At 61.2% G+C, this 115343-nt stretch carries 98 protein-coding genes (1 of these 98 only partly in view); 52 read left to right on the top strand and 46 right to left on the bottom strand.

Annotation, left to right across the window (positions count from 1 at the left end; all coding sequences use genetic code 11):
* On the top strand, window positions 1-1275 hold the 3' portion of the coding sequence (locus J7E24_RS11275; RefSeq protein WP_215138154.1) for a S41 family peptidase. It extends 498 nt beyond the left edge of the window; only the last 1275 of its 1773 coding nucleotides appear in the window; its start codon lies beyond the left edge, outside the window; the stop codon is at window positions 1273-1275.
* Between the two features lie 102 nt (window positions 1276-1377).
* Here J7E24_RS11275 and mgrA read toward each other — a convergent pair whose 3' ends face one another.
* A complete protein-coding gene (gene mgrA / locus J7E24_RS11270; protein WP_215138152.1) occupies window positions 1378-2370 on the bottom strand; it encodes an L-glyceraldehyde 3-phosphate reductase in 993 nt (330 codons plus the stop codon).
* Window positions 2371-2504: 134 nt separating this feature from the next.
* Window positions 2505-3278: an oxygenase MpaB family protein gene (locus tag J7E24_RS11265; protein ID WP_215138150.1), complete on the bottom strand. Its 774-nt coding sequence runs from the start codon at window positions 3276-3278 to the stop codon at window positions 2505-2507.
* 202 nt (window positions 3279-3480) lie between these two features.
* Here J7E24_RS11265 and J7E24_RS18015 point away from each other — a divergent pair, with 202 nt between their 5' ends.
* From J7E24_RS18015 to J7E24_RS11230, 7 genes are all read left to right on the top strand, one after another.
* A complete protein-coding gene (locus J7E24_RS18015) occupies window positions 3481-3852 on the top strand; it encodes a DUF2809 domain-containing protein (RefSeq protein WP_215138323.1) in 372 nt (123 codons plus the stop codon).
* Window positions 3853-3947: 95 nt separating this feature from the next.
* Complete coding sequence (gene fahA, locus J7E24_RS11255) at window positions 3948-5240, top strand: fumarylacetoacetase (RefSeq protein WP_215138148.1); 1293 nt, start codon at window positions 3948-3950, stop codon at window positions 5238-5240.
* Window positions 5241-5564: 324 nt separating this feature from the next.
* Complete coding sequence (locus tag J7E24_RS11250) at window positions 5565-6719, top strand: zinc-dependent alcohol dehydrogenase (RefSeq protein ID WP_215138146.1); 1155 nt, start codon at window positions 5565-5567, stop codon at window positions 6717-6719.
* Between the two features lie 12 nt (window positions 6720-6731).
* The gene (locus J7E24_RS11245) at window positions 6732-7280 is read left to right on the top strand and encodes a hypothetical protein (protein ID WP_215138144.1); all 549 of its coding nucleotides are present in this window, start codon (window positions 6732-6734) and stop codon (window positions 7278-7280) included.
* A 585-nt stretch (window positions 7281-7865) separates the two neighbouring features.
* Window positions 7866-8684 (top strand): universal stress protein, encoded by an 819-nt coding sequence (locus J7E24_RS11240; protein ID WP_215138142.1) that lies wholly within the window; start codon window positions 7866-7868, stop codon window positions 8682-8684.
* Window positions 8685-8725: 41 nt separating this feature from the next.
* On the top strand, window positions 8726-9589 hold the full coding sequence (locus J7E24_RS11235; RefSeq protein ID WP_215138140.1) for a universal stress protein: 864 nt from the start codon (window positions 8726-8728) through the stop codon (window positions 9587-9589).
* 71 nt (window positions 9590-9660) lie between these two features.
* Entirely contained in the window at window positions 9661-11544 is a 1884-nt protein-coding gene (locus J7E24_RS11230) for a pyruvate kinase (protein WP_215138139.1), read from the top strand.
* A 144-nt stretch (window positions 11545-11688) separates the two neighbouring features.
* Here the strand turns inward: J7E24_RS11230 and acs are convergent, their stop codons facing one another.
* The 8 genes from acs to J7E24_RS11190 form a co-directional block, all read right to left on the bottom strand.
* The gene (gene acs / locus J7E24_RS11225; RefSeq protein WP_215138137.1) at window positions 11689-13617 is read right to left on the bottom strand and encodes an acetate--CoA ligase; all 1929 of its coding nucleotides are present in this window, start codon (window positions 13615-13617) and stop codon (window positions 11689-11691) included.
* Window positions 13618-13770: 153 nt separating this feature from the next.
* Window positions 13771-15714 (bottom strand): AMP-binding protein, encoded by a 1944-nt coding sequence (locus J7E24_RS11220; protein ID WP_215138135.1) that lies wholly within the window; start codon window positions 15712-15714, stop codon window positions 13771-13773.
* Window positions 15715-15779: 65 nt separating this feature from the next.
* A complete protein-coding gene (locus tag J7E24_RS11215) occupies window positions 15780-16169 on the bottom strand; it encodes a response regulator transcription factor (RefSeq protein WP_215138133.1) in 390 nt (129 codons plus the stop codon).
* A 122-nt stretch (window positions 16170-16291) separates the two neighbouring features.
* Window positions 16292-19093, bottom strand: a complete 2802-nt coding sequence (locus J7E24_RS17785) for a sensor histidine kinase (protein WP_215138131.1) — start codon at window positions 19091-19093, stop codon at window positions 16292-16294.
* A gap of 114 nt (window positions 19094-19207) precedes the next feature.
* Window positions 19208-19432, bottom strand: a complete 225-nt coding sequence (locus tag J7E24_RS11205; protein WP_215138129.1) for a hypothetical protein — start codon at window positions 19430-19432, stop codon at window positions 19208-19210.
* Between the two features lie 169 nt (window positions 19433-19601).
* Complete coding sequence (locus tag J7E24_RS11200) at window positions 19602-21101, bottom strand: MFS transporter (protein ID WP_215138127.1); 1500 nt, start codon at window positions 21099-21101, stop codon at window positions 19602-19604.
* 54 nt (window positions 21102-21155) lie between these two features.
* On the bottom strand, window positions 21156-22625 hold the full coding sequence (locus J7E24_RS11195) for a hypothetical protein (RefSeq protein ID WP_251047153.1): 1470 nt from the start codon (window positions 22623-22625) through the stop codon (window positions 21156-21158).
* Between the two features lie 140 nt (window positions 22626-22765).
* On the bottom strand, window positions 22766-23188 hold the full coding sequence (locus tag J7E24_RS11190; RefSeq protein ID WP_176909312.1) for a terminase gpP N-terminus-related DNA-binding protein: 423 nt from the start codon (window positions 23186-23188) through the stop codon (window positions 22766-22768).
* A 96-nt stretch (window positions 23189-23284) separates the two neighbouring features.
* Between J7E24_RS11190 and J7E24_RS11185 the strand changes: the two genes are divergently transcribed.
* Window positions 23285-23860, top strand: coding sequence for a hypothetical protein (locus J7E24_RS11185; protein WP_215138126.1), 576 nt, complete (start codon window positions 23285-23287; stop codon window positions 23858-23860).
* 12 nt (window positions 23861-23872) lie between these two features.
* Here J7E24_RS11185 and J7E24_RS11180 read toward each other — a convergent pair whose 3' ends face one another.
* The 4 genes from J7E24_RS11180 to J7E24_RS11165 form a co-directional block, all read right to left on the bottom strand.
* Window positions 23873-24664: a DUF2490 domain-containing protein gene (locus J7E24_RS11180; RefSeq protein ID WP_215138124.1), complete on the bottom strand. Its 792-nt coding sequence runs from the start codon at window positions 24662-24664 to the stop codon at window positions 23873-23875.
* 63 nt (window positions 24665-24727) lie between these two features.
* The gene (locus tag J7E24_RS11175) at window positions 24728-25657 is read right to left on the bottom strand and encodes a M28 family peptidase (RefSeq protein WP_215138122.1); all 930 of its coding nucleotides are present in this window, start codon (window positions 25655-25657) and stop codon (window positions 24728-24730) included.
* 58 nt (window positions 25658-25715) lie between these two features.
* Window positions 25716-26642 carry an NAD(+)/NADH kinase gene (locus tag J7E24_RS11170; protein ID WP_215138120.1) on the bottom strand — a complete coding sequence of 309 codons (927 nt, stop codon included), beginning with the start codon at window positions 26640-26642 and terminating at the stop codon, window positions 25716-25718.
* Window positions 26639-27718 (bottom strand): SPFH domain-containing protein, encoded by a 1080-nt coding sequence (locus J7E24_RS11165; RefSeq protein WP_251047152.1) that lies wholly within the window; start codon window positions 27716-27718, stop codon window positions 26639-26641. Before J7E24_RS11165 ends, J7E24_RS11170 begins: the two co-directional genes overlap by 4 nt.
* Window positions 27719-27856: 138 nt before the next feature.
* On the opposite strand from J7E24_RS11165, the gene J7E24_RS11160 reads away from it, so the two are divergent.
* Together J7E24_RS11160 and J7E24_RS11155 are read left to right on the top strand one after the other, a co-directional pair.
* Window positions 27857-28777 carry a flavin reductase family protein gene (locus J7E24_RS11160; protein WP_215138118.1) on the top strand — a complete coding sequence of 307 codons (921 nt, stop codon included), beginning with the start codon at window positions 27857-27859 and terminating at the stop codon, window positions 28775-28777.
* Between the two features lie 202 nt (window positions 28778-28979).
* Window positions 28980-29384, top strand: a complete 405-nt coding sequence (locus J7E24_RS11155) for a sugar 3,4-ketoisomerase (RefSeq protein ID WP_215138117.1) — start codon at window positions 28980-28982, stop codon at window positions 29382-29384.
* 38 nt (window positions 29385-29422) lie between these two features.
* Here the strand turns inward: J7E24_RS11155 and J7E24_RS11150 are convergent, their stop codons facing one another.
* The 3 genes from J7E24_RS11150 to tsaE form a co-directional block, all read right to left on the bottom strand.
* The gene (locus J7E24_RS11150) at window positions 29423-29968 is read right to left on the bottom strand and encodes a hypothetical protein (RefSeq protein ID WP_215138115.1); all 546 of its coding nucleotides are present in this window, start codon (window positions 29966-29968) and stop codon (window positions 29423-29425) included.
* 106 nt (window positions 29969-30074) lie between these two features.
* Complete coding sequence (locus tag J7E24_RS11145) at window positions 30075-31310, bottom strand: alanine dehydrogenase (protein WP_215138113.1); 1236 nt, start codon at window positions 31308-31310, stop codon at window positions 30075-30077.
* 102 nt (window positions 31311-31412) lie between these two features.
* Window positions 31413-31841, bottom strand: a complete 429-nt coding sequence (gene tsaE, locus J7E24_RS11140) for a tRNA (adenosine(37)-N6)-threonylcarbamoyltransferase complex ATPase subunit type 1 TsaE (protein ID WP_215138111.1) — start codon at window positions 31839-31841, stop codon at window positions 31413-31415.
* 217 nt (window positions 31842-32058) lie between these two features.
* On the opposite strand from tsaE, the gene J7E24_RS11135 reads away from it, so the two are divergent.
* A complete protein-coding gene (locus tag J7E24_RS11135) occupies window positions 32059-33315 on the top strand; it encodes a pyridoxal phosphate-dependent aminotransferase (RefSeq protein ID WP_251047151.1) in 1257 nt (418 codons plus the stop codon).
* Between the two features lie 472 nt (window positions 33316-33787).
* Window positions 33788-34123 carry a TonB-dependent receptor plug domain-containing protein gene (locus tag J7E24_RS11130; RefSeq protein WP_215138104.1) on the top strand — a complete coding sequence of 112 codons (336 nt, stop codon included), beginning with the start codon at window positions 33788-33790 and terminating at the stop codon, window positions 34121-34123.
* A gap of 113 nt (window positions 34124-34236) precedes the next feature.
* On the opposite strand, the gene J7E24_RS11125 is transcribed toward J7E24_RS11130, so the two are convergent.
* Complete coding sequence (locus J7E24_RS11125) at window positions 34237-35799, bottom strand: PglZ domain-containing protein (RefSeq protein WP_215138102.1); 1563 nt, start codon at window positions 35797-35799, stop codon at window positions 34237-34239.
* A 343-nt stretch (window positions 35800-36142) separates the two neighbouring features.
* Here J7E24_RS11125 and J7E24_RS11120 point away from each other — a divergent pair, with 343 nt between their 5' ends.
* The 6 genes from J7E24_RS11120 to J7E24_RS11095 all read left to right on the top strand — a co-directional run bounded on the left by J7E24_RS11120 (window position 36143) and on the right by J7E24_RS11095 (window position 42258).
* Window positions 36143-37372, top strand: coding sequence for an HD domain-containing protein (locus J7E24_RS11120; RefSeq protein WP_215138100.1), 1230 nt, complete (start codon window positions 36143-36145; stop codon window positions 37370-37372).
* Between the two features lie 175 nt (window positions 37373-37547).
* The gene (gene lpxD / locus J7E24_RS11115) at window positions 37548-38588 is read left to right on the top strand and encodes a UDP-3-O-(3-hydroxymyristoyl)glucosamine N-acyltransferase (protein ID WP_215138098.1); all 1041 of its coding nucleotides are present in this window, start codon (window positions 37548-37550) and stop codon (window positions 38586-38588) included.
* Between the two features lie 104 nt (window positions 38589-38692).
* On the top strand, window positions 38693-40084 hold the full coding sequence (locus tag J7E24_RS11110) for a bifunctional UDP-3-O-[3-hydroxymyristoyl] N-acetylglucosamine deacetylase/3-hydroxyacyl-ACP dehydratase (protein ID WP_215138096.1): 1392 nt from the start codon (window positions 38693-38695) through the stop codon (window positions 40082-40084).
* A gap of 96 nt (window positions 40085-40180) precedes the next feature.
* A complete protein-coding gene (gene lpxA, locus J7E24_RS11105; RefSeq protein ID WP_116939958.1) occupies window positions 40181-40981 on the top strand; it encodes an acyl-ACP--UDP-N-acetylglucosamine O-acyltransferase in 801 nt (266 codons plus the stop codon).
* A 177-nt stretch (window positions 40982-41158) separates the two neighbouring features.
* Window positions 41159-41791 (top strand): ABC transporter ATP-binding protein, encoded by a 633-nt coding sequence (locus tag J7E24_RS11100; protein WP_215138094.1) that lies wholly within the window; start codon window positions 41159-41161, stop codon window positions 41789-41791.
* A 107-nt stretch (window positions 41792-41898) separates the two neighbouring features.
* The gene (locus J7E24_RS11095; RefSeq protein ID WP_215138092.1) at window positions 41899-42258 is read left to right on the top strand and encodes a hypothetical protein; all 360 of its coding nucleotides are present in this window, start codon (window positions 41899-41901) and stop codon (window positions 42256-42258) included.
* Window positions 42259-42426: 168 nt separating this feature from the next.
* Here the strand turns inward: J7E24_RS11095 and J7E24_RS11090 are convergent, their stop codons facing one another.
* The gene (locus J7E24_RS11090; RefSeq protein WP_215138090.1) at window positions 42427-43185 is read right to left on the bottom strand and encodes a DUF4197 domain-containing protein; all 759 of its coding nucleotides are present in this window, start codon (window positions 43183-43185) and stop codon (window positions 42427-42429) included.
* A 118-nt stretch (window positions 43186-43303) separates the two neighbouring features.
* On the opposite strand from J7E24_RS11090, the gene J7E24_RS11085 reads away from it, so the two are divergent.
* The 3 genes from J7E24_RS11085 to J7E24_RS11075 all read left to right on the top strand — a co-directional run bounded on the left by J7E24_RS11085 (window position 43304) and on the right by J7E24_RS11075 (window position 46638).
* On the top strand, window positions 43304-44635 hold the full coding sequence (locus J7E24_RS11085) for a competence/damage-inducible protein A (protein WP_317195649.1): 1332 nt from the start codon (window positions 43304-43306) through the stop codon (window positions 44633-44635).
* Window positions 44636-44911: 276 nt separating this feature from the next.
* On the top strand, window positions 44912-46291 hold the full coding sequence (locus J7E24_RS11080; RefSeq protein WP_215138088.1) for a dihydrolipoamide acetyltransferase family protein: 1380 nt from the start codon (window positions 44912-44914) through the stop codon (window positions 46289-46291).
* A 143-nt stretch (window positions 46292-46434) separates the two neighbouring features.
* Window positions 46435-46638: a hypothetical protein gene (locus J7E24_RS11075; RefSeq protein WP_215138085.1), complete on the top strand. Its 204-nt coding sequence runs from the start codon at window positions 46435-46437 to the stop codon at window positions 46636-46638.
* Window positions 46639-46739: 101 nt separating this feature from the next.
* On the opposite strand, the gene J7E24_RS11070 is transcribed toward J7E24_RS11075, so the two are convergent.
* From J7E24_RS11070 to J7E24_RS11060, 3 genes are all read right to left on the bottom strand, one after another.
* Complete coding sequence (locus tag J7E24_RS11070; RefSeq protein ID WP_215138083.1) at window positions 46740-49271, bottom strand: TonB-dependent receptor domain-containing protein; 2532 nt, start codon at window positions 49269-49271, stop codon at window positions 46740-46742.
* 115 nt (window positions 49272-49386) lie between these two features.
* The gene (locus J7E24_RS11065; RefSeq protein ID WP_215138081.1) at window positions 49387-51429 is read right to left on the bottom strand and encodes a S9 family peptidase; all 2043 of its coding nucleotides are present in this window, start codon (window positions 51427-51429) and stop codon (window positions 49387-49389) included.
* A gap of 104 nt (window positions 51430-51533) precedes the next feature.
* Complete coding sequence (locus J7E24_RS11060) at window positions 51534-54233, bottom strand: valine--tRNA ligase (protein WP_215138079.1); 2700 nt, start codon at window positions 54231-54233, stop codon at window positions 51534-51536.
* A gap of 224 nt (window positions 54234-54457) precedes the next feature.
* On the opposite strand from J7E24_RS11060, the gene J7E24_RS11055 reads away from it, so the two are divergent.
* The 3 genes from J7E24_RS11055 to J7E24_RS11045 all read left to right on the top strand — a co-directional run bounded on the left by J7E24_RS11055 (window position 54458) and on the right by J7E24_RS11045 (window position 57153).
* Window positions 54458-55420, top strand: coding sequence for a carbon-nitrogen hydrolase family protein (locus J7E24_RS11055; protein WP_215138070.1), 963 nt, complete (start codon window positions 54458-54460; stop codon window positions 55418-55420).
* Between the two features lie 50 nt (window positions 55421-55470).
* Window positions 55471-56634 carry an N-acetyl sugar amidotransferase gene (locus tag J7E24_RS11050; RefSeq protein ID WP_215138068.1) on the top strand — a complete coding sequence of 388 codons (1164 nt, stop codon included), beginning with the start codon at window positions 55471-55473 and terminating at the stop codon, window positions 56632-56634.
* Window positions 56635-56766: 132 nt separating this feature from the next.
* Window positions 56767-57153 carry a GxxExxY protein gene (locus tag J7E24_RS11045; RefSeq protein WP_215138066.1) on the top strand — a complete coding sequence of 129 codons (387 nt, stop codon included), beginning with the start codon at window positions 56767-56769 and terminating at the stop codon, window positions 57151-57153.
* Between the two features lie 89 nt (window positions 57154-57242).
* On the opposite strand, the gene J7E24_RS11040 is transcribed toward J7E24_RS11045, so the two are convergent.
* Window positions 57243-57596, bottom strand: coding sequence for a 4Fe-4S binding protein (locus J7E24_RS11040; RefSeq protein ID WP_215138065.1), 354 nt, complete (start codon window positions 57594-57596; stop codon window positions 57243-57245).
* A gap of 203 nt (window positions 57597-57799) precedes the next feature.
* On the opposite strand from J7E24_RS11040, the gene J7E24_RS11035 reads away from it, so the two are divergent.
* Both J7E24_RS11035 and J7E24_RS11030 read left to right on the top strand, forming a co-directional pair.
* Window positions 57800-58831 carry an acyl-CoA reductase gene (locus J7E24_RS11035; protein WP_215138063.1) on the top strand — a complete coding sequence of 344 codons (1032 nt, stop codon included), beginning with the start codon at window positions 57800-57802 and terminating at the stop codon, window positions 58829-58831.
* Between the two features lie 98 nt (window positions 58832-58929).
* Window positions 58930-59229, top strand: coding sequence for a hypothetical protein (locus J7E24_RS11030; protein ID WP_215138061.1), 300 nt, complete (start codon window positions 58930-58932; stop codon window positions 59227-59229).
* 137 nt (window positions 59230-59366) lie between these two features.
* Here J7E24_RS11030 and J7E24_RS11025 read toward each other — a convergent pair whose 3' ends face one another.
* From J7E24_RS11025 to J7E24_RS10990, 8 genes are all read right to left on the bottom strand, one after another.
* Entirely contained in the window at window positions 59367-60239 is an 873-nt protein-coding gene (locus J7E24_RS11025) for a nucleoside phosphorylase (protein WP_215138059.1), read from the bottom strand.
* A gap of 265 nt (window positions 60240-60504) precedes the next feature.
* Window positions 60505-61452, bottom strand: coding sequence for a rhodanese-related sulfurtransferase (locus tag J7E24_RS11020; protein WP_215138057.1), 948 nt, complete (start codon window positions 61450-61452; stop codon window positions 60505-60507).
* A gap of 213 nt (window positions 61453-61665) precedes the next feature.
* Complete coding sequence (locus J7E24_RS11015; RefSeq protein WP_215138055.1) at window positions 61666-62298, bottom strand: NeuD/PglB/VioB family sugar acetyltransferase; 633 nt, start codon at window positions 62296-62298, stop codon at window positions 61666-61668.
* A gap of 147 nt (window positions 62299-62445) precedes the next feature.
* Window positions 62446-63699, bottom strand: coding sequence for a hypothetical protein (locus J7E24_RS11010; protein WP_215138053.1), 1254 nt, complete (start codon window positions 63697-63699; stop codon window positions 62446-62448).
* 86 nt (window positions 63700-63785) lie between these two features.
* On the bottom strand, window positions 63786-65069 hold the full coding sequence (locus J7E24_RS11005; protein ID WP_215138052.1) for a DUF2851 family protein: 1284 nt from the start codon (window positions 65067-65069) through the stop codon (window positions 63786-63788).
* Window positions 65070-65203: 134 nt separating this feature from the next.
* Window positions 65204-65848: a LolA family protein gene (locus J7E24_RS11000; RefSeq protein WP_092770723.1), complete on the bottom strand. Its 645-nt coding sequence runs from the start codon at window positions 65846-65848 to the stop codon at window positions 65204-65206.
* 127 nt (window positions 65849-65975) lie between these two features.
* Window positions 65976-68939, bottom strand: a complete 2964-nt coding sequence (locus J7E24_RS10995; RefSeq protein WP_215138050.1) for an FtsK/SpoIIIE family DNA translocase — start codon at window positions 68937-68939, stop codon at window positions 65976-65978.
* Window positions 68940-69147: 208 nt separating this feature from the next.
* Entirely contained in the window at window positions 69148-70881 is a 1734-nt protein-coding gene (locus J7E24_RS10990; protein ID WP_215138048.1) for a DUF6044 family protein, read from the bottom strand.
* Between the two features lie 111 nt (window positions 70882-70992).
* Here J7E24_RS10990 and J7E24_RS10985 point away from each other — a divergent pair, with 111 nt between their 5' ends.
* Window positions 70993-71418 (top strand): hypothetical protein, encoded by a 426-nt coding sequence (locus tag J7E24_RS10985; RefSeq protein ID WP_215138046.1) that lies wholly within the window; start codon window positions 70993-70995, stop codon window positions 71416-71418.
* 21 nt (window positions 71419-71439) lie between these two features.
* Here J7E24_RS10985 and xerD read toward each other — a convergent pair whose 3' ends face one another.
* Window positions 71440-72342 (bottom strand): site-specific tyrosine recombinase XerD, encoded by a 903-nt coding sequence (gene xerD, locus J7E24_RS10980; RefSeq protein WP_215138044.1) that lies wholly within the window; start codon window positions 72340-72342, stop codon window positions 71440-71442.
* Between the two features lie 188 nt (window positions 72343-72530).
* Between xerD and aroQ the strand changes: the two genes are divergently transcribed.
* The 3 genes from aroQ to J7E24_RS10965 all read left to right on the top strand — a co-directional run bounded on the left by aroQ (window position 72531) and on the right by J7E24_RS10965 (window position 74870).
* Window positions 72531-72977, top strand: coding sequence for a type II 3-dehydroquinate dehydratase (gene aroQ / locus J7E24_RS10975; RefSeq protein ID WP_215138042.1), 447 nt, complete (start codon window positions 72531-72533; stop codon window positions 72975-72977).
* 62 nt (window positions 72978-73039) lie between these two features.
* On the top strand, window positions 73040-74137 hold the full coding sequence (locus J7E24_RS10970) for an aminotransferase class V-fold PLP-dependent enzyme (protein ID WP_251047150.1): 1098 nt from the start codon (window positions 73040-73042) through the stop codon (window positions 74135-74137).
* Between the two features lie 172 nt (window positions 74138-74309).
* Window positions 74310-74870: a MarC family protein gene (locus J7E24_RS10965; RefSeq protein WP_215138040.1), complete on the top strand. Its 561-nt coding sequence runs from the start codon at window positions 74310-74312 to the stop codon at window positions 74868-74870.
* A gap of 115 nt (window positions 74871-74985) precedes the next feature.
* Here the strand turns inward: J7E24_RS10965 and J7E24_RS10960 are convergent, their stop codons facing one another.
* Window positions 74986-76173 carry a cation:proton antiporter gene (locus J7E24_RS10960; protein WP_215138038.1) on the bottom strand — a complete coding sequence of 396 codons (1188 nt, stop codon included), beginning with the start codon at window positions 76171-76173 and terminating at the stop codon, window positions 74986-74988.
* Between the two features lie 166 nt (window positions 76174-76339).
* Here J7E24_RS10960 and J7E24_RS10955 point away from each other — a divergent pair, with 166 nt between their 5' ends.
* Window positions 76340-77575, top strand: coding sequence for an NAD(P)/FAD-dependent oxidoreductase (locus tag J7E24_RS10955; RefSeq protein ID WP_215138036.1), 1236 nt, complete (start codon window positions 76340-76342; stop codon window positions 77573-77575).
* Between the two features lie 4 nt (window positions 77576-77579).
* Here J7E24_RS10955 and J7E24_RS10950 read toward each other — a convergent pair whose 3' ends face one another.
* Complete coding sequence (locus tag J7E24_RS10950) at window positions 77580-77837, bottom strand: hypothetical protein (RefSeq protein WP_215138034.1); 258 nt, start codon at window positions 77835-77837, stop codon at window positions 77580-77582.
* Between the two features lie 199 nt (window positions 77838-78036).
* Here J7E24_RS10950 and J7E24_RS10945 point away from each other — a divergent pair, with 199 nt between their 5' ends.
* The 6 genes from J7E24_RS10945 to J7E24_RS10920 all read left to right on the top strand — a co-directional run bounded on the left by J7E24_RS10945 (window position 78037) and on the right by J7E24_RS10920 (window position 82874).
* The gene (locus J7E24_RS10945; protein ID WP_215138033.1) at window positions 78037-79491 is read left to right on the top strand and encodes a diadenylate cyclase; all 1455 of its coding nucleotides are present in this window, start codon (window positions 78037-78039) and stop codon (window positions 79489-79491) included.
* 36 nt (window positions 79492-79527) lie between these two features.
* Window positions 79528-80013 (top strand): DUF4112 domain-containing protein, encoded by a 486-nt coding sequence (locus J7E24_RS10940; RefSeq protein ID WP_215138031.1) that lies wholly within the window; start codon window positions 79528-79530, stop codon window positions 80011-80013.
* A gap of 57 nt (window positions 80014-80070) precedes the next feature.
* Entirely contained in the window at window positions 80071-80508 is a 438-nt protein-coding gene (locus tag J7E24_RS10935) for a hypothetical protein (RefSeq protein WP_215138029.1), read from the top strand.
* A gap of 11 nt (window positions 80509-80519) precedes the next feature.
* Window positions 80520-81206 (top strand): SCO family protein, encoded by a 687-nt coding sequence (locus J7E24_RS10930; protein WP_215138027.1) that lies wholly within the window; start codon window positions 80520-80522, stop codon window positions 81204-81206.
* Window positions 81203-81637 carry a c-type cytochrome gene (locus J7E24_RS10925; RefSeq protein ID WP_251047149.1) on the top strand — a complete coding sequence of 145 codons (435 nt, stop codon included), beginning with the start codon at window positions 81203-81205 and terminating at the stop codon, window positions 81635-81637. Before J7E24_RS10930 ends, J7E24_RS10925 begins: the two co-directional genes overlap by 4 nt.
* A gap of 235 nt (window positions 81638-81872) precedes the next feature.
* Window positions 81873-82874 (top strand): enhanced serine sensitivity protein SseB, encoded by a 1002-nt coding sequence (locus J7E24_RS10920; protein ID WP_215138024.1) that lies wholly within the window; start codon window positions 81873-81875, stop codon window positions 82872-82874.
* A 158-nt stretch (window positions 82875-83032) separates the two neighbouring features.
* On the opposite strand, the gene J7E24_RS10915 is transcribed toward J7E24_RS10920, so the two are convergent.
* Window positions 83033-83551 (bottom strand): DUF2062 domain-containing protein, encoded by a 519-nt coding sequence (locus J7E24_RS10915; RefSeq protein WP_215138022.1) that lies wholly within the window; start codon window positions 83549-83551, stop codon window positions 83033-83035.
* A gap of 216 nt (window positions 83552-83767) precedes the next feature.
* Between J7E24_RS10915 and J7E24_RS10910 the strand changes: the two genes are divergently transcribed.
* The 6 genes from J7E24_RS10910 (at window position 83768) to J7E24_RS10885 (ending at window position 91148) form a co-directional block, all read left to right on the top strand.
* A complete protein-coding gene (locus tag J7E24_RS10910; protein WP_215138020.1) occupies window positions 83768-84706 on the top strand; it encodes a YihY/virulence factor BrkB family protein in 939 nt (312 codons plus the stop codon).
* A gap of 219 nt (window positions 84707-84925) precedes the next feature.
* On the top strand, window positions 84926-86344 hold the full coding sequence (locus J7E24_RS10905; RefSeq protein ID WP_215138018.1) for a DEAD/DEAH box helicase: 1419 nt from the start codon (window positions 84926-84928) through the stop codon (window positions 86342-86344).
* Between the two features lie 246 nt (window positions 86345-86590).
* Window positions 86591-87874 (top strand): sugar MFS transporter, encoded by a 1284-nt coding sequence (locus tag J7E24_RS10900; RefSeq protein WP_215138016.1) that lies wholly within the window; start codon window positions 86591-86593, stop codon window positions 87872-87874.
* A gap of 14 nt (window positions 87875-87888) precedes the next feature.
* The gene (locus tag J7E24_RS10895) at window positions 87889-88218 is read left to right on the top strand and encodes a low molecular weight protein tyrosine phosphatase family protein (protein ID WP_251047147.1); all 330 of its coding nucleotides are present in this window, start codon (window positions 87889-87891) and stop codon (window positions 88216-88218) included.
* 58 nt (window positions 88219-88276) lie between these two features.
* Window positions 88277-89221 (top strand): M90 family metallopeptidase, encoded by a 945-nt coding sequence (locus J7E24_RS10890; RefSeq protein WP_215138012.1) that lies wholly within the window; start codon window positions 88277-88279, stop codon window positions 89219-89221.
* Window positions 89222-89300: 79 nt separating this feature from the next.
* Complete coding sequence (locus J7E24_RS10885; RefSeq protein ID WP_215138010.1) at window positions 89301-91148, top strand: M2 family metallopeptidase; 1848 nt, start codon at window positions 89301-89303, stop codon at window positions 91146-91148.
* 146 nt (window positions 91149-91294) lie between these two features.
* Here the strand turns inward: J7E24_RS10885 and J7E24_RS10880 are convergent, their stop codons facing one another.
* The 4 genes from J7E24_RS10880 to recQ all read right to left on the bottom strand — a co-directional run bounded on the left by J7E24_RS10880 (window position 91295) and on the right by recQ (window position 96181).
* The gene (locus tag J7E24_RS10880; RefSeq protein ID WP_215138008.1) at window positions 91295-92011 is read right to left on the bottom strand and encodes a GAF domain-containing protein; all 717 of its coding nucleotides are present in this window, start codon (window positions 92009-92011) and stop codon (window positions 91295-91297) included.
* Between the two features lie 9 nt (window positions 92012-92020).
* On the bottom strand, window positions 92021-92740 hold the full coding sequence (locus tag J7E24_RS10875) for a pirin family protein (RefSeq protein WP_215138006.1): 720 nt from the start codon (window positions 92738-92740) through the stop codon (window positions 92021-92023).
* Between the two features lie 211 nt (window positions 92741-92951).
* Window positions 92952-93770 carry a LexA family transcriptional regulator gene (locus J7E24_RS10870; protein ID WP_215138004.1) on the bottom strand — a complete coding sequence of 273 codons (819 nt, stop codon included), beginning with the start codon at window positions 93768-93770 and terminating at the stop codon, window positions 92952-92954.
* A gap of 155 nt (window positions 93771-93925) precedes the next feature.
* Window positions 93926-96181, bottom strand: coding sequence for a DNA helicase RecQ (gene recQ, locus J7E24_RS10865; RefSeq protein WP_215138002.1), 2256 nt, complete (start codon window positions 96179-96181; stop codon window positions 93926-93928).
* A 243-nt stretch (window positions 96182-96424) separates the two neighbouring features.
* Between recQ and J7E24_RS10860 the strand changes: the two genes are divergently transcribed.
* Window positions 96425-96769, top strand: a complete 345-nt coding sequence (locus J7E24_RS10860) for a four-helix bundle copper-binding protein (protein WP_215138000.1) — start codon at window positions 96425-96427, stop codon at window positions 96767-96769.
* Between the two features lie 192 nt (window positions 96770-96961).
* On the opposite strand, the gene J7E24_RS10855 is transcribed toward J7E24_RS10860, so the two are convergent.
* Complete coding sequence (locus J7E24_RS10855) at window positions 96962-98833, bottom strand: glycoside hydrolase family 13 protein (RefSeq protein ID WP_215137998.1); 1872 nt, start codon at window positions 98831-98833, stop codon at window positions 96962-96964.
* A 189-nt stretch (window positions 98834-99022) separates the two neighbouring features.
* On the bottom strand, window positions 99023-100228 hold the full coding sequence (locus J7E24_RS10850) for a class I SAM-dependent RNA methyltransferase (protein WP_215137996.1): 1206 nt from the start codon (window positions 100226-100228) through the stop codon (window positions 99023-99025).
* 169 nt (window positions 100229-100397) lie between these two features.
* Between J7E24_RS10850 and J7E24_RS10845 the strand changes: the two genes are divergently transcribed.
* The 3 genes from J7E24_RS10845 (at window position 100398) to J7E24_RS10835 (ending at window position 103137) form a co-directional block, all read left to right on the top strand.
* Entirely contained in the window at window positions 100398-100793 is a 396-nt protein-coding gene (locus J7E24_RS10845) for a hypothetical protein (protein WP_215137994.1), read from the top strand.
* A gap of 83 nt (window positions 100794-100876) precedes the next feature.
* Entirely contained in the window at window positions 100877-101290 is a 414-nt protein-coding gene (locus J7E24_RS10840) for a DUF1810 domain-containing protein (RefSeq protein ID WP_215137992.1), read from the top strand.
* Window positions 101291-101730: 440 nt separating this feature from the next.
* Window positions 101731-103137, top strand: a complete 1407-nt coding sequence (locus J7E24_RS10835) for a sugar MFS transporter (protein WP_215137990.1) — start codon at window positions 101731-101733, stop codon at window positions 103135-103137.
* A gap of 159 nt (window positions 103138-103296) precedes the next feature.
* Here J7E24_RS10835 and J7E24_RS10830 read toward each other — a convergent pair whose 3' ends face one another.
* Entirely contained in the window at window positions 103297-104106 is an 810-nt protein-coding gene (locus J7E24_RS10830; RefSeq protein ID WP_215137988.1) for a DUF547 domain-containing protein, read from the bottom strand.
* 227 nt (window positions 104107-104333) lie between these two features.
* Here J7E24_RS10830 and murB point away from each other — a divergent pair, with 227 nt between their 5' ends.
* From murB to J7E24_RS10815, 3 genes are all read left to right on the top strand, one after another.
* Entirely contained in the window at window positions 104334-105362 is a 1029-nt protein-coding gene (gene murB / locus J7E24_RS10825; RefSeq protein ID WP_215137986.1) for a UDP-N-acetylmuramate dehydrogenase, read from the top strand.
* A 186-nt stretch (window positions 105363-105548) separates the two neighbouring features.
* Window positions 105549-107852 (top strand): phospholipase D-like domain-containing protein, encoded by a 2304-nt coding sequence (locus J7E24_RS10820; protein WP_215137984.1) that lies wholly within the window; start codon window positions 105549-105551, stop codon window positions 107850-107852.
* 183 nt (window positions 107853-108035) lie between these two features.
* A complete protein-coding gene (locus tag J7E24_RS10815; protein ID WP_215137982.1) occupies window positions 108036-108578 on the top strand; it encodes a hypothetical protein in 543 nt (180 codons plus the stop codon).
* Window positions 108579-108684: 106 nt separating this feature from the next.
* On the opposite strand, the gene rlmF is transcribed toward J7E24_RS10815, so the two are convergent.
* The 4 genes from rlmF to J7E24_RS10795 form a co-directional block, all read right to left on the bottom strand.
* Window positions 108685-109623, bottom strand: a complete 939-nt coding sequence (gene rlmF / locus J7E24_RS10810) for a 23S rRNA (adenine(1618)-N(6))-methyltransferase RlmF (RefSeq protein WP_215137980.1) — start codon at window positions 109621-109623, stop codon at window positions 108685-108687.
* A gap of 225 nt (window positions 109624-109848) precedes the next feature.
* Window positions 109849-112272, bottom strand: a complete 2424-nt coding sequence (locus tag J7E24_RS10805) for an endonuclease MutS2 (RefSeq protein WP_215137978.1) — start codon at window positions 112270-112272, stop codon at window positions 109849-109851.
* A 176-nt stretch (window positions 112273-112448) separates the two neighbouring features.
* On the bottom strand, window positions 112449-113207 hold the full coding sequence (locus tag J7E24_RS10800) for a TIGR02757 family protein (RefSeq protein ID WP_215137976.1): 759 nt from the start codon (window positions 113205-113207) through the stop codon (window positions 112449-112451).
* A 118-nt stretch (window positions 113208-113325) separates the two neighbouring features.
* Entirely contained in the window at window positions 113326-114291 is a 966-nt protein-coding gene (locus J7E24_RS10795; protein WP_215137974.1) for a LysM peptidoglycan-binding domain-containing protein, read from the bottom strand.
* Window positions 114292-114489: 198 nt separating this feature from the next.
* Here J7E24_RS10795 and kdsB point away from each other — a divergent pair, with 198 nt between their 5' ends.
* On the top strand, window positions 114490-115230 hold the full coding sequence (kdsB, locus tag J7E24_RS10790; RefSeq protein ID WP_215137972.1) for a 3-deoxy-manno-octulosonate cytidylyltransferase: 741 nt from the start codon (window positions 114490-114492) through the stop codon (window positions 115228-115230).
* Window positions 115231-115343: the final 113 nt, after the last annotated feature.

Here is a 115343-nt window from a genome sequence, read left to right as displayed (position 1 = left end):
CTCACCGATTCGGTGAGCTTGACGCTACCGCTGATACTCACAGAAACTCAGCACCAGCAGCGGCTGCATTACCAGCCGGGCCGGCGGAGACGGCGGTTGCGGGCTGACACCCCGGAGCAGCGGATGGCCACAACCATCCTCACCTGGAACATCATCCGCCATTTCTACCCCTACCGCATCGTGCTCCATAGCGCCGGGTGGACCGATGCGCTGACCGTGGCCCTGCCACAAGCTGCCCGCGCCACTTCTGAAACCGCACTAATGACTGCCATCCACCGGATGCTGGCCCACCTGCCTGACCGCCACATCAACTTCGTGCCCAGCACCCTTACTGGTCTGCACATCAGCCCGCCCCCGTACGCCTTGCAACTGGAGTTGGCAGACAGCGCGGTAGTGGTGCGCCAGGTACCCGCTGAACTGCGGCCGTTCGTGGCTCCTGGGGCGGTCTTGACCCACCTGAACAGCCAGTCCATAGGCCGGCTGTTAGACTCAATACGCCTCATACTTCCGGCCACCTCGCCTGCTGTAGCCCGCCAGTTGGCGGCTCAGCAACTCGTGTCGAAACTGGGTGCCACGTACCGGGCAGCTGCTTTCACCTTTCAGGATTCCACGGGCCAGTTTCGCACCTACCGCTGGACGTTCCGGCAATTACGCGGCAGCAGCTACCACGAACTGCCACCAGTGCGGGAGTTGGCGGGAGGCCTTGTGTACCTTGATGCGGCCCGCCTGCGCTACAAGGATTTCCAACGGGCGCTGCCGCAGCTACAGGCGGCCCGGGGCTTGGTAGTTGATCTGCGCCGCCGACCTCACTACGAATTATCGCGCATTTTACCTCACTTCTCAGCCGAACCGCTGCTTTTCATCAGTACGGCCACGCCGCAATTGCGGCAGCCCAACTTTCGTCATGCCGTATTTCGATTTCGGGAAAATACGCCCAAAATACCCCAGCTACCGCTGCTGGCTATGCCCAAGATATTCCTGACCGGCCCTGATACCTACAGCTACGGCGAAACGGTAGCCGCCATAGTGCGCAACAACGGCCTCGGATTGCTGCTGGGCCAACCCACCGGCGGCACCAACGGCGAAATGAACTTCGCTACAATCGGCCGCACTTATAAGCTGAGTTTTACCGGCCGCTGCGTTAGGCCTACGGGCGAGGTATACCAGGGCCGTGGGCTGGCTCCTGATATTCTGGTGAAGCCTACCCGGCAGCAGCTGGCGCGCGAGCAGGATGCGGCGCTGGAACGGGCCGTACAGTGGCTTCGGAGTAAATAGTAATCATCTTTCCCACATAGTCTTACAGAGGAATGCGCTGAAGTAACAAGAATTGTTTCTTTTAACCTCCACGCATCCCTTCTTAAGCCGCTACGAGGAAACTTACTCCCCCACTATCTCCTCAATCCGCCCTAACTCCCCCGTACTAAACGCCAAGTTCTCCAAACAGCGCAGCGAGTCGTCGAGCTGGGCGGGGCGGCTGGCCCCGATGAGCACCGACGTTACCCGCTCGTCGCGCAGCACCCAGGCCAGGGCCATTTGGGCCAGGCTCTGGCCTCGCTCCTGGGCCAGCTCGTTCAGATTCTTAATCTGCGTCAGGCGCTCTTTGGTAAGGTTGCCTTCGGTGAGGAAACCCACGCCCTTAGCTACCCTCGAGTCGGCAGGAATGCCCTGCAGGTACTTGCCCGTGAGCAGGCCCTGGGCCAACGGCGAGTAAGCAATGCTGCCCACGCCCTCGCGGCCCAGCAAGTCGAGCAGGCCGTTTTCGGGGCTGCGCTCGAACATGGAGTATTTGGGCTGATGAATCAGGCAGGGCGTGCCCAGCTCGCGCAGCAGCCGGATGGCCTCGGCAGCTTCGGCCGGCTCGTAGTTGCTGATGCCCACGTACAGGGCCTTACCCTGGCGCACGGCCTGGGCCAGCGCACCCATCGTTTCTTCCAGCGGCGTGTCGGGGTCGAAACGGTGTGAGTAGAAGATGTCGACGTACTCCAGGCGCATCCGTTTCAGGCTCTGATCGAGGCTGGAAAGCAGGTACTTGCGCGAGCCCCACTCGCCGTAGGGGCCGGGCCACATGTCGTAGCCCGCCTTGGTCGAAACCACCAGCTCGTCGCGGTAGCCCCGGAACTCTTCCTTCAAAATGCGGCCGAAGTTGGTTTCGGCGGAGCCGGGCGGCGGGCCGTAATTGTTGGCCAGATCGAAGTGCGTGATGCCCGAGTCGAAGGCGCGGTGCAGGATGGCGCGGAAGTTTTCAAGCACGTCCACGTCGCCGAAGTTGTGCCAGAGACCGAGCGAGACGGCCGGCAGTTTTAGGCCGCTGCGGCCACAGCGGCGGTAGGGCATGGCGGCGTAGCGGGCGGGGCTGGGGAGGTAGTGCATGAGAGTGGTGGCTAGTACGGCCGTAAATATCCGAACAAACCGCTTTCGGTAGTCTAGCACTCCTGGCTGGCAAATACTTCAGGTATGCAACCAACGGCGCAGCCCGCCAGTTATGGCGAAGCTCCTGGCAATTCCTACGCGGCCACTGCCGGCACCACATCCAGCGCCTGAATCTGCGCTTTATAGGCGGTGGGCAGCAGAGCTTCACGGGCCCACCGGCTTGGGCCCAGGTGCTGGGTGCGGTGGTACAGGGGCAGCAGCCGGCGTATCTCCCAACCGGAGCCCAGGCGCAGCAGCTGGCGCACGAGCGGCGGCACGATTAAGCCCTGAGCGGCCCGCAGCAGCCGGTAGCGCACCGGGCCGAGGTGGCGGCGGTACTGCCGGTAGAGGTCGGTGGTGTAGCGGCTGGGGGCCAGGTCCTGCCGCAAGTGCTGCTGGCGGGCGGCGTGCCAGGGCCCATACGTGAGGGGCACTTCCGGAATACCCATGCGTTGCCCCACCCGGCCGAACACCGCCACTACTTCCTGCTTTTCGGCGGCGGTCAGGGGGCGCTCTAGGGCTTCGTAGGCACGGATGGAGTAGTCGATGAGCATGAACAGCACGTCGCGGTAAGCCCAGGCCGGTATGCGCTGGCCACGTTGGGCCTCTACCCCGGCGTGGATGGCGACAATGGTGTCGATGGCCCGTTCGGCGGCGTGCTGCTCGGCAAACACAATCTGGCGGGCATATTCCACCGTCGAGAACAGGCGGCCCAGCGGGTCGGCGGGCAGGCGGCCGGTGAAATACAGCCAGTCGACGGCCTTGTTGACGGCAAACTCGGCTGCGGCTCCGGCAAAAATGAATAGGATGGTATCGGCCTTGCCCCAAATGGTACGCACGACGGAGCCTGGCGGCACAAAGTATTCCATAGCATTAGTGTAAATCTGCCCCTATTCTATTTGGTTGCTGGCAGCTAAATTGAGTTGCAATTTATCAAAGTACTTTTGAATACAAAGCATACAGTAGCTTTGCCGTATACTTTGCCGGGAGTTGAACCCCGTTCCTGTTGCCATGCTTTCGCCCATGCTGCCTTAACGCCCCGCCTTTAGCTTTTCTACTCGCCAGCTCCGGCTGCTGGCGCTAGCCCTGCTCACGGGGCTGCTGGGTCTGGGCTCCCGGCATTACGCCCCCGCCCTGCCGGCCTGGCTGGCCGCGTACGCCGGCGATACGCTCTGGGCACTGCTGGTTTTCTGGCTGATGACCCTGGCGCAGCCCCGCTGGCCGGTGGGGCGGGCGGGGCGTTGGGCCTTCGGTTTGGCCGTAGCCGTCGAAATCAGTCAGCTGTATCAGGCTCCCTGGCTTAACGCTCTCCGCGCTACCACTTTGGGTGGTCTGGTACTGGGGTTCGGCTTCCTTTGGTCGGATGTGCTGTGTTACGGCGCGGGGGTGCTGCTTGGATGCGGCCTGGAATGGTGCTGGCGGTGGGGCACAACCGGTCCTTAGCTGCTCAGTCCCGCTTGCCCGGCCTCTCGGCTCATTCGCCGCCTGTTGGCTTTGGCAGGCTACCTTTGCTCCTTATCCACTAACCACTCCGCCCTATGCCCAACCCCAACGACCCCGCCCTGCGCTCCTGGATTGACATTGCCCCCACCAGCGACTTTCCCATTCAAAACCTGCCGTTTGGCGTGTTCGAAACGCCCGAGCGGGGCCCGCGGCTGGGTGTGGCTATCGGCGAGTACGTGCTCGACCTGTACGCCGTGGCCCAGTTCGGTTATTTTGAAGATCTGGAGCTGGGCGCCAAAATGCCCAAGGTGTTTCGGCGGCGCAGCCTCAACCAGTTTATTGCCTTGGGCCGGCCGGCGTGGCGCGCCGTGCGCCAACGCCTAAGCGAGCTGCTGCGCCACGACAACCCCACCCTGCGCGACCAGCCCGAAGCCATGCGCGAGTGCCTGCTACGCCAGGATGCCGTACAGATGCTGCGCCCCATCAAGCCTCAGAACTACACCGATTTTTACTCCAGCATTGAGCACGCCACCAACGTGGGCACCATGTTCCGCGACCCCAACAACGCGCTGCTGCCCAACTGGCGCCATATTCCCATTGGCTACCACGGCCGGGCCAGCTCCATTGTGGTTAGCGGCACCGACATCCGGCGGCCCAACGGCCAGCGCAAGGCCCCCGATGCGGCGGCGCCCACCTTCGGTCCCAGCCAGCAGCTCGATTTTGAGCTGGAAATGGCCTTTGTGGTGGGCCGCCCCACCGCGCTCGGCGACACGCTGTCGGTGCAGAGCGCCGAGGACTACATTTTCGGGCTGATGCTGTTCAACGACTGGAGCGCCCGCGACATTCAGAGCTGGGAGTACGTGCCATTGGGGCCGTTTCTGGGCAAAAGCTTCGGCAGCAGCGTGGCGCCCTGGGTGGTCACGCTCGATGCGCTGGAGCCGTTCCGCATTCCCGGGCCGGTGCAGGAGCCCGAGCCGCTGCTGTACCTGCGCCAGACCGGCAACCACAACTTTGACGTCAACCTGGAAGTCACTATCCAGCCCGACGGCGGGCCCGAAACGGCCGTTTCGTATGCCAATTTCGGGCTCATGTACTGGAGCATGGCCCAGCAGCTCACCCACCACGCTTCCAACGGCTGCAACCAGCAAATCGGCGACCTGTACGCCTCGGGCACCATTTCGGGCACCACGCCCGACTCGCTGGGCTCGATGCTGGAGCTGTCCTGGAAGGGCACCCGCCCCGTGCCGCTGGCCGATGGCACGGAGCGCAAGTTTTTGCAGGATGGCGACCGGGTAACCATGCGTGGTTTTGCCGAAAAGGACGGCGTCCGTATCGGTTTCGGTGAGGTAACGGGCAAGGTACTGCCGGCACCCAGCCTGGATTTCTAACGGCACTGCCACAAGGCGGCAGTAGCGCAAACCAACGGCCCGCTAAGCACCAGCTACGCCTGTTGTTGCTGACTGCACAGGACACGTAGCGAAAAAAAGAACGGAGCCGAATCGTCTACCACCCGGTAGCACCGATTCGGCTCCGCGCTGTTTGCTGGCTTATTGTTTTTTGCTCGCTGGCATTTTCAAGCGCCACCGTAACAACCTTCTGGCAGGGCCCGGGGTAAACGATTGGGTGAATACCGGGGTTGCGAGCGGCCGTCGTTTTGCCCCTGACCCGGGTATTTGCCAGTTTCACTCCTCCATATCCTTTCCAAAATTTCTATGTTAGCAATGGACTACCGGGGCCCCAAGCGGGTCCGCGCCGTGCAGAAACCCATGCCGGAAATCCAGCACCCCCAGGACGCCATCGTGAAGGTGCTCAGAACCTGCATTTGCGGCTCCGACCTGCACCTGTACAACGGCAACGTGCCCGACACCCGCGTGGGCTCCACCTTCGGCCACGAGTTTGTGGGCGAAATAGTGGAAACCGGCCCCGATGTAACCAAGGTAAAAGTGGGCGACCGGGTAATTATTCCTTTCAACATTGCCTGCGGCGAGTGCCACTTCTGCCGGCAGGGCATGTTCGGCAACTGCCACGAGTCGAATACCGAAGCTTCGGCGGTTGGCGGCATTTACGGCTACTCGCACACGGCCGGCGGCTTCAATGGTGGGCAGGCCGAATACGCCCGCGTACCTTACGCCAACGTGGGCCCGGTTATCATTCCGGCCGATATGGACCTCGATGATGCTGTGCTGCTCACCGACGTAGTACCAACCGGCTACCAGGCCGCCGAAATGGCCGGTATCCAGACCGGCGACACGGTGGTGGTGTTTGGGGCCGGGCCGATTGGCATCATGGCCGCCCGTTGCGCCTGGCTGTTTGGCGCGGGCCGCGTCATCATCATCGACCAGGAAGACTACCGCCTCGAATTTGCCCGCAACTATGCTTATTGCGAGGCCTACAATTTCAAGGAAATGAACGACCCGGTGGTATTCATCAAGAAGGAAACCGATTGGATGGGAGCCGATTGCGTGATTGACGCCGTAGGAGCCGAAGCAGCCGGCAACACCATGCAAACCATCACGGGCCGCAAGCTGCTGTTGCAGGCCGGCTCGGCCACGGCGTTGCACTGGGCCATTAATGCCGTAAAAAAGGGCGGCGTGGTATCGATTGTGGGCGTGTATGGCCCCACCGATAACCTGGTGCCCATTGGCAACGCCATGAACAAGGGCCTCACCATTCGGGGCAACCAAACGTCGGTGAAGCGCCTGCTGCCACGCCTGATTGACCACGTACAGAACGGCGTACTGAACCCCAAGGGCCTGATTACGCACCGCATGCCGCTGGAAGAGGTGGCCGACGGCTACCGCATGTTCTCCGCCAAGCTGGACAACTGCATCAAAACCGTGCTCATCCCCCCAACCGTCACCCAGTAACCTCGCCTCGCCATGAAAGACAACGCTGTAAGTAACCGCATCGACCCTAAAACCATCAAGGGCTGGGGCATTGATGCCGACCCCGAAAATGACCCCACTTACCCCATGCGCAAGCGCATGAATGTGGGCGAAGACCCTACTCCCAAACGTCGGCCCGACAGCCTGCAGCCTGTAACCGAGGAAGTGCTCAAGTCGATTGAGCGACCCAAAGTATCGGCCGTGTTTGGTACGCCGGCCCCACCCAGCGGCCTGAGCGGCGTAATCCGCCGACAGGCGTTCAAGTACAGTGAAAACCAGTACAAGCACTGGCTGCCGCTGATTATGGCCGACCGCGTAGACGTAGTGGAGGGCGTAGTGACGGACCTATTCAAGGGCAAGCTACCCAACATCTGGGCTGAGAAAGGCTACGATATGGAGTGGAAGTACAACCGCACGGCCTTCATTACCAAAATGGCTGTTATAGGTGCTGCTACAGCGGGACTGGTCATGTGGCTTTCTTCGGGTAGCAAGAAGCAGAAGAAGAACAAACCCCAAACAAAGGACTACCTGGGCCGATTCTAAACCAACAGTGGCGCGGAGGGCATTGGCTCCTTTGATTTGCCTTCGTATTACTTGATGAAGCTGTTTAGGAAGTCGTCAGGCGGTCATGCTGAGCTTGTCGAAGCATCTCTACCGCTTCATTAAACGAACCTGACGAAGCGGGAGAGATGCTTCGACAAGCTCAGCATGACGTCCAATCTTGAATTTTCAGACTTCCTAAACAGCTTCGATATTTTTAAAGAGTGCCGGCCGGTTGGCCGGCACTCTTTTCGGTTTGAGCTTCACCCACCAACAGAAGCCGCTTACAGACTGGGCCACCGTCGTTTATCCAGTTAATATCGTATATTCAGGATATCAGGCCAGCCAGCGTGTCTGCCCGGGCCTACCCCTGCTCCCGGAAGTCCTTTCCCCGCCCCGGTGCGGTTGCCGGCCAGTTGCCTGCTCGCCGTTGCAGCCCTGTTTGCTCAGCTGTTTGTATCTGGATGGGTTCCGCGCTCCTGGGCACCTTCCCCATTTCCTAAAGCCACTGCCAGCTGCTTGTTAAGGTCTTTTTGATAAGCGAACAACTCTGGTAGCGCCTTATTCCACCTGCAATTTTCTCCCACTATGGTTTCGCCTTTCCTGGTACTCACCGATTCTTATGCCGCCCCCAACAGCGCGCTGGCGTATGCTGCCGGGCTGGCCGGGCCTCTGCAGGCAGCGCTGGTACTGCTGCACGCCCGCTACGATGCCCTGCTGGCCCCCGTCGACGACCCGGCCTACGTGCCCGTCGATGCCTTGGTCACCAAGCAGGCGTTGCAACGGCTGGCCGCAACGCAGTCCGTATCCACTCAGGTAGAAATATCGGAGCGGGAGTTGCCCGAGGCCGTGCGCGCCGCTGTGCTTCAGCATAATCCGCTGTTGCTGGTGCTGGGGGCGCCTGGTGGGCCCGGCACACCGCTGCAAGTAATGGTCGACACGGCCAAAACGCTGCTCAGCACCGTTCCTTACCCGCTGCTGCTGGTGCCGGCCCTAACGCCTACCAGCGGACTACCCCGCCGCCTACTCCTAGCCGTCGATGGGCAACGGTTTGTGCTGCACCATTACCAGGACATTATCCGGCGGTTGCTAAGCCTGTCGGGCGGTACTCTGAACGTAGTGCGGGTGACCGACAGCGGCCACGCTCCCCTGGGAACCGATACCATTCTGGAAAGCATAGCTGCCAGCAACATAGCCGATGAGGCGGCCGTTGGCCAGGTTTCCGAAGTGGCCGATCTGTCGGCGGCAGATGGGGTGCTGGCCGAAGCGGCCCGGCAGCAGGCCGACCTACTGGTTGTAATTGCCCGCCCCCACAGCCTGCTGGCCAGCCTGTTTCACCACAGTGTCACGAGCGAGTTCATGGAGCGCAGCACAATTCCGGTGCTGGTGCTACCCGCCAGGGAGTAAGTTTTTACAATCGAGTCCGTAAACTTTTGCTCTGATTCGTCATGCAGTCCTGCTTTGTTGTCTTTGTCGATCTGTCGGCCGGCGCCGCGCGTGCTGCGCACTACGCGGCCCTGCTGGGCGCGCCGCGGCAGGTACGGCTGGAGCTGGTCAACGTCTGCCAGGCACCGGTGCTGTCGTCGGAGCTGGCGTTTGTTCCGATGCCCTACGTGGAACGGTTGCAGGCCGACGCCGACGCCGCCCTGCAGGAGTTGGCCGAAGAGTTGCCCACAGCAGTCGGTGCCTGGGTGCTGATGCCTCCCCTGGCCAACGCCGTACAGCAGGCTATTGCCCGTTTCCGGCCACTATTATTGGCCATGGGCCTGAGCGCCGAGCCGGGCCTGCTGGATCAGCTGCTGCACAACCAAGCCCTGCCAGTGCTGCGGGGCACACACCGTCCGCTGCTACTGGTGCCCGAAGCCGGCCCGCCGCCCAATCTGCCGCGCCGTGTACTGGTCGCCGTCGATGGCGAGCATTTCGTATTAGGGGAAGCCGCGCTGGCCCTGGCTCCGCTGCTGGCGAGCTGGCAAGCCACGTTTTCGGTGGTACATGTCCGGGCGGCTTTGGGCGGGGCGGCAGAGCCGGTAGAGCAGTATGCGCGGTTGGCCGAGCCGCTGCGCCAGCTGCTGCCCACTGCCACCGCACCGCACCTCTACAACGACGACGCCGACCCGGCCGCTGACATTCTGCGGGCCCGGGCCGAGCTACAGGCCGATTTGCTGGTGCTGATTGCGCGGCCCCGCAGCTTTCTGGGCCGGCTGTTCCATCGTAGCGTAACGGCGCAGGTGCTGCGCGGCTGTCCGGTACCCGTACTGCTGCTGCCCGCCCACGCCCCGGGCGTACCCGACTGGATGCCCTCCATGAGCTGATACAGCACCGGCGGCTGCCCTGCTTTCCGCCCTCACCACTTCCGGTATCCGCAGTTATACGCTGCTTTCTTATGCCTGAACTTAGCCAGCCCTCCTCCTATGCCCAACGCCACGCGCCCGCCTTGGCTGAGCTGCTGGCTGAGCTGACCACGCTGCGCACCGACATGCTGCAGCTGGCCGAGCAGGCCACCGAGCAGCTGCAGGCCGTGCACCCTAACTTCCGGGCCAGTGCCCGCAACCTACTGCACTATCTGGCCCTGCGCCGGCACGACCGGCGCGACCTGCAGCAACGGCTTGCTGCACTGGGCCTCTCGTCGTTGGGCCGGGCCGAAGCCCACGCGCTGGCCACCGTCGAAGCAGTGCTGGCTATTGTGCAGGCATTGCTGGCACCAACCGCCACCGGCCCCTCTCCCGAAACTGCCCCCGATTTTGAAGGCGGCCCGCGCCTATTGGCCGCACACAGCAGCGCCTGCCTGGGCCCGGCACCGGCGGCGCACAACGTCCGGATTATGGTAACCATGCCCGGCGAGGCGGCCGGCAACTACGAGCTGGTGCGCAACCTGCTGCGCGAAGGTATGAACTGCATGCGCATCAACTGCGCCCACGACGACGCCACTGCCTGGGGCCAGATGATTGCCCACCTGCGGCGCGCCGAGCAGGAGCTGGGCAAAACCTGCCGGGTAAGCATGGACCTGGCCGGCCCCAAGCTGCGCACCCAGGGCCTGCCGCCCGCACCGGCCGTGCTGAAGGTAAAGCCTAAGCGCGATGCTCTGGGCCGGGTAACAGCCCCCGCCCGCCTGTGGCTGGCAGTTCGGCAGCACCCGGTCACGGCCGCCACGCTGGCCTTTCCGGTGGCCTGGCTGCAGGGTTTGGTTGCAGGTAGCCGCGTATCGTTTGAGGATGCGCGCGGAGCCCGGCGAGAGTTGCGCGTAGTGCATGTGGAGCCGAACGGGTGCTGGGCAGAGTTGCACAAAACGGCGTACATCACTCCTACCACCGTTTTTGCCGGGCCTACCGGGGCGCAGGCCAGCCCGCATGGGCTAGCCGCCAGGTCTTCGTTTCTGCTGCTGCGCCCCAACGACCAGCTGCGGCTCAGCCGCCAGCTCCTTGCTGGTAGCACCCTTGGCGAACTGGCTGCCGCTTGCCCAACGGCCGCTGCCAGGGCCGGACCGGCCGTTATCGGCTGCACCCTGCCCGCGGTATTCGATGCGGTGCAGCCGGGTGAGCGGATCTGGTTCGACGACGGCAAAATTGGGGGCGTGGTGGAGCACGTTGACGAGCAGCAGGTGCAGGTGCGCATAGTGCAGGCCCGCGCCGAAGGCGACAAGCTGCGCAACGACAAAGGCATCAACCTGCCCGACAGCCAGCTTTCCATTCCGGCCCTTACGGAAACTGATTTGCAGCACCTGATCTTTGTAGCTCAGCACGCCGATGTCGTGCAGCTTTCCTTCGTCAACAGCCCCGCGGACGTAACGCTGCTGCGCCAGCACCTGCGCCGCCTCACCGACCGGGAGCTGCCCATCGTGCTTAAAATTGAAACCCGGCGGGCATTCGAGCAGCTCCCCGCCCTGTTGCTGCGCGCTATGCAGGACGAAAGCTGCGGCGTGATGATTGCCCGCGGCGACCTGGCAGTGGAATGCGGCTTCGAGCGGCTGGCCGAGGTGCAGGAAGAAATACTCTGGCTCTGCGAAGCGGCGCACATCCCCGCTATCTGGGCCACGCAGGTGCTCGAGAGCCTGGCCAGCGGCGGTATGCCGGCGCGGGCCGAAATTACCGATGCCGCCATGGGCAGCCGGGCCGAGTGCGTGATGCTCAACAAAGGGCCCCGCATTGTAGCTGCGGTGCAGACACTGACCGGCATTCTGGGACGCATGGAGGCCCACCAGAGCAAAAAAAACACCCTCCTGCGCAGCCTGCACGTCGCCGGCCTGTGGCGCCCGGAGCAGCCCGCATAGCAGGACTCAGGACCTGATCTGCCACGCTTCTTTTCTTCCAACGCCAGTACCGCTACCCGCCCACGGCAACGCGGGTTGCTATGGGCGGGTAGCGGTACTGGCGGCCGAATACCGGACAGCGGCACGCTCACGAACGAATCAGACCTACTTGGCTCCCCCGATGATTTCGTCTACCACGGCGGGGTCGAGCAGGGTGCTGGTGTCGCCCAGGGTGCTGGTGTCGCCCTCGGCCACTTTGCGCAGGATGCGGCGCATAATTTTGCCCGAGCGCGTTTTGGGCAGGCCCGTCACAATCTGGATTTTGTCGGGTCGGGCAATTTTGCCAATTTCGGCTACCACCGTTTCGATGACGCTGGCCTCAACACGAGGCTTGTCGGCCTCGTTGCGGCAAGCCCCTTCGCGGCAGATAATGTAGGCGTAAATGCCCTGGCCCTTCACCTCGTGGGGGTAGCCTACCACCGCGCTTTCCACCACATTGGGGTTCTGGTTGATGGCGTTTTCGATTTCGGCCGTGCCGAAGCGGTGCCCGCTCACATTAATCACGTCATCGACGCGGCCGATGATGCGGTAGAGGCCGTCCTTGTCGCGCCGGGCGCCGTCGCCGGTGAAATAGTACCCGGGGTAGGCCGCGAAGTAGGTCTGCACGGCGCGGTTATGGTCGCCCCAGGTGGTGCGGATGATGCCCGGCCAGGCCTGCTTGATGGCCAGGTAGCCCTCTTCTTCGTTGCCTTCGATTTCGGTGCCGTCCTGGCGGAGCAGCACGGGCCACACGCCGGGCAGCGGCAGGCCGGCGTAGGTGGGCTTCGAGGGCGTGATGCCGGCCAGCGGCGAAATCATGATGCCCCCGGTTTCGGTCTGCCACCAGGTATCTACCAGCGGGCAGCGGCCTTTGCCCACGTGCTCGTTGTACCAGTGCCAGGCCTCCTCGTTGATGGGCTCGCCCACCGAACCGATTACGCGCAACGAGTCGAGCGAGTAGCTGAGCACGTTGTCGAGGGGCTCGGCCATAAGGGCGCGGATAGCGGTGGGCGCGGTGTAGAACACGCTGACCGAGTGCTTGTCAATCACCTCCCAGAACCGCCCGGCATCGGGGTATGTCGGGATGCCTTCGAACATAAGGGTGGTCGAGCCGGCCAGCAGCGGGCCGTATATCAGGTAGGTGTGGCCCGTTACCCAGCCCACATCGGCAGTGCACCAGAACACGTCGTTTTCCTCCACCTGAAACACGTTGCGGAAGGTATAATCAGCCCACACCATGTAGCCGGCGGTGGTGTGCACCACGCCCTTGGGTTTGCCGGTGCTGCCCGAGGTGTAGAGAATAAACAGCGGGTCTTCGGCCTTCATTTCCTCAGCCGGGCAGGTTTTGGCCACATCTTCGGCTTCTTCGTGGTACCACACGTCGCGCTCGTCCTCCATCTGCACCGGCCAGCCCAGGTGCTCCACTACCACCACCCGGCGCACCGAAGGGCAGGTTTCGAGGGCTTCATCCACCACCCGCTTCACCGGAATCTGCTTGGCTCCGCGGTTCAGGCCGTCCGATGTTATCACCAGCTTCGCCTGGGCATCGTTCACGCGCTCGGCAATGGCCGTGGCCGAGAAGCCGGCGAAGATAACCGAGTGCACCGCCCCGATACGGGCGCAGGCCAGCACGGCAATGGTCAGTTCCGGAATCATGGGCATGTACAGGCACACCCGGTCGCCCTTTTCTACTCCGTTGTTGAGCAGCACGTTGGCAAACTGGCACACGCGCTGGTGCAGCTCGCGGTAAGTCAGGCGCAGGTGGCGCTCCTTTATGTCGTTGGGCTCATAGATGAGGGCCAGCTTGTTGCCACGGGTGGCCAGGTGGCGGTCAAGGCAGTTTTCGGTGATGTTGAGCCGCCCGCCTGCAAACCACGTCGTTTCGCCCGCCGCCATATCCGACTCCATCACGGTGCTCCATTTGCGGCGCCACGTGAAGGGCTCGGCCACTGCGGCCCAGAACTCGTTGGGGTGGCGGGTGCTCAGGTGGTAAGCCTCGTGGTAGTCTTCGAGCGTGCGGATACGGGCGTGTTGCGGGGTGGTAGGTGTAGGCATATGGTTGCTGGTTGAGTCAATAGAGAGAGAAAGATGAGAAAAATATATCATCCTGAGCGCAGCTCAGGACCTGCGTAGCGGCCGGCAGCACCAGGGAGTACCCTCTCACCAGGTCCTTCGCTCTGCTCAGGATGACAGGGGTGAGCTCGTGTCTTATTTCCCCTGCCCTATCCCGCGCCGCGCCAGTACGGCCCGTATTTCGTCGAGTATAGCCGGATCGTCGATGGTGGAAGGCACCGTAAAGGCGTCGCCGTCGGCGAGCTGGCGCAGGGTTTTGCGCAGTATTTTGCCCGAGCGCGTTTTGGGCAGCCGCGCCACCACCGCCGCCTGCCGGAAGCAGGCCACGGCTCCTACCCGGCTGCGCACCAGCTGCACGAGCTGCTGCTCCAGCTCGGCTTCAGGCAGCAACTGGCCATCCTTGAGCACCACCAGGCCCACCGGCACCTGTCCGCGCAGTTCGTCGTGTAGGCCCAGCACGGCGCATTCGGCCACGGCCGGATGGGCGGCCAGCACTTCTTCCAGCTCGCCGGTGCTCAGGCGGTGGCCGGCCACGTTTATCACGTCATCTACGCGGCCCATGATGTAGCAGTAGCCCTGCGCGTCGCGGTAGCCCCCGTCGCCCGCCAGGTAATAGCCTGGAAACTGGTCGAGGTAGGCCTGCTGAAAGCGGGCATCATCCTGCCAGAGCGTGGGCAGGCAGCCGGGGGGCAGCGGCAGGCGCAGCGCCACCAGCCCGGTGGTACCGGCCGGCACAGGCTGGCCTTCCTCATCGAGAATTTCGAGCTGGTAGCCCGGCACCGGGTGGCCGGCCGAGCCGGCACGGGGTGGCAGCGCATCGGGGTAGCCCACACAGGAGGCCAGCATCGGCCAGCCCGACTCGGTTTGCCACCAGTGGTCGACCACGGGTATTCCCAGCAGCTGGCCGGCCCAGGCGTAGGTGGCGGGGTCGCACCGCTCGCCGGCCAGAAAGAGGTGGCGCAGCCGGCTTAAATCATACTGTCGGGCCAGCTCGCCGTCGGGGTCTTCCTTGCGGATGGCGCGGATGGCCGTGGGCGCCGTGAACAGCACATGTACCCCGTAGTCGGCACACACACGCCAGAACATGCCGGCGTCGGGTGTGCGCACGGGCTTGCCCTCGAACAGTACGGTGGTAGCGCCCAGCAGCAACGGCCCATACACAATGTAGCTATGGCCCACGGCCCAGCCAATGTCCGAGCCGCTGAACATGGTTTCGCCCGGTTTCAGCCCGTACACGGCCCCCATACTGTAGCGCAACGCCACGGCGTGCCCGCCATGCTCGCGCACCACGCCCTTGGGCCGGCCGGTGGTGCCGCTGGTGTACAGAATGTAGAGCGGTGCCGTGGCATCGACGGGCACAGCCGCCACCGGAGCGGCTTGCAGCAGCTCGCGGTAATCCACAAACCGCGGGGCTGTTGCGGCCACCTCTGCTGCCACGGCGGCCGGCAACTCGGGCAGCTCGGCGGGGCAGAAGTCGCGCTGGCTAACTACCACGCAGGCCGGCTGGTGGGTGGCCAGGGCCAGGGCTTCGTGCACCAGCGGCAGATATGGAATCGGGCGGTCAACTTCCATGCCGGCCGAGGCGCAGATAATGGCGCGGGGCTGCGCATCATCGATGCGAACGGCCAGCTCGGGCGGCGCAAAGCCCCCGAACACCACCGAATGCACTGCCCCCAGCCGGGCGCAGGCCAGCATAGCCACCACCGCCTCGGGCATGTTGGGCATATACACAAGCACCCGGTCGCCGGGCTCCACGCCCTGGGCGCGCAGGCCCCCGGCCAGCCGGGCCGTCAGGTCGAGCAGCTCGGCGTAGGTGTAACTGCGGCGCACGTTGGTCACGGGCGAGTCGTAGTGCAGGGCGGGTTGGTTGGCGCGGCCGTTGGCTACGTGGTAATCGAGGCAGAGCCAACTGGTATTCAACTGGCCACCCCGAAACCAGCGGTAGAAACCGGTTTCTTCGTCCTGGCTCAGCACTGGTCGGGGCGGGTCGCGCTGCCAGGTGAGGCGGCCTGCCTGCCCGGCCCAGAAACCGGCCGGATCGGCGAGGCTGGCAGCGTATTCGGCGGCGTAGGTAGGCATGGGCGGGGCGTTTGGAAGAAGGGAATGCAGAGCGGTGGCGGGCGGTGCCGGGCAGCAGCACAGGCTCAGGGGCTGCCGGTAGCCGTAGCCAGCTGCTCTTTTACTTTCGCCATCAGCTGGCGGGTGCTGAAGGGCTTGGTCAGGTAGAGGTCGGCCCCCACCTCATAGCCCTGTTGCACATCAGCTTCCTTGCTTTTGGCACTCAGAAACACCACCCGCGTGCCAGCCTGCCGAGGGTGCCGGCGCACCTGTCGGCACACCTCGTAACCATCCACATCGGGCATCATAATATCGAGCAAAATCAGGTCGAAGGGTGTTTGGCCAATGGCCTCCAGCGCCTCACTGCCATTGCGGGCAATACTAACGCGGTAGCCAGCCTTGCGCATCAGAAATTCGAGCGACATTACAATATTGGGCTCGTCGTCGACTAGAAGAATATGCGGGGTCGTTTTCATAGCGAGGGATTCTTTATCTATTTCCCGCAGAGCGCGGAGGGTTTCGCAGAGGCACGCAGAGTCGTTCGGGTATTGATTGGGGCGGGTTGGTATTGGGGCTAATTAAGGAAGGCTTTGCTCTGCTACTGGCCACTCTCCAAAGCCGTAAGTGGTAGCTCCAGCGAAAATCGGGCCCCCTGGTCGGTTTCGCTTTCCACCCAGATGCGGCCGGCGTGCAGCTCCACTATTTTTTTGGTGATGGCCAGCCCAAGCCCCGTGCCCTCGGGCTTGCGGGTGGTCTGGTTCTGCGCTTGGTAAAACTTGTCGAACAGCAGGTGATGGAACTCGGGCGCAATGCCCTTGCCATTGTCCTGCACCCACAGCAGCAGGCCGCCGGCCGTGGTTTGCACGCCCACGGCAATACGCCCCGTGCCATCGGCCCGGCACGACTTAATGGCGTTGCTGAGCAGGTTAACCAGCACCTGCATCAGTCGGTCCCGGTCGCCGGGCAGGGCGGGCAGGGCGGGCGGCACGGCCAAGTCCAGCTGAATGTGCTTGGCGCGCAGCGGCGGACCCACAGCCTCCAGAGCATCAGTGATGATGTCGGCCACATCGAGAGGCATTTTGTTGAGGCGCGCCGTGCCCGACTCATACTTCTCCAGGTCGAGCACCAGCGCAATCAGGCGGCTCAGGCGCTCGGCTTCGCGGGTGATGGTGTGCAGAAAACGGTGGCGCTCGTCCTCATCCAGCTCGGGGTTGTCGCTCAGGATTTCCGACAGCGCCCGGATGCTGGTCAGGGGCGTGCGCAGCTCGTGGGTAACGGTGTAGAGGAACTCGTCTTTGTGCTGGTCGAGCTCCCGCAGCTGGTTGTAGGCCTGCTGCAGCTGGCTGGTGAGGGCCTGCAGCTGCCGCTGCTGCTTCTGGAGCTGGCGGTTGGCTTCGAGCAGCTGCTGGCTTTCCCTGAGAATGACCACCACATTATCGAAGCTGATGTCCTCGACCCCTCCCACCGAGGAGCGCAACAGCAGCCGGGCCGAGGCCGGGCCAATAGCCCCGGCCAGCAGCTTCTCGGCGTAGGCCAGCAGCCGCGGGTCGGCGGGCGCATCGGCCCCGGCTGCCGGCGCAGCCGGGCTGGCAGCCTCGGCAGGCCGAACCATGTGGCCGGGGAAGTGCTCCTGAAAAGCGCCGAGGGCCTGCGCCGTGCGCTTTTTTCCTAGAAAGCCCGTCAGCAGCGCCCGCACATCGGGCAGCGAGGCCACGCTGTGCCAGCCGGCCGGGCTGGTTTCGAAACCCGGCTCGTGGCGGAACACGTGCACGAACAGCCCGGCCTGCCGCTGCTCCAGCGCCGAGGGTGCCCGCCCCAGTAGCGACACGCCCACATACAGCCCCACATTGAAAAACCAGCTCCAGAACAGCCCGTGCGAGAGTGGATCGAGGCCGGTTAGGCCCAGCAGTGCCCCCGGCCGCAGCCAACCCAGGCCCAGTGGCCCTTCGAGCAGCAGCGTATCGGCCAGCAGGCCCGCCTCTACGGCGGTAGGCAGCACCAGCGTATACAGCCACAGCAGCAGCCCGGCCAGTAGGCCCGCCGTAGCGCCGGCCCGGGTGCCGCCCTGCCAGTACAGGCCACCCAGCACTACGGGCGCAAACTGCGCCACCGCAGCAAACGAAATAAGGCCAATATTTACCAGCGGCAGCAGATGTCCCACGGCGGCGTAGTAGGCAAACGCCAGCAGCAGCACCAGCACCACGGCCAGCCGCCGGGTGTGCAGGGCCAGCTGCCCAAGGCGGGCAAACCAGCGCGGCCCCTGCTCGCGCCCCACCGGCCCGCGCACCAGCAGCGGCATCAACAGGTGGTGGCTGATCATCACGCTCAGGGCAATAGTTTCCACCACAATCATGCTGCTGGCCGCCGAAAGGCCACCCAGGTAGATGAACAGCGCCAGCCAGGGCCGGCCGGCCTGTAGCGGCAGCGCCAGCACATACATGTCGGCATCGAGGCGGCCGGCTCCATCGAGCAGGCGGCCCCCGAAAGCCAGCGGCAGTACCAGCAGGTTGATGATGATGAGGTAGAGTGGAAACAGCCACATGGCCTTGCGCAGGTGGTCTTCGTTCACGTTTTCTACCACGCTCACCTGAAACTGCCGGGGCAGCAGCAGTATAGCCGACATACTCAGCAGCAGCAGCGTCAGCCACTGCCCGGGCGTGGTGCCGGCCCCCTCCAGCGTGAACAGGCGGCGCAGGTCGGGCACCGCCGCGGCCCGCTTGAACACATCGGAAAAGCCGTTGAACAGGCCGTAGGCCACAAACAGGCCGGCCACCAGAAAGGCCACCAGCTTCATCAGGCTCTCGACGGCCACGGCCAGCACCATGCCCTCGTGCCGCTCGGTGGCCTCTACGGAGCGCACCCCGAATACGATGGTGAAGAAAGCCAGCGCCACAGTGGTATAGAAAGCCGACGTTACGGCCGCCGCATTCTCAACGGGCAGCCCCAACGAATCGGGTCCGTGGGTCAGCATCTCAAACGAGGCCGCAATGGCTTTGATCTGCAGCGAAATATAGGGCACCACACCCAGCACGCAGCCCACGGTAGCCAACGCGCCTAGGCTGGCACTTTTGCCGTAGCGCGCCGAAATGAAGTCGGCAATGGAGGTGAGGCGCTGGGCGCGGCAGATGCGAATGATTTTGCGCAGCACCAGCCAGGCCAGCGGCGCCATCAGCGTGGGGCCCAGGTAAATACCCAAAAACTCCAACCCGAAGTGCGCGGCGCGGCCGACTGAGCCGTAATACGTCCAGGCGGTGCAGTACACGGCCATGCTTAGGGCGTACACATAGGGGTTGCTTACCCAGCTGCGCCGCGCCGCCACCCGCCGCTCAGCCGCGTAGGCCAACCCGAACAGCAGCCCGAGGTAACCAAACGAAAAACCGATTACCAGCAGCGGGGACATGCTTTCTGAGCTAAAAATCTAACGGTATGAGTCGTTGAAACTGTTTACAAAGTCAAAGCAACGTCATGCTTCGACTGAGCGGACGCCAGATGAAGCATGACGTTCTGTTTTTTTTCAATTTTTAATTCCCTTCACCAGCCAGCCCGTGAGAGCAACCAACGCTACCCACACCGCCAGCACATACAGGTAGAGCACCGGAATGCCCACCACGCGCGCATCGAGGCTAAAGGCACCGAGCAGCGGGAAGTTGAGCAGCACCCCGAACAGCAGCGCCAGAAACAGCAGCCGTTGCCCGCGCCGTTGCTCGGGGCGTTGCTCAGGAGGTTGGAGGTTGGGCATGGCGTATCAGCTTGATGGAGCGTTTAAGTAGGCGAATAAATGGCTGGTATGCTACGGAGCGGTTCAACGTACCAGCACCGCTACCCCTCCCACCGCCGGCCAGCCAACCAGACAAGCAAAATCCGCCGAACCAACGGCCCGGCGGATTTGCGTTGGCCGCACGGCCCGGCTAGGAAGCTGCCTCGCCCGACTCGTTGTCCATGAGTTTGACGTTGCGCACGTCTTTCATGTAGATGGAGCCGATAATGAAGCAGATGAAGGCGATGGCCACCGGATACACCAGACCGGCGTAGCTGCTCCACATCTTCAGAAACGTGCCGTCGGGTTTGCCGGCCGCCCACAGCGTGAGGGCCGTGGCAATAAGGGGCACAAAGCCTCCGAAAATGCCGTTGCCGATGTGGTACGGGAACGAGAGGCTGGTGTAGCGCACCTTGGTCGGGAACAGCTCGACTAGGTAGGCGGCAATCGGCCCGTAGGCCATCGTCACGAAGAGTACCAGGCAGAAAACCAGGGCCGTCATCGGTATCAACTGTGGGTTCAGGGCCTTCATTACGGCCGGCACGGCTTTACCGGTGGCGTCGACGGTGGCGGCGGCGGTTTCGGTGAGCGGGCCGGCGAAGGCCTTCATGCCGTAGAAAATGGGAATGGTGAACAAGGCCCCGCAGAGCAGGCCCATCATGATGATTTTTTTGCGGCCGATGCGGTCGGAAAGGCCGCCGAAGTACACGAAGAACGGCGTGGCCAGAATCAGGGCGGCGCACAGTACCAGGGCCGCATCAATGATATCGAGCTTGAGCGTATTTTGCATAAACGAGTAGGCGTAGAACTGCCCCGTGTACCAGACTACACCCTGGCCCATGGTAGCGCCGAACAGCGAAATGAGCACCAGCCGACGGTTTACGGGGTTCACGAACGACTCGCGCAGCGGGTTCTTGGAGGTAGTACCCTCGGCCTTGGCCTTGGCAAACAGCGGCGACTCGTGCAGCTTAAGCCGGATGTAGTACGAGGCAATTACCAGCGCGCCCGACAGCAAAAACGGAATGCGCCAGCCCCACTCCTTGAAGGCCGCCTCGCCCATGAGGTTGCGGGTGGCAATGATAACGATGATGCTGATGAGCAAGCCGACCGTGGCCGTCGTCTGAATAAACGAGGTGTAGTAGCCGCGCTTTTTGTCGGGCGAGTGCTCGGCCACGTAGGTGGTGGCCCCGCCGTATTCGCCGCCCAGCGCCAGCCCCTGCAGCAACCGTAGCAGCGTTACGATGATAGGCGCGGCCACCCCAATCTTGTCGTAGCTCGGAATCAGACCCGTGGCAAACGTGGCTCCGCCCATAAGCAGCAGCGTGAGCAGAAACGTATACTTCCGCCCGATCATGTCGCCGATGCGCCCGAATACGAGGGCCCCAAACGGCCGCACCACAAACCCGGCCCCAAACACGGCCAGCGTGCCGAGTATCGTGTCTTCTATTTTGCCCGTAGTACCGAACAGTACCGGCCCGATGATGGCGGCCAGCGAGCCAAAAATGTAGAAGTCGTACCACTCAATCACCGTTCCGACCGAGGAGGCCGTGATTACCTGCCAGATCTTGCTGTTCGAAACCTGGTTGTTGTCGTGCTCCGGGGACGCATCGAGGGTTGTCGCCGAGCCGCCCCGGTTTACATCTTGTGCCATGAAGTTGGGGAGTTGAGGTTGGAAAAAGGAATGACCTGCGACCTGCTGAGGCGCTTACAGGAAAATCATCGTCTGGAGCGTGACTTCGGGGCGGTAATTGATGTCTTGCGGGTTGGAGTAGTCGGGCCGGACGCGGTAGTTGAGCGTGAGCTTGGCATTGTGGCCGTCGAGCAGCACGTTGGCCCCCAGGTCGAGCACATTCACCTTTTTAGCCCCTATTGCCTCCAGCCCTTCGTAGTCGCCGTGCAGCCAGGCAGCGTAGGGCTGCAGGCGCGCCTTGGGCCCGAGCGCGTTTTTGGGCAGCAGGTAGCCGGCCTGCGCATACAGGGCCGAGCCCGTACCCACCGTTGGGAAGGAGTTGCCGCGCAGCGTACCAGCCCCCGGAATAGCAGCCGAGCCCCCGGCCGCGCTTGGGTTCATGATGCCGATGTTGCGCACATAGTTCGGCCCAAAATCGAAGTTGTAGTACACCGCGTAAGTGGTGAAGGCCGTACCCGTTTCCTTGTTCAGCGGCGTGTCAAAAAACACGTCAGCCGACCAGATTCCCATGTTGTGGGTTTTGAAAGGTATCTGATAGGGGTCGGCAGGCTGCGGGGAGGGCAAGGCACCGGGCCGCGAGAACATGGCATCCTTGTTAAACAGGAAGCCCGCCCCGATATTGAATACCCGCTTGGTTCCCAGATACGAGCCCACGGCGTAGGGCAGCAGGTTGGCTTCCTGGTCGAGAAACTCGTAGGCGAAGTAGCCCTGAAAGTTTTTAGAGTGGTTGCGCGGATTGTACTCGGCCACGTTGGTGGGCACGGTGGCCGGGGTAGCCGTCGGGCTGGTCACGAACGGGTCGTTGACAGCCACGGCATAGTCGAGCTTGCCTATCCGGCCCTTGGCATAAATACCCATGTAGCGGGCAAACTGGTCGGTTTTTTCGATGGTGGGCCAGTTGGTAATGGGCGCATCGAAGGCCAGGAAGTTCAGGGTGCTGGCCCGCGTCATGCGCGAAATACCGTTCTGGTAGTGCAGGCCTGCCCCCAGGCTCAGTTGGTTAGCCACCTTGTATTCCACTACGGCCTCGTGCACGAACAGCTGGGGCTTTTTACCCGGGTCGCCGATGCCCACGCCGCCGCCAACCGCGTTCTGGTTGTTGATGCCAATGTGCGTTAAAATCAAAAAGCGCGGGTTCAGCTGGGCGTACAGAATCAGGCGGGAGCGGCGCAGGCCCACATCGAAGGTGTTGCGCTGCGGGTCGCCGGCGGTATGCTGCGAGCCGGTATTGTTCTGGTTGAAGCGCGTCCAGACCTGGTGCCAGGTGATGAAACGCATGTACTTCGAGCCATCGGGCGAAAAAGACACTTTCAGTCCCGCCCCATAAGGCACCGATTCGGTGGGGGCTGCCGGGGTGGGTGCCGGGGCCTGGGGGGCCGGAACGGGGGCCGGGGCATTGCCGGCGGGCGGCGGTTGCACCTGGGCCGTGGCGGCCGTGGTCAGCAGCAAGGCACTAAGAGCCAGTGGGTAGTACGTTTTACGCATGCGGGTGGGGAGAAATGAGACGGATCTGGGGTAACTCGGCAAGCCATGGCTTAAACGGCTGCGCTCCGGTGTCCCTAAATAGAAAAATCTCCGCCCGCAAATCCACATGCTGGCTATACTTCCGCTAAACGCCTATAGTCTCAGGCCTGCCGGAACCGTTCCCACTTAATCAACATGTACTTATCGCCCAGCTCGGTTATCATCATCCCTGAACCTTTGATGTTGTCAGGATTTTGAAAAAACTCGGCCAGTTCCTTCTGATTGAGTATTTTATAGGTCGGGTGGTAGTCGGTTTGTCGCGGGGCCTTTACCCCATACTTCTTCACCCAGTTCATCACGCTCACGTGGCTTACGCCTAGCAGCCGCTCAATCTCACGGTAGCTCACGCCCTCCACATACAGCTGCAGGGCCTTGATAACGTAGTACGGGTTGGTTTCCTTGCCAGCCTTGGCCACCGAGTAGTGGTAGCCACAGTTCCGGCACTTATACCGCTGCCGGCCGCCCACAATGCCGCTTTTGGTGGCTTCCATCGATTCGCATTTGGGGCAGCGGAGCTGTGACATAAACCACGGGTAAAGGGCAATCAGCTAAAAGCTATAGCTATTTAGTAAAGATATAGCAGTTGAGCAACTATTTACTTTTATCAGTACATTTCTTCCATGAAAAAAATGCGCGGATTCAACCGCAGATTGCGGCTCATCGCACAGGAGTGCGCGCTGCTGCCCGATTTGTCTGAGGCGCACCTACGGCGTTATCACTACGATTACGCCAAGCTTGGGCTCGGGCCGCTGCACCGGTTTCGGCACGCCCGCCACCCGCTACCGCAGGCGGTCCGGCAGCTGGGCGCAACCTACCTGCTGAAAACGCTTCGGCACTGGCAGCAGCAACTCGCGCCGCTCACCGAGCCGGTTTACGCCGCCGTTTGGCTCGCCGACCCCGACTTTGCCTATCTGTCCCAGGTGGTAGTCGGTACCCAAAACCGCATCGAGTGGTACGAGAACACCTTTGGCGAGGCGGTGCCGGCCGGCCCACCCCTGCCCCCCGAGTATGGGAAACTGCCCGGTGCCAACCAACTCACCTGGACCACCCACCGCCAGCACGAATGGCTGGATGCCGAGGATTTCCCGAACGGTTGGCCGGCCCGACTGCTGCGTCGCGAGCACACGCTGCATACGCTGGACGACGGCCGTGCTTTCCTGGAAGTGCCGCGCGGCTGGGTGTGGGTGGGACGGTAAAACAGCCGCCAATCAGCGCGAACGGCGGAAGTCTACGTCCAATTGGGCGTTGAGGCGCAGGCCACGGTTGTACTCGAACACCGGCCGGCCCGTAACCGGCTCGGGACTGCCATGCTGGCTGATTTGGTTGAGATAGTTAAGCTCCAGTTGCAGGTTAGGCCCGAATTGGTAGCCCAGTCCGGCCGATAGCCGGCTCTGGTTGAACACGTTCTGGCCCACGTTGCGGCCGAAACCAATGAATAGTTCTCCAAAGCCATTGAGATACCACTCCTGGTCCCCGAGGGTGGGGCCCTGTAACGGCACCTGGGCCAGCAGCTGGTAGCGGGCGCGGTTCTGGTACTGCCAGCCGGCCACCGGGCCCTGCCCCTCGTCGGCCCGCTGGCCAATCCAGCGCTGCTCCAGTCGCAAGCGGTGCTCCAGGTGCAGGCGGCCCAGCGCGTCGGTCAGGGTTACGTCCTGGTATATGCGATGCTCAGGCTGGGGGCGGCCGGTTACGTTGGGGTAGCGACCGTAGGAACTGGTGCGCAAAAAAGTATAGCCAGCCGATACTTCCAGTCGCTCACCCAGTTGCCGCATCAGCCCGGTGCGGGCCAGGTGCTGCTGCTGTCGGCCCAGTAGCTCCACCCGACGCAGCTGGTATTCGGTGTGCAGGCTCCACTGGTCGGCCAGGCGGAAGTCACCCGAATAGGTGGCCCAGCCCAGCGTATTGTAATCGGGCAGGCGTATGGGGCCCTGGGCCCGGGCATGGTAAGCCAGTCCGCTCAGCAGCACCAACAGCAGAACCAGGACGCAACGTGTTCTCATGGCGAAGCAGCCCACTTGGCGCAGGCAGAACCGGCTTTGCCTACGGACGCGCGGGCGCGGGGTTCAGCTGTCCGGCTGCAAAACCACGGCCAGCAGCGCCTCCACAGCCAAACCCAGCCGACGCATATCCAGGCGGGCCAGTGTGTCGGTAGGCTGGTGGTAGTGCTTGTTGCGGTAGAAGGCCGTATCAGTGAGCAGCACCGCCGGGTAGCCGAACTGCCAGTAGTTGAGGTGGTCGGAGAAGTCGATGCCGGGCAGCCACGCGGGAGCTTTAAAGCGTTTCACGGGCAGCGCGGCGGCCGTTTGGTAGCGCCGCGCAAACTGCCGGCCGAAGCGGCCATTGCCGAATTTCTGGGCCACCGTTACGTAGTTGCCCCGGCTGCCATACACCCATTTCAGCGGGCCCAGCGGGTAGTCCTGGCTACCCTTCCGGTCGTCGTAATAGCCCAGCATTTCCAGGGCTACCATGCCGCGCACTGCCACGCCGGCCGCGTGCAGGGCTGCGGCGTGCACGTAGCTGCCCATTTGCGGGGTCCGGAAAAAGGGCGGTTCTTCCAGCGTGTACGCTACCAAATCTATGCGGTAAGGCAGCGCCGGTTGCTGGCCCAGCAGCCTCGCCAGCTCCAGCAGCGCCGCCACGCCAGTGCCATTATCGTCGGCACCCGGCTGCTCGCCGCATACATCATAGTGCGCCCCAATGATGAGGCGCGCGCTGGTTTCGGGGCCAAAGCTGGCCAGCACATTGCGGTAGGTTTGGCCCTGTACCTCGTAAGCCTGCTCGCCGGGCCGGCCCCTGGCCGCGGCCAGCTCGGCGGCAATGTAGTCGGCGGCCTGATTGAGGCTGGCCAGGTGCCGGTAGTTGCGCGGCTCGGGCGTGGTGGTAAGGGCCAACAGGTGGCGGCGCAGCCGGGCCGTGTCGGCCGAAGTCTGGCCCAAAGCCGGACCGGCAAGGAGCAGTAGCAGACTTAGCTGGCGAAGCAGGGCTTTCGGCATAATTGGTAGCATGAGTATAGCAGTCGAGCAAAAACGGCGTGAGGGGGGCACCCGGCCCTCACGCTACCACCAGATTGGCCTTTTCCGGCGCAACACCAATGGTGGCAATAGCTCCGGCGTTGAAGTGCAGAAAGTCGCTTTCCACCCCATCGGAGAAGATAACGCCGTTGGCCGGCATCATCGACTCGACTACCAGCGGCACCTGCGCGTTCAGCACGCCCGCCGTGAGGCCGCACTGGGTGCGCTGGCTCCGGAAAGCCTCGCGCACCACAAACAGCAGCTCGTCGGGAGCCAGCGCGGGGCGCGGCGCGGCAGCTTCATTGGGGTCCAGAAAGTCCATCAGTCCGGCATTCATGTTGAACACCGAGCTCAGCCAGCCCGTAGCCCCCGAGGCCGTGGAAACGATAATGCCCGACGAGGAATGCGTTTCGGTGGTTTGCCCGTAGCGGATGCGGTAGCGGGCCGACACGTGCGAGGCGGCCCCGATGAACAGGTCGTTGAAGGCCAGCAGCCGCTGCCCGTCCTGGAGGCGCACTTCGGCCAGCGAGGCCTCGCGCACCGAAAACTTGCCGGCCAGCACCCGCTCGACGGCTGGCCCAAAGGTGCGGAGCGTGAAGGGCAGCAGCACCCCGTCGTTGCGGGCCGGGTCGGGGTTAATGGCTACAATGGGCAGCTTGCCCACGTACTTGGCCGTGTTGGCCACCAGCCCATCGGGGCCTACTACCACTATCAGCTGCCGGGGGTCGAACAGAAACGCGGGCAGAAAGCTCCGTTCCACGATTTTGTTCTTCATCAGGGCCGACAGCTGCCGCTGCACCAGCGAAAACGACTCCTGAAACCGCTCGTTCTCGGCCTCGTACTCCGCAAACTCGCCGCCCCCGCTTTCGATGTAAAACCGGGCCTGCCCCAGCGTATTAAACCGCTCCACCAGCAGCTCCAGCCGGGTTTTTCCGCGCACCAGAATGGCGTAGTCGCGCTGGCTCATCGGCGAGTATCGGGGCGGTTACTGGAACGGCTTTCGGAACGCACATCGGGCTGCCCGGGGTGCAGGGGCGACGGGTTTTGCAGCAGCGAGTCGAGCAAGTCGGGCGAGATGTTGAGGTTGCCGATTTTGCCCGCGTTTTCGGCCAGCTCCCGGAAAGCCAGGGCAATATTGAAACGGGGGTCGGGGTTGTTGTTGAGGGCCACCAGCAGCTTCCAGTCCATCTCCTTGTAGGGCTTGAGCGTGGTTTCGAGCACGTAGCCCTGGGTTTCGGCCTCGGTGCGCTGGTTGGCCGCGGCCTGCTCAATCAGGCGCTGGCGCTGCTCTTCCACCGCAATATCGGCCTGCACCTGCATCTCGCGCAGCTGCCGGGTGCTGGTAGCCCGCTGCATCTCGCCCTCCATCTGCTTCTCGGCAATCTGCTTGTTTTTTTCCTCCACCGCAATTTCGGTGTTCAGCTCGCTTTCCCGAATTCGGCGCTCCTGCTCCACGGCAAAGTTGCGGCGCTCAAAAATGGCCTGGTCGGCTTCCTGCTGAATTTTCTCGCGGGTTTCGGTTTCCAGCGCCCGGCCCATTTCGGGCGTGGCCCGCACGGCCAGCACGTTCACGGCCAGCACCTCAATACCCAGCAGCCGAATAGCCGTGGAGGCCGCCAGCCCCTCCCCGATGTTCACCTCCACTGCCTTCGCCGAGCGCATCACGTCCTTCAGGCCCAGGCGCTGCACGAAGGTCGAGGTAGCGGTTTGGGCCTCGTTGATGATGCGCTGGTGCAGCTTCTCCAGCTCGTTCTTCTTGTAAACACCCCGGTTATCCACCGTGAAGTCGAGCTGCTCGGCCAGCTGGCGCGGGTCGCCGGCCTTGTACGTTATCTGCCCCTGAATGGAAACGGTCTGGTAGTCGGCGGTGGTTTCATTGAAAATGAATGGCAGGTCATTACTGCCCATCGGAATGGCCACGATAGAGCTGTTCGGACCGAAATAGTAGAATGATAGCCCCCGCCCCTCCTTGCGCACGCGGCCGTTCTGGTAATGGATGACATAGGTCATCGAATCGAACTTGATGTGGTTGATTCCGAACATAAAGGCAGGCTGAAAGTGCGGGCTAAAAGTATAGCTTTTAGGTTGAACTGAACTAGTTTTCAGCAGTGGGCCAGAGCGTCGTGCGGCGACCAAAACGCCCCCAGCGGATTTCCGCCCGACTATTCCGACCTTCGCCCCATGTCCTTCCGCACCATCGACCCCGCCCAACTTACACCCGCCGAGCTGCACCCCTTTATGGTAGGTGCCATTGCCCCGCGCCCGGTAGCCTTCGCCAGCACCATTGCAGCCGATGGCAGCGTGAACCTGAGCCCCTACAGCTTCTTCAACTGCTTTGGCTCGAACCCGCCCATTCTGGTGTTCTCGCCTGCCAACCGCGTCCGCGACAACTCCCAGAAACACACGCTGCAAAACGTGCGCGAGGTGCCCGAAGTCGTCGTCCACATCTGCGACTACGCCATGGTCGAGCAGATGTCGCTGGCCAGCACCGAGTATGGTAAAGGGGTAAACGAGTTCGTAAAGGCCGGTTTCACGGAGCTGCCCAGCCAGAAAGTGCGGCCGCCCCGTGTGGCCGAGGCCCCGGCCGCTTTCGAGTGCGTAGTGGAGCAGGTGATTGAGTTGGGCCAGAACAACGGGGCCGGCAACCTTATCATCTGCCGGGTGGTGATGGCCCATTTCCGCGAGGATATTGTGCTGCCTTCCGGAAATGGCATCGACCCGTTCCGGCTCGACGCAATTGCCCGCCTCGGCGGCGACTGGTACTGCCGGGCTTCGGGCAGCAGCCTGTTCGAGGTACCCAAACCCAACCGCAACCTGGGCATCGGCATCGACCAGCTGCCCGAGTTCATCCGCAACTCTGAGGTGCTCACCGGCAACAACCTGGGCCGCCTGGCCAACATTGAGGCCCAATCTATGCCAACTGCCGAAGAAGCGGCTGCCTTCCGCCACGAGCCTATTGTGAGCTACACCCTCGGCCAGCATCCCACCGACCCCACCCGCCAGCGCCACGAGCTGGTGCTGCTGGGCCAGAAACTACTGGAAGAGGGGCGTTTGCTCGATGCCTGGAAAGCGCTACTGCTGGCCGGGTCGATTAGGGATTAGGGATTAGGGATGAACGTCATGCAGAGCGCAGCGAAGCATCTCGCGTGCTGACGTTGCAGCAGTAATCCAACGTCAGCACGCGAGATGCTTCGCTGCGCTCTGCATGACGTTCTCGCGCCAAGCTACCGCTGCTATTCGTTTCTTTGCGACTTACAAAAACTGGCTGCCAGAACCGGCCGCGCTTCTCCCCTTTCTGCCTCTCATGCCGCTTCCGCACCTGCTCGATTTTCCTGCCACCGGCTCTGCTGACATGGGCCACCTGATTATTGCGGAAGGCGGGCACTTGCCGTTTGCCGTGCAGCGCGTGTACTGGACGGCCGGCGTACCCATCACCAAAGTGGCCGGCAACCACGCCCACCACGAGCTGGAACAGCTGATTGTCGCCGTGCATGGCACCATTGAGCTGCTAATAGAAACGCCCGACCGCCAGCGCCATACCTTCCGCCTCGACCAACCGACCCAGGGCCTGTATGTGCCGCCGTTATGCTGGCGCGAAATCCGGTTCGGCCCCGGCGCAGTGCTTATGTGCCTGGCTTCGCAGGAGTACGATGAGGCCGATTACATCCGCAACTACGATGACTTTGCGCGGCTCGTGAGCGGGAAATAAGCCAGCCAAGCTATACACGCGCTATTGGCCGCCGCCACTTACCAGCGTACGGCCTGGGCCCGCTCCTGGCGGTTGCCCAGCGGCAACAGCCGGAAATACTTGGTCTTCAGCTTACGGTTGAGATAGGGCGGCAGCGGCTGGCCTTCCTGGTAGGCCGCCACCACGCGCTGGTACTGCCTGGGTCCGAACCGGGCATTGAGGAATATGCCATAGCCCGTCATCATACCGCCAACCAGTAGGTCTTGGTTGGCACTTTGCTCCAAGTCATGATAGTGGGCGCTGTGTTCCTGGCGTTCCTTTTTACTACTCGTAGCCACTATCGTCTTCTTTACTGCACCGGTAGCCATAATGGCTGTGCCCCCTTCCAACCAGCTCCGCACGGCCTTGGAGCGCCGCATGAACAGATGTTGCACGGCCCGCAGCGTATCGGTACGGTCGTAGCGCAGCGTACTGAGGCTGGGAAGAACAGCCGCCGGCGCGGCAACTGTGTCGGCGCCTAACGGCAACGACTGGCCCCAGGCCCGCGGGGCTGTGGCCGTGGCCAGCAGCAGGCCCGCGACGAGAAAAGTAGTCAGCTTATGCATAGCGGAATAACAAGTGATATAACCACAGAGCCCACCGCGCGCCCAACCGTTGCAGCCGGCTACAAAATCCGTATAATCCGCTACAACTCCGCGCTACTCTGTGGTCCTAGTTGCGCACGGCAATCATCAGGGCCAGCTCCTTGTAGCGCATATTAAAGCGGCGCGCGATGCTGGCGTTGGTGAGCGAGCCTTTGTAGGCGTACACGCCGGAGCGGAAATGCTCGTTGGTAAACAGCACCTCATTCACGCCGCCGTGCTGGCTGATTTCCTGCAGAATGGGCGTAAAAATATTGCTCAGCGCGTTGGTCGCCGTGCGCGGCACCCGCGAGGCAATGTTGGGCACGCAGTAATGAATAACGTCGTACTTGCGGAAAACGGGCTTGGCGTGGCTGGTAAGCTCGCTGGTTTCAAAGCAGCCGCCCTGGTCAATGCTCACGTCAATCAGCACCGAGCCGGGCGACATCTGCGAAATGGCTTCCTCGGAAACCATAAACGGAATGCGACCCTCCTCGGGGTTCAAAGCGCCAATTACCACATCGGCGCGGCGGATTTGCTGGTTGAGGGCAAACGTATCGAGGGTGCTGGTGTAGAGCTGGGGCTGGCCCAGGTTCTGCTTGAGGCGCCGCAGCTTATATAAGTGGTTATCAAATACTTTCACCTCGGCCCCCAGCCCAATAGCAGCCCGGGCCGAATACTCGGCCACTGTACCGGCCCCCAGTATAAGTACCTGCGAAGGCGGCACGCCGGTAATACCGCCCAGAATGATGCCCTTGCCCTCGTCGCCGCCCCGGGCCGCCAGGTACTCGGCGGCCACCAGCATCACCGTCGAGCCGGCAATTTCCGACATGGCCCGCACCACCGGCCGCGCCCCGCTCGGGTCCTTTATCAGCTCGAAACTGATGGCATTGATTTTCTTGCGCAGCAGGGCCGTGACGTAGTCGGCGGTGAGCGTGCCGAATTGCAGGGCCGAAATCAGCGTCTGGCCCGCCCGCAGGTATTCCATTTCCTCGTAAGTGGCAGGAGCCACTTTCAGGATGATATCGGCCTCGAACACCTCCTTTTGCGAGTAGGCGATGGTGGCCCCGGCCTCCGAATAGTCGTGGTCGGAGTAGCGGCTGGGCTCGCCGGCGCCGCTTTCGAGCAGAATCTCGTGGCCGCCCTCCACCAGGTGCTTCACGGCCTCGGGCGTGAGGCAAATGCGGTTTTCCTGCAGAGAGGTTTCGCGGGGCAGCCCGATAAACAGTTTCCGCTTGCGCGTTTCCACGGCCAGCATCGATTCCTGGGTGAAATAGGCGCGGCTGGCGGCCAGCGACTCGAAGCCGGAGGGTACTGCTTGGGGCATCTTTTTTGAATTATGAATTGTAGATTTTGAATTTTGAATTAGTGCCTTTTGCTAACGTGCCGCCCGGCATCCACTGGCCGAAGACAATTCTTAATTCAAAATTCAAAATCCATAAGTATCAATTACTAATTCCCTCGATGAGGGTCCGGTGACGGTGAGCGTGAGGGTGAGGCGGTGGTCGGGCAGCAGGGGCTGTACGCGGCCGGGCCACTCAATCAGGCAAAGATAACTAGAATCGAAGTACTCGGAGGCCCCGATTTGCTCGGCTTCGGCAGGCTCATCGAGGCGGTAGAAGTCGAAGTGATACACGGGCGCGTTGGCGGCCGTGCGGTACTCATTTACGAGCGCAAAAGTGGGGCTGCTGACTTCATCGACCACGCCCAGCTCGCGGCACAACGCCTTGATAAAGGTGGTTTTGCCGGCCCCCATTTCGCCTTCGAAGCAGAGGATGGTGTGGCCCCCAAGGGCGGCCCGCACCTGGGCGGCGGCGGCAGGCAGGTCGGCGAGGCTAGGAATGGAAATCGTGCGCATGGTGGCAAAGGTACACCGGCCGGGCGGCGGCTCAAACCGCAGCGGTTGCGTACTTTTAGGCTGCTTGCAATGGCACCCAAACTGTCATTCTGAGCAGCGCGAAGAAGCTCGCGGGCCACAGTACTCCAACGACAGGGTTACTATTGCCCGCGAGATTCTTCGCTCCGCTCAGAATGACAGCCTATTCACCTTCCTTTCCCTTAACTCTTCCACAACCATGCACGTTTCGCAAATGGCCGCGGGCCTGATTGGCTCCGAAATCATCAAAATCGGCAACGAGGTGAATGATATGATTCGCCGGGGCGAGCAAATCTGCAACCTCACCATCGGCGACTTCGACCCGGCCGAGTACCCAATTCCGGCCGAGCTGAAGGACGGAATTATTGCCGCCTACCAGGCCGGGCAGACGAACTACCCGCCCGCCAACGGTATGGCCGGCCTGCGCGAAGCGGCTGCAGCCTTCACCGCTAACCGGCTGGGGCTGGAGTACCCGGCGGCCGATTTTCTGGTGGCCGGCGGCTCCAGGCCCCTCATCTACGCCACCTACCTGGCCCTGGTGGATGCCGGCGACCGGGTGGTGTTTCCGGTGCCAAGCTGGAACAACAACCACTACTGCCACCTCTCGGGCGCCGAGCCGGTAATGGTGCCCACGCGGGCCGAAAACAACTTCATGCCCACCGCCGCCGAATTGGCGCCGCACCTGGCCGGCGCTACGCTGCTGGCCCTGTGCTCCCCGCTCAACCCGACAGGAACCGTTTTCAGCCGCGAAGACCTGGAAACCATCTGCGACTTGGTGCTGGCCGAAAACCAGCGCCGAGGCCCCGACGAAAAGCCGCTCTACCTGCTCTACGACCAGATTTACTGGCTCCTGACTTTCGGCACCACCGAACACTACGACCCAGTTAGCCTGCGTCCCGCCCTGCGCGACTACACCATTTACATCGACGGAATCTCGAAGTGCCTGGCCGCCACCGGCGTGCGGGTCGGCTACGCTTTCGGCCCCGGCAAGGTAATCGACAAGATGAAGGCTATTTTGGGCCACGTGGGCGCCTGGGCACCTAAGGCCGAACAGGTGGCCGTGGGCGAGTATCTGCCCCAAACGGAGGCCGTGGACACTTACATGGTCGGCTTCAAGCAGAAAATCCAGCGCAGCCTGGACCTGCTGCATGAGGGCCTGCAAACGATGAAGGCAGACGGCCTGCCCGTCGATTCGCTGGTACCGCAGGGCGCCATCTACCTCACCGCCAAGCTCGACGTGCTGGGCCGTAGCACACCCGCCGGCCAGCGCCTCGACACCACCCAGCAAATCACTTCCTACCTCATCAGCGAGGCGAAGCTGGCGCTGGTGCCGTTCAGCGCTTTCGGAAACGACGGCACCGCGCCGTGGTTCCGGATGTCGGTGGGCGGGGCCTCGGCCGAGTCTATTGGGGCGGCGTTGCCCCGGCTGCGGACGGCGCTGGAAGCGTTGCGGTAGGTGGCTGTACTGGCTGGCAACTTTTCCGCGCCTGCACACGTTTGCTCGCATAACCACTTATATGCCAGTCATTGACACACATAGCCACAGGCTGTCAACCTATTTTCCCTTAACTATACAGCGTAACTAAGTCATGATCCGCTTTCTGCTACTTCCGCTGCTGCTACTGGGCTTTGCCGCCAGCGCCCAGACCGCCCCGACTATCGCACCCCACCTCGGGCTCAGCAAGCCTACTACTAGCCCACTTTACACTGAGGCGTTGAGCATGAAGCCAAACCCGATGTATGTTGTTAATGGGCAGATAGTGGACAGCAGCGCCTTATCTACTATCAGCCCTGACCAGATTGAATCCGTCAGCATTATAAAGCCTCAGGCGGCAGCTGCATCTTTCGGACCACGGGTAAGAAACGGGATGATTATGATTACCACTAAGCCCGTCAAAACCGGCCGTTAATCATTTGATTACCACATTATGACAGGTCGTTTCCTACCACTCCCATTGCTGTTGCTGGGCTTCACCGCCAGCGCCCAGAATACGCTCATTGGTAAGGTGAACATCACATCACCCATAAAGCCTGATACAGCAACTGGCATACGTATCTACTGTGGCCCAGTAAAGCTGAAATCTAGGCCCCTGTATGTTATCAACGGCTTAGCTGCGGATAGCTTACTCATCTCCCAACTCAATCCAGACCAGATTGATTCTGTGAGAGTTATAAAGGGAACGGCTGCTATTCAGCAATATGGGGATTTGGCTGAAAATGGTGTTGTTTTAATCACGTTGAAACCTGGCATTAACCTCAAGTAGGTTTCCGCAAAGCAGAGAAAGGCCGCCATAACTGGCGGCCCTTCTCGTTTCAACTACGCTAACCTGAACGTCAGCTAACAGCCAGCAGCTATAAGCTAATAGGTCAAAAAAGCCTACCCTTTCGGGCTCAGCGTTACGTACGGGATGATGCACTCCTCCAGGGAGATGCCGCCGTGCTGGAACGTGTCCTTGTAGTAGTTCACGTAGTAGTTGTAGTTGTTGGGGTAGGCGAAGAAGAAGTCGCCGACCGTGAACACGTAGGCGGTGCTCACGTTTTCGCGGGGCAGGAAGATGTTGTCGGGCTTGCGCACCGTGTACACGTCCTTGCTGTCGTCGAAGCCCAGGTTTTTGCCGTGCTTGTAGCGCAGGTTGGTGTTGGTGTTCCGGTCGCCCACGATTTTGTAGGGGCGCTTGACGCGAATCGTGCCGTGGTCGGTAGTGATGACAACCTTGCCCTTGCGCTCGGCAATCTGCTGGAACATCTCGTACAGCGGCGAGTGCAGGAACCACGACTTGGTCAGGCTCCGGTAGGCCGATTCGTCGGCGGCCAGCTCCCGAATCATGGCCATGTCGGTGCGGGCGTGGCTGAGCATGTCCACGAAGTTGTAGACGATAACGTTGAGCTTGAAGTTGTTGTGCAGGTTGGCCATTTTGCCCAGCAAATCCTTGCCGGCCTGCAGGTTGGTTACCTTGTTATAGCTGAACTTGTGCTTCTGGTTGGCCTTCTGGAACATGATTTCCATGAACTCGGCCTCGTGCAGGTTCTTGCCGTCCTCGTCGTCGTCCCACACCCACAGGTTGGGGTATTTCTTCTGGATTTCGCCCGGCATCATGCCCGAGAAGATGGCGTTGCGGGCGTAGGCCGTGGTGGTGGGCAGAATGCTGTAGTAGGTTTCTTCCTGGTCGACGGTGAACATCTCCGCAATAATCGGCTCCAGCACCTTCCACTGGTCGTAGCGCAGGTTGTCGATGAGCATGAAGTACACGGGCGTGTCGCCGGTTTCCTTGAGCAGCGGAAACACGCGCTCCTTGAACAGCTGGTGCGACATCAGGGGCGCGTCGGCGTCGCCGTGCAGCCAGTCCTCGTAGTTCTCCTGGATGAAGCGGCCAAAGTACGTGTTGGCCTCGTCCTTCTGCATGTTGAAGACCTCGGCCATGCTTTTGCCCTCGGTTTCATTGATTTCCAACTCCCAGTACACCAGTTTCTTGTACACATCGGCCCACTCGCTTGGGCTGAGCCGGTCGCCGAGCTGCATGCCCAACTGGCGGAAGTCGCGCTGGTAGCCCGAGTTGGTTTTCTCGCTTACGAGGCGCTTGTTGTCGAGCACGCGCTTCACCGACAGCAGAATCTGGTTCGGGTTGACGGGCTTGATGAGGTAGTCGGCAATTTTGGCGCCGATGGCTTCCTCCATAATGTGCTCTTCCTCGCTCTTGGTAATCATCACCACCGGCACCGTAGGGCGCAGGGCCTTGATTTCGGTGAGCGTTTCGAGGCCCGTCAGGCCGGGCATGTTCTCGTCCAGGAACACGATGTCGTAGGTTTTCTCCTGGATTTCCTCCACCGCATCGGTGCCGGAGTTCACGGCGGTTACGTCGTAGCCCTTTTCTTTCAGGAAGAGGATGTGCGGCTTAAGCAGGTCGATTTCATCATCGGCCCAGAGGATACTGTATTGCATATGGCGGGTTGAGAGTTGCACAAGAAAGCCCGGACGGCTGTCCGGCGCGAAGAAAACTGCCTTGGCCGGAGCGTAGCGCCGGCCGGGCAGTTTAAAGATGTCGGGCTGCCGGCAAAAGTTGCGGCGGCGGTTTCATAAGTAGCTTTACTCCCAATCCTTGCCTTTAGGTTGTTCTATTTTTTTCGCGCTGACGCTATTTTAAGGTCAGCTCCGCCGTAAAGAAACCAAAAATCAGTGGCTTGAGTCTTCGCAGCTATACAACCGAGCCCCCCGGCATGTTTTGCAGCTCGGCATGTAAGCCCTGCACAACCACCTGAAAACCCGCCGCTTTCCCGAGTTCCCGATGAACAAAAAGAAGATTTTCAACGACCCCGTATATGGCTTCGTCACTATCCCGACGGAGCTGCTCTTCGACCTGATTGAGCACACATACTTCCAGCGCTTACGCCGGATTCAACAGTTGGGCCTGACGATGTTCGTGTATCCGGGGGCGTTGCACACGCGCTTTCATCACGCGCTGGGCGCCATGCACCTCATGTCGCTGGCTCTGCGCACGCTTAAAGACAAAGGCGTGAAAATTTCGGCCGCTGAGGGAGAGGCGGCCATGGCCGCCATTCTGTTGCACGACATTGGCCACGGCCCCCTCTCGCACGCGCTGGAGCGCAGCATTTTTCATGATGTGCACCACGAGGCCGTGAGCCTGCACCTGATGCGTAAGCTCAACACCGAGTTCAATGGGGCGCTGGAGCTGGCTATTGCCATCTTTAAGGGCACCTACGAGCGGCCATTCTTCCATCAGCTCGTCAGCAGCCAGCTCGATATGGACCGGCTCGACTACCTCAACCGCGACTCGTTTTATACCGGTGTGCAGGAGGGACGCCCCGGCGCCGACCGCCTCATTAAAATGCTGACCGTGGTAGATGAGCGGCTGGTGCTGGAGGAAAAGGCCGTGTACAGCATCGAGAACTTTCTGGTGAGCCGGCGGCTGATGTACTGGCAGGTGTACCTGCACAAAACCGTAACCAGCGCCGAGCAGATGGTGATTCGCATCATGCAGCGGGCCCGCGACCTGGCGCGCGGCGGCACCGAAGTGCCTGCCTCGCCCAACCTGCAGTTCTTCCTGACCCGCAACGTTACGCAGGAGCAGTTCGAAACCGACGACACCATTCTGCGCCGTTTCGCCCGCCTGGATGATACCGACGTGTGGGGCGCCGTGAAGCTCTGGGCCGACCACCCCGACACGGTATTGCGCTACCTGGCCCAAAGCCTGCTCGACCGCCACCTGTTCAAAATCACGCTCCAGACCGAGCCTTTCGACGAGGAATTCCAGCTCGGCATCATCGAGCTGATTGCCGCCCACTTCGAGCTGCCCCCCGCCGACGCGGCCCAGCTAATGCTAACCGGCCGCATCAGCAACAATGCCTACGACGCCGACGGCCGCGACTCCATCGAAGTGCTCACCAAGCGCGGCCAAGTGGTAAACGCCGCCGAGGCCTCCGACCTGCCCAACATCAAAGCCCTGAGCCAGCGCGTTGAAAAACACTACATCTGCTACCCCAAGGAGATTTTGTGATTGGTGGTTAATGATTAATCCAAACTGTGGAGGTCGATGTAGGGGCNNCGCCCCTACATCGACCTCCGTAGCTCGGGCTAATGAAAGGCCATCATGCTGCGCTCAGCATGACCGTCCTTCTCACAGTTCTCCCCCGACAACTGACAACTAATAACTGCTTCCTACTTTTGCCCTCATGGAATTCACCGTAGGTCAGATAGCCGAAGTACTGCAGGGCTCCGTGGAGGGCGACGCCAGCCAGCCCGTCAACCGGTTGGCCAAAATTGAGGAAGCCCAGGCCGGCTCGCTCTCGTTTTTGTCGAACCTCAAGTACGAACCCCACCTCTATACCACCCAGGCTACAGTGGTAATTGTGAGCCGCACGCTGGAGCTCAAAAAGCCCGTTTCCGCCGCTCTCATCCGCGTCGACGACCCTTATACCAGCTTCACGGCCCTGCTGGAGTTCTACCAGCAGGCCAGCCGCACCGGCAAGCGCGGCGTCGAGGAGCCGGCCTACATGGCCGCCAGCGCCCGCATCGGGCCCGACCACTACCGTGGGGCTTTTTCCTACATCGGCGAAAACTGCGAGATTGGCGAAGGTGTGGTGATTTTTCCGCACGTTTTTATCGGCGACCGGGTGAAAATCGGCGACGGCACCATTCTGTATGCCGGGGCTAAAATCTACGCCGAAACCGTCATCGGCCAGCGTTGCGTGGTGCATGCCGGGGCCGTCATCGGCTCCGATGGCTTCGGCTTTGCCCCCCAGCCCGATGGCTCCTACCGCACTATTCCGCAAATCGGCAACGTAGTGCTCGAAGACAATGTGAGCATCGGGGCCAACGCCACCGTGGACTGCGCCACGTTGGGTTCCACCGTTATCCGCGAAGGGGCTAAAATCGACAACCTCGTGCAGCTGGCCCACAACGTGGAAGTCGGCCGCCACACAGTAGTTGCCTCGCAGTCGGGCGTGTCGGGCTCCACCAAAATCGGTGATTTCTGCGTGCTGGCGGGGCAGGTGGGCCTGGCCGGCCACCTCACCCTGGCCAACCGCACCACCGTTACGGCCCAGTCGGGCGTAGGCAAATCCATCAAGCAGGAAGGTGTACTGCTACAGGGTTCGCCCGCCTTCGTGCTACGCGACAGCCTGCGCTCAAACGCCATTTTTCGGCACCTACCTGAACTGGAGCGCCGGCTGCGCCTGCTCGAACAGCAGGCCCAGCCGCCGGAAAAGCGCTAACTTTGCAGACCTCTGAGTTGTCAGTTGCGAGTTGCCAGTTGTCAGGCCGTTTCTACTAAACGCCTGCCCTGACAACTCGCAACTGACAACTGACAACTCAACAGATGAACGACAAGCAACACACGATTAAGGCCCCCGTTACCGTTAGCGGGATTGGGCTGCATACGGGAGTGGTGGCCACGATGACGTTTTGCCCGGCTCCCGTCAACCACGGCTACAAGTTTCAGCGCATCGATTTGCCCGGCCAGCCCATCGTGGATGCCGACGTGGACAATGTGGTAGACCTGAGCCGGGGCACAACCATTGAGCAGAACGGGGCCCGCGTGAACACCGTGGAGCACACACTGGCGGCCCTCGTGGGCTTGCAGATTGACAACGTGCTCATTCAGCTCGACGGCCCCGAGCCGCCCATCATGGATGGCTCCAGCTTCGAGTTCATCAAGCCGCTGCAGGAAGCCGGCTTCGAGGAGCAGAACGCGCTGCGCAACTACTACGAGATTCCAAGCGAAATCCGCTACGTAGACAATGCCCGCTCGGTGGAAATTGCCGCCCTGCCCCTTAACGATTACCGCCTCACGGTGATGGTGGACTACAATTCGCCGGTGCTGGGCTCCCAGCACGCCTCGCTCACCGATATCAGCCAGTTTGCCGCCGAAATCGGCTCGTCGCGCACGTTCTGCTTTCTGCACGAGCTGGAGGCGCTCTACAAATCCAACCTCATTAAGGGCGGCGACCTGAGCAATGCCATTGTGGTCGTCGACCGTGTGGTGAGCGACAACGAGCTGAACGAGCTGGCCACCATGCTGGGCAAGCCCAAGGTGGCAGTTAAGAAGGAAGGCATCCTCAACAATGTGGACTTGCGCTACAAAAACGAGCCCGCCCGTCACAAGCTGCTCGATCTGGTGGGCGACCTGGCTTTGGTGGGTCGGCCGCTGAAGGGCCAGATTCTGGCCGCCCGCCCCGGGCACGCGGCCAACGTGGCCTTTGCCAAGCGCATCAAAAAGAAGATGATGGAGGCCCATACCAGCCCCATCCCGACCTACGACCCGAGCCGCGAGCCGGTGATGGACATCAACCAGATTGCCGCCACCCTGCCCCACCGCTACCCGTTCCTGCTGATCGACAAGATCATTCACCTCGATGCCACCACGGTAACGGGCGTCAAGAACGTGACCTTCAATGAGCAGTTCTTCACCGGCCACTTCCCCGGCAACCCCGTGATGCCGGGTGTACTGCAGATTGAGGCCATGGCCCAGACCGGCGGCATTCTGGTGCTCAACACGGTGCCCGACCCCGAAAATTACTGGACGTATTTCCTGGGCATCGAAAACTGCCGCTTCCGCCGCATGGTGAAGCCCGGCGATACGCTCATCTTTAAGTGCGAGCTGACGGCGCCCATCAAGCGGGGCATTGCCAAGATGAGCGGTAAGGCCTACGTAAATGGCAAAGTGGTGATGGAAGCCGAAATGTCGGCCAGCATTGTGAAAAAACAATAATAATTATGAATTATAAATTTTGAATTTTGAATTTTCCGCTTCGGACTGTTCTACCAATTCATAATTAAAAATTCATAATTCATAATTTCAAAAAGAATGACCCAGCCGCTCGCCTATATTCACCCCGAGGCCATCATTGCCCAGAACGTGGTAGTGGAGCCATTTACGACCATTGACAAGGACGTGGAAATCGGGGAAGGCACCTGGATTGGCCCCAACGTTACCATTATGGCCGGGGCCCGGATTGGCAAAAACTGCCGCATTTTTCCGGGCGCCGTTATTGCCGCCCAGCCCCAGGATTTGAAATTTGCCGGTGAAAGAACCACCGTGCATATCGGCGACAACACCGTAATCCGGGAGTGCGTGACGGTGAACCGCGGTACCGTAGACCGGCTGAAAACCGTGATTGGCAGCAACTGCCTGCTGATGGCCTACGTGCACGTGGCCCACGACTGCGTTATCGGCGACAACTGTATTCTGGCCAACACCGTGCAGGTCGCCGGGCACGTCGAAATCGGTGATTACGCCATCATCGGGGGCTCGTCGGCCATCCACCAGTTTGTACGCGTAGGTCAGCACGCCATGATTTCGGGCGGCTCGCTGATTCGCAAAGATGTGCCGCCCTTCGTAAAGGCAGGCCGCGAGCCACTGAGTTACGCCGGCATCAACAGCATCGGGCTGCGCCGCCGGGGCTTTTCGGATCAGAAGATTTCGGAAATCCAGCAGCTTTACCGCCTGCTGTTTATGAGCGGCCTCAACAATGCCGCCGCCCTCGACCAGATTGAGCTGGAACTGGCCCCCTCACCCGAGCGCGATGAGGTAGTAAACTTTATCCGCAACTCGGGCCGGGGCGTTATCAAAGGCTATGGCCGCGGCTCGAACGGCGGCGGCGAGTAGATGTTGGGGAATTAAGAACATAGTGGAGAGGCTGTCATCCTGAGCTTGCGAAGGACCTTCACGCAACAACGACCTATTCAAGCGTAATAAGGTCCTTCGCAAGCTCAGGATGACAGGTGGTTTCGTCGCCTCGGCACCTCAGTCTCCCGGACCCCAACCACCCCAAGTTCCTCATAGATGCAGATTACGGCTACCGGATTGAGCAAGCGGTTTGCGCGGGAGTGGATTTTCCGGGGGCTGAGCCACACGTTTGCCACGGGTTCGGCCACGGCCATTCTGGGGCCGAACGGGGCCGGCAAAAGCACGCTGCTCAACACACTTTCGGGCCAGCTGCTGCCTACTCACGGCACCCTTGAATACCAGGAAAACGACCGGAAGCTAGCCGTGGAGGATGTGCCGCAACGCCTGGCCTACGCCGCACCCTACCTGGAGCTGATTGAAGAGCTGACTTTGACTGAGTTAATCCGGTTTCACACCCGCTTCAAACCCCTGCGGCCGGGTATGTCGGCCGAGGAGCTGGTGAGCCTGATGTATCTCGAAAAGTCGCGCCACAAGCTGATCCGGGACTTTTCGAGCGGTATGAAGCAGCGCCTCAAGCTGGCCCTGGCCCTGTACGCCGACGCCCCGCTGCTGCTACTGGATGAGCCCACCACCAACCTCGACCGGGCCGGCGTGGCTTGGTACCGCGAACATGTTGCGGCTACGCTGCCCGGCCGTACGGTGTTGGTTTCAAGCAACGTGCCCGAGGAGTACGACTTTTGCAACGAGCAGCTACTGATTACCGATTTTGGGGCTCAGGCGGCCCGTTAAGCGGCTTTTTGCAGCCCAATCCGGCAGACAGCGCGGAACCTGAGAAGATTTCGTCGCGTATCTTTGCTGCTCAACCCATTTCACCCTTTCCTGCCCCTCACAAGGCCATGACACAGCACGACGACTTCGACGACGACGACCTTTTTGGCGACGACGATGCCCTGGACAATTTTGCCAAAACCGGCGGCAGCAAAACCCACGGCTCGGCCGAGGAACGCCTCGCGGCCAAATACGCCGACTACCTGATGTGGCGCGACACCGGCTCCTCGCACGATGAGGCGCTGGATCTGGCCAATATGAGCGAAGACGAGTTCGACGAGGCCGAAGCCGGCAACGACCCTGAAAGCAGCGGCAAGTTCACCTCCCTCGACGACCTGGACGACAACGACTTCTCCGACGACGAGAACGACGAATACGGTTCCTCCGGCTCCTCCCGCAACAGCGGCCGCAACTCCGACTACGATTAGTAGAGGTTTAGTGGCTTAGTGATTAAAAAAAGGAACGTCATTCTGAGCGAAGCGAAGAATCTCGCGTGTTAAAGTAATTCCCAACATGAGGATTACTTCAGCACGCGAGATTCTTCGCTTCACTCAGAATGACGTTCCTTTTTTCCCATATTCACCCACTCAATCACTTTACCCGCGGCCGAACACGCGGCGGAGCAGCTCGGTGGTACGGGCCACAGGGTTTTCGCGGATGTTGGCTTCTTCCTGGGCCACAAGCGTGAACAGGCCGTCGATGGCCTTGCCGGTGGCGTACTGGTTGAGGTCGGTCTGGACGGGCGTAACCAGCGGAATGCGGTTGTAGCGGGTCGTCAGGTCGGTGTAGTATTTGGTGGCGCCCACCTGATCGAGGCTACGCTGCACAATGGGGCGGAACGCGGTAGTGAGCTGCGCGGTGGTGGTGCGCTTGAGGTAGTTGGTGGCGGCATCCTTCTCGCCCGTCAGGATACCCCACACATCCTTAAAGGTGAGGCTTTTGATGGCGGTCAGGAAGATGGGCTTGGCACTTTGGGCGGCCTGCTCGGCTCCGCGGTTCAGCGTCAGCTCAAACTTATCTACCTGGCTGCCCAGGCCCAGCGTGCGGAGCGTGGTAGCTACGCGTTGCGCATCGGGCGGAAACGGGATACGAATAAGTCGGTTCAGGTAAAAGCCATCGGTTTTCGAGGCCTGGTCGGCCCCTTTGCTAACGCCCAGCGTAAGCGCCTCCTTCAGGCCGAGGGCAGCTTCATCGGAGCTCAGCCCACCCGGACGCGGAGTGGTGGTACCAGGGCTGGTTTGCGCAGGTAGGTTCTTGAAAATTTCGCCCAGCTTAGGCAGCCGGAACTGGGCGGCGGCGGGCAGGTGCAGGCCCAGCAACAGCAGAGGCAGTGCAAGGAAGGAACGGTTTCTCATGGCGTAAAGGAAGCGGTTACACTGTGGTTTTTGCACAAACCGGACCAAACTTAAAGTTAGCCTGTAAAGCTAAACGGCAAAACCCGGAACCCTCTCCCGGACTTTAAGCGCCGGCCGCATGCTGTCTGCTACCTTCGCGCTGCCAGGCGTCGCCTTTCGCCTTTTTCCTGCCGACTACTTCCCTCTCCCCTTCCGCATGGTGCCTGATATTGAGATTATGACCATTGGCGATGAGCTGCTCTACGGACAGGTTATCGACACGAATTCGGCCTTTATGGGCCAGGAACTGGGCAAGCTGGGCCTGCGCGTGCGCCAGATTACGAGCGTATCGGACCGGGCCGATGAAATTGTGGCTACCCTCGACCAGGCCCGGCAGCGGGCCCGCGTGGTGCTGATGACCGGCGGCCTGGGCCCCACCAAAGACGATTTGACCAAGCACGTACTGGCCCGCTACTTTGGTGCCGAGCTGGTGCTCGACGAAAATGTGCTGCGCCATGTAGAGGGTATTTTTGCCCGCTACAACCGGCCCATGCTGGAAGTTAACCGCCAGCAAGCCATGGTGCCCGCCAACTGCCAGGTACTGCACAATGCTGTGGGTACCGCGCCCGGCATGTGGTTTGAAGACGGCGGCGTGGTGTTCGTGAGTATGCCCGGTGTACCGCACGAAATGAAGCACCTGATGACTCATGAGGTGCTGCCGCGCCTGCGCGCCCACTTCCAGACGCCCGCCATCGAACATATCGTGGTGCAGACGGTGGGCTTGGGGGAGTCGTTTCTGGCCCAGCAGATTGAGGACTGGGAAACGGCGCTGCCCCCCTACGTAAAGCTGGCCTACCTGCCCTACCTGGGCGGCGTGCGCCTGCGCCTCACGGGCCACGACGACGGCCAGCCCCATCTGCTGGCCCGTATGGAAGCCCTGCTGCCTGAGTTGCGCCGCCTGCTCGGCACCCACATTTTTGCCGAGGGTGAAATAAAGCTGGAAGAGGCTGTGGGGCAACTGCTGATGGAGCGCGGCCTGACGGTAGGCACGGCCGAAAGCTGCACCGGCGGCCTGCTGGCCCACCGCCTCACCAGCGTACCGGGCGCTTCCCGCTACTACCAGGGCAGCCTAGTAGCGTATTCAAATGCGCTAAAAATGGCGCAGCTGGGCGTGCAGGCCGAAACGCTGGCCGCCCACGGCGCCGTGAGCGAGGCCGTAGTAGCCGAAATGGCCGAAGGCCTGCGCCACCGCCTGGGGGTGGATGTAGCGCTGGCCACCAGCGGCATTGCCGGCCCCGACGGCGGCACCCCCGAAAAGCCCGTCGGCACCATTTGCGTGGCCTACGCCGATGCTCACCGCACCGTCACGAAGCAAATCAGCTTCGACCGGGGCCGCCATCTGAACCTGGAGTTCACCGCTACCACCGCCCTGAACCTGCTACGCCTGAGCTTGCCGGGCGGCAGTGAGTGAGTGAGTGAGTGAGTGAGTGAGTGAGTGAGTAACTGAGTGAGTGGATGAACAAGAACGTCATGCTGAGCGGAGCCGAAGCATCTCTACCTCTTACTAACCGAAGACATTGCAACGAAGCGGTAGAGATGCTTCGGCTCCGCTCAGCATGACGTTCCTCTATTCACCAAGCCACTCGTTTACCCGTTCACGTATCCGTCGATTCTCCGCATTGCGAGTTCTGGTTACCTTTGTACCACCATACCCCACCCCACCCACCTTTATTATTACCCCGACCGCATGGCACGAATGGAAATGACGATGCCCAAGATGGGCGAATCCATCATGGAAGGCACCGTTCTCAAATGGCTCAAACAAGTAGGCGACGCCATCGAGCAGGACGAATCGGTGCTGGAAGTGGCCACCGACAAGGTTGATACCGAAGTGCCGGCCCTGCACGCGGGCATTCTGCAGGAAATACTGGTGGAGGAAGGCCAGGTTGTAGCCGTGGGCGCCCCCATTGCCGTGATTGAAACCGACGCCGCCAACGCCGGCGCTTCGGCCCCGGCCGCTGCCCCGGCCGCTGCCGCTGCCTCCGACAACGGCGCCGCTACGGCCGCCACCCAGGTGCCTCACGTGCCCGCCGAAACGGCTCCGGCCGCTGGCACGGCCCAGCCCCAGGCCGGCCGCTTCTACTCGCCCCTGGTGCTCAGCATCGCCCGCGAGGAAGGCATCAGCATGAGCGACCTGGAGTACCTGCCCGGTACGGGTAGCGAGGGCCGCGTGACGAAAAAAGACATCCTTGACTACGTAGCCAACGGCAAGCAGCCGCTCACGCCACAGGCTGCTGCGCCGACTCCTGCCGCGCCGGCTGCAGCCGCTCCGGTTGCCGCTGCTGCTCCAGCTGCCGCGCCGGCTGCCAAACCCCAGGCTGCTGCTGCCGCTAACAAGGCGGTGCCCTCCATCAGTGGTGGGCAGGAGCTGATTGAGATGGACCGCATGCGCAAGATGATTGCCCAGCGCATGGTGGACTCGAAGCGCATTTCGCCCCACGTAACGAGCTTCGTGGAGGCCGATGTGACCGACATCGTAAACTGGCGCAACAAGCACAAAGATGCCTACAAGAAGCGCGAGGGCGAAAACCTCACTTTCACGCCTATCTTCATCCAGGCCATTGCCCGCGCCATTCAGGATTTCCCGCTCATCAACGTGTCGATTGATGGCGACTACATCATCAAGAAGCGCGACATCAATATTGGCGTGGCCGTGGCCCTGCCCTCGGGCAACCTCATCGTGCCGGTGATTCACAACGCCGACCAGCTCAACCTCAATGGCCTGAGCAAGAAGATGAACGACCTGGCCAACCGCGCCCGCGCCAACAAGCTCAAGCCCGAAGACCTGGAAGGCGGCACATACACTGTGTCCAATGTCGGCTCGTTTGGCAACGTGATGGGGACACCCATCATCATGCAGCCCCAGGTAGCCATCATGGCCGTGGGCGCCATCAAGAAGAAGCCGGCCGTGATTGAAACGCCCCAGGGCGACCTGATTGGTGTGCGCCACTTCATGTTCCTGAGCCACAGCTACGACCACCGCGTGGTCGACGGCTCGCTGGGCGGCATGTTCGTGCGCCGCGTGGCCGACTACCTCGAGCAGTTCGACCCCAACACGAGCATCTAGCTTAGGGCTTAGAAAGTATGTGAAAGGCCCCGCCGTGGTGATACGGCGGGGCCTTTTCGGTGGTCTGGGCTTACTTTTGCCCAGCGTTGGCCCGGCTGTCTGGGCCAAGCGGGCCTTTGGCGTTTTACTCGTTACTCTTCCTCATGAAAAAATATCTGCCCCTGGTCGCGCTGCTCATTGCGCTCGGCCTCATCCTGTTCCTCTACCAGCGCCTGACCAACACGGAAACGGCTTTAAAGCGGGCCGAGCAGAAATTCCAGGACTGCGAGATTGTCACCTTTCAGCTTCAGAACAAGCTCAGCCAAATCAAGCGCGGCCCCGTGCCCGATAGTTTGCGGGAGAAGTAGAAACCCGCCGTTCTGCCTAAACAAGAATCCGGGTCAGGTCATCGAACGACATTGTTCGATGACCTGACCCGGATTCTTGTTTAGGCAGAATAATAAGTTGTTTACTGCTGGCCGCCGGCGTCGGGGGTGCTGCTGCCGCCCTCCTTCAGGTCGTCGTTGCTGATGGCACGGCGGCGGCGGGGGCGCTGCTCGGTGGTGAGCTTGCCGATGCGGTAGCTCAGGTTGACGCGCACGCCGGCCCGGCGCAGCACGTTCACGCTGTTCTGGTCGAGAACCGGCGACTCGACGCGGCTGCGGATTTTGAACTCGGGCGTGAAGAAGTTGTCGGCGCCGATGCCAAACGAGCCGCGCTTTTCGGCGAAGTCCTTTTTCACGCTCAGGCTATAAATGCCGAAACCGCCCTGGTAGCCCTGCAGCTGAACCTGCCGGCCCCGGTAAAAGGCAAAGCTCTGAAAGCCCCAGCCGTTGTCGAAGGTGTAGCTGGCAATCAGGCGGCCACTGGCCACCCAGCCCGAGTTGCTGGCGGCCAGCTCGGGCCTGGTGGAGTTATTGTCGAGTACGGCATAGAATACATCGGTGCCGCCGCTGAGAGTAAACTTCTTGTTGATATTGACATTGGCGCTCAGGCTGCCGCCGTAGGCGTTTTCGGTGCCAATATTGTCGTAGCTCGTGAGGATGGTGTCGCCAATGGTCGTGCGCACCGGCTGGATGGAGCCGGTCGTATTGCGCGCGAACACCGAGAAGTTAAGCGAGGTCTGCTTAACAAAAGTGTTATAGGCCAGCTCGTAGTTGTTGGTGTACTCGGGGCGCAGCTCGGGGTTACCTACAGTAGGGAGCAACGGATTGGAGGCCTGCCGGTTGGGATTGAGAAACTGCAGCGACGGGCGCTGAATCCGGCGGTTGTAGGCCGCTTTTACCAGGTTGCCGTTGGCCAGCTTGCGCGAGAGGTTCAGGCTGGGCACTAGTACGCTGTACGAAGGAATAGAGGCTTCCTCGCCTTCTGCGAAGTTGGCGTTGATGGTCGTGTACTCGTAGCGGACGCCGGGCTTGAAGGTGTAATTCTTCAGCAAAGTAGCCGTATAGGCGGCGTAGGCGGCGGCCACGTTCTGGTCGTAAGTGAAGACGTTCGAAAGCCCCCGGCCCGGCTGAGGCACCCCGTTTTCCAGCGTGGTATAGTCACTGTTTACGCGGCGAATGATGTCTTTGGCCCCGAATTCCAGTAGCTGGTTTTCCTTGATGGGCGTTACGTAGTCGACCTGCAGCGTGTACTCTTCGTTGTAGCTGTCGTTGATGTTGCGTATAAAGTTACCTGCTCCATTCCCCTCCCGGATGGCATTGGTGAAGTTGTTGGTGCGCACGTTGCGGCTGTACTGGCCCAGCACGCTAAACTCCTGGCGCGGCTTCTCGAAGGTGCGCGTGTAGCTGAGCGTGGCATCCAGTGTAATCGAGTTATCGAGCACCTTCACATCGCGCAGGTCACTGACTACCGAATCGCCCTTGGCAGTGAAGAACGTTCTGACCGAGCGCAAATCGTCCTGGTAGTTGGTGCCGTCGCGCTGACCGATTTGTACCGAGGCGGCCACAAAATTGAGCTTGTTGATTTCGTAGTCCCAGCCTAGCGAGTAGCGCCCGAACACATTGTTCTGGCGCGTATCGGCCTGCTGCACCGAGCGGCTGAAAGCCGTGCGGTTGGCAGGGTCGTTGTTGGCTGGCAACTGATATATGAGCTGCTCGTTCTCGAAGCGGCCGGGCGTGTTGTACTGGCCACGGCCCCCGGCATTAAACGAGAAGCCCATTTTGCCGGTGCGGTAGGCCGCGCTCAGGCCCAGGTTGCTGCTGCGCGAGCCGGCGCTGATGCGCGTGTCGAGCGTGAAGCCGCGCAGGTTGTTCTGCTTGGTAACGATGTTGATGATGCCGCCCGAGCCCTCGGCGTCGTACTTGGCCGAGGGCGAGGTAATCACCTCCACGCTCTTAATCTGGTCGGCCGGAATCTGCTTGAGCGCGTCGGCGATGCTGCTGGCCGAGATGGTGGAGGGGCGGTTGTTGATGAGTACCCGGATGTTGCTGGAGCCGCGCAGGCTTACGTTGCCGTCGAGGTCGACGCTGAGCAGTGGTACGCGGCGCAGTACATCGGTGGCGTCGCCGCCGCGGGTGGTTTCGTCCTTTTCGGCGTTGTACACCGTGCGGTCCACCTTTTCCTCAATCAGGGCACGCTGGCCTTCCACTACCACTTCCTTCAGGGCCTGGGCCGTGCTTTCGATGGAGAGGCTGCCCAGGTTGATGGTGTTGCCGGCCTCGGTGATGACGACGCCCGGCTTCTCGAAGTTTTTGTAGCCGATGAAGCTGACCTGCACCGTGTAGGTGCCGGCCCGCAGCCTCGGAACGCTAAACTTGCCGTTCTCATCGGCCGAAGTGCCATCAACGGCCTTGCCGGTAGCGGGGCTCAGGAGCACCACCGTAGCGTAAGGCACAGGCTGCTTGGTAGCGGCATCGATAACGGTGCCGGTTACGCGGCCGTTGCCGGCCTCGGCCTGCATTTGCCCACCGGCGGGCCGACCTGAGCCGGCCGGGGCCTGAGCCAGCGCCGTGACTGCCGAACCACTCAGGGCCAGCAGCAATAAAGTTCTTTTCATTTCTGAGCTATAGGTAACGGCCTCCACCACGAATTTTGGAGCCATTGCCAGAGACACAGCTTTTTGCAGTGGGTGGCACGCGCAAGGAAAAGTCAGCAATAAAAATCCCTCGCCCCTACTGCTCGCCCAGTAGCATAAGCAAGAAGGCGTAGTGGCGGGCCGTGTCGCGCAGGCTCTGGAAGCGGCCCGAGGCCCCGCCGTGGCCGGCGCTCAGGTCGGTGTGCAGCAGCAGCAGGTTGTGGTCGGTTTTGGTGGCGCGCAGTTTGGCCACCCACTTGGCGGGCTCGAAATACTGCACCTGCGAGTCGTGCAGGCCAGTGGTTACGAGCAGGTTGGGGTAGGCCTGGGCCCGCACGTTGTCGTAGGGCGAGTAGGAAAGCATGTAGTCGTAGAACTGCTGCTGGTTGGGGTTGCCCCACTCGTCGTACTCGCCGGTCGTCAGCGGAATACTCTCGTCGAGCATGGTGGTTACCACGTCCACGAAAGGCACGGCGGCTACTACGCCCTTATAAAGCTCGGGGTGCAGGTTGAGCACGGCCCCCATCAGTAGCCCACCGGCCGAGCCGCCCATAGCAAACAGGGTATCAGCCGACGTGTACTTTTCGGCAATCAGAAACCGCGAGCAGTCGGTGAAATCGGTGAAGGTGTTCATCTTCGTCAGCTTCTTGCCCCCCTCATACCACTGCCGGCCCAGCTCCTGCCCACCCCGAATGTGGCAGATGACGTAGGCAAAGCCCCTATCAAGCAAACTCAGGCGGCTGGAGCTGAAGGTGGCATCCATCGAGAGGCCATACGAGCCGTAGGCATACTGCAGCAGCGGCGCTTTTCCGTTGCGCACAAAGCCCTTACGATACACGATGGACAGCGGAATCAGCGTGCCGTCGGCGGCTGGGGCGTACCGGCGCTCCGTTGTATAATCGTCTTTGCGGAAGCCGCCCAGCACGGTCTGCTCCTTGAGCAGCGTTTTGGCGCGGGTAGCCATGTCGTAGTCGAAGGTAGACGTAGGCGTGGTGAGCGAAGTGTAGCCGTAGCGCAGCACCGGCGTATCGAACTCGGGGTTGATGCTGATGGCGGCTGTGTAGGTGGGCTCACCAAAGGCCAGGTAGTGCTCCTGCCCGTCGGCCCAGCGGATAACGCGCAGCCGCAGCAGCCCCTCCTGCCGCTCGCCCAGCACCAGGTACTCCCGAAACAGCTCCATATTCTCCAGAAACACGTCGTCGCGGTGCGCCACCACCACCTGCCAAGCCGCCTTGGCCGTATCGGTCACGGACGTTTTCAGCAGCTGGAAATTAGGCGCGTGGTCGTTGGAAAGCACGTAGAAATCGGGGCCAAAATGCTCGACTTCGTAGAGGTGGTCGTCCTCGCGGGCCAGAAACACCTGCAGCTCGCCCCGGGGCTGGTCGGCCCGCAGGTAGCGCACCTCCGCCGACATGGTGCTGCCGATGCTCAAAAAAACGTACTCGCGCGACTTGGAGCGGTGCACGTGCAGATAAAAGGCCGCGTCGGTTTCCTCGTACACCAGCTCGTCGGCGGCTTGGTCGGTGCCGAGGGCGTGGCGCCAGAGCTGGTAGTCGAGCAGCGTGTCGGGGTCTTTGCGGGTATAGAAAACCGTTTGGTTGTCGGTGGCCCACACGGCGTTGCCGCTGGTGTTGGCCAGGGCCTCGGGGTACAGCTCCCCGGTTTCCAGGTTGCGGAAGCGCAGCGTATACAGGCGGCGGCTTACGGTGTCCTCCGAGTACGCCAGCGTGCGGTTGTCGTCGCTCACCTCCAGCCCCCCGATGTGGTAATAGTCGTGGCCCTGGCTTAGCTCATTACCATCGAGCAGCACCTGCTCCGGCGCCTCCAGGCTGCCCGGCTTCCGGCAATACACCGGGTATTCGCCCCCTTCCACGAAACGCACGTAGTAGAAGTAGCCATTGTCGCGGTAGGGCACCGACTCATCCTGCTCCCGGATCCGGCCCTTCATTTCCTGAAACAGCCGCTCCTCCAGGTCTTTGGCGGGGGCCATCTGCTGGTCGAAGTAGTCGTTTTCAGCTTTCAGGTAGTCGAGCACGGCCGGGTTTTCACGCTCGTTCAGCCAATAGTAGTTATCGGTACGGGTACCAAAGGGTGACACGAGGGCGTGGGCCTTGATGAGGGCAACGGGCGGCTGGGACATGTAGGAAGGATGGGGTAGATACTCTTTAAGTTGGGGGGCACGTTGCGCCTGTTGTGCGCCCTACATAGGGCGCACAACAGGCGCAAACACTAGGACGTACGCCGCTACAGCCCCGCCAGCTGCTGCTCCAGGGCGGCAATCTGGGCTTCGGCATCGGCCAGCTTCTGCCGCTCGCGCGCTACCAGCTCGGGCTTGGCGTTGGCCACAAACCTCTCGTTGCTGAGCTTTTTGCCCACCGAGTCGCGGAAGCCCTGGGCATACTCCAGCTCCTTGGTGAGGCGCTCCTTTTCGGCTCCGAGGTCAATCTGGCCTTCGAGGGGCACGAAGAACTCGGCCCCGCCAGCCACGAAACCCACGGCGGCCGCCGGGGCAGCGTCTACCACCGAAATATCGGTGAGGGCGGCCAGCTTACGGATGATACCGGCGTAGTCCGTCAGCAGCGTTTGCAGCGCAGCATCGGTGGTTTTGGCAGCCAGCGTCAGGGGTTTGTTGGGGCCCAGGCCCTTCTGGTTGCGGATGGTGCGCACGCCGCCCACGATTTCCAACGCCTGGGCCATGCGGGCCAGCAGCGCGGGTGCCTCGGCCACGGGCTGGGGCTTGGGCCAGGCGGCCACGCATATGTACTCCTTGGGGCCGCGCTCTTTTAGCTCGTGCCAGATTTCCTCCGTAATAAACGGCATGAACGGGTGCAGCAGGCGCAGCAGCGTTTCGAGGTAGGCCGTGGTGTGGCGCAGGGTTTCAGGGTCAATGGGGGCCTGGTAGGCGGGCTTCACCATTTCCAGATACACCGAGCAGTAGTCATCCCAGACCAGCTTGTACACCGTCATCAGGGCATCCGAAATCCGGAACTTGGCGAAGTGCTCGTCCATCTCGGCTATGGCGGCCTGCAGGCGCGCGCCAAACCACTCCACCGCCTTATCGTTCACGAAGGGCAACTCGGCATCAACCTCCCAGCCATTGCTTAGGCGGAAAGCGTTCCAGAGCTTGTTGCTGAAGTTGCGGCCCTGCTCCACCAGCTTCTCATCATACAGCAAATCGTTGCCGGCCGGGGCCGAGAACAGCATGCCGGTACGCACGCCGTCGGCCCCGAACTGGGCAATCAGGTCGAGCGGGTCGGGCGAGTTACCGAGCTGCTTGCTCATCTTGCGGCCCTGCGTATCGCGCACGATGCCGGTCAGGTACACGTTTTTAAACGGCACTTCCTTACGGAATTCCAGGCCGGCCATAATCATGCGGGCCACCCAGAAAAACAGGATGTCGGGGCCGGTTACCAGGTCGTTGGTGGGGTAGAAGTAGTTGACATCGGCGTTGTCAGGGTCGGCAAAGCCGTCGAACACCGAAATCGGCCACAGCCACGACGAAAACCAGGTATCGAGCACGTCCTCGTCCTGGCGCAAATCGGCGGCCGTCAGGGCCTCGTTACCGGTCTGGCGGCGGGCATTGGCCAGCGCTTCGTCGGGCGTGAGGGCCACCACGTACGTGCCGTCGGGCAGATAGTAGGCCGGAATCTGCTGGCCCCACCACAGCTGGCGCGAAATGCACCAGTCGCGCACGTTCTCCATCCATACCCGGTAGGTGTTCTTGAACTTGGCCGGGTGCAGCTGCACCGTATCGTTTTCCACTACCTCCAGCGCGGGCTTGGCCAGGTGCTCCATTTTCAGGAACCACTGCATGCTCAGGCGCGGCTCAATTACGGCCTTGGTGCGCTCCGACGTCTGCACGATGCTGGCGTACTCCTCCACCTTCACCAGGTGGCCGGCCTCCTCCAAATCCTTCACAATGTTGCGCCGGGCCGCAAACCGCTCCTGGCCCACGTACAGCACCGCTTTCTCGTTGAGCGTGCCGTCGTTGTTCAGGATGTCGATAACGGGCAGGTTGTGCTTCAAGCCCAGCTCGTAGTCGTTCAAATCGTGGGCCGGCGTCACCTTCAGCGCCCCGGTCCCAAAATCAATGCTCACGTACTCGTCGGCAATAACCGGAATTTCACGCCCCAGCAGCGGAATCCGCAACTTCTGGCCAATCAGGTGCTGATACCGCGGGTCATTCGGGTTCACGGCCACCGCCACGTCGGCCATGATGGTTTCGGGCCGGGAAGTAGCTATAATTATTGAGCTGTTAGCTTTGAGCTGTTGGCTGTTAGCTTCGTTCGACGGAAAGCTAACAGCTAAAGGCTCTGAGCTATCAGTTGAAAAATCATACCGCAGATGGTACATCTTGGCCATCACATCTTTCGGAATGACCTCCTCATCCGACAACGCCGTCTGGCCCAGCGGGTCCCAGTTCACCATCCGCACCCCGCGGTAAATGAGGCCTTTCTGGTGCAAGTCCACGAACGTGCGCAGCACGGCATCGGTCAGGGCCGGCTCCATCGTGAAGCGGGTCCGGTCCCAGTCGCAGGAGGCGCCCAGCTGCTTGAGCTGCTCGAGAATAATGCCGCCGTACTTCTCTTTCCAGGCGAAGGCGTGCTCCAGAAACTGTTCCCGGGTGAGGTCTTTCTTCTCGATGCCCTGCTCTTTCAGCAACGCTACTACTTTGGCCTCGGTGGCAATAGAGGCGTGGTCGGTGCCGGGCACCCAGCAGGCCTCGAAGCCCTGCATCCGGGCGCGACGCACCAGCACATCCTGAATGGTGTTGTTGAGCATGTGGCCCATGTGCAGCACGCCCGTTACGTTGGGCGGCGGAATCACGACCGAATACGGCTGCTTGCGGGGGTTAGCTTTGGCTTTGAAAAAGCCCTGCTCCTGCCAGCGCTGGTACCATTTGGCTTCAACGTCGGCGGGCGTGTAGGTTTTGGCAATGGTCATCGGTCGGAGTAAAAACGAGGGCAGATATGGGCGCAAAAGTAGCTATTTCGGGCCGGGGCCGGAAACGGGGCAGCCGCACACTATTATTTATAGCCCTCAGCGCTGCTGCATCGGTGTGCATTGTTTATTTTTGAAGCCTCAGTAGCACGATTTAATGTGGGGCTTACAACCAGAACCCGGTTTGGACCATATTGCTGCATTTTCCGCATTTCTCCAGCCCGCCTATGGCCTTTTTTTCGCTCCGCAAACCCTCGGTATCCCGCTCTGCGCTGCTGCCGGCGGCTCCTACACCGGCTGCCCCTGCCCTCGTTGCTACTGCCCCCTCGTTTGCCGGCTCGTTGCGCGTGGGCCTGGGCCAGCTGTTGGTAGAAGGCGGTGAGCCCGAGCGCAACCTGGTCAGGGCCGAACAGATGGTGGCCGATGCTGCCGCCCAGGGATGCGAGGTGGTGCTGCTACCCGAAACCCTCGACTTTGCCTGGACCCACCCCAGCGCCCTAAGCGAGGCTCAGCCCATTCCCGGCCTGTATTCCAACCGCCTCTGCCAGGCAGCCCGCCAGCACAGCGTCTATGTGTGCGCCGGCCTCACCGAGCGCGCTGCCGACGGCCGCAACTATAACACTGCCCTGCTCATCAATCCGGCGGGCGACATCATCTGCAAATATCACAAAATCAACCTACTCGAAGTTGAGTTTCCCTTCTATGCGGTGGGCCAAACGCTGAACGTGGTGGATACGCCACTGGGCAAAATCGGCGTCAACATCTGTGCCGACAACTTCCTCGACGGCCTGGCTATCGGCCATACACTGGCCCGCATGGGAGCCGAGTTCATTCTCTCCCCTTCTTCCTGGACGGTGGACTACTCTATTACAGAGGAGCACGACCCGTACAGCGAGAAGTGGATCAAGCCATATTCTATTCTGGCCCAGCTCTATAACGTGAGCGTAGTGGGTACTACATCGGTGGGCTACATTGTGGGCGGGCCCTACGAGGGCAAGAAGAGTATCGGCTGCTCGCTGGCCGTTGATGCGGGCGGCATCCGGGCCCAAGGCGTGTTCAACGAGTTTGCCGGCCAGCTCGTGGTGGCCGATCTGCCCCGGCCGGTACGCGCCGAGCAGGGCACCCAGATCGGGCAGATGCTGGCCCGCAAGGGCTTCCGGTTCGATGAGCTGCCCGCCCCCGCCCAGTAGCCGCCGGGCCTCCCGATTATTTCTCGCACCGAATCCACATCCTCTTTTGAATGGCTGACCTCTACCAGCAATGCAACCGCTGTATTATGGATACCACCGTACCCGGCATCAATTTCGATGCCCGGGGCGAGTGTAATTTCTGCGCGCTACACGACAAAATGGACCGCGCCTGCCCACTGGGCGCGGCCGGCGAACGGCACGTACAGGCCATGACGGCCGACATGAAGCGCCTGGGGCGCGGCAAACGCTACGATTGCGTGCTGGGCGTGAGCGGGGGGCGCGACTCGTCGTTTACGCTCTGGTACTGCGTGGTGAAGTTGGGACTTCGCCCGCTGGCTGTGCATTTCAACGACGGCTTCGGCAACCCCATAGCCGGCGAGAACATGACCAAGGCCTGCCGCAAGCTGGGCGTGGAAATGCGCACCATCACCTCCGACTGGCGCGAATCCAAAGACCTGAAAATTGCCTTTCTGAAGGCCTCGGTGCCCGACATGGAGGAAGGTACCGACGTAGGAATTGCGACGGCCCTCTACGGTGTGGCCGCCAAGGAAGGTATCCAGCGTATTGTTATTGGCCAGTCGTTTCGGACTGAGGGCATTGCGCCGCTGAGTTGGAACTACCTCGACGGCAAGTACCTGAAGGCCGTGCACAAGCAGTTCGGCACCGTGGCGCTGCGCCCCTGGAAGCCCGCCGACCCAGGCTTTCATCTCGATGTGAAGGAAATGTTCTACTACGCCTTCATCCGGCGCATCAAGACCGTCACGCTGCTCTATCACGTCGATTATGTGCGCGCCGATGTAGACCAATTGCTCCAGAAGGAGCTCGACTGGGTGAACCCCGGTGCTCACTATTTCGACGACCTGTACCAGAGCGTTATTTATTACCTCAACCGCACCAAGTTCAACATCGACCGGCGGCTGTTTAACTACTCGGCCCTCGTACGCTCGGGCCAGATGACCCGCCCGGATGCGCTGGAAAAAGTGCGCCACGTCAATAGCATTGAGGATGAAAAGGTCATCAACCTCTGCATCAAGCGCCTGGGCCTGAGCCGCGAGGATTTCGAGCAAATTGTGGCTACGCCGCCCACCACCTTCCGCTCCTACCCCAACAACTACGCCCTCATCCGCCGCCTCCGCTGGCCCATTAAGGTACTCAGCCAATTCCGGCTTATCCCTGAATCAGCGCACGACAAGTACTTTAACTGCGGCAGCTGATCACGAATTAGCACGGATTTTAGCGGATTTCACGGATTTTGTAGACGGCTCCTGGCAACGGGAGCCGTTTGTTTATAGTTGGCTGTCGGAGTTTATCTACTTTACAGCATTACACGAAAACCGTTTGCCATTATGCTGCTCGATAATCGGTATACCGAACTGACAAAAGTTATAATTGGCTGTGCAATGCGAGTGCATACAGAACTAGGAAGCGGCTTTCCTGAGGTAATTTATCAGCGCAGTCTAGCGGTTGAACTAAAACAGGCAGGCCTTAATTTTCAAGGCGAAATCCACTTGCCGGTTTTCTATAAACAGATGAATATAGGTTCGAGAAGAGCCGATTTTCTGGTTGAAAAGCATGTATTAGTCGAACTGAAGGCAGTAAATGAGATAACCGAGGCTCACCACGCCCAAATAATAAATTACTTAAAAGCTTATCGACTTGAAGTTGCGCTCCTCATGAATTTTGGAGAAGCAAGTCTGAAATTCAAACGTTTCCTGCACAACCCGCCTCATTAGCTTTACCAATAACAAGCAAACGGCCCCCGTTGCCAGGAGCCGTCTACAAAATCCGTGAAATCCGCTAAAATCCGTGCTAATCCGTGATCTTAATTCGTGATCTGGTGGAGCCACTGCTGCTTGGCGACCAGCTTCTCCTGCGACTCGCGGTAGTCAGGGTCGTCTACGCAGCAGTCTACGGGGCAGACGGCGGCACACTGGGGTTCCTCGTGGAAACCCACGCACTCGGTGCACTTGTCCGATACGATGTAGTAGTACTCGTCGGAAACCGGCGTTTGGGGCGCAACGCCCGATACAGTCTGGCCGCCATCGAGCTGCACGTCTTTCAGGGTGGTGCCGTCGGCCCAGCGCCAGGCGGCGCCGCCCTCGTAAATAGCGGTGTTGGGGCATTCCGGTTCGCAGGCACCACAGTTGATGCACTCGTCGGTTATCATGATGGCCATAGCCTCGGGAATCTTGAAGGGAGAGAAAATCGGGTATATAGGGTACGTAAGCAGCCGCAGGCAGGATACGAAAAGGCAAAAGTAGGCATTCGCCGAACACCCCTACGTATATGCTATGTAATTTCGGGCCACCGATTTTGTTTTTATACGGCTCCGTCTGCCCCTCTCCCTCGTCCTCTCAGCTTTCTATCCATTTTCTATCCATGACCCACGCCGACCGCCTGGCCGCTTTCGTGGCCCTGGGCCAGCGCCTTACCGCTCTGCTTTCCCTGCCCCCGACCAATGATGAGTTGACCGAGCTTTGCATCCGGGCCCGCAACAACAATCCTTGGTTTGATGCGCCCAACGTGCGGGCTGCCCTGGAAGGTATAGCCGAAATGCTGCGCGAGGAACCCCTGCGCCGCTGGGCCGGCCGCTACCGTCCCGAGCCCGACCCGGCCCCCCGGCTGGTAGGCGTGGTGATGGCCGGCAACATTCCGCTGGTGGGTTTCCACGACGCGCTGTGCGTGCTACTCAGCGGCCACCACCTACTGGCCAAGCTCAGCTCCGACGATACGTTACTCATGCGCTGGATGCTCAGCGAGCTAACTACCCTAGAACCCCGCTTCGCCGATGCCATGCAGCTCGCCGAGCGCCTTAATGCCGCCGATGCCTTCATTGCCACCGGCTCCGACAACACGGCCCGCTACTTCGAATACTATTTCGGCAAGAAGCCCCACATTATCCGGCGCAACCGCACCAGCCTGGCCGTGCTCACGGGCCGCGAAACGCCCCACGAGCTGGGTTTGCTGGGCGAAGACATTTTCCGCTACTATGGCCTGGGCTGCCGCAACGTGAGCAAGGTATACGCGCCCGTCGGCTACAACTTTCCGCTGCTGCTCGATGCGCTGCAGCCCTGGCAGCACGTGCTGCAGCACAACCGCTACCAAAACAACTACGACTATAACAAGAGCATCTTGCTGGTAAATGCTGTGCCCCACCTCGACTCGGGCTTCCTGCTGCTCACCGAAAGTGCCCGGCTTGTGTCGCCCATTTCGGTGCTGCATTACAGCACCTACACCACCGAAATAGATCTGGTCGACCAACTCACCGACGCAGCCCCGCAAACCCAGTGCCTTGTATCAGGTGGCGGCCAGTATCCGGGCTCCTTCGCTTTCGGACAGGCCCAGCACCCCGCCCTCGACGACTTTGCCGACGGCGTAGATACTATGGCGTTTCTGGCAGACCTAGCCTAAAAGCCTATGCCGTTAAATCGATATTAAAAATTGCCTTTTAATTGCATTTTAATAAGTCTGAAGGTAGATTAGGCTCATCTTAAACCAACATCTGCCCTATGCTTACGCTAGCCCAAGTTCCCCAAACCGTTGCCAAAGAGTCGTTGCGTGAGTACCGTTTTGCACCCCAGGACGTGCTGACTACTGCTGCCGACCGGCAGAGCCGACGCTACCATGCCGAGCGGGCCACTACGCTAGGCAATGCCCACCACGGCAAGGTCAACATCTATTTCCGCACCGCAGATGGGGCTGTTAAGCGAGTCCAAACCACCATTTGGGCTACCGACGCCGACCACCTCACGCTCAAAGCCGGCAACTTCCTGCCTCTGCGCTGCGTGCTGGGTTTCGATTTTTGCTGAACCCAACCAGTTCTCCGCACACGCTAACGGCCCAACGCAAAGCTCATTCAACAGATGTTGTTTGAGTAGGCTTTGCGTTGGGCCGTTATGCAGTTGTACAATACCCAGATTGATCCTCGGATTCTACTCTTACCTGTTTACAGGCGGTCCAGGGTTTTCTGGATCAGGTCGCCTACAATCTGGTCGGCGTTGGTAGCAAACTCGCCGGTAGCGCGGTTGGCTACAATGGCGTTGAGCGAAAGCACCTCGTGGCCCAGCATGCGGCCCAGCGAATAATAGCCGGCCGTTTCCATCTCGAAATTGGTGAGCCGGAACTCACCCTCAGCGCTCTGGTAGCGGTAGTTCTGGTAGGCCTCGATGAGATGGGGCAGGCGCAGATCGAGGCGCAGCACCCGACCCTGCGGGCCGTAGAAACCCGGGCAGGTGAGCGTGTTGCCCATAATCATGTCGTGGCCGATTTGCTCGCGCAGCAGATCGGAGCCGCGCACGCAGTAGGGGCGGTAGGGCAACTGCAGGGCCTGCTGGATGCCCTGGGCCACTTCTATTTCCAGGCCGGTTTCTACCAGCGGGTAAAACTGCATAAGCGAATCGAGCCCCACGGCGTGCTCGGAGGCCAGCAACGAACCCACCGGCACATCGGCCTGCAGTGAGCCGCTGGTGCCCACCCGCACAATGCGCAGGCTGATGTGCTCGGCCTGGGGCCGCACCTCGCGGGTCACGAAGTCGATATTAACCAGCGCATCAAGCTCATTCATCAGGATATCAATGTTATCGGTACCCATTCCGGTGCTGATAACGGCCATCCGCTTACCCTTGTAGTACCCCACATGGGTCACGAATTCGCGCTTGTGAATCTTGGTTTCGATGGAATCGAAATGCTCACTTACGCTGGGCACCCGCTCAGGGTCGCCGACGGTGATAATGGTGTCGGAAATATGGTCGGGCAGCAGGTTGAGGTGATAAACGCTGCCATCTTTATTGAGAATGAATTCTGATTCGGCGATGGGCATGGGGAGGGAGTTGGACGGTTGAGAAGTATATAAGAAGCCGTTTGGAGAATTGAAGCCGTTTACAAAGCCGTCAATGGTTGCGGAACTGTTATGCTGAGCTTGCCGAAGCACCTCTACCGCTTCGTAGCAGTCGTTCAACGAAACGCTAGAGATGCTTCGGCAAGCTCAGCATGACGTTCTTCTGACTTTGTAAACAGCTTCATTAAAAGAATGTGATGCATCAGCTTCGCGGACGTACGATGGCGCATGACATTCTTTTGATTCTCTAACTTCTCTTGTAGGAAACCAGGCCCTGTTCGGGGCTGTAATGGTTGCTGAGCTTGGGGTAGGTACCGGTGCCGTCGTAGGGGCGCTTGGCAGGGTGGGTTTGGCAGGTGGGCGAGCAGGCGCCGGCCATCTGTTCGGCGCAGGCCTCGCAGAGGGGCACATGGGCGTTGCATTCCGGGTTGGCGCAGTTCACCATGCGGTCGGAGGGCGTGCGGCAGTGCTGGCACTGGCTGACGACACTGGGGTTTACCGTATTCACATCCACGGCCACGCGGCCATCGAAGACGTAGCACTTGCCCTCAAAATCTTCGCCCCCAGCCTCCAGACCGTACTTGATGATGCCGCCGTGGAGCTGGTACACATTGTCGAAGCCCTGGTCGAGCAGAAAAGCGCTGGCCTTTTCGCACTTAATGCCACCGGTGCAGTAAGTCAGGATTTTCTTGTCCTTGTACTGCGCCAACTCGGCTACTTTTTCCGGAAATTCGCGGAAGTTCTCGATGTCGAGCGTCACGGCGTTTTTAAAGCGACCTAGGCGGTGTTCGTAATCAGAGCGCACATCGAGCACCACCACGTCGGGCTGGTCCTTCAGGTCGCGGAACTGCTCGGGCGAAAGGTGGATGCCGGTACGCTCGTAGGGCCGGATGGCGGGCAGGCCCACATGCACAATTTCGGGCTTCACGCGCACGTGCAGCTTACGGAAAGTGTGCTCCGGCGCCTCTTCCACCTTGAACTCGAGGGTGGCGAAGAGTGGATCGGCCTTTACCAGCCGCATGTATTCGGCGCAATCTGCCCGGCGGCCCGACACGGTGCCGTTGAGGCCTTCGGGAGCCACGATGATGCGGCCCAGCAGGTTCAGCTGCAGGCAAAGCCGGTGGTGCTCGTCGCGAAATTGCTCGGGGTTTTCGAGCGGCGTATAGCAGTAGTAAAGTAGAACGAGGTAGTCCAAATTCTTTGGGAATTATGAATTATGGATTATGGATTATGAATTGAAGTTACTGAGTCGACAGTTGCACTTCGTTCATAAGTCATCATCACAATTCGGAAGAACGCTTTTCAAGAAGTTAGAAAAAGATAATTCATAATTCATAATTCATAATTCATAATTCATAATTCATAATTCATAATTCATAATTCATAATTCATAATTCATAATTCATAATTAAACTTTAGCTGCCGGATTGCCGAACACCGTCTGGCCCGCGGCCACATCGGCCACCACCACCGAGCCGGCCCCTACGCGGGCTTTCGCCCCAATGCTAACGCCGGCGACAATTACCGCCCCGGCCCCGATAAAGGCCTGCTCGCCTACTGTTACGCCGGCGTTGAGAATGGCCCCGGCTCCCAGCTGGACGTAGTCGCCCACTTCGGCCTTTACATCGACCACAGCGTTGGCGCCCAGAATACAGCCGTCGCCGAGGCGGGCGGTGCCGGTTACCACAGCGTTGGCGCCCACGAGGTTGCCGTGGCCCAGCCAGGCATGAGCCGATACGCTGGCCCGCGCATGAATAGCATTGACGGGTGCCACGCTGTACTCTTCGCGCAACATGTTGGTAAGGCTGCGGCGGCTGGCCGTGTCTTCGGTAGCCACAAATACCTCGCACTTCTTGCCCAGCAGCTTCAGTAGCTCCTTGTCGTCGGTATTGCCCATTACGGGTACGTCGTTGAGCTCAGTTTCCTGCAGAGCGGCATCGTCGTCGAGCAAGCAGTACACCACTACGTCGTTGCTCTGGAAGGCATCGAGGGCGGCAGTGCCCACGACCTGGGCTCCCAGAATGATTACGGGGTTTTCCATATCTATTAAAAAACGGCCGCGGGGCGGCCGATGAGGAGTTAAGAACGAAACAGCAAAGATACGAGATGCGGATTCAGTTGCTGGTTGTTCGTTGTCAGTAGAGGAAGCATGATACGCTTCCTCTACTGACAACGAACAACCAGCAACTCATTTGAGCCAACGGCGCGCATAGTCGTTTTGCAGCAGCAGTAGCAGCAAAAACGGCAGGAATGTGGTGCGGTAGCGGCTGAGGGTGCCCAGGTTGGGCGTGGTGAGGCCCAGCAGCGCGGCCAGCAGCAGGCAGTAAAGCAACAGAGCCGCTACCACGGCAAACGGCAACCGGCCGGCATGGCCCCGCACTACAGCTACCAGGGCCACCCCCAGCAGTGCCAGCAGCAGCAGGTTTTCGAGGCCCGCGGCTACGTAGCGTAGCGAGTCGCCTTCCCAGGGCCAGGGCCGCGCCAGTGTGTTGAGGGCAGCCAGCGGTGCATGACGAACCACGCTTGCGGTGGTAGGCTGCAGATCGGGGTAGCGCAGGTGGGGCCGGTCGAGGGAAACGCGCAGCAGGGCGGTGTAGTTGCGCTGGAGCTGGGAGGTGAATTTGTTGGGCCGGAAAAGTGTGCTCATCTCGCCGGCCACCCAACCGCCGCCAGCCAGCAGCGCTAGCAGCAGCGCCAGCTGTACCAGCCGCTTCCGGGCCAGTTGCATTGCCTGGAAAACCCGAATGAGTCCCAATCCGGCCAACACTCCAAACAGCACTACGGCGAAGAAATAGCGCATTTTGAAGTGCAGCAGCGCGGCGGCCAGTAGCCCCACCACCACCCAGGCCCGGCCCACCGGCGGCCCGTAGGCCAGCCGCAGCACGGCGGCCAGCACCAGCGCGCTGCTGCCTACCAGCAGGCTTTCCTTGGTCAGGCCCGAAGTCCAGTACACCACCGTGGGCCAGAGCAGGAAAGCGCCCACACCCGCCAGCGGCACTGCCCCGGGCCACAGCCGCTGCAGCTGCCGCACCAGCTCCCAGCCACCCACAAAGCTAAATACCGACAGATATAGCGCGTTCAGCCACCCGCTGCCCAGGCTGCCCAGGTTCAGTACTGATAGCAGCTTGATGATGAAAAGCGTGTTGGAGAAGCCGTGGAATACTAGCTTTGCGCCCTGCCAATGGAATTCGTCGGTCAGCAGCATCTGCAGCCACTGGCCGGGAGCCTGCCACAACTGGTCGGTCATGCGCCGGCTCCAATCCAGGAAGTACGTGGCATCCTCAGTCAGCACAACCAGGGTAATGGCCGTGGCCAGCAGCTTCAGGGCTAGGGTGGGCAGCACCCAGCGGCCCACCTGGGGCAACTGCCGCACCCGGGGCAGCCACCGCCACAGCAGCCACAGCAGGCCGGCATTGAGCAGCAGGGCAAGAATAATCTTCATTTGAGCTGCAAGCTACTTGCTTTGAGTTGCAAGCCGCAAGCCACAAGTCGCAAGCTGACGTCCAATAGCAGCTTGTTGCCTGAAGATCACCCTTTCTGGCGAAGCAAACTGGCCCCGATACCGCAGTGCACGCAGCGACGCGGGGTGCAATAGTCGCGGTGCAGGGCCAGCAGCGCCTGCGAGTCGGCGGCGCAGGTATGGCGGAAGCCGGCGGCTTCGTAGGCGTCGGTGAGGTGGTTGCGTTCGGCGGGTAGCTGGTCGAGCAGGGCCAGGGCGGCTTCCACCTGCTCGGGGTTGCCAACCGAGCGGGCATAGGCCACGCGCAAAGGCACTACGGTGTTGGTTATCAGCAGGTGCACACTACTACGACCCAGCTCGGCCACTTTGCCGGGGCGGCCGGGGCGGGTGTGGTTCTGCCAATAGTCGGGCAACGGGGCCCGAAAAAACTGCTCCAGCGCCCGCCCGTCGCGGGCCGTGAGCAGGGCGTCGAAGAGCGTGGGACGGACGTGCAACAGGGCCACCAGCTGAATCAGCCGCACGGTGGGGAAGTTGGCCGGCCGCAGCCGCAGGAAGTTCCACTCGTGGGCCGCCAGCGCCGTGCCATGCAGGTTGTGCTTGTGGCGCAGAAACCCAAACTCGGTCTGCAGGTCGCGGCTAAAGTCGTCCAGCGGCTCGTCGTCCAGAAATCCGGCCTGCCCGAACACCAGCGCGGCCAATTGGCGACTGTCGGCGCGATAGCGGCGCAGCAGGGCCAGCGGCAGCGCTTTGGCCAGGCGGGCCAGCGGCTCGGCGTTTTTCTGAAAGCCAAAGGCCGCCGCCAGCGCGTGCCAGGCGGTGGCCTCCCAGTCCTGGCCCAGTCGCTCGTGCAGCTCGGTTACGCGGGCGGCCTTCTGCTCCATGCGTTCCAGCAGGGTGCGGCCCAGTATCATGGTGCGCGTCAACTCCGAGGTCTGGGGTAGCAGCGGGGCACAGGGCAGCAGTGTTTCGGGCGGTTGGCCGCGCAGCTGCTCGTAGGCCGCCAGGGCACCGGCCGGCAGGCGTACCGCCAGCGTCAACACCGGAATTTCGGTGCCGTTGGTGCGCTGCACCGGCACGTCGGCTACATTTACTACGTGCAATATCACCTGGTCGTATTTGGGGTCGGTCTGGTGCTGATGGCGGTGCCAGTCGGAGGCACGCAGATGAATTTCCACGGCCCCGTTCCACTCCACCTCTCCAATCTTCAGGCGAGCCTGCAAGAAATCGGGGCCGGCATCGGGGTTGCGGTGGCCGGGCCGCAGCACGGTTATCGGCTGACCATCGTCGGTTTGCAGGTCGGTTTTATCGAAGTACTGGTGCTGCCAGATGTAATGGAGAAAATCCTCTTGCATAGCGGATCAAGCCTAATAAGTTAGCATTCAAGACTCAAAGAGAATTCAAAGTAGGTAAAAGCCGCTCAACAAAAAACCGGCCCACCCCTGCAGAAACAGCAGGAGCGGGCCGGTTAGGCTTCCAAGATAAGCGACTAGCGCAGGTCAATCACCTTTACACCTTTGTATTTGGTTTTGTCGAAGTTGAAAGTAGTAGCGTCGACCGGCGCGTTGGGCAGGAACTTGCTGATGCGGTAAGTGTAGCGGTTGCCATTTTTCTTGTACATCTGCCAGCTTTTCACCGCTTTGTCGTTGCGGCCTACTTTCAGGCGCACCTTATACACGGGGTTGTTGCGGTCCTCGGGCGACAGGTCGATGATGTCGACCATTTCGCCGCCTTCCTTGGCTTCGCCGGCATAGTTGTACTTGTAACCCTTCTTGTAGAGCGTGTAAATCTGGGAGGGCGACACTTCCTGCTCGTCGGGCTCGTAGTCGGATACGTTCACCTCGTTTTCCGACTTCATGTAGGTCCACATGGTCTGGCCGTTGTTGATGACCTCCTGGCCGCTCATCTTCAGCCGAAACTTCTGGCCGCTCACGGTAATGTCGCCGCTCAGATTCTCTTTCACCTTGGCCGCATCGTTTTCGAGGGTTTGAGTGAAGGTGGCTTTAAAGGCCTTCATAGCCTTGTATTTCGCGCTCATCTGGTCCAGAATCTTCCCCGCCTTGGGGTCCTGCTGGGCCGAAGCCACGGAGGAAAACGAAACGGACAGGGCGAGCAGAGCGAGGTACTTTTTCATTGCAGGATTTTAAGTATTGACTACTGAGACGTTCGTATCGAGACTTTGTTCGGTTAAGAGCGGAAAAACGCGGAAAAAAACGCGCTTTGATCTAGCTACTCAATACTAGTTACTCAATACTACCTCTCTACCTGGGCAGCGTATTCAACAACTGTTCCAAACTGTACTCATCCGGAATTAATACCTCCCGGGCCTTGCTGCCCTCAAACGGCCCCACAATGCCGGCGTGCTCCAGCTGGTCAATCAGGCGGCCGGCGCGGTTGTAGCCCAGCTTGAGGCGGCGCTGAATCAGGGAGGTGCTGCCCTGCTGGTGCGTAACGATAACGCGGGCCGCTTCCTCGAACATGGCGTCGCGGTCGGCGGGGTTGAAGTCGTCGGTGTCGCCGTTGCCGCCGCCGCTTTCGCCCACCACTTCGGGCAGGTGGTAGGCATCGGGGTAGCCCTGCTGCTCGCCCACGAAGTCGCAGAGGCGGTCTACTTCGGGCGTGTCGATGAAGGCGCACTGCACCCGGATGATATCGGAGCCCTGCGAAATCAGCATGTCGCCCTGGCCGATGAGCTGGTCGGCGCCGCCGGCATCGAGGATGGTGCGCGAGTCAATTTTGCTGGTGACTTTAAAGGAAATCCGACAGGGAAAGTTGGCCTTGATGATGCCGGTAATGACGTTCACGGAGGGGCGCTGGGTGGCCACAATCAGGTGGATGCCGATGGCACGGGCCAACTGGGCCAGGCGGGCAATGGGCGTTTCCACCTCCTTGCCAGCCGTCATCATCAGGTCGGCTAGCTCGTCAATCACCAGCACAATGAAGGGCATGTAGCGGTGGCCCTTTTTGGGGTTGAGGCGGCGCTCCACGAACTTGCGGTTATACTCCTTGAGGTTGCGGCAGCCGGCATCCTTAAGCAAATCGTAGCGCTTGTCCATCTCCATGCACAGCGAGTTGAGCGTGTTCACCACCTTTTTGGTGTCGGTGATGATGGGCTCCTCGGTGTCGGGCAGCTTGGCCAGAAAGTGACGCTCAATCTTGTTGAAGATGCTCAATTCTACCTTTTTGGGGTCGACGAGCACGAACTTGAGTTGGCTGGGGTGGCGCTTGTAAATCAGCGAAGCCAGAATCACGTTCAAACCCACCGACTTACCCTGACCCGTAGCACCGGCCATCAGCAAGTGGGGCATCTTGGCCAGATCGACCACAAATACCTCGTTGGTAATGGTGCGGCCAAAAGCAATGGGCAGGTCCATTTCCGTGGAAATAAACTTGTCGGTGTTGAACACCGAGCGGATGCTCACCATCTCCTTTTTAGCGTTCGGCACCTCGATACCAATGGTTCCCTTGCCCGGAATAGGCGCAATAATCCGGATGCCCAAGGCCGCGAGGCTCAGGGCAATATCATCTTCCAGGCTTTTGATTTTGCTGATGCGCACCCCGGCATCGGGCACAATTTCGTAGAGCGTAACGGTGGGGCCGATGGTGGCCTTGATGCTGGCGATGTTGATGCCGTAGTGGCCCAGTGTTTCTACAATGCGGTCTTTGTTGGCTTCCAGCTCCTCCTTGGTTACTTGGGCTTTGGCCTGGCCGTAGTCGTTGAGCAGTTCCAGGGTGGGGTACTGGTAGCGGGGCAAATCGAGGGTGGGGTCGTACTCGCCGGTCGGCATCACCTCGGCTTCCTCGTCTTCCTCGGCAATAACGGCCATATCAAGGCCGGCCGAGGGATCGAGCTCGGGCTTGCCGGTAGCGTCTTCCACCTCGAACGACAGGCCGGCAGGCCGGGCCGACGCAGCGGCCGGGAGCGGCAACGAAGCCGGCAGCGGCGCATCGTCATCATCGGCCAGGTCGGCCAGTGAAAGCGGGGTGGGTACGCTGGCAGCCAGGGGCACGGCCGGAGCAATAGGGGCGCGGTCGGGTTCCGGCTCGGCTACTTCGATGGAGAAGCTGGGGCCACTGGCTTTGGGCACCACTGCTGCTGCCGCAGCCGCGGCTACCGGCGCCACGCTTAAGGGCAGCGCCGCAGCACCGGCCGCCAGCCCCCCTCCTGCTGTGGTGGCCGCCGCCAGCGCCGACGAAGCCACGGCGCCGGTCCGGAGCGGCGCAGGAGCCGGTTCGGCTTCTTCAAATTCATCGTCAGCCTCCTGCTCCTCAGCTGCCACAGCCCGCGAGCCGCGCGTGTCGCGGAGCGTGAGGCCCAGCGGGTTGTCGTCGGCATCCAGGGCCGAAGGGGCATCAACGGCCCAGGGAGCGGGCTCGTTGGTGGCGGGGCGACGGACGGCGGCGGGCTCGTCGGACGCCTCATTGGGGCTGCTGCCCAGGTTGAGGGTGGTGATGTTGAAGAAGAACACCACAAACGAAATCAGCAGGAAGGCCAGCAGCAGCACCGTGCCCCAGCCAATTAGGCTGTCGAGCCAGAAGGCTGTTTCGTAGCCCACGCCGCCGCACAAAAAGTCGAGACTATGGGCCAGTACAGGGTCGATGCCGGGGGTTTGCAGCGAAAGGACCACGTAGCCCAGCAGCACGCTCAGCCAGAGCGTAGTGAACAGGCACATGGCCAGCACATAGCTGAACGAAACGACCCCGCGCCGAAACACGGTTTTATAGCCCAGAAAGAACACAATTGGAATCAGGGCAAACGCGGCCACGCCAAAGCCGTCCTGAATCAGCCACTCGGCCAGCAGCGCGCCCACTACCCCCAGCCAGTTGCCGGTTTCCTGGCCCGCGTCGCGCAGGGCAGTGCGGCCCACGCTTTCGGTCACGCTCTGGTCGGCATGGCCGGTGAACAGGAATGAGACGAAGGCAATAGTGAGGTAAATGGAGCTGAAGAGCAGAAAAAAGCCCACAAACAGCTGGAAGCGCCGGTCGCGCAGAAAACCAAACAGTTCTCCAAAGCGAAAAACCGGCAGTTTCAGCGGCGTGCGCTCTTTCCTGGGCTTGGCCGCGGCCGCCGACTTCGGCTCGTTGCGCCGGTTTTCGCGCGCAGGCGCATCAGTAGCAGCAGCGGGACGGGGTTGGTTGCGGGCCGGCCGCGGGTCAGCCGGCCGGGGCTCGTTGCCGCGGCGGGTGGGAGTTTCGGCCGGTTGCTTGTAGGTATTTTTAGCCATTGGAAAAGTACGCCAGATACCAAATCTAGGTATAAAACAGGTGAAATAGCGAGAAAAGACAAGCCCGGACAGGGAGATAATGAACCGGAGTGTTTGGCACTGCAGAGCCGCAGCAGCCCGCCGGATGGCACTAGGCCACTGAAGCCCGAACACTTACCCGGCACGGCCCGAGCGGGCAAACGTCCGGCGCGCCTGCCTCTATGGTTTACTATAACACCTCATATACCCACAGGTGCCAGTAAGCGTTGGGCGAGGCATATTGGCCAAACAGGCGCAGGCCGCTGGCCCCGGGCCGGGCCAGCCGGGCCGCCGAAAACACATAGCGCCCGCCAAGCCGGCGGAAGGCGGCGGCATCAAACTGCCAGTGCTGCACGGTGCGGGCAGGCGTGGCGGGCACCCGGAAATTTTTGCCCAGCTCAGCCGAAAACAGGTAGCAGCGGTTGCCCCAGGCATCGAAATACGTGGCCAGGGCAGGGCTTTTAGCCAGCTCGCCGGCTATCAGGGGCCGGAACGCGTGCTTGTAGGCCAGGGGGTAGTTATTGAGGTAGGCATCGAGGGTGAAAAACCCGTTGAGCGTAGCCACGGCCGGCGGAAAGCCCAGGCAGGCCACCCGGTAGGCAGCCGGCGGCTGGCCCGTGCGCTCGACAATAGCCTGTTGCACCTTGCCAAACAGCCCGGGGGCCACGTAGGCAGCATATGTGGGCTCCGAAGCCGGCAACCGGCCCAGCAAACGGCGCACATTCAGCGTCCATTCGGTATTGAAGCCCAGGCCCAGCAGCAGCTGCAACGCCACCAGCGCCCAGCGGCCCCGGCCGGCCGGCAAGTGGCGTAGGCTGAAAACCAGCAGGCAAAACCACGCCAGCGGCAGCAAAAAATGAAGCCGCGAAAGATTAAAGGCCCGCAGCAGCGGCAGGATCTGCTGGCCCACCGCTGTCAGTTGCGGGTAGAAGCCACAAAACAGCGCGGCCCCGGCCAGCGCCCCCACCCACACCACCAGTACCCGCCGCAACTGGTTGCGGGCCGCGCCAGCCGGCACCAGAAACGCAGCGCCCCCGGCGGCCAGCAACGGGGCCAGCCACACCAGCTGGCCACTATGGTAATGGCCCAGCAAAAAATAGCGCGCTGCCGTTAGCAGCCCCACCCCTGCCCCTGTTAGGGCTAGTCGGGCGTAATCGAACTCCAGCCGGTGCGATACGAACTGCCCGCCCAGCAGTGCCGAAACCAGCGGGTACTCTACCACCAGATAGGTGGCGGCCAGTACGGCCAGCCCCAGCAACAGGCGGCCGGCGGCCTGGTAGCGGCCCCTCCAGGCCTCCCACAATAGTAGTACCCCACCCGCCAGCAGCACAAACACCCCCGCCAGCACAAGGCTCGACCACAGCCCGAACATCCCCAGCACCACGTAGTTCGGCCAGCGGGCCGGCTGGCGGCGCAGCTGCAGCAGCACGGCTGCCACCGCCGGCTGCCCCAGCACCGATACGCCGTAGGTAGTGTAAGCGGGCAGCACTGCCCAGGCCAGGGCCAGCCCGGCACACAACGCAACGTTGCGGGGGCCGGGCAGCAGGTGGCGGCGCAGCAGCCAGTACATACTCACCAGGCCCGCCAGGCGCACCAGCAGCTCGTGCAGCAGGTAGGCGGGCAGCGTGGGCAGCAGGGCCTGCAGGCCTACCAGAGGCTGCAAACCCGGCCGCAGAGCATTGCGGGGCAGCCCGTTCAGCAGGCGCTCTACCACGGTGCCCGGCCGGTAGTCGAGGGCCTTACCTTCGGCTACCAACGCGTAGCCGGTGGCCAGCTCGGTGTCGAGGTTATCGTCGAGCAGGATGTAGGTGCGGCCGGCGGGGGCTACGTAAACCAGAGCCAGCAGCAGCAGGGCCAGCGCTGCCCCCAGCAGGACGCGGCGAGGGCGAAATGGCAAAGCAATGGCGCTAAAAGGAGCAGGCATGAAAGCAGCGGCAGGAACGGGGCCGTAAAAGTAACTGCCTTTTTTCGGCAAAAGGCATCCCGACCGGCCTGCCTCACGTTAAAATATTTCCATCTTTTTTAGTGTTTTATCATGACAGAGCGTGTACTCTCCAGCCCCGAGTGTCCTGATTATTGCCGACTATACTATTCGTCGGAACAGAAGCAGCTCACCGTTACCTGGCAGGGAAACGTAACGGGGCCGCTGGCTTACGACGGAGCCCAGGCCGCGCTCGATATTCTGCGCCGGTATCCATGCTGCTGCCTACTCAACGACAACACCGACCTGCAGGGCCCGTGGTTCGACTCGTTGCTGTGGCTGGCGCAACAATGGGCGCCGGCTGCTGCCCAAGCCGGCGTGCAGTATGTGGCCCATGTAGTACGAAGCGGCACGCTGGCCACCCTGTTTCTGGGCACACCCACGCACCACTTATTCACCCAATTCGAAATCCAGTTTTTCGATCTGCTGGCCGAAGCCAACGACTGGCTGGCAGCGTGTAGGCAGCAACCGGCCCACTAAAAGCGGCCGGCCGCAGGTACTTCAACTGCGTGGATGAAACTGCGTGATAACCTGGCGCAGGTAGTCGCGGTCGAGGTGGGTGTAGATTTCGGTGGTGGTTATGCTTTCGTGGCCCAGCATTTCCTGCACGGCCCGTAGGTCGGCCCCGCCTTCAATCAAATGCGTGGCGAAGCTGTGGCGGAAGGTGTGCGGGCTGACGCTCTTGCCAATGCCCGCTTTCTCGGCGGCGGCCTTGATGATATGAAAAATCATCACCCGGGAAAGGCCCGCACCGCGCTTATTCAGAAACACCGTGTCTTCGTGGCCAGGCTTGATATCGAGGTGGGCCCTGATGCCCTGCAGGTAGAAACCCAAGTGCTTGAGCGCGTCGCGGCCGATGGGCACCAGCCGCTCCTTATTGCCCTTGCCCGTCACGCGCACGAAGCCCTGGTCGGCGTAGAGGTTGGACAGCCGTAGGCCGGTCAGCTCGCTCACGCGCAGGCCCGAGCTGTAGAGCACCTCCAATATGGCCCGGTTGCGGGTGCCCTCGGGCGTACTCAAATCAATAGCGGCCAGTAGTTGCTCCACTTCGGGGTAGCTGAGCGTGTCGGGCAGCTTGCGGCCGGTTTTGGGCGCTTCCAGCGTGTCGGTGGGGTCGATGGAAAGCAGGTCTTCCATGATCAGGAAGCGGTAAAAGGCCTTGATGCCCGACAGCGTGCGGGCCTGCGAGGTAGCCTCCAGGCCCATACCGCCCAGCCAGGCGAGAAAGTCGCGCAGCAGGCGGGTGGTTACCTGCTGGGGTGAGGCTGGCAGCCGCTCCAGCTCCAGGTACTGGCGCAGCTTGTGCACGTCGCGGGCATAGGCCTCCACCGAGTTGGCCGACAACGACTTTTCGAGTTGCAGGTAGCCCTCGAACTGTTTGATGGCAAGATTCCAGGGCGACATGGGCGGAAAAGGGACTGATGAACTGAGGCACAAAAGAACGTCATTCTGAGCGGAGCGAAGAATCTCGCGTGCAGTGGCACCTCCAATAGCTAAAATTACTGTGGCACGCGAGATTCTTCACTCCGCTCAGAATGACGTTCCTTTGCCCACCAAGCTCCCAGAAACCATTCCCTTCAGCCCTCCCTCCAATGAAAATCCTGCTGCTTAACGGCCCCAACCTTAACCTGCTGGGCCGGCGCGAACCCGGCATCTATGGCACCCGCTCGTTCGAAGACTTTTTGCCCGAATTAGTAGAAGCCTTCCCGCAGTTCGAACTGGAATATGCCCAGAGCAACCATGAGGGCGGCCTCATCGACAAGCTCCACGAAGTGGGGTTCAGCTACCACGGCATCGTGCTCAATGCCGGCGGCTTCACCCACACCAGCGTGGCGCTGGCCGACGCGGTGGCCGCCATCGGTTCGCCGGTAATTGAGGTGCACCTGAGCAACCTGCACGCCCGCGAGGAGTTCCGGCAGCGCAGCCTGCTGGGCCGCCACTGCGCGGGCAGCATCAGCGGCTTCGGGCTGGAAAGCTACCGGCTGGCCCTGCACTACCTCGACGGGCAGCGCCCCAAGCGCATGGGGTTTCGGGTGTAGGGCAGCCGAAGGGGGCGGATATCCCGCATTTGCCCGGCTGGCCCTCATTCGCTTTCCTACCTTTGCACTTCCTTTCCAAGAAATCCGCCGCTATGTATACGTTTAATCCAGGGCCCTCGCAGGTGTACCCGCAGGTGCGCCAGTATCTTCAGGATGCCTTTGATGAGGGCTGGCTTTCGGCGCCGCACCGGGGCGAGAAGTTTGTGCAGCTGATGCGCCAGACCGTGCAGGAGCTCAAAGCCAAGCTCCATATCCCGCAGGACTACACCATTTTCTTTCTCAGCTCGGCCACCGAATGCTGGGAAGTACTGGCCCAGAGCCTCACTCCCACCAAAAGCTTCCACCTCTACAACGGCGCTTTTGGCCAGAAATGGTACGAAACCGCCCGCGCCCTGCGGCCGGCTTCGGTAGGGCTGAAATTCGGGATTGATGAGGTGCCCGACGCCGACCGGCTGCCGGGCCTCGACGAGCAGACCGATCTGGTGTGCATCACCCAGAACGAAACCTCCACGACCACCCAGCTGCGCGACGGCGTTATCCTCAACTTATACAACCGGCTGCCGCCCAAGGCTTTGCTGGCCGTCGATGCCACTTCGTCGATGGCTGGGGTGCAGCTTAAGTACATCAAGGGCGACATCTGGTACGCCTCGGTGCAGAAGTGTTTCGGGCTGCCGGCGGGCCTTTCGGTGATGGTGCTCTCGCCGCGGGCCATCGAGCGGGTGCGCCAGCTGAAGGAGCGCGGCCACTACAACTCGCTGGCCGACCAGTACGACAAGATGCTCAACTTCCAGACCACCCACACGCCCAATGTGCTGGGAATCTACCTGCTGAGCCGCGCCATCCACGACAACCCGCCCATTAAAACGATTCACCAGCACGTCGTCGGGCGGGCCACCAAACTCTACGACTACTTCGACCAGGCCACCCAATTGCGGCCGCTGGTTTCCAACCCCGAAACCCGCTCGTACACCGTCATTGGCCTGCAGGGCGCCCCCGCCCTTATCGAGGAGGTCAGGCGCCGCGCTCTGGCGCAAAACCTGTACCTGGGCAGCGGCTACGGCGACCTGAAAGCCACCAGCCTGCGCATCGCCAACTTCCCCGCCATCCCCGATGCCGCCTTCGAGCAGCTCGTGCAGTTCTTCGCCAAGGAGTTTTCCTGAATCACAGCTGGTACAGATGACTAGGATAACGCAGATTCGTTCTGGCAGCGGATTCGTTCAATCGTCTTTCGGCCCTCTTACTAGAACGGATCTGCGTTATTCTAGTCATCTGTACCAGCTGTGATTCAGAACGAATCTGCGACATCCACATCATCTGCAACATCTGTGATTTATGTTTAGTCTCAAGGAAATAGCCTCGGTTACACTCACACTGTTCGCCATTATCGATATTCTGGGCTCGGTGCCCATTATCATCCAGATCCGGCAGCGCGAAGGCGATGTAAATGCCGAAAAGGCCACCATTGTGGCAGGTATACTGATGGTGAGCTTCCTGTTTGTGGGCCAAAGCATTCTGTCGCTCTTTGGGGTTGACTTTCAGTCGTTTGCTCTGGCCGGCGCCATCATTATCTTCCTCATTGGTATGGAGATGATTCTGGGCATTGAGCTATTCCGGCACGACCCGGCAGCGGGCACGGGCTCGATTGTGCCGCTGGCCTTCCCGCTGATTGTGGGTGCCGGCACCATGACCACGCTACTCTCGCTACGGGCCGCCTACGCGCTGCCCAACGTGCTGGCCGGCGTGCTTGTAAACCTGATATTTGTGTACCTGGTCATCAAAAGCTCGCCCTGGATTGAGCGCAAACTTGGCAAAGCCGGCGAGGATATTCTGCGCCGCGTGTTCGGTGTCATCCTGCTGGCCATTGCCATCAAGCTGTTCAAAACGAACTTCTGATTTAGTATCGAGAAGGGAGTAATGAGTAGGGAGACTTTCGTGCTGGTGGCATGGTTAAGCCAAGCTACAGCACGAAAGTCTCCCTACTCATTACTCCCTTCTCGATACTGAACCGTCAGTACTCCCCAATAGCGGGTTCCTCGCGGCTCATCAGCAGGCCCACCATCATCAGCACGCCAGTGAGCAGAATGACGATAAATAGGATGTTTTCGGAGACTTCGCCGATGAGGTGCTGCTGCGGGATGCTGTAAAACAGCAGCACCGTAATCAGGCCTTTAGGGGCAATAAACAGCTCGGGAATAAGGTCGGTTTTGGCAATGAAGCGCAGGTAGAAGTAGCGAATAGCCGTGAGGGCCACCACAATAATTACGCCTTGCAGCAGCAGTTGCGGGCTCATCAGCTTGCTGACCGTGATGCTGTAACCGAAGAGCAGAAAGAAAAACGTGCGGATCAGGAAGGCCGACTCGGCCGTAATGCTGCGCAGCTGGTGCAGCTCATCGGTGAGGCGGGCTGGATTGAACCAGTTTTTGATGGGCCCCACCATAAACTGCTCGGCGTTGTTAACGGCCAATCCGAACACCAGCACCAGCACCAGCGACGATAGATGCAGGTTTTTGGCCACGCTATAGAGCAGCACCAAAAAGGCCAGAATCAGGAAAAACTTAACGTGCAGCCGAATACGGTCGAGCAGGAAGATGAGCGCGGCCGTACTGGCAATGGCCACCAAGGCCACCGCAATAACATCGAGCCCGAACGTGGCCACCGACATGCCCTGGCCAAAATTTGCCTGCAACGCGAAGTTGAAGAGCATGATGCCCAGAATGTCGGAGAAGGTGCTTTCGTAGATGATGAACTCCTGCTTTTCGCCGGTAAGACCCGCGACGCTGGGAATGGCAATAGCCGAGCTGATGACGGCCAGCGGAATGGCATTGACCAGGCAGCTCTGGAAGTTTACCCCCAGCCAGTAGTGCAGAATAAGGGCAATGGCGAGCGACTGCACCACCAGCATAAGCACGGCCGCGAAGAAGGAACGCCGGATAAGCGGGAATTTTTCGCGGGTTATTTTGAGGTCCAACGCCCCCTCCAACACAATCATAATCAGGCCGATAATTCCGAATATCTCCAGAATTACCTTAGGCGCGACGAACGTAAATTCGAAGTAGTCGGCGGCCTGACGCAGGGCAATACCCGAGAGCAGCAACATCAGCACCGACGGCACCTTGGTGGCGCGGGCAATCAGGTCGAAGAGGTAAGAAAGAATAATGGCCAGGCTGAGGCCAATAAGAATGGAATAAGAACCCATAGAATGCAGGTAAGCCCAAAATGAATTCCGGCTATACGAGCCGGAATAGAGGGCGGTTGACCGGGGCGGAGAAAACCCGGAACGGCGAAGATACGCTTTCGGCGCCGGTAGCGCGGGCCGGCCAGTTGAGCCGGGGCGGCGTGGGCGGGCGGCGTACCTTTGCCTGATGCAACAGCTTTGGGGGAAAGAAGTGGCCGTAGTAGGTGGCGGGCCGGCGGGCCTGCTGGCCGCCCAGCACCTGGCCGAAGCCGGCTGCCGGGTGCGGCTTTATGAGGCGCAGGCCACGGTAGGCCGCAAGTTTCTGGTGGCCGGGCACGGGGGCTTCAACCTGAGCAATGCCGAAGACGCCGCCCCGTTTGCTGCCCGCTATGCCGCCCGCGCCCCCGACTTCACGGGTTTCCTGGCCCACTTCTCCCCTGCTCATCTGCGCGCCTGGGCCGCTGGGCTGGACATCAGCACGTTTGTGGGCACTAGCGGCCGGGTATTTCCGGAGGCCCACCACAAACCCGCCGACCTGCTGCGGGCCTGGGTGGCACGGCTGCAGGCGCTGGGCGTAGCCATACATGTGCGCCACCGCTGGCTGGGTTTCGGCCCCGATGGCGCGGTGCACCTGCGCAACGAAACCACCGGCGAACTGGCCACCGTACGGCCCGCCGCCACGCTGCTGGCGCTGGGCGGGGCCAGCTGGGCCAAAACCGGCTCCGACGGTGCCTGGCGGCCCGAGCTGGAGCGCGTCGGCGTGCCGGTAGTGCCCTTTGCGCCCGGTAACTGCGGTGCCGAGGTGGCCTGGTCGGGGTTTTTCCGCGAGAAGGTGGGGCGGCAGCCGCTGAAGAACGTGGCGCTAAGCTGCGGATCGGAAACGGTACGCGGCGAAATCCTGCTCACCGACTACGGCCTCGAAGGCACACCCGTATATGCCCTCACGCCTCAATTGCGGGCCCAGTTGGCGGCTGGCGGTCCGGCCGTGCTGCATCTGCACCTCAAACCCGACCTGAGCCCGACCCAGCTGCAGGCAAAGCTGGCGCGGCGCAAGCCGGGCAAGTCGGTAGCGTCGTTTCTGGGGGAGGCGCTGCGGCTGGGGCCGCCGGTACCCACGCTGCTGCGCGAGCTGGGCCCGGCCATATTTCCGGCCGGGGCCACCGAAGCCGCCGCCCTGCTGTCGGCTCTCCCCATTCCCATAACCGGCCTGCGCCCGCTCGATGAGGCCATAAGCACGGCCGGAGGAGTGGCCTGGGAGGCCCTGGATGAACACCTGATGCTGCGGATGCGGCCCGGCACGTTCGTGGCCGGCGAAATGCTCGATTGGGAGGCCCCCACCGGCGGTTACCTGCTGCAGGGCTGTTTCAGTACGGGAGCCTGGGCTGCCCGCGGCCTGCTAAGCTGGCTGGGACGGCAGCCCTAGGCGCCTACCTTTCCCGCTCTGCACGCTCAAGCTCTTCGGCTTCGGCCAGCACGGCTTTGGCTTCGTTGAGCAGGCGCTGGCCATGGTCGAGCTGCTGGCGCAGGATGAGGGCGAAGAGCACGAAATACGACACGATGGGCAGCAGCAGCCCCAGCGCAAACCACAGCCAGAACGAGCGGCCGTAGCTGTAGGCGCAATAGCCGGTTATCAGCGGCACCAGCGACATGGCAAACAGGCCCGCAATTACCAGATCGATGAACATGGGGCCTATGCTAAGTAGTGGAAAAACTGAATCGGTACGGAAGATACGGTATTATCGGCAGCCGGGCAAGGGCCGCGGCGCCTGCTGCTAACCCGCCCGGAGCACGAAGGTTGCGGCCGCGGGCTGGCAAAACCCATCTTTCGGGGCACTTTTTGCGTAACTGCCCCTTTCCGCCCTCCACGTTCTGCCCGCTGCCCCTATGTGGGAAAACCAAAGCCTGTTTCGCGTATCCGCCCAGCTGTTTGCCGATGGCGTATTTAACCTGCTCGACCGGGCGCTGAAACCGGAGATTTTTTTGCTGGGTATTGCCTCGGCCCGCGAAACCGATGAGCCCCAGGCAGTACTCATCGAGCCACAGAGCCACCGCTACACCGGCGCCGATTTTGCGGCCGTGAAAGCTCACGCCGTGGCCCTCGAGCCCGATGGCCCCCGCGAAGTGGTGTACCATCTGCATCAGCTCGACCATGACCGCTACGAAAAGCAGCGCTGGTACGAGCTGTTGCGCCGCGCCACCGAACATACGCTGCACGAGCTGGTAGCCCAGCGCCAGGAGGATCGGGTAAGCTTCTGTTCGATGCCCGTGAGTACGGGTGGCTACCAGGTGCTGATTGTGTTGCAGCTTTCGGCCGAGGCCTACCACAGCTACTACGCCCTGCCTGGCCCAACCGTGCCCAACCGCCCGGCCGCACTGCTGGCCGCCACCATCGAAGAGCTCCTGCTCGACGCCTCGCGGGCCCTGCGCGAGTCCGACCACGCCGATGACGACCGACTGGTGCTCAACCGCGACTATAATGAGGTGCTGCGCGCCGCCGGCCGCCGCTTTATGCTGCGCGCCGCCGCTGGCAGCCACGGCCTCTACGATGCCTGCAACGGCGTAGCGGCCCTGCGCCACGAGGGCGACGAGGGGGTGGGCACCATGCTTATTTCGCGGCGCAACCACCCGGCCGTGGTGCCGGTACTCATGCTCGACACGCCGGTGCCCTTGCGCGACCACCGCCGCATTCGTAAGCTTCTGGAGCTGAGTGAAGACCGCCATGCACTTATTACCGACGCCACCGACGTGTTCGGGCTGGGCTACCTGGTGGAGCCCGACGATGCGCAATACGAGCCCCTGTTCACGGTGCATTTCACCAAGCACTACAGTTGGGAGCTGAGCCACGATGGGCACCGCATGATGAAAGTGGTGTCGAACACGCCCCGCCTGCCGCAGGGCACTATCGACGAAAACAACTTTACCAAGGTGGTGTGCCGCATTTTTCCGGTGCTTGATGCGGCCGGCATTGCCTATCTGTGGGAGCTGACGCTGAACGCCGCCAAACAGGAGCACGGCACTATCCTGCTGATTTCGGAGGGCGCGGCGCAGGAGGCCGTCCGGCTTTCGCCCCAGTGCTTCCGCGTAACCCCGCGCCTGATGACGCCCTCGGTGCTCCGGCTGGTAACCAACATCGATGGGGCCGTACTCATCGAGCCCAGCGGCACCTGCCACGCCATCGGAGCCATTCTCGACGGCCTAGCCACCGAAAAGGGCGACTCCAGCCGGGGCTCACGCTACAACTCGGTGCTACGATACGTAGAAAGCAGCCGTTACCCGGTACTGGCCGTAGTGGTAAGCGAAGACGGCTGGATTGACCTGCTGCCCCCTATTCAGCGGTAGCGGTGCCTGCTTTCCCTCCTTTTCCTGTTCTCTGCTATGTCTGTTCCTACTTTCAATCAAGATGACCGCCTACAGTGGGTAGAGCGTGTTTCGCGACTGCTCGACAGCCAGTTCCGGGTACCCGGCACCAACTGGCGCTTCGGCCTCGACCCGATTATGGGCCTGCTGCCGGTGGTGGGTGGCCTGCCCTCGCTGGCTGTTTCGGGCCTGCTGATTATGACCATGATGCGCCACGGGGCCAGCGGCAACCTAGTGGTGCGCATGGTGTTCAATGTGGTACTCGACGCGCTGATTGGCGCCATTCCGATAGTCGGCAACATTTTCGACTTCGCCTATAAGGCCAACAACCGCAACGTAGCGCTACTGCGCGCCCATTACGCCGAGGGCAAGCACCAGGGTTCGGGCAAGGGCCTGTTGCTGGTGCTGGCCCTGGTGCTGCTGGCACTGGGAGGGTTGCTGGTGTGGGCTGCCTGGTGGCTGGGTTCGGTGCTCTGGAACTGGGGCGAGTCGGTGCAGTGGTAGGGCAATGATGGTGGAGGCACTGTGGCCGCTCAGGCCCGGCGTGCCTACCTTTGGGGCATGAAAACCCTTCGATTTGTTCCGCTGCTGTTGTTGCTGGCAGCCTGCCAGCCCTCATCAACTCAACCTGAAACCGGCCAACAGGTGGCCGAGGCCGAGAAGACCGTACTTGCTGATCATGATTCGCTGATGGTGCAGATGGACCGGCTGTACGAACTGCGCCAGCAGCTGGCCAAGCTGCCGGCCGCCGATACCGTAGCCGTGGGGCAGGCCCGCCGGGCAATTGTAGGCGCCGAAAATGGTATGATGGACTGGATGCACCGCTACCGCCGCCCGGCCGACACCGTGGCCGACACCCGGCGGCTGGCTTACTATGCCCGGCAGCAGGAACGCATCGATTCGGTGGGTCGTTTGTTTGAGAGCAGCCAGGCGGCCGCCCGCCAGCTGCTGGGGTCCTCCCCCGCTGCTACGCCTGCCTCCTCTTCCGTTACTCAATAAGCTGTTTTTTGATGACTAATTCGTTTCGCCGGGCCGGCCTGCTGCTGGCCGCCGCCGGGGCCGCGCTGAGCTTATCACTCGGTGGCTGCTCTTCAGATTCCACTTCCTCCTCCGTTGAGCGCCTGCCGGTACTGGGCTTCAAGTCGGCCGAGCCTACCTCGCCCTCCGACACGCTGCCCGACCCTATTCCTGCCTTCCGCCTCACCAACCAGGACCGGCAGGTGATTACCAACCAGACCTTCGCCGGCAAAGTCTACGTTACCGACTTCTTCTTCGCCACCTGTCCCAGCATCTGCCCCAAAATGCAGAGCGAGCTGCTACGTGTGTACAAGGCCTTCGAAGCCAACCCCGACGTACTGTTTCTGAGCCACACCATCGACCCGGCCCACGACTCAATTCCGGTGCTACGCGATTACGCCGAGCGGCTGGGCATCAACGACGCCTCACGCTGGCATTTCGCCACCGCCGGCCGCGACTCGGTTTTTGCCCTGGCCAAAGCCTACATGACGGGCGCGGAGGTGGATGCCACCGTGCCCGGCGGCTTTGCCCACAGCGGCACGTTTGCCCTAGTCGATTCGCAGCGGCGGGTACGGGGCGTGTACGATGGCATGGTGCCCGAGCAGGTCAATCAACTGATCAAGGACATTCCGGTATTGCTGAAGGAGGAGGCCGAGGCGCAGCCCGTAGCGGCCAAATGAGGATGCGGGGCCATTCGTTGCGGCTGCTGGGGGCCGGGGGCCTGCTGCTCACGCTTAGCTTTTCGCTGGGCAGCTGCTTTACTGAGCGCCAGAACGAGGGCGCCCAGCTGTACGCGGCCCACTGCAGCAGCTGCCATGGCGACCAGGGCCAGGGTCTGGAGCGCCTCATTCCGCCCGTAGCAGCTGCCGATTATATTGCCAGCAACCGCGCCGAGCTGCCCTGCATTGTTCGCAAGGGCATGCAGGGCGATATAGTGGTCAATGGCATTCATTACAGCCAGATTATGCCGGGACATGAGGATCTGACCGACTCGCAAATCACCAACCTGCTCAACTTTCTGCAAACCAACTGGGGCAACACCAACCAGCCCTACACCATCCGCGAGACGGCCGAGTTGCTCGGCCGCTGCAACGGCTCGGACGGCCAGTAAGCGGCAGCCAAAAGCTGCCCCCGCGCCCGAAAAGCCCGGTACTATAAGCTTGCTGCCGCCTGAGCGACACATAACCGGCCAGGCGGCAGGAAGCTACAAACGGCCGGGTGCCAAGCGGGAACTGCCAGCCAACAAGGGCCGTTGTTTTTAGTCGGCCGGCCGGCTGGCAGTGGGTTTTGGTCGTGCATCTTCGCCCAAACCTGCTTAGCTTGCACCTTCATTTCTTTGCTTGAATATGGCCCTATTTGACTTTCTGAAGAAGAAGTCCGAAGACAACACTTCGGCACCTGCAACGCCTGCTACGGCCGCCGGATCCGGCACCGCGCCAGCTGCCCCGGCTACGCCAGCCGAGCCGGCCGGCCCCCGCTACAAAGGCTCCAACTACCAGATGCCTGCCCCGGAAGCCCCGGCTCCCATGCCCATGATTCCGCCGGCCCCGCCCATTGCCATGCCCGGCATGATGGCCGGCCAGCCGGATGGTGGCATGCCTGAGCAGCCTGCTTTCGAGCCCACCAACATTCTGGAGCAGCTACTGCTGCAGGCCTCCTACGACCCGCAGTTCCGGCCACCCTTCTACCAGGCCCTGCTGGGCGAGGAGTTGACCGTGGTGCTGGCCGCCCGCGAAGACCAGGAGCCCGGCGAGATTACGCCAACTGAAGGCATGGAAATCCAGCTACAGGCGCTACATGATGGTAAAATTGCCATTTTCACCGCTGTGGAGCGCATTTTTGATAACGGTGCCGTACCCGAGGGCAGCGTTACCTACATGCGCCTGCGGGGCCACGACTTCTTCACTATGGTGCAGGACGCCGACTGCGCCATCAATCCTTTCTCGGCAGTGGGCAAGCTGATGCCGGCCGACGAAATCAAGGCCCTGGTGTCCGGCCAGCTCTTCGAGGGCGCGCCGCAGCAAGATGTGCAGGTAACCCTGCACCAGCCCGAGCCCGAGCCCACCGCCCTGCTCGAAGGCCTGCGCACGTACAGCGCCACCCAGCCGGCCATCCGCAATGTATATCTGGCCGAAATGCGCCTGCAGAACGCCCCCGAGCAGTCGCGGCTACTTGTGGCCTTCGATACCGAAGAAACCGACCCCGCCTTTATGCAGGACCTGGGCCCCATCATCAAGGGCAACATTGCCGAAGAGCAGTTCGTGGACCTGATGCTGATTGACCCCAATTCTGAGGAGCCGCTGGTTCAGTACCTGCGCACCACCGAGCCGGTGTACGCCCGGGCTTAGAGCTTAGAGCTTAGAGCTTAGAAAGGAACGCCATTCCAGACGGAGTGGCGTTCCTTTTTTTCGTTTATATAGTTGGCAGTCAGCAACGATGCACGAAGCTGGCGCTTTACGTTACAGCCCAAGTGCCAAAGGGCGGCATTTCCTGTGTTGTGTCCGCCTTATTCTAACGCTGTTGTTTCTGAACTTTTGTTACGCATGGCCCGCGCCAGCAGCGGGCGCAGCACGAAATACACAACCGGCCCCAGCACCAGAAACGCGCCGGCCCAGAGTAGTAGCGCGCCCAGCATGGCTTGCCAGAGTAGCTGCAGCGCTGCCAGCCAGTCGTTGGCCAGCAGGTAGCGTAATTTGTCGAGGGTGAGCTCAGGTGCCTGGTCGCCCCATAGCAAAGCCCCCTGCCGCAACAGCGGAATAACAAGCAGCAACTGTACCGGGCTCCAGAGGTGGGCAATGAGCAGCGTGGCGGCCACATTCAGGCGCAGCCGCAAGGCTGCAAATGTAGCCGTGAGCGTCGTTAGGCCCAGCACCGGCACTACCCCGCAGGCCGAGCCCAGCACCACCGTAAGGGCCAGCTGGTGCGGCGTGAGGCCCTGGCGCAGCAGCCCGAGCACGGGGTCGGTAATCCGGCGTTGCCACCAGCTACGGGGTGGCGCCAGCGGTTCAGACAGCGGTTCAGACACAGCAGGGAATTTCAAACGTAAAAAACAGGCCGTGTTGTGCTTACCCGGCAGCTCCGGCAAACGCCGCCTGCCAACTGGCGGTAAGCATGTGGGCCGGCGGGCAAAGATAAGCGCACAACCCCTCCAGGAGCACCAAACTTGCCGTAAGTAGGCCGGGCAGCACCTACCTTTGCACAATTGCCGGTTCGCCCAAACCTGGGCCGGCGGGTGCCTTCCATGACAAAAGTACACCTGCGGCCCGTAGCCCGCCGTCCGTTCGTTGTATTCTGGCTGCTGCTACGCCACGCGGCCCGCGAGTTTGGCACCCACGACCCGCTGCGGCTGGGGGCGGCCACGGCCTTTTTTGCCACGTTTGCCCTACCGCCCATCGTCATCATTCTCATTCAGGGATTGGGCTACCTGTACTCGGCCTCGCAGGTGCGGGTGCTGCTGCTGACCAAACTCTCGCACCTGCTGGGCGCCTCGGCGGCGGGCCTGGTCGAGCAGATTCTGCGCAACGTAACCGATGTGGCGCGCAGCCGGCTGGTTACGTGGCTGGGCTTCGCGTTTCTGCTGTTCATTGCCACCACCCTGTTCGGCGTTATTCAGCACTCGCTCAACCAGATATGGCAGGTTCGGGTACGCCGCCGCACCGGCCAGCTACGCACCGTGCTCAAGGAGCGGGCCCGCTCGCTGGGTCTGCTGCTGGCCACCGGTCTGCTCTCGATGCTGGCCTTTCTGTCGGATGCGGCCCTGGGTTTTGTGGCCAGCTACGCCGACTACTTTAATGCCACGTTTAGTGATGTGGTGCTGGAAATAGCCAACCGGCTGTTTTCGCTACTGATTCTGGTGGGCTGGTGCGGCGTTACATTCCGCAACCTGAGTTCGGCCAAAATCCCGCGTAAAGCCGTTTGGCGCGGGGCGCTGCTCACAGGCAGCCTCATCAGCCTGGGCGAAAGCGCGCTGGGGCTGCTGCTGGTTCCGCGCAACCTGGGCCCCATCTACGGGCCGGCTTCGAGCATTGTGTTGGTGCTGCTGTTCGTGTTCTATTCGGCCATGATATTCTATTTCGGCGCCTGCTTCACCAAGGCATACGCCCAGTATGCAGGCCTCGACATCCGCCCCAAAAAATCGGCCGTGCGCTACAAGCTGGTTGATGTGGTAGAGGAAGAGTAGTGGTTAGTGGGGGATAACGGGAAACAGAGCGTCATTCAGAGCGAAGCGAAGAATCTCGCGTGCTAATGTTGCGATAGTAACTCGACGTCAGCACGCGAGATTCTTCGCTGCGCTCTGAATGACGTTCCCTCTTACTTCTCACCTCTAACTTCTACTATCTCTCCCCAGCCACCGCTCCCCTCTCGCAAAGCCTTATCTTTGCTGATTGAATCTCTGAATATGACCCCGACCGAACCGAATACCCCTGCCGCCGCCACCGCTACTTTCGCTGATTTGGGCCTGACGCCCGAGTTGCTGCAAGCCCTGGAAGAGCTCCAGTTCCAGACGCCCACGCCCGTGCAGGAGCAGGTAGTGCCGATGGCCCTGGCCGGGCAGGATGTAGCCGGACAGGCTCCCACCGGCTCGGGCAAAACGGCTGCTTACGGCCTATCGGTCCTGCAACTGCTCGATTTGAAGCAGGATGCGGTGCAGGTAATTGTGCTGGTGCCGGCCCGCGAGCTGGCCCTGCAGGTGCGCGACGCCCTCAAAAAGCTGGGCAAGTATATGCCCAACCTGCGGGTGGCGGCTTTCTACGGCGGCCACGCCTTCCGCGAAGAAACCGCCTCGCTCACCCAGGCCCCGCACATTGTGGTGGCCACGCCCGGCCGTTTGCTCGACCACTTCGAGCGGCGCTCCATCATCCCCAACCAGCTCAAAACCCTGATTCTGGATGAGGCCGACAAGCTGCTGGAACTGGGCTTTCAGGATGAGCTGGTGGAAATTATCAAGCGCCTGCCGCGCCGCCGCCAGACCCTGCTGTTCTCGGCCACCATGTCGGACAAGGTGTTGGATCTGATTCGGAAAAACCTAACCCGGCCGCGCGTAGTAAACGCGGGCCAGGACACCGACGAGCTGCCCGAAAACCTGACCCTGCTCGGCCACGTTGGGCCTATCGAGCAGAAGCCGGCCGCGCTGCTGCACCTGCTGAATTTGCCCGAAACCGGCCGCGCCCTTATCTTCTGCAACACCCGCGACCGGTGCATGGAGTTGACGCGCTTTTTGGTGGGCCGCGGCGTAGCGGCCGAGGTGCTGCACGGCAAAATGCCCCAGCCCGAGCGCGACAAAGCCCTGCTGAAGCTGCGCAACGGCTCCAGTCAGGTACTGGTGGCCACCGACGTGGCCGCCCGTGGCATCGACGTAACCCAGCTCGACACGGTAGTGCAGTACGACGCGCCTGACAAGGCCGACGGTTTCCAGCACCGGGCTGGCCGCACGGCCCGCGCCGGAGCCGCCGGCACGGCTCACCTGCTGGCCACCGAAAAAGAAAAGAGCCACGTAAGCAAGTGGCCGGTGGCCGAGGGCATCAAGTGGGCGCCCCTGCACGCGCCCAAACTACCGCCTGCCGCCCCCAAAGCACCACGCCCCGAGAACGTAACGCTGCACGTTTCGGCCGGCAAGAAGGATAAGGTAAGCGCCCACGATTTGGTAGGTGCCTTTGTGAACGTGGGCGGCGTAGCCCGCGAGCAAGTCGGCCACATTGAGGTGTTCGACTATTACAGCTATGTAGCCGTGCCCCGCGAGCAGGCCCAGCTGGTGGCCGAGCGCTTGGCCGGCACCAAGGTAAAGGGCCGCAAAGTGCGCGTATCGATAGTGGCCTAACGCGTCGGCCCCGTTTTCCAAGTACCTCGCCCGCCCCGATGCCGTTATGGCGTCGGGGCGGGCTTTTTTTGCGGATGAACTGCCTGCATTGAGCCGCTGGCTGATGTTATTTTTGCCAATATCAAGCAAAAGGCATGCTGCATGGGTGTATGCAGCAGGTATGAGGCGGAAATCCGCTACTTTGCTGGGCGGACTTACCCCCTGAATCCGCTGTTTGGTCGCCCACCTTTTCCCACCTTCGTCCTTATGGCCGCCCCTCTGTCTTCTGCCCCAATTCCGGCCACTATGCCCACCGCACCCGGCACCGAAACGCCCAACTACACGCCCGCCCTGGCCTCGCTCACGGTGCTGTTCTTCATGATGGGCTTCATCACCTGTCTGAACGATATTCTGATTCCGTACTTGAAAGCCATTTTCAGCCTCAGCTACACGCAGGCCAACCTCATTAACCTGTGTTTTTTCGGGGCCTACTTCGTGATGGGCATTCCGGCCGGGCGGCTGGTGCAGCGCATAGGCTACAAGGGTGGCATGCTGACCGGGTTTCTGATTGCCGCGCTGGGTTCGTTTCTGTTCTACCCGGCCGCCGATAGCCGTAGCTACGGGCTGTTTCTGGGGGCACTGTTTGTGCTGGCGACGGGCGTTGTGCTGCTGCAAGTGGCGGGCAACCCCTACGTGGCTATTCTGGGTCCGGCACAGTCGGCGCCGGCGCGGCTTACGCTTACGCAGGCTTTTAACTCGCTGGGAACCACGGTGGCCCCGTTGCTGGGTTCGGCCCTCATCCTCAACAACCTGCCCGACCTCGACACTACTGCGGCGGCAGCGGCCATTGATGTGAAGGCCGTGCAGACGCCCTACTTGGCCATTGGCGGCGTGCTGGTGCTTATCAGCCTGCTGCTGGCCATGCTCAGGTTGCCCAAAATCAAGCACGCGGAGTCGGAGAACGAGGACTTGAGCCGCCGCGCCTACCACTACCGCCACCTGGTTTTCGGGGTGCTGGCTATTTTCGCCTATGTAGGCGGCGAGGTGGCCATCGGCTCGCACATCGTCAACTACCTGCACCTGCCCGACGTGATGAGCCTCTCGCCCAAACTGGCCGGCGACAAGGTGGCCTGGTACTGGGGCGGGGCCATGGTAGGCCGTTTTATGGGGGCTTACCTACTCAATAAATTCAATCCGGGCCGCCTGTTGGCCTTTAACGCGCTGGGCGCCGTGCTGCTGGTGCTGCTGTCGGTGAGCACCACTGGCGCGCTGGCCATGTGGAGCCTGCTGGCGGTGGGCCTGATGAACTCCATTATGTTTGCCACCATTTTCACGCTGGCCGTGCGCGACCTGGGCCGCCACACCGAGGAGGCCTCGGGCCTGTTGAACGTGGGCATTGTGGGGGGCGCCATCATTCCGTTGCTGTTTGGCATGGTGGCCGACAGCAGCGGGCTGCGCTGGGCCTTTGTGCTGCCGGTGCTCTGCTACGCCTACATTGTGTGGTACGGCCTCAAAGGCCACCGCCCCGTAGTAGCCGCCCGCGCGGCCTAGCAGCACGGGTTCACATGAAGCTCCTGTTTATCTGTAGTCAGAACCGCTGGCGCAGCCTGACGGCCGAGCGGCTGCTGGATAACCATCCTACATGTCAGGCCCGTTCGGCCGGCACCGAGCCGGGGGCCCGCGTGCGCGTAACCGCCGGCCACCTGGGCTGGGCCGAGGTGGTGCTGGTGATGGAACGCCGCCACGCCGATATTCTGCGCCAGAAGTTCCCGGAGGAGCTGGCCGGCAAGCGCGTCATCAACCTGCGCATTCCTGACAAGTTCCAGTTTATGAGCCACCTACTGATCGAGCTGCTGCGTGAGCGGCTGCGCGAACAGCTGGCCGTGGACGTATAGGCGCCGGCTAACTAGTAGGCCGGCCAACCCTGAGCCCCGACCGGCCGTTTAGCGCCTCATGCCTTACCTGTTCTTTTTTGCACTATTAGCCCTGGTGGGCTTCTTTTTCTACCGCTACCTCACCCAAGATGACCGCCTGAAAAGCGCAGCCCTGGCCGAAGACTTCCCGGCGGCCTGGCGGGTGGTACTCAGCGAGCGGGTGGCCTTTTACCTCTCGCTTACCGAAATCGACAAAACCCGTTTCGAGAAGCGCGTGCAGCTGTTTCTGGCCCAGACCCGCGTAACGGGCGTCCAAACTGAGCTGGACGATGCTACCCGGCTACTGGTGGCGGCTTCGGCCATTATTCCGGTGTTCGGCTTTCCCGATTGGGAGTATGGCAACCTGAGCGAGGTGCTGGTGGTGCCCGATGCCTGGACTCAGCAGCGCGACCCCAACAAGGAGTACGTAGGCCTCGAAGGCACTCTGCTCGGCAGCGTGCAGGGCTTCCAGACGTCGCACTACATGCGCCTGTCGAAAACGTCGCTGGAGCGCGGCTTCCAGGATTCGCTCGACCGCCAGAACGTGGGCATCCATGAGTTTGCCCACTTGCTTGATGAAGCCGACGGCGTGATTGACGGCGTGCCCGGCCTGGCCCTGCCCGAGGCCCTGCGCCCCGAATGGGAAGCCGTGATGAAGCGCGAAATTGAGGCCATCCGGGCCGGCAACTCCGAAATAAACGACTACGCGGGTACTAACGAGGCCGAGTTTTTCGCCGTGGTGACGGAGTACTTTTTCGAGAAGCCCGAGAAGCTGCAGGAGCACCACCCCGAACTATACGGCCTGCTGCTGCTGGCCTTCCGCCAAAACCCCAAGAGCCGTTTCCTGCGCCGAGCCGTTGACCCGCGCGAGTGGCTTAAGACGCTACGCAGCCGCCGCAAATTCGGCCGCAACTCGCCTTGCCCCTGCGGCAGCGGCAAGAAGTACAAAGATTGCCACCTGGCCCAGGAACAGGCAGCTACGTAAGGCATTTCGGTGGGCAGCGTATCTTAGCAATCTGGGGTAACTATCCCAAACATCACCCCAGCCACGCTATATATTGCCCATGAAAAAGTCCTTCCTGCCCGTACTCGCCACTGCTACGCTGCTCGCGGCCTGCGCCCCCACCACCCAGGTTCCGGTAGCTACTACGCCCCCACCCGAAACCCAGCCGGCTCCGGCCGCGCCCCACTGGCCGTCGCTGGCCGAAACCTACCTGGCCGACTATTCGCGCCGGTATCAGCAGCTGTACACGGCGTCGGCCGAGGCCGAGTGGCGCTCCAATATCCACATTGTACCCGGCGACACGGCCAATGCCGGGGCCACGGCCCGCGCTAACGAGCGGATGGCCGCCTTCACCGGCTCGACGGAAAACATAACCCGCCTGCGCCAGCTACTGGAGCACAAAGCCGAGCTGACCGGTCTGCAGGTAAAGCAGCTTGAAACAGCCCTTTACAACGCCGCCAACTCGCCCCAGATCATTGCCGATGTGGTGAAGGCCCGCATCAAGGCCGAAACCCAGCAGACCGAAAAGCTTTACGGCTTCGACTACAAATACCAGGGCAAGTCGGTAACCACCAACGACCTGGACGAGCTGCTGCGCAAGGAGAAAAACCCTGCCCGGCGGCAACAGCTCTGGGAGGTCAGCAAGGAAATTGGCCCCACGCTGAAGCCCGGCCTGCTGAAGCTGCGCGACCTGCGCAACCAAACGGTGCAGGCCCTGGGCTACCCCGATTACTTCACCTACCAGGCCTCCGACTATGGCCTGAACCGCCAGGAGATGATGACGCTGGTGCGCCAGCTCAACGATGAGCTGCGGCCGCTCTACCGCGAGCTGCACACGTACGCCCGCTACGAGCTGGCCAAGCAGTACGGCGTGAAGCAGGTGCCCGATTATCTGCCCGCCTCCTGGCTGCCCAACCGCTGGGGCCAGGACTGGAGCAGTATGGTGGAAGTGAAGGGCCTCGACCTCGACCCGGTGTTGGCCAAAAAAGGGGCCGAGTGGCAGGTGCAGCAGGCCGAGCGTTTCTACCAGAGCCTGGGGTTCCCGGCCCTGCCGCCGGTGTTCTACGAGAAGTCGAGCCTGTACCCACTGCCCAAGGGGGCTGATTATAAGAAGAACAACCACGCCTCGGCCTGGCACATGAACCTGGAGCAGGACGTGCGCAGCCTGATGAGCGTGGAGCCCAACGCCGAGTGGTATGAAACCACCCATCACGAGCTGGGCCACATTTACTACTACCTCAGCTACACCAACCCCGAGGTGCCGGTGCTGCTGCGAGGCGGCGCCAACCGCGCCTACCACGAGGCCATGGGCAGCCTGATGGGCCTGGCCGCCCGGCAAAAGCCGTTTCTGGCCGGCCTGGGGCTGATTGACCCCAAAGTGAAAACCGATGAGATGCAGTCGTTGCTGAAGGAGGCACTCGGCTCAGTGGTATTCATCCCATTTGCCTCGGGCGTAATGAGCGAGTGGGAAAACAGCTTCTACGCCGACAACCTGCCCGCCGACCAGCTGAATGCCCGCTGGTGGGAACTGGCCAAGCAGTACCAGGGAATAGTGCCACCCACAACCCGCGGCGAGCAGTACCTCGACCCGGCCACCAAAACCCACATCAACGACGACCCGGCCCAGTACTACGACTATGCCCTGAGCTACGTCATCCTGTTCCAACTCCACGACCACATCGCCAAAAACATTCTCAAGCAGGACCCGCACGCCACCAATTACTACGGCAGCCAGGAAGTCGGCGCCTTCCTGGCCGACATTATGCGGCCCGGCGCGAGCAAGGACTGGCGCACGGTGCTCAAGGAGAAAACCGGCGAAGACCTCTCGGCCCGCGCCATGGTCGAATACTTCCAGCCGCTGATGGCCTACCTCAAGGAGAAAAACAAAGGCCGCAAATACACTATGTAACCTCCATGGTCCGGCAGCTTTGCCGGACCATTCTTTTTCGTACAGCATGCAGCACTCCCGCCACATCCGGCCCGTGCCCAAGGCGCTGGAGCTACTTGTAGCAGCGCTGGGCAGCTTTGTAACCGCGGCGGCGTAGCAACTGGTTGCTACGCCGCGTCGTTTTCGTCCATCCGGCGGTCCAGTACCTTAACCATACCGGCCATGCGGGCAACCACGAGGGCGTGTATTTCGGGGTCGTTGAGATTAAGCCCATCATTGCGGGCCATCAGGTAACGGGTAAGCGTCGCGTTGTCGTCGAGCGTAGCAGAAAGCTCGCGCTGAGCGGCCTCCCAATCGGCGTTGTGCTCAGCCTGCAGGTACTTGAACCGCAACTCAATGATACGGCTGACGAGCACCGACAAGTGCTTCAATACCCCCTCTTCTGCCTCCGATAGTACCCGCTCTTCCTGCCCGATTACGGCCATCATACCGATGCGGGAGCCATCGGGCGTGCGTAGTGCGGCGCCGGCATAAAAGCTTAGGCCCATCTGCAAAGCCACATCGGGCTTGATAATCTGGCAGCTGTCAGGCGAATAGTCGGACGTAACGATGGGGACATCGACCAGGATGGCCGCCGAGCAAAGGCTGGAGTTGCGGGGTAGTTCGGTAAGGTCGTCGGCTCCGGCTACCGCCTTAAACCAGACGTGTTCCTCGTCAACCAGAGAAATTACGGCAATGGGGGTATTAAACAGCTGTGCTGCCCAGGCAACGTATTCGTCAAAAATGGGCTCAGGGGGTGTGTTAGCAATCTGGTAAAGGTGCAGGGCCCGCAGCCGGGCGGCCTCATCGGCTGGTATCAGGCTGTCGGGAAAGGAAATGCGCATGCAGTAAATTTAGTAGTTAGCCGGAGAAACCGGCAGATCGAGCAGCACAAAACGGGCATCGGCCGTCGCCTGAATTTCGAGTACATGCTCATCGGTGGCCCGCAGCTGGTCGCTGGTGCCTACATCGAGGCCGTTTACAAAAAGGTGCCCATCGAGTACATAAATGAAAGTGTTTCGGATGGGAAAGGTTTTGAAGCGCACCGTTTCGTCGGCATCGAGGTTGCACCAGTAAATAGTGCTGTTGGAATTGATGTAGAGCAGATCTTCGAGCACTTTCTGGCCCGAGGCTATCGGAACCAGCTTGTTGCTGGTATCAAACAGGTTGATGTCCTTCTGCTCGTAGCTGGGTGCCAGCCCTGGCTGGCTGGGCAGCAGCCACATCTGAAAAATATGCGTGGGCGTATCGGTGGCGTTCATTTCGGCGTGCGCCAGGCCGGTGCCGGCCGTAATACGCTGCGCGTCGCCCTTCTTCACCACACCGCGGTTGCCCACCGTGTCGTCGTGTTGCAGTTCCCCATCAAGCACCAGCGTAACAATCTCCATTTCGGAGCGCGGCTGCTGCGGGTAGCCACCCTTGCCCTGAATAGTAGCATCGTTAAAGGCCCGCAACGGGCCAAAATGCTCGTTATCGGGGTCGTTGTAATCGGCGTAGCTAAGCAGGTAATAGCTGCTTAGCCAGTTGGTGGGGGTAGCATGGTAACGGTCGGTGGCAGGAATCAGCTTCAGCATCGGGAGAGAGAAATCAAGTGAGTACTGTACCGATTTACGCAGCCCGCCCCCGGAAGTTAGCTCCGGATGCGGACTGCCCCATAACATCCGGCCCCGCCGCCAGTGAAGGCAACAGGGCCGGAGTGAGAGTGAAAGCCTGAATGCAGATGCTGGTTCAGAGTTCGTTGAAAGCAGCTGAATCGGGGGAGCCTGCTGCTGTTGCCCTGATTTGCTACACCTTTTTCATCGTGCTCACCTGCTGCTGCAGGTCGAGCACAATGCTGGCGAGCCGCGTCAGCGAAAGGTCGGCAATCGGGAACGTGCTGCTGATGTACGCCTTGGCCTCCCAGATTTCCACTACGTCCTCCACATCAATTTCGTAGGGCGAGTACAGCGGATTGTCGGAATGCAGCGCCAGCATAGCATTGTCTTTAAGGCGGTTGAACACCCGCTTGAATACAATGCCTTCCTTGCTGCTGACGATGATGCAGGGCGTACCATCCTTGAGGTTCAGCCAGTCATCAATGTAGCGTCCCACGATAACGGTGCCGCTGGCAATGGGCAGCATCGAGTCGCCGGCAATTTCGAAGGCCCGGAACGTGCCCGAACTGCCCAGCATCGGCAGCCGGAACTTGGGCAGCTCCTCCAGGTACTCGGGGTCGGCGTAACCGTTGAGGTAACCGGCGGCGGCCTTCTGGGGCACCAGCTCAATGTTCTCGTTCTGTTCCCGGTCCACGGTCAGGGCCAGAATGCGCAGCTTACCCCCGCCCGCATGCACGGCGCTGGTGTCGGTGGCCGCCATCTGGGCGTTCTGGGCCTGCAGCTGGGCAGCGGCTTTGGCGTTCTTTTTCTTGCTGAAGTCGGTGGTTACCAGTGCATCGAGTGTGATGCCAAACAGGCGGGCCATGTTCACGAGGGTTGCCAGCTTGGGTTCGGCCCGGCCTTCTTCATAAGCACCCACCAACGAGCGTTTGATGCCGAGTTTTTCGGCCATCTGCGCCTGGGTAAGACTCAGCTCGCGCCGCCAGAATTTAAGGTTCGTATTAATCATAACGCAGAGGGAGCCGGGGAAACGGGGCAAAAAAGGCCTATAGGGACCGGCTCACGAAGATAAGAACTCCGCTACGATAATACTAATTCAATTAGCTGAAAACTTTACTAAAATTTTTACGATAAAGCCTGCTGACTATTGGGTTGGCCCAACGGCTACCCTTCGCCGCGCAGCCGCCGGAAGTACTGTTGCGCCAGCCGCAGCCGGAAGTAGTCGTAGTCTTCGCGCAGGTGGTCGAACAGGTCGCGCAGCAGCGGCTGGCCGCCGAGCTGGGCTACGGCCGTTTGAATGTTGGCTAAATCCTGCGACGACAGGAAATCTTCCAGCCGCAACTCGAACCCGTTGGTATACAACGTCGTCAGGTGGCTTTGGATGGTACTTAGGGCCAGGCCGCGGCGCTCGGCAATGGCCTCGGGGCTCAGGCCCATGCGGTGGAGCTGGTAGGTGGTTTCGACCGTCGAGCCAGCCTCCGTATTCGCCTCTTTCTTGCGCGGGGCGCGGGGCGCGCCGGCATCATCGGGGTCGAGGCCGGTGGGCAGTGCATCGTCGAACTCGGCCTGGGCGGCGGGGTTGCCGCCGTGGGCCATCACCTCCCGGATAAAGGCCTCGCCGTAGGTATCGAACTTCTTCATGCCCACACCCGAAATGCCCAGCATAGCCACCCGGTTTACGGGGCGCTCGGCCGCCATTTCCTGGAGCGTAGAATCGGTGAAGATGACATAGGGCGGCACGCCCTGCTCGTCGGCAATGCGCTTGCGCAGGGCGCGCAGGGCCTCGAACAGCTGGGCCTCGCGCGAAGCGGCAGGCACGGCAGCCGTAGCGGCGGCTTTGCGGCCCCGCGGCTTCTTCTCGGCCTTCTCGGCGGGCTGAAACTTCTTCATCGACACCGGCCGCTGGCCTAGCAGCACTTCGCGGCCCAGGTCCGTTATTTTGAGCGCGTAGCCTTCCTCGTAGGCAATGTACACCAGCCCGTCGTTCAGCATCTGATGCACGTAGCTGTACCAGTCGAGGTAGGGCAGGTCGCGGCCGGCACCGTAGGTTTTTATCTGGTCGTAACCGCCGCTGAGTACGGCCTGGTTGCGCATGCCGCGCAGCACATCAATCAGCAGGCTGATGCTGAGCCGCTCGCGCCCCCGCACCAGGGCCGAGAGGGCCTTCTGGGCTATTTCGGTGCCGTCGAAGGTGGTGGGTGGGTTGCGGCAGATGTCGCAGTTACCGCAGTCGTGGGGCAGGGTTTCGCCAAAGTAGTTGAGCAGGATGCGGCGGCGGCAGCCGGCGGCCTCGGCAAACTGCTGCATGCGCTCCAGCTTGGTGAGGTTGAGCTGGTTGAGCTGGGGGTTTTCTTTGGTGAGCATGTCGCGCAGGCTCATCACATCGCCAAACGAGTAGAACAGCAGCGCTGTGGCGGGCGAGCCGTCGCGGCCGGCCCGGCCGATTTCCTGGTAGTAGCCCTCGATATTTTTGGGCAGGTTGTAATGTATCACCCAGCGCACGTTGCTCTTGTCGATGCCCATGCCGAAGGCAATGGTGGCCACAATCACCTGCAAGTCGTCCTTCAGAAAGCCTTCCTGCACCGCACTGCGCTGGTTGGGCGTGAGGCCGGCGTGGTAGTAGCCGGCCTTAATACCCTTGGCCTGAATTTTCTGGGCCAGCGTTTCGCACTGCTTGCGGCTCAGGCAGTAAATGATGCCCGCCTCGCCCTGGTGGCGCTCCAGAAACTCCAGAATGCCCCCTACCCGATCCTGGCCCGGCCGCACAATGAGGTTGAGGTTGGGCCGGTCAAAACTCGACAGAAACACCCGGGGCTTGCTCAGGCGCAGCTGCTGCTGAATGTCGCGGCGGGTGAGGCGGTCGGCGGTGGCGGTGAGGGCAATGATGGGCACCTGCGGAAACTGGTCGCGCAGCACCCGCAGCTGGGTGTACTCGGGCCGGAAATCATGGCCCCACGACGAGATACAGTGGGCTTCATCGATGGCGAACATGCTCACGCGCAGCCGCTTGAGAAAGCTCAGAAAACCGTCGGAGAGCAGCTTTTCGGGGCTCACGTAGAGCAGCTTGAGGTGGCCGTTGAGGCAGTCGGCGGCAATGTTGTTGGCCTCGCTGCTGCCCACACTGCTGTTGATGTAGGCCGCCGGGATGCCGTTGGCCTTCAGGGCCTCCACCTGATCCTTCATCAGCGCAATTAACGGCGAAACGACGATGCAGACGCCTTCCTGCACCACGGCCGGCACCTGGAAACACACGCTTTTGCCGCCGCCGGTGGGCATGAGCACCACCGTGTCCTGCCCGCCCATAATGTTGCGGATAATGTCCTCCTGCATCGGCCGGAACGTGTCGTAGCCGTAGTACTTTTTGAGCACGAGGCGGGCAGATTCGATGGTCGGGGCGAGGGGTTCGGCGGCGAATAGCATAGCGCAAAGGTACAGTAAATGGCGGCGGCGGAAAGCAGGAAATGAACCCGCACAAAGCGGGAATCGTGCACGCAGCCTGCAAAATCGTGCACGAACGACTGTCGTGCCCCACCCGTACAAAGGGTACTAACCATGTCGAGGAATAAGGATTCTGAGCTACTTGCTCACAACACTTGGCTTGGAACAGGTAGCCCAGGTTCCTCTTTCATCGACATACCATTCATTCCAAACCCTTCCATTATTATGGCTCAATCCACCACTTCCGCCACCCAAAACCAGCAGGTCCTCGACGCCCTCGCCCGCTGCATTGCCGCCTGCGAAACCTGCGCCACTGCCTGCCTGCAGGAAGATGACATCAAAATGATGGTACCCTGCATTCGCCTCGACCGCGACTGCGCCGATATCTGCCGCCTCACCCACGCCTTCATTGCCCGCGGCTCCGACCACGCCCAGCACGTGCTCAAAGAGTGCATCGAAATTTGCCAGAAGTGTGCCGATGAGTGTGGCAAGCACCAGCACGACCACTGCCAGCAGTGCGCCGAGGCCTGCCGCGCCTGCGTGGAGGCCTGCAAGAGCTACCAGAAGTAGGACAGAAGTACGCAAATGCGGATATAGCGCGAAGCTTCAGTTTCGCGCTATATCCGCATTTTGCAGATTGCATACCAGAACGGCGTAGGGTGCGGGGCCTGTCCCCGCCCGCCGCTGAACGAATCCTATGCGGACAGTTCAACGGCGGGCGGGGACAAGCCCCGCACCCTACGCCGTTCTGGTAGCTTTGGGCTACTTCGCTAGTTCCAGCACTACCGCCGTTTTAGCGGGCAGCTGCAGCGTGGTCAAGTTGGCTATAGCCTCGCCTGTCAGTACGTTTTTGGCTTTTGTGAAGCCGCTCATGCGCTCCGAAAAGCGGGCGGTGGGCAATGATGCCTCCTTGTCGGTTGTGTTGGTGGCGACCATTACGGTGCCGTTGGCATCGTAGCGAAAATACACGTAAAGGCCGTTTTCGGGCAGGTACTGCATCAGCTGGCCCGAGCTGAGCGTGGGATGCGTGCGGCGGTAAGTAGCCAGGGTGCGCACAAAGTTGAAGGCGTCGTTTTCGGCAGCAGTGCGGCCGGCGGCCGTGAACTTGTTGGCCTGGTCGCCGGGGAAGCCGCCGGGGAAGTCGCGGCGCACTTCGGCATCCGAGGGGTCCTTGTAGTTCTTCATCAGGATTTCGGTGCCGTAATAGATGCTCGGAATGCCGCGCGTGGTCAGCATCCACGTCAGGCCCATTTTAAATTTGGCCACGTCCTCCCCTACTTCCGACAGAAAACGGTTGTGGTCGTGGTTGTCGAGGAAGGTGACGAGTTTGTTGGGGTCCTGGTACACAGCATCCTGCGCCAGGGCCTGGTATACGCGCTGGGCGCCATTGTCCCAGCCGGTGGCGCCGGGGGTGCCTACTTCCTTCAGGGCCGCCAGCATGCCGCCTTCCAGCACAAAGTCGAGGGCGCCGGGCTGGTTGGATTTGAAGGGAAAATCAATCTTGTTACGCACGTAGTAGGCCTGGTCGACCACGTTGTTCACCCACGACTCGCCGAAGATGTGGATGTTGGGGTATTGGGCCAGCAGCGCCGCGTTGCAGCGGTTCATGAAGGGCTGGTCGTTGTAGAGGTAAGTGTCAATCCGCCAGGCATCCACCCCAAAGTTTTCGACCGACCACAGCGCGTGCTGAATCAGGAAGTTGGCCACGTAGGGGTTCTGCTGGTTGAGGTCGGGCAGGAAGGGCACGAACCAGCCGTCGGTGGTCACAAGCCGGTCGGTTTTGGCGGCGTGTGGGTCGGTGATGGGCTGGTAGCGGTAGCTGGTGTTGGTGTAGCTGGGCCACTGGTGCAGCCAGTCCTTGGAGGGCAAATCCTTGACGAACCAATGGTTGATGCCCACATGGTTGTACACGGCATCCTGCACCACTTTCAAGCCCTTGGCGTGGGCCTGCTGCACAAGGTTCAGGTAGGCCGCGTTGCCGCCCAGCCGCTTATCCACGGTGTAGTGGTCGGTGAAACCGTAGCCGTGGTAGGCCGAGCGCATGGCACCGCCTTCGTCTGTGAGAGGCTGGTTGTTTTCAATAACGGGCGTAAACCACACGGCCGTCACGCCCAGATCCTGCAGATAATCGAGCTTCTGGGCCGCGCCCTGCAAGTCGCCGCCGTGGCGGAAGAACGGGTTGGTGCGGTCGGCGTTGGGGTCGGCCAGGTCTTTGAACTTGTCGTTTTTCGGGTCGCCATTCACAAACCGGTCGGGCATGGCCAGATAGATCAGGTCGGCATCCGTTACGCCCTGGCCCTTGGGGCGGTTGTCGCGGGCTTTCAGCTCCCATTTGTGGGTGATGAGCTTGTTGCCCCGCCGGCCCACCAGCCGCACGGTACCTGGCTTGGCCTCGGGCGCAATCGTGAGGTCGAGGAAGGCGTAGTTGGGGTTCTCGACGGTGTGGGTTTCGGTGAGCGTGACGCCCGGATGTTCGATAGTATAGGCCAGCGTACCGGCCTGCGGGCCGTACACGAGCAACTGCACTTTCGGCTCCTGCATGCCCACCCACCAGTTGGTGGGGTTTACGCGGGTGATGGACTGGGCCGTTGTCAGCAGTGGCAGGAGCAACAGCAGGAGCAGGAGTTTTTTCATGGGGCGGGGTGGGTTGGAGGGGTAAGATAAGCTGGGATTTGGGCGTAATAGAACGTCATGCTGAGCGCAGCGGAGCGTAGTCGAAGCATCTCTACCGCTTCGTTGCAATGACTGAGCAAACGAAAGGGTTGGCACTGGGGTAGAGATGCTTCGACTGCGCTCCGCTGCGCTCAGCATGACGTTCGGTTTTTACTCCCCAACTCCCTCCTCGCCTTCCTTCACCACCTTGCGGGTGCCCCGGTACAGCTCGTACTTCAGCAGCCGGCAGTCGATGGGGCCGTTGTAGAGCGGGATGCGGCGGCTGGCTTTGAGGCCCACGCGCTTGGCGGCCTGCAGGTTGCCGGTAAAAATAAAGGCGTCGTAGCCCTGGAAGCCGGTTTTGAGCGTGTCGCCGATGGTTTTGTACAGCTCGTCCATTTCCGTTTCCTCCCCGATTCGCTCGCCATAGGGTGGGTTGGTGAGCACGATGCCGGGCGCGGCGCGGGCGGGCGCGGTGGCGTCCTTCACGTCGCGCACGCCCAACCGGATGAAGTCTTCGAGGTCGGCGGCGGCTATGTTTTCGCGGGCCAGCTCAATGAAGTCCCGGCTCAGGTCGGAGCCACCGATGTAGCACTGGGGCTCCTCCAGCCGCATCTGCCGCGCATCCATCTGCACGGTTTCCCAGAGCGCCGCATCGAAATCGGCCCAGTGCTCGAAGCCAAACTTGCCCTGGTGATACAGCCCCGGGGCGATGCGCTGGGCAATGAGTGCGGCTTCGGTGAGAATGGTGCCCGAGCCGCACATGGGGTCCACAAGGGTCGTTTTGCCGTCCCAGCCGGCCAGCAGCAGCAAACCGGCGGCCAGGGCCTCGTTGAGAGGGGCCACGTTGGTTTGCTGGCGGTAGCCGCGCTTGTGCAACGATTCGCCCGAGGCATCGAGGCTGAGCACCACCTCGTTTTCGAGCATGTGCAGGTGCAGCCGAATGTCGGGGTTGCGCACGTCCACGTTGGGCCGCTCGCCGGTGCGGTTGCGGAACTGGTCGACAATGGCGTCTTTGGTGAGCTGGGCCACGAACAGCGAGTGCTCCAGGTTGGACTTGTTGACGACGGCCGTAATGGCAAACGTCTGGTCCTGGCGCAGGTACTTGCTCCAGTCGATGCGGCCCACTTCGCGGTACAGGGATTTTTCGTCGGGAGCCGCGAAGCCGGCGAAGGGCCGCAGGATGCGGACGGCCGTGCGGCACCACAGGCAGGCTTCGTAAAGCAGCTGCTGGTTGCCGCTGAACTCGATGGCCCGCTGCCCCACCTTCTCGATTTTAGCGCCCAGCGCCCGCAGCTCCTGGGCCAGCACTTCTTCGAGCCCGAACTGGGTGGTGGCGGTCATGTAAAACGGCTGGTCGCGGCGGTTGGCAGACATAGGGTAGTTTCAGGTGAAGCCGCAAAGGTCGGGACTTGCAGCGGAATCGGCGGCAGACGTTTATCTTCGGTACTTGTAATCATTTCGAGAATCAAAAATTCCAGTGTAGGCACTTGTTTGAGTCTGCACCTCAAAGAGAGCCAAACGTCACTATTGGAAAACCAGCTATATGTCTGAGCATTCAATAAACATTGAAAATATACTGAGCAAGTTATCAGCATCTCTGTTAAATGCAGACCAAGTTGCAGAAATACTAGGCAACCCATTGGAATATCCAACAGAGACTATTGAAATAATATCTATTGAAACTGCTTTAAGATATTGGAATAAAGAAATAGAGTATATAACCGGTGACTACATTATGAACAATATATATTCTTTCTGGTGGACAAATGATAATTATTTTGCAAAATACGGCTTTTCAGACATAGCATGGGAATGTTTTGATGCATTTGATTCTGGCGAGTATCGTCATCCTAATGATGATACCAGTATAGACCCAGTAGATAAATACACTAGACCAATGATCAAAAAGTTCTTATTAAGCCAGAAATTAATAATCTGAAAGACGAGCACACACATGCAACTACAATTATCACACGCTTTTAAAAATTGAAAAAACCAAAATCATTAGATTCATAAGTATCCATGCCTGCCCTCCAACGCTTCCTCGACGCCCAGCAGTCCACCTACCCAACAGCCCTAAGCGAAATCCAGAACGGCCGCAAGCGCAGCCACTGGATGTGGTTCATCTTCCCGCAACTAAAAGGCCTGGGCTTCAGCGAAACGGCCCGCTTCTACGGCATAGCAGATGCAGCCGAAGCGGCCGCCTACCTGGCCCACCCGGTGCTGGGGCCGCGGCTCGTGGAAATCTGCGAGGCGCTGCTGCAACAGCCCGGCACCGACGCCACCCGCATCTTCGGCAGCCCCGACGATGTGAAGCTGCGCTCCTCGATGACGCTGTTCGGGGCCGTGCCGGGCGCGTCGGCAGTATTTGGGCGGGTGTTGGAGCGGTTCTATGATGGCCGGCCTGACGCCAAGACACTGGCGCTGCTGAAGTAGTTGAACGGTGTAGAAACGCGACCCATCGCGTCTTGGCGTTAAACGACGACACCGGGCAAAACCACTCGTTGGAACGCTACCCAACCGCCGGGGAAGGCAAAACCACTCGTCGGAGAGCTCCCGGAACTTCCGGGAGGATAGAACCAATCGGTGGAAGGCTCCCGGGCGTTCCGGGAGGATAAAACCAATCGTTGGAAGACTCCCAGGCGTTCCGGGAGAGTAAAACCGATTGGTTTTGCCCTCCCGGAACGCCTGGGAAGGCAGAACCAATCGGTGGAGAGCAGTCGGGAAGCCGTAGCGGTCTTCCAACAGCTGTCGCGAGGCGCCAAGGTGCTTGTGCTGCCAGTAGCTGTCCAACGGCCTCTGCCCGGTGCAGGGGCCGCGTCGGTTTGGGACAAGCGCCTATCTTTAAGGCCGCATATTTCCCCTGATTCCCACAAATGGCCGCTCCCCTCGCCTCCTCCCCCGCTACTGCCGCCCCGGCCGCCGCCCGCTCCTACCTGGGGCCGATGGTGCTCATGACGACCCTGTTCTTCCTGTTCGGGGCCGTCACCAACTTCAACGACGTGCTCATGCCCTACCTCAAGGACGTGTGCCAGCTCACCGACTTCCAGTCGACGGCCGTGCAGTCGGCTTTTTTTGGGGCCTATTTCCTGATGTCGTTGCCGGCCGGGCGGGTGCTCGAAAAGCTGGGTTTCCAGCGCGGCATTGTGCTGGGGTTGCTGGTGATGGGCGTGGGGGCGCTGCTGTTCGTACCGGCCGCCAATTCGCGCACGTTCGGTCTGTTTCTGCTAGCGCTGAGCTTTTTGGGAGCTGGTATTACGCTGTTGCAGGTGGCGGCCAACCCCTACGTGAGCGTACTGGGCCCGGCCCGTACCGCCGCCAGCCGCGTGAGCATTGTGGGCGTGGCCAACGGGCTGGGTGGCACCCTTTCACCCCTCATCGGCGGCCTGATTCTGTTCGGCGGTTCCACGGTTCTTAAGGCCCAGCTGGCTCAGCTGCCGCTGGAGCAGCGCCTCAGCGAGGAAGCCGCGCTGGTAAAGCCGCTCTACGTAGGGCTGGCCGTGTTTCTGGCGGTGCTGGCGCTGCTGTTTTTCCTGGTGCGCCTGCCCGAAATCGAGAGCCTGCCCGCCGATGAGGACGCCGCCACCGCGCAGGCTGCTGCCGAAACCGGCCGCTCGTCGGCCCTCAGCTTCCGGCACCTGACGCTGGGCGTGGTGGCCATTTTCGTGTACGTGGGCGTGGAAGTAGGCATCGGTTCGTTCATCATCCGCTACGGCGAAGCCCAGGACATCCGCCAGCTCAGCGGCTTTACGCAGGAGCTGGTGCGCATCCTCAGCCTGGCCACCAACTGGGCCGCCGCGCTGTTCGGCAACACGCCCGAGGCCATCGACACTTCAGCCGGTTTCACGAAGGCCGTGGGCGCGGTGCTGGTGGCCTCCTACTGGTTTGGCGTGATGGTGGGCCGCATTATCGGCATTCCGCTGCTCAGCCGCTTCGATGCCCGCAAGCTGCTGGCGGGTGTGTGCGCCGCGGGCGTGACGCTGGTAATCTTCTCCATTTTCAGTACAGGCGAAACCGCGCTGTGGCTGGTGGTACTCTGTGGCTTGTGCAACGCCATTATCTGGCCCGTGGTGTTCCCACTGGCCATTACCGGACTGGGCCGCTTCACCAAACAGGGCTCCTCATACCTGATTATGGCCATCGTGGGCGGAGCCATTATTCCGCCGCTCATGGGCCTGCTGGCTACCCACGGCGGCGGCCTGCGCGTGGCCTTCATCCTGCCCGCCCTTTGCTACGCCTACCTGCTGTTCTATGCCCTGAACGGCTACCGGGTGCAGCGCTGAGTTAGCTGTTAGAACGTCATGCGGCGTGCAGTGAAGAACGATGTAGGGGCGAGGCTTGTCCCCGCCGTTAAACGAATCCCACGCGGACCGTTCAACGGCGGGCGCGGACAAGCCCCGCCCCTACATCATCTTTTACACTTCTAGCAAGATAACAGCCCCTTACTGTTCGTTCAGGCTCCAGTTGTACTCTTTGTAGCTCAGCTTCGCGTCAGGGGCTATCTTCTGCTTGGCGTAGCGGTTCACGGCATCCTGAATGGAAGTGCTACCATTTTTCTTGAAGTCGCCGGGGTAAAAGCTGTAGATGGCCGACAGCGTGGGCGTAGCAGCGGGCGTGAGGTCGTTTTTCTGGGGGTTGTTGATGAAGCTGCGGCCCTGGTCGGCGAGCTGCTCCTGCACCGTAGCCCCCACATATGCCTCCTGCCGCAGCGGTGGGCAACTCATGGCGGCGCACACCAGCGCGTAGTGGATCCGGTTGTCGTCGAACTGCTTGCGGATGATACGGTGTTCGATGTCGTTGAGCGTGTAGCGCTTGCCACCGAGCGGGATAAAATCTTGGTCCCAGACGGTGTTGACGAAGATCTTGTCGCCGCCCAGGTCTTTGATGCTCTTCACTGGATACGACCGGATGATGCGCTGCAGCGTGAAGGCGTTGTAGGCGTTTAGCCAGTAGGCCAGCTTCTCATCGGCAGGCGAATTCCTGGCCGGCAGATTGTCGCCGAGGGTTTTTAGGTATGCGTTGAGTGAGGCGCTGTCCTGCTTGAGGCCCTTGTAATTCACCATTCCCTGCTCATCGACGTACTTCTTGAGCAGCCCATCCCAGGCCGAATGGTCGAGGGTGCGGCCGTCCTGGGAAGTCGGGTTGAGTGGAATCAGGTAGCCAACATAGCCGCAGCCGGCAGAAGCCAGCGTGCCGGCTGCCAGCAAAGTACCCAGCGCCAGGCGGGAAGTAAAACGGGAAATGCGCTGCATAGCAGAAAGAGGGATTTCAGTGAAGGACTGGCCTGCAAGGCCGGGCTGGCATATACGAGATTTGCCGGCAAAACGGTGTAGGGGCGGGGCTTGCCCCCGCCCGCCGTCCGCCCCGTTGCAACGATAATCGTTCAGGCGGCGGGCGGGGGCAAGCCCCGCCCCTACGCCTTTCTATTGGCAACCGGCAACTGATGTACCTTTGGGCTCTCACTGTTTTACCCGCTGCCATGAGCCACGCCCCTGTTCTCGAAGCCCATGTTTCGCTCCGTCCCTACAACACGTTCGGCCTCGATGTAACGGCCCGCTGGTTTGCCCGCTTTGCTTCGGTTGATGAGCTGCGGGCCCTGCTGGCCCTGCCCGAGGTGCAGGCCGCCGAAAAGCTTATCCTGGGGGGCGGCTCCAACCTGCTCTTCACTCGCAACTTCGAGGGCGTGGTGCTCAAAAACGAAATCCGAGGGCTGGAAGTCACCGACCAGGACGAGGAAACAGCTTTGGTGCGGGCGGGCGCCGGCGAGTCGTGGCATGAGTTGGTGCAGTACGCGCTGGGCCAGGAGTTGAGCGGCATCGAAAACCTGTCGCTGATACCGGGTACGGTGGGTGCCGCGCCGCTCCAGAACATCGGTGCCTATGGGGCCGAGCTGAAGGATACGTTTGAGCAACTGGAGGCGCTGGAGTTGGCTACCGGCCGGCTGCGCACGTTTTCGGCGGCCGAGTGCGGCTTTGGCTACCGCGAAAGCGTGTTCAAAGGCCCGCTTAAAAACCAGTTCATCGTCACCAGCGTGCTGCTGCGGCTGCACCGCCAGGCGCGCCCCAACGTGCGCTACGGCGACATCCAGACGACGCTGCAGGACATGGGCATAGCGGGCGAGCCTACGCCGCTGCACATCAGCGAGGCCGTCAGCAGCATCCGCCGCAGCAAGCTGCCCGACCCGGCCCAGATTGGCAATGCGGGCTCGTTTTTCAAGAACCCCGAAGTGTCGCAGGCCAAGTTCGATGAGCTGAAAGGCCAGTTTTCCGAGTTGCCGGGCTACCCCGTGCCGGGCGGCGTAAAGGTGCCCGCCGCCTGGCTGATTGAGCAGTGCGGCTGGAAGGGCCAGCGCCGCGGCCCCCACGGCGTGCACGACCGGCAGGCGCTGGTGCTCGTGAACCACGGCGGCGCGCAAGGCCAGGATATCCGCGACCTGGCCTACGAAATCATTGCCTCAGTGCGCGAGAAGTTCGGCATCGAGCTGCACCCCGAAGTGAACATTATGTAGCCCAGGTTGCTGACTGCGGGCTAGCACTAGCCTGTAACTCAGAATATATAACTACAGCCCGGCTGACGCGGGCGTCATATAAACTTCACCCGGCAGGTTCGTTTTTTGCGGCTGAAATCAAGACCTTTGCCTGTAACTGCCGGCGTGCAGCAGTGCTTTTTCACCCTCGTTTCACTTTCTCATTTGATGAAAAAATTACCCTTGCTGGCGTTGCTGCTGAGTTTGGCCGGCTGGCAGTCGGCGCAGGCGCAAACTGCTATTACCATTGGGGCCGCCCGGGCTCAGGCTCCGGCCTTCAATACCTCGGGAGCCACCGTTACGCTGCGGGGCATTGTTACCAACGGCGCCGAGTTGGGGTCCATCCGCTATATGCAGGACGGCACCGGCGGCATTGCCGTGTATTCGGCCACGCAGCTGAATGATGTTGTAGCCGGCGACTCCATTCTAGTTACCGGCGTGCTCAAGGATTTCCGGGGGCTGCTCGAAATTGACCCCATCACCTCGCTCGAAGTGGTAGCCGGCAACCGGCCGCTGCCTAAGCCCGTCGAGTTTTCGGTGGCCACGGCTACGGCCGCCTACGCCGAGCAGTACGAGGGCCAGCTGGTGAAGCTGGTAGATGCCACCACCGTAACCACGGTTGCGGGTGCGCCGGTATCGGCCTTTTCGGCCAACACCTCGTACCGCGTGAGTGGCAACGCCGCCACCGTGATGTACGTGAACCGGGCTTCCGACGGCCCCGACGGACTGGTAGGCAAGCCCTCGCCCACCGGCAAGTTCGATGTGGTCGGCATCATGAGCCAGTTCACCAACACGGCTCCTACCGGGGCCGGCACCGGCTACCAGCTGCTGCCGCGCCTATACGCCGACTTCCGGCAGGGCAACACGCCTAACTTCCTGGCTACCCCCTACCCCACCAACATCAGCACCACCGGCTTCACAGTAAACTTCGTTACCCAGAATGCTGGCAGCAGCAAGCTGGAGTACGCCGCCAGCCCTGCCGGGCCGTTTACGGCAGTAACTAACACGGCCAGCACCACCAGCCACAGCCTCGCCATTACGGGCCTGCAGCCGGCTACCATTTACTACGTGAAAGCCAGCAGCACCAACGCCGTGGGCCTCTCCGAGTCGCGGGTAGTGCCCATGATTACGGCTTCGAACTCGACGGGCAAGATGCGCACCTACTTCACCAACCCCGTGAATGCGGCGCTGGCTTTGCCCGGCAACACCGCCCTGCACCTGCCCAACGGCGCCATGGCCGACACGGTGGCCCGCTACATTGGCCTGGCCAAGCAAACGCTCGATATTGCCATCTATAACTGGAACAGCGCCACGATTGTAGCCGCCGTAAATGCCGCCAAAACCCGTGGTGTGGCCGTGCGTGTTATCTACGAAGGGGAAAACGCCAACATCAGTATCGCCAGCCTCGACGCGGCTATTCCGCGCATCAAGCGCCAGACGCTGCAGAACATCATGCACAACAAGTTTGTGGTGATTGACGCCAACAGCACCGAACCCAACCAGCCCTGGGTCTGGACCGGCTCAACCAACTGGACGCCCGCCCAGCTCAGCACCGACCGCAACAACTCCATTGCCGTACAGGACCAGTCGCTGGCCCGCACGTACACCGTCGAGTTCAACGAGATGTGGGGCGGCGGCACCCAGGCTACGGCCCTGTTCGGCTCGCGCAAAACCGATAATACGCCGCACTACTTCAACATTGCCGGCAAGCAGGTAGAGTCGTGGTTCTCGCCCACCGACAACGTGAACGGCCGCCTGATCGACGCCATCCAGTCGGCCGATAAGGACCTGCACATTGCCACCATGCTGCTCACCCAAACGGACATCGGCAACGCCATTGCCAACCAAATCCGGACCAAAAACATAGCCGGCTGCTCGGAGATGCTGATGGAGAGCATTCAGGCCAACTCCGCGGCTCAGGACATCTTCGACAACATCAAAACCGTGCTTGGCGCGCGCCTCATGCTGGACAACCCGTCCGGCATCATGCACCACAAATACGCCATCATCGACGCCACCGCGCCGCAGTCGGACCCGCAGGTGTTCGTGGGCTCGCACAACTGGAGCCTCTCGGCCAACACCGAAAACGACGAGAACACGCTGATTGTGCACGATGAGCGCATTGCCAACCAGTACTACCAGGAGTTTGCCCAGCGCATTGCCGACCAGAACAACGGCGTGCAGGTATGCAACCTGGTGCTGGCCACCAAAAACGCCAGTATCCAGCGTAGCAGCGTGCAGGTGTACCCCAACCCCACCACCGGCAAGTTCCGCCTGCGGGTGCAGACGGGTGCCGCCCGCACCGCCCGCGTAGTGCTGCGCGATGCCACCGGCCGCGTAGTGCTCGACCAGACCAAGCCCCTCAACGGCCAGGACGTGAGCGTAGACGCCTCCGCCCTGAAAGCTGGCCTCTACATGGTGCAGATTGTAACCCCCGAAGCCACCCAGGTTGGCCGCGTAGTGGTAGAGTAGGTTGCCATAACGGAGAGGTGAGAATTTTCACCGGTTCTGGCAAGTCGTAAAAGGCAGCTCCCGAAACGGGAGCTGCCTTTTTTTAAACTGATTAGCAATATATTACTGCGCTTTACAGCAATGCGGCCACCACTTACCGTATGCCTGTCAACGACCTTTCCATCCACTCTCTTTACTATCCATATGCGTGCAAATCGGCTTTACCTTACGGTTATCCTGCTGGCCGGCGTCTGGGGCGGGGCCCACACCGCTCTGGCACAGCAAACCTCCGCATATGTTCGACCTCCTGCAGTTTTAACCGAACCCATCGTTGTGCTGAATTCCAACATCATTATCAGCGGCATACTGCATGAAGTGAACTCGAACGATATCAAAGCGGTGAAGGTGTATAAGGGCAACAAAGCAGACTATCCTGCTCAGCTCCGCAACCTCGGGGTGGCCGTCGTCGATGTACAATCGTCTGAGCGCATCAAGAGCCAGTCGTTTGCCGAACTGGGCAAGCAACTGGGCATAAACGGGCCGGTGCTGTTCGCCCTAAACGGACACCCGCTCGACGCGCCAACAGTGGCCGGCCTGCGCATTGCGCCGGCTGCTATCGGCCAACTGCACATTGTACGCCCCACGGCCGGGCAACCCGCCACGCTCGTGGATGTGTGGCTGGCTCAGTCGCCCAAGCCCGAGCATGCGCCCGGCACTATTATGATTCGCGGCACTGCCGGAGGCTAAGCAGGAGTTGCCAGGAAGCCCACAGCAAGTAAAGCAAAGAGCGGCGCCCCAGTGTGGGGCGCCGCTCTTTGCTTGGCAGGCAATTTACCAAACGGGTGGCAAAGGTCTACTGTTGTGCCTTCCAGCGCCGCGCGGCCCATTCCTGGCGCTGCTCGGGCGTCTGGAAGGTCCAGGCCACGATGCGGCTGATTTTCTGGCCCTGCTTCATCTCGATGGTGCGGGTTTCGGGCGAGCCGGCTAGCTTAAGGAAGTGGTAGATGCTGGGCAGGGTGTCCTTTTTAGAAATGAGTGTGCTGAACCACAGCACCCGTTCGCGCACGCCCACGCTCTGGGCCACCATGCGCTTGAGGAAGCCCTCTTCGCCGCCCTCGCACCACAACTCCGTGTTCTGCCCCCCGAAGTTGAGCACCGGCGCACCGCCGGCCGTTTTGGGGTAGCCCAAGTTGCGGCCCTTGCGGCGGCTGCCGCTGGCGGCCTCCTCGGCCGAGGAATGGAACGGCGGGTTACATACCACCAGATCGAACTCCTCGCGGGGCTTCACAATGTCCTCGAACACGAAAGCCTGATGGCTCTGCACGCGCAGCTCCACGCGGTTAGCCAGCGCCGGATTGGCCGCCACCATGCTCTTGGCTGCTTTTAGGGCTACTGAATCGGTTTCGGAGCCCACGAAGCGCCAGCCGTAGGCCTTGCTACCGATGATGGGGTACACGCAGTTGGCTCCCACCCCGATGTCGAGCACGTGTACGGCTTTGTCGGTCGGCGCTACTCCCCCATTGTCGGTGGCCAACAGGTCGGCAGCGTAGTGGATATAATCGGCGCGGCCGGGGATGGGCGGACAGAGGTAGCCAGCCGGCACGTCCCAGTGCTGCACGTCATAGTGCTGCCGCAACAACGCCTGGTTCAGGGCCTTCACGGCGGCGGGGTTGGCGAAGTCGATGCTGTTATCACCGGCCGGATTGGACACCACGAAAGGCGCAAGGGCGGGGCTGGCGGCCGTGAGTTGGGCGAAATCGTAGCGGCCGTTGTGGGGGTTGCGAGGATGCAAGAGTTTTGGGGTACTAAAGGTGAAGAAGCGCCCGAAGAAGCGGGCCGCTTTTTGGCAAGTTACGGCTTTAATAGACCGTCATGCTGAGCGAAGCGGAGCGCAGTCGAAGCATCTCTACCACAGTAGTAAACCCAACTTTAGGGTTGCCATTGCAGTAGAGATGCTTCGACTGCGCTCCGCTTCGCTCAGCATGACACCGTTTTTTCGGCTGTCAAATTACACACTCTACTTCAACACCGCCACCGTCACGCCGTCGCCGCCGCGGTCGGCGTGCTCGTCGGCTACGCTGGCTACCTCGCGGGTGCGGTGCAGGTAGTCGCGGGCAATCTGGCGCAGCACGCCGTTGCCGCGGCCGTGCAGGATTCTGATTTCCGGGATGCCCAGCATGATGGCATCATCGACGTAGCTCTGGATTTTGGTTACGGCATCCTCGGCCCGCTCGCCGCGCAGGTCCAGCGTGGGGTTGAAGCTGGCCATGCGGCCGGTGGTATTGAAGCCCGAACCCGCATACTGAGCCGGAGCCAGCCGGGCCGCCTGCTTTTCCCGCTCCCGAATTTCGGAGCGCGTAAGCTTTTCGAGCTGGCCAATCTTGACGATGGTTTTCATGCCCCCAAACGACACCTCGGCCGTTTTACCTTTCACGGCCATGATTTCGCCGTGGCCCTCCTGGCCCAGCAGCGCCACTTTGTCGCCGGGTTTGAGGGTGGCGGCGTCGGCCAGCTCGCGGGTGGCGCGGGCTTTGGGGGGCTCAATCTGTAGCTTCTCGCGCACAAACGTGTCGAGCTTGCCGCGGGCCTCCTTGGTGCGCTCCTTGTCGGCCTGGCCCAGCCGGATTTCCTGGATTGTCGCCTCAATCTGCTGGTTGGTGTCGCGCAGCAGGGTTTTGGCCTGGGCTTTGGCCGTGCGCAGGGTTTCCTGGGTGGTGTCGTCGAGGTAGCGCTTGAGGTCCTGGTATTCCTGGGCGGCTTTCTTGAGGCGGCGCTCGGCCTTGGCGGCTTCGGCGGTGCGCTGCTCCAGCTCGGTTTTCTCTTTTTCGAGGCCTTCGAGCAGCTGGTCGTAGCGAATCTTATCCTTGCCCACGAGCTGGCTGGCCCGCTCGACGAGCTGGCGGGGTAGACCGATTTTGCGGGCAATTTCGATGGCAAACGACGAACCGGGCTTACCGATTTCGAGGCGGTAAAGCGGCTGCAGCTTATCGGGGTCGTAGCGCATGGCCCCGTTCACGATGCCGGGCGTGCGCTCGGCATAGTTTTTCAGGTTGGTGTAGTGGGTGGTAATAACGCCGAACGCGCGGGCCCGGTTGAGCTGCTCCAGCACGGCCTCGGCAATGGCTCCGCCCAGACTAGGCTCGGTACCGGTACCGAATTCGTCAATCAGCACCAGGCTGCGCTTGTTGGCCAGCGTGATGAACTGCTTCATGTTGAGCAAGTGCGAGGAGTACGTGCTCAGGTCGTTTTCCAGGCTCTGCTCGTCGCCGATGTCAATGAAAATATCGTCAAACATGCCGGCCTCCGACTTCTCGCCGGCCGGAATCAGCAGCCCGCACTGCAGCATGTACTGCACCAAACCCACCGTTTTCATGCTCACCGACTTACCGCCGGCATTCGGCCCCGAAATCAGCAGGATACGCTGCTCGGGCGTCAACTCGATGTCGAGCGGAACTACCTCGCGGGGGTCGGTTTTGGCGTGGGCCAGGAAAGTGAGGTAGAGCAGCGGGTGGCGCACTTGTTTCCAGCGCAGCATTGGCTGCGGGTGCAGCACCGGCAGCGTGGCTTCGAGGCGGCGCGCCAACTGGGCCTTGGCCCGGATGAAATCGATGAGGCCCAGGTACTGGTAGGCCTTGCGCAGGTCCGGAATATGGGGGCGCAGCTGGGCCGTAAGCTGGGTGAGAATGCGCATCAGCTCGCGCTGGTAGGCATTGTCGAGGTCCTTGATGTCGTTGTTGAGCTCGAACACGGCCTCGGGCTCAATGTACACCGTCTGGCCCGTGGCCGACTCGTCATGAATCAGGCCTTTCACGCGGCGCTTGTGCTCGGCCACCACCGGCAGCACCAGCCGCCCACCCCGGATGGTAGGCTCGGCCCCCTCCGGCACCCAGCCCTGCTGGCGGGCATTGCGCAGGATGCTGCCAATCTGCTTGCGCAGCATCATCTGCCGCGAAATCAGCTCCTGGCGCAGCTGGCGCAGCAGCGGCGAGGCATCATCGCGCACCTGGCCCTCGTCGTCCACCACTTTGTCCATAGCGGCCAGCAGGTTGCGGTCGACCTGCACGCCGATGCCCAGCAGGCGTAGCGTAGGAAACAGGTCGTCCTCGGCCCGCGAGAAAAACATGAGCGCCTCGCGGATGGTGCGCAGGCTCATCTTGATGGCGAAAAACGCCGATACATCGAGGTAGGAGCCGGGCAGGCTGGCCCGTACCAGGTAAGGGTTTACATCGTGGTAGTGGCTGCCGGGGAAGTCGACGCCGCTGTTGAGCAGCTGGCGAAATTCATCGGTTTGCAGCAGCAGCTTCTGGAGCTGCTCGGCCTGCGTCTGGAAGCTCATCTTGCTTACAAAGTGCCGGCCCAGGCCACTCAGGCACAACTCATTGAGCATGTCCCGCAGTTGGGAGAAGCCTATTTTCTGCTCGAAATTCTGAGGTAGAATCAAAAGAGGTAGTTCGTATTGGGTAACTTGAATGGCAGTGCGAAGGTAAACAGCAAATGGGCCGGGAAAGATTCAGGGATGTAGCGCGAAGCTCCAGCTTCGCGCATCGGTGCACGGTTACAGCTGGCGCGGCAGTCAGCAACGACACGCGAAGCTGGAGCTTCGCGCTACATTTCGCGCTACATCTCCCCTTCCACCCCCAGGCCAAACAGCGCGAAATCGTACTTCACGGGGTCCAGCGAGTCGAAGGTGCGCAGGTGGGCGGTCAGGTCTTCGGCGGCCAACCAATCGAGTTGCTTGCGCTCCAGCAAACCCAGGCGGCGGGCCACGCGCTCGACGTGCACGTCGCAGGGGCAGATGAGGTCGGCGGGCGAGAGGCGCGTCCAGAGGCCGAAGTCCACGCCGTGCTCGTCCTGCCGCACCATCCAGCGCAGATACATATTGAGGCGCTTGCAGGCCGAACCGCGGGCGGGCGTGGCCACGTGCTTACGGGTGCGCTGGGGCGCATCGTCGAGGCTGAAGAACAGGTTGTGGAAGTTCTCCAGTCGCTGCTTCTGGGTATTGCCGTGCAGGAAAGCGTCTTCCAGCGACGCGTGCTGCCCGTAGTACCAGCGCAGCCAGTGCACAAAGTACAGCAGGTCGGTGTCGCAGAAGGTGCGGTGGCAGAAGCCCAGCAGCCGTTTCAGGTCGTCGTCGTGGTGCTGGGTGATGAACTGGTGGGGGGCATCGTCCATGCGCCGTAGCAGCTCCCGGCACTTGCTGATGATGGTGGGCCGGCGCCCCCAGGCCAGCACGGCCGCAAACAGCCCACTGATTTCTATATCGGGCCGGGCCGAGAACTGGTGCGGAATGCTGATGGGGTCGAGGGCAATAAAGCCGGACTGGTCGTAGCGGCGGTACTTCTCGTCGAGCAGCGCCCGCACCTGGGCGTGGTTCATGTATTAGTACTGAGTAGTGGGTAGTGGGTAGTGAGTAATGAGACTGACGCTTTACAGTCGTTGGTATTAGCCAAGTCGAGTCTCACTACTCACTACCAACTGCTCAGTACTCGACGGCTTACGGCACATAGCTGGTTTCCACGCGGAAGCGTTGGTCGGGAGTGGCGAGGCGCTGCACGGCACGCTTGGAGAGGCGCAGCAGCACTTTGTCGTTTTCACCGGTGTCGGGCAGGCGGCCGATAACGCGCACGTACACGGCCTGGCCGTTCATGATGTTGCGCACCTCCATGATGGTGCCCACGGCGGCCGTTTTGTGCAGGGCCAGGTACTTATCGGAGGCATCGGTAGGAATGACCATGGCCAGGCCGCTTTCCGTGACGCGGCGGCCCGCCTCGTTGACGCGGGCCGGGGCGGGTGCCGACGTGTCTTTGGTTTCGGGCGTTACGGCCGGCGAACTGGCTTCGTCGCGGGCCTTTTCGCGCTCGGCGTCGCGGGCCACGGCTTTCTCGCGGGCCGTGGGGCGGGCGGCAGCCACTACGGGTGCCGGCGGGCCAGCCGCCCCGGTGGCCGGAGCGGCTATAATTACCACTTCATTTACCCGCACACTGTGGTCGGCCGCAAAGCCGTTGAGACGGGCCAGCTCAGCGGGCGTAGTCTGGAAACGGCGGGCAATGGCGTAAAGCGTCATGCCGGGCGTTACTTTGTACACCCGGTTGCCGTTGGCATCAGTGGGCAGTGCGCGTACCGACGCAGCCGGAGCAGCAACTGTGGATGTGGCCGGCCGGGCAGCGGTGGCGGGGGCAGGCGTGAGCACCACGCGGGTGCGCGGAATAAGTACTATCTGGCCCAGGTTGAGCTGGCCTTTCTGGCCCGAATTGGCCTCCACAATATCCTCAACGGGCACTTTGTAGCGGCGCGAAAGGCCGTAGATAGTCTCGCCGGCCGTTACGCGGTGGCGAATCAGCAGCTTGTTGTTGCGGTACTCCACGCCGATGGAATCGGGCGGGGCTACCGGCGCGGGAGCGGCCCAGGCAGACAGGCCGGAGAAAACGAGAGCAGCAGTCAGCAACGAAAATCGGGACATAGGAGAGCAGTACACAAAGCAGACGAGCAAACCGAAACCGGCGCAGCTGCATAAACTTTGCCTAAAGTTACGGATTCGGGCCGTAGCACCACCCCTGTGGCCTATAATCCGGTTATCCGGGAGCCCACCCGGACTTCTGTGGCCGGCAGTTCGCGGGTTTTGCCGTTTCTTGCGCTCTATCCACCTGCCCCTCCTGCTATGCTCGCCATCGGCATCATTCCGGCCCGCTACGCCTCCACTCGCTTACCCGGCAAACCGCTCATCGACCTGGGCGGCCAGACCATGATAGAACGGGTGGTGCGGCAGGCCCAACTAGCCAACCTGCAACGAGTGGTAGTGGCCACCGACGACGAGCGGATTCTGAAGCATGTACGCGGCTTCGGTGGTGAGGCTGTACGCACAAACTCCGACCACCCCAGCGGCACCGACCGGGTGCGCGACGCCTACGAGCAGCTGGGCGTAGCAGCCGACTGCGTCGTCAACATCCAGGGCGACGAGCCGTTCATTCATCCCGACCAGATAAACGCGCTGCTGGCCTTGTTTGCCGACCCCACCACCCAAATCGGGACGCTGGTGAAGCCGGTCATCAGTGAAGAAGAACTGTTCAGCCCGCACCTGCCCAAAGCGGTACTCGATGGCCGGGGTCGGGCACTGTATTTCAGCCGCCACCCCCTGCCCTACCAGCGCCAGTACCCGCAAAGCGAGTGGCTGCAGCACCACCGCTACCTGCGCCACATCGGCCTTTACGCCTACCGTCCCGCCGTGCTGCGCGCCCTCACCCAGCTGCCACCCTCGCCTCTAGAGCTGGCTGAAAGCCTCGAACAGCTCCGCTGGCTCGAAGCCGGCTACCCCATCCAAACCGCCGAAACCGAGCTGGAAACCATCGGAATTGACACACTGGAAGACGTGGAGCGGGCGTTGCGTTTCCTCGGAAGTTGAATCTGGATTGCGCAAAACGGCCGATGAATACCCCATTTTAGGGGTGTTCATCGGCCGTTTTTACTCTGATACTTCAAGCTGCGAAGTGAGTTTGCCGAAACGATGTAGGGGCG

This window comes from Hymenobacter sp. ISL-91, from assembly GCF_018613725.1.
Lineage (GTDB): Bacteria > Bacteroidota > Bacteroidia > Cytophagales > Hymenobacteraceae > Hymenobacter.
This window is presented reverse-complemented; position numbering and strand designations above follow the sequence as displayed.

Coding starts and splice junctions, on each gene's coding strand:
- J7E24_RS10940 (WP_215138031.1), top strand. CDS start 79,528: ATGTCTGTTCCTACTTTCAATCAAGATGACCGCCTACAGTGGGTAGAG.
- J7E24_RS11110 (WP_215138096.1), top strand. CDS start 38,693: ATGAACGACAAGCAACACACGATTAAGGCCCCCGTTACCGTTAGCGGG.
- J7E24_RS17785 (WP_215138131.1), bottom strand. CDS start 19,093: ATGTCCCCGCTGCTGGTAATCGGTTTTTCGTTTGGTTACCTCGGGCTG.
- J7E24_RS10895 (WP_251047147.1), top strand. CDS start 87,889: ATGAAGCTCCTGTTTATCTGTAGTCAGAACCGCTGGCGCAGCCTGACG.
- J7E24_RS11170 (WP_215138120.1), bottom strand. CDS start 26,642: ATGAGCCAGCGCGACTACGCCATTCTGGTGCGCGGAAAAACCCGGCTG.
- J7E24_RS10850 (WP_215137996.1), bottom strand. CDS start 100,228: ATGTCTGCCAACCGCCGCGACCAGCCGTTTTACATGACCGCCACCACC.
- J7E24_RS11160 (WP_215138118.1), top strand. CDS start 27,857: ATGTCCTTCCGCACCATCGACCCCGCCCAACTTACACCCGCCGAGCTG.
- J7E24_RS11230 (WP_215138139.1), top strand. CDS start 9,661: ATGCCTGAACTTAGCCAGCCCTCCTCCTATGCCCAACGCCACGCGCCC.
- acs (WP_215138137.1), bottom strand. CDS start 13,617: ATGCCTACACCTACCACCCCGCAACACGCCCGTATCCGCACGCTCGAA.
- J7E24_RS11155 (WP_215138117.1), top strand. CDS start 28,980: ATGCCGCTTCCGCACCTGCTCGATTTTCCTGCCACCGGCTCTGCTGAC.
- J7E24_RS11185 (WP_215138126.1), top strand. CDS start 23,285: ATGAAAAAAATGCGCGGATTCAACCGCAGATTGCGGCTCATCGCACAG.
- J7E24_RS11235 (WP_215138140.1), top strand. CDS start 8,726: ATGCAGTCCTGCTTTGTTGTCTTTGTCGATCTGTCGGCCGGCGCCGCG.
- J7E24_RS11040 (WP_215138065.1), bottom strand. CDS start 57,596: ATGGCCATCATGATAACCGACGAGTGCATCAACTGTGGTGCCTGCGAA.
- tsaE (WP_215138111.1), bottom strand. CDS start 31,841: ATGCGCACGATTTCCATTCCTAGCCTCGCCGACCTGCCTGCCGCCGCC.
- J7E24_RS11100 (WP_215138094.1), top strand. CDS start 41,159: ATGCAGATTACGGCTACCGGATTGAGCAAGCGGTTTGCGCGGGAGTGG.
- J7E24_RS10795 (WP_215137974.1), bottom strand. CDS start 114,291: ATGTCCCGATTTTCGTTGCTGACTGCTGCTCTCGTTTTCTCCGGCCTG.
- J7E24_RS11150 (WP_215138115.1), bottom strand. CDS start 29,968: ATGCATAAGCTGACTACTTTTCTCGTCGCGGGCCTGCTGCTGGCCACG.
- J7E24_RS10875 (WP_215138006.1), bottom strand. CDS start 92,740: ATGCTGAAGCTGATTCCTGCCACCGACCGTTACCATGCTACCCCCACC.
- lpxA (WP_116939958.1), top strand. CDS start 40,181: ATGACCCAGCCGCTCGCCTATATTCACCCCGAGGCCATCATTGCCCAG.
- J7E24_RS10920 (WP_215138024.1), top strand. CDS start 81,873: ATGGCCCTATTTGACTTTCTGAAGAAGAAGTCCGAAGACAACACTTCG.
- J7E24_RS11095 (WP_215138092.1), top strand. CDS start 41,899: ATGACACAGCACGACGACTTCGACGACGACGACCTTTTTGGCGACGAC.
- J7E24_RS11205 (WP_215138129.1), bottom strand. CDS start 19,432: ATGCCCAACCTCCAACCTCCTGAGCAACGCCCCGAGCAACGGCGCGGG.
- kdsB (WP_215137972.1), top strand. CDS start 114,490: ATGCTCGCCATCGGCATCATTCCGGCCCGCTACGCCTCCACTCGCTTA.
- J7E24_RS11065 (WP_215138081.1), bottom strand. CDS start 51,429: ATGTCCCAGCCGCCCGTTGCCCTCATCAAGGCCCACGCCCTCGTGTCA.
- xerD (WP_215138044.1), bottom strand. CDS start 72,342: ATGTCGCCCTGGAATCTTGCCATCAAACAGTTCGAGGGCTACCTGCAA.
- J7E24_RS11015 (WP_215138055.1), bottom strand. CDS start 62,298: ATGGAAAACCCCGTAATCATTCTGGGAGCCCAGGTCGTGGGCACTGCC.
- J7E24_RS10845 (WP_215137994.1), top strand. CDS start 100,398: ATGTCTGAGCATTCAATAAACATTGAAAATATACTGAGCAAGTTATCA.
- J7E24_RS11145 (WP_215138113.1), bottom strand. CDS start 31,310: ATGCCCCAAGCAGTACCCTCCGGCTTCGAGTCGCTGGCCGCCAGCCGC.
- J7E24_RS10965 (WP_215138040.1), top strand. CDS start 74,310: ATGTTTAGTCTCAAGGAAATAGCCTCGGTTACACTCACACTGTTCGCC.
- J7E24_RS11240 (WP_215138142.1), top strand. CDS start 7,866: ATGGTTTCGCCTTTCCTGGTACTCACCGATTCTTATGCCGCCCCCAAC.
- J7E24_RS11050 (WP_215138068.1), top strand. CDS start 55,471: ATGGCTGACCTCTACCAGCAATGCAACCGCTGTATTATGGATACCACC.
- lpxD (WP_215138098.1), top strand. CDS start 37,548: ATGGAATTCACCGTAGGTCAGATAGCCGAAGTACTGCAGGGCTCCGTG.
- J7E24_RS11085 (WP_317195649.1), top strand. CDS start 43,304: ATGCTGTCTGCTACCTTCGCGCTGCCAGGCGTCGCCTTTCGCCTTTTT.
- J7E24_RS10955 (WP_215138036.1), top strand. CDS start 76,340: ATGCAACAGCTTTGGGGGAAAGAAGTGGCCGTAGTAGGTGGCGGGCCG.
- J7E24_RS11195 (WP_251047153.1), bottom strand. CDS start 22,625: ATGCGTAAAACGTACTACCCACTGGCTCTTAGTGCCTTGCTGCTGACC.
- J7E24_RS11000 (WP_092770723.1), bottom strand. CDS start 65,848: ATGAAAAAGTACCTCGCTCTGCTCGCCCTGTCCGTTTCGTTTTCCTCC.
- J7E24_RS10820 (WP_215137984.1), top strand. CDS start 105,549: ATGAAAAAATTACCCTTGCTGGCGTTGCTGCTGAGTTTGGCCGGCTGG.
- recQ (WP_215138002.1), bottom strand. CDS start 96,181: ATGCTATTCGCCGCCGAACCCCTCGCCCCGACCATCGAATCTGCCCGC.
- J7E24_RS11180 (WP_215138124.1), bottom strand. CDS start 24,664: ATGAGAACACGTTGCGTCCTGGTTCTGCTGTTGGTGCTGCTGAGCGGA.
- J7E24_RS10855 (WP_215137998.1), bottom strand. CDS start 98,833: ATGAAAAAACTCCTGCTCCTGCTGTTGCTCCTGCCACTGCTGACAACG.
- J7E24_RS11245 (WP_215138144.1), top strand. CDS start 6,732: ATGAAAGACAACGCTGTAAGTAACCGCATCGACCCTAAAACCATCAAG.
- J7E24_RS10985 (WP_215138046.1), top strand. CDS start 70,993: ATGACAGAGCGTGTACTCTCCAGCCCCGAGTGTCCTGATTATTGCCGA.
- J7E24_RS11250 (WP_215138146.1), top strand. CDS start 5,565: ATGTTAGCAATGGACTACCGGGGCCCCAAGCGGGTCCGCGCCGTGCAG.
- J7E24_RS10935 (WP_215138029.1), top strand. CDS start 80,071: ATGAAAACCCTTCGATTTGTTCCGCTGCTGTTGTTGCTGGCAGCCTGC.
- J7E24_RS10910 (WP_215138020.1), top strand. CDS start 83,768: ATGACAAAAGTACACCTGCGGCCCGTAGCCCGCCGTCCGTTCGTTGTA.
- J7E24_RS11010 (WP_215138053.1), bottom strand. CDS start 63,699: ATGAAGATTATTCTTGCCCTGCTGCTCAATGCCGGCCTGCTGTGGCTG.
- J7E24_RS10880 (WP_215138008.1), bottom strand. CDS start 92,011: ATGCGCATTTCCTTTCCCGACAGCCTGATACCAGCCGATGAGGCCGCC.
- J7E24_RS10835 (WP_215137990.1), top strand. CDS start 101,731: ATGGCCGCTCCCCTCGCCTCCTCCCCCGCTACTGCCGCCCCGGCCGCC.
- J7E24_RS11175 (WP_215138122.1), bottom strand. CDS start 25,657: ATGCCGAAAGCCCTGCTTCGCCAGCTAAGTCTGCTACTGCTCCTTGCC.
- J7E24_RS10840 (WP_215137992.1), top strand. CDS start 100,877: ATGCCTGCCCTCCAACGCTTCCTCGACGCCCAGCAGTCCACCTACCCA.
- J7E24_RS10945 (WP_215138033.1), top strand. CDS start 78,037: ATGTGGGAAAACCAAAGCCTGTTTCGCGTATCCGCCCAGCTGTTTGCC.
- J7E24_RS11190 (WP_176909312.1), bottom strand. CDS start 23,188: ATGTCACAGCTCCGCTGCCCCAAATGCGAATCGATGGAAGCCACCAAA.
- murB (WP_215137986.1), top strand. CDS start 104,334: ATGAGCCACGCCCCTGTTCTCGAAGCCCATGTTTCGCTCCGTCCCTAC.
- J7E24_RS11130 (WP_215138104.1), top strand. CDS start 33,788: ATGACAGGTCGTTTCCTACCACTCCCATTGCTGTTGCTGGGCTTCACC.
- J7E24_RS10870 (WP_215138004.1), bottom strand. CDS start 93,770: ATGATTAATACGAACCTTAAATTCTGGCGGCGCGAGCTGAGTCTTACC.
- J7E24_RS10900 (WP_215138016.1), top strand. CDS start 86,591: ATGGCCGCCCCTCTGTCTTCTGCCCCAATTCCGGCCACTATGCCCACC.
- J7E24_RS11025 (WP_215138059.1), bottom strand. CDS start 60,239: ATGCCCATCGCCGAATCAGAATTCATTCTCAATAAAGATGGCAGCGTT.
- J7E24_RS10930 (WP_215138027.1), top strand. CDS start 80,520: ATGACTAATTCGTTTCGCCGGGCCGGCCTGCTGCTGGCCGCCGCCGGG.
- J7E24_RS10890 (WP_215138012.1), top strand. CDS start 88,277: ATGCCTTACCTGTTCTTTTTTGCACTATTAGCCCTGGTGGGCTTCTTT.
- J7E24_RS10950 (WP_215138034.1), bottom strand. CDS start 77,837: ATGTTCATCGATCTGGTAATTGCGGGCCTGTTTGCCATGTCGCTGGTG.
- J7E24_RS11120 (WP_215138100.1), top strand. CDS start 36,143: ATGAACAAAAAGAAGATTTTCAACGACCCCGTATATGGCTTCGTCACT.
- J7E24_RS10830 (WP_215137988.1), bottom strand. CDS start 104,106: ATGCAGCGCATTTCCCGTTTTACTTCCCGCCTGGCGCTGGGTACTTTG.
- J7E24_RS11265 (WP_215138150.1), bottom strand. CDS start 3,278: ATGGAATACTTTGTGCCGCCAGGCTCCGTCGTGCGTACCATTTGGGGC.
- J7E24_RS11200 (WP_215138127.1), bottom strand. CDS start 21,101: ATGGCACAAGATGTAAACCGGGGCGGCTCGGCGACAACCCTCGATGCG.
- J7E24_RS11045 (WP_215138066.1), top strand. CDS start 56,767: ATGCTGCTCGATAATCGGTATACCGAACTGACAAAAGTTATAATTGGC.
- J7E24_RS10800 (WP_215137976.1), bottom strand. CDS start 113,207: ATGAACCACGCCCAGGTGCGGGCGCTGCTCGACGAGAAGTACCGCCGC.
- J7E24_RS11125 (WP_215138102.1), bottom strand. CDS start 35,799: ATGCAATACAGTATCCTCTGGGCCGATGATGAAATCGACCTGCTTAAG.
- J7E24_RS11135 (WP_251047151.1), top strand. CDS start 32,059: ATGCACGTTTCGCAAATGGCCGCGGGCCTGATTGGCTCCGAAATCATC.
- J7E24_RS10885 (WP_215138010.1), top strand. CDS start 89,301: ATGAAAAAGTCCTTCCTGCCCGTACTCGCCACTGCTACGCTGCTCGCG.
- J7E24_RS11075 (WP_215138085.1), top strand. CDS start 46,435: ATGAAAAAATATCTGCCCCTGGTCGCGCTGCTCATTGCGCTCGGCCTC.
- J7E24_RS10925 (WP_251047149.1), top strand. CDS start 81,203: ATGAGGATGCGGGGCCATTCGTTGCGGCTGCTGGGGGCCGGGGGCCTG.
- J7E24_RS11030 (WP_215138061.1), top strand. CDS start 58,930: ATGCTTACGCTAGCCCAAGTTCCCCAAACCGTTGCCAAAGAGTCGTTG.
- J7E24_RS10815 (WP_215137982.1), top strand. CDS start 108,036: ATGCGTGCAAATCGGCTTTACCTTACGGTTATCCTGCTGGCCGGCGTC.
- J7E24_RS10860 (WP_215138000.1), top strand. CDS start 96,425: ATGGCTCAATCCACCACTTCCGCCACCCAAAACCAGCAGGTCCTCGAC.
- J7E24_RS11055 (WP_215138070.1), top strand. CDS start 54,458: ATGGCCTTTTTTTCGCTCCGCAAACCCTCGGTATCCCGCTCTGCGCTG.
- J7E24_RS11060 (WP_215138079.1), bottom strand. CDS start 54,233: ATGACCATTGCCAAAACCTACACGCCCGCCGACGTTGAAGCCAAATGG.
- J7E24_RS11080 (WP_215138088.1), top strand. CDS start 44,912: ATGGCACGAATGGAAATGACGATGCCCAAGATGGGCGAATCCATCATG.
- J7E24_RS10960 (WP_215138038.1), bottom strand. CDS start 76,173: ATGGGTTCTTATTCCATTCTTATTGGCCTCAGCCTGGCCATTATTCTT.
- J7E24_RS11035 (WP_215138063.1), top strand. CDS start 57,800: ATGACCCACGCCGACCGCCTGGCCGCTTTCGTGGCCCTGGGCCAGCGC.
- J7E24_RS11215 (WP_215138133.1), bottom strand. CDS start 16,169: ATGAAAACGACCCCGCATATTCTTCTAGTCGACGACGAGCCCAATATT.
- J7E24_RS10990 (WP_215138048.1), bottom strand. CDS start 70,881: ATGCCTGCTCCTTTTAGCGCCATTGCTTTGCCATTTCGCCCTCGCCGC.
- aroQ (WP_215138042.1), top strand. CDS start 72,531: ATGAAAATCCTGCTGCTTAACGGCCCCAACCTTAACCTGCTGGGCCGG.
- J7E24_RS10995 (WP_215138050.1), bottom strand. CDS start 68,939: ATGGCTAAAAATACCTACAAGCAACCGGCCGAAACTCCCACCCGCCGC.
- fahA (WP_215138148.1), top strand. CDS start 3,948: ATGCCCAACCCCAACGACCCCGCCCTGCGCTCCTGGATTGACATTGCC.
- mgrA (WP_215138152.1), bottom strand. CDS start 2,370: ATGCACTACCTCCCCAGCCCCGCCCGCTACGCCGCCATGCCCTACCGC.
- J7E24_RS10905 (WP_215138018.1), top strand. CDS start 84,926: ATGACCCCGACCGAACCGAATACCCCTGCCGCCGCCACCGCTACTTTC.
- J7E24_RS11220 (WP_215138135.1), bottom strand. CDS start 15,714: ATGCCTACCTACGCCGCCGAATACGCTGCCAGCCTCGCCGATCCGGCC.
- J7E24_RS11090 (WP_215138090.1), bottom strand. CDS start 43,185: ATGAGAAACCGTTCCTTCCTTGCACTGCCTCTGCTGTTGCTGGGCCTG.
- J7E24_RS11165 (WP_251047152.1), bottom strand. CDS start 27,718: ATGTTCGGAATCAACCACATCAAGTTCGATTCGATGACCTATGTCATC.
- J7E24_RS11070 (WP_215138083.1), bottom strand. CDS start 49,271: ATGAAAAGAACTTTATTGCTGCTGGCCCTGAGTGGTTCGGCAGTCACG.
- J7E24_RS11005 (WP_215138052.1), bottom strand. CDS start 65,069: ATGCAAGAGGATTTTCTCCATTACATCTGGCAGCACCAGTACTTCGAT.